99 protein-coding genes (2 of these 99 cut by a window edge) are annotated in these 113861 nt (G+C 71.3%); 51 read left to right on the plus strand and 48 right to left on the minus strand.

The genetic code is table 11. The annotated features are described in order from the left end of the window. Positions 1 to 567, minus strand: partial view of an alpha-N-acetylglucosaminidase gene (locus C6Y14_RS24575; RefSeq protein ID WP_107018989.1) — the 5' end (the start) only. It extends 1629 nt beyond the left edge of the window; only the first 567 of its 2196 coding nucleotides appear in the window; its start codon is at positions 565 to 567; its stop codon lies off the left edge, out of view. A 193-nt stretch (positions 568 to 760) separates the two neighbouring features. Here C6Y14_RS24575 and C6Y14_RS24580 point away from each other — a divergent pair, with 193 nt between their 5' ends. Genes C6Y14_RS24580 through C6Y14_RS24595 form a run of 4 tightly spaced genes read left to right on the plus strand, consistent with a single transcriptional unit; the run spans position 761 to position 4587 of the window. Further along, on the plus strand, positions 761 to 1495 hold the full coding sequence (locus C6Y14_RS24580) for a sugar isomerase domain-containing protein (protein WP_107018990.1): 735 nt from the start codon (positions 761 to 763) through the stop codon (positions 1493 to 1495). Between the two features lie 38 nt (positions 1496 to 1533). Next, the gene (locus tag C6Y14_RS24585; RefSeq protein ID WP_107018991.1) at positions 1534 to 2880 is read left to right on the plus strand and encodes an ABC transporter substrate-binding protein; all 1347 of its coding nucleotides are present in this window, start codon (positions 1534 to 1536) and stop codon (positions 2878 to 2880) included. Next, a complete protein-coding gene (locus tag C6Y14_RS24590) occupies positions 2870 to 3763 on the plus strand; it encodes a carbohydrate ABC transporter permease (RefSeq protein ID WP_107018992.1) in 894 nt (297 codons plus the stop codon). Before C6Y14_RS24585 ends, C6Y14_RS24590 begins: the two co-directional genes overlap by 11 nt. Then, entirely contained in the window at positions 3760 to 4587 is an 828-nt protein-coding gene (locus C6Y14_RS24595) for a carbohydrate ABC transporter permease (RefSeq protein WP_107018993.1), read from the plus strand. The genes C6Y14_RS24590 and C6Y14_RS24595 overlap by 4 nt, the downstream gene beginning before the upstream one ends. A 12-nt stretch (positions 4588 to 4599) precedes the next feature. Here the strand turns inward: C6Y14_RS24595 and C6Y14_RS24600 are convergent, their stop codons facing one another. Continuing rightward, positions 4600 to 4797, minus strand: a complete 198-nt coding sequence (locus C6Y14_RS24600) for a hypothetical protein (protein ID WP_107018994.1) — start codon at positions 4795 to 4797, stop codon at positions 4600 to 4602. An 80-nt stretch (positions 4798 to 4877) separates the two neighbouring features. Beyond that, on the minus strand, positions 4878 to 6047 hold the full coding sequence (locus tag C6Y14_RS24605; protein ID WP_107018995.1) for an ROK family transcriptional regulator: 1170 nt from the start codon (positions 6045 to 6047) through the stop codon (positions 4878 to 4880). 173 nt (positions 6048 to 6220) lie between these two features. Here C6Y14_RS24605 and C6Y14_RS24610 point away from each other — a divergent pair, with 173 nt between their 5' ends. The 4 genes from C6Y14_RS24610 (at position 6221) to C6Y14_RS24625 (ending at position 10767) form a co-directional block, all read left to right on the plus strand. Then, on the plus strand, positions 6221 to 7192 hold the full coding sequence (locus C6Y14_RS24610) for a carbohydrate ABC transporter permease (protein WP_107018996.1): 972 nt from the start codon (positions 6221 to 6223) through the stop codon (positions 7190 to 7192). Positions 7193 to 7209: 17 nt separating this feature from the next. Further along, on the plus strand, positions 7210 to 8130 hold the full coding sequence (locus C6Y14_RS24615) for a carbohydrate ABC transporter permease (RefSeq protein WP_107018997.1): 921 nt from the start codon (positions 7210 to 7212) through the stop codon (positions 8128 to 8130). A 16-nt stretch (positions 8131 to 8146) separates the two neighbouring features. Continuing rightward, positions 8147 to 9490 (plus strand): ABC transporter substrate-binding protein, encoded by a 1344-nt coding sequence (locus C6Y14_RS24620; protein ID WP_199854854.1) that lies wholly within the window; start codon positions 8147 to 8149, stop codon positions 9488 to 9490. 74 nt (positions 9491 to 9564) lie between these two features. Further along, the gene (locus tag C6Y14_RS24625) at positions 9565 to 10767 is read left to right on the plus strand and encodes a Gfo/Idh/MocA family protein (protein ID WP_107018998.1); all 1203 of its coding nucleotides are present in this window, start codon (positions 9565 to 9567) and stop codon (positions 10765 to 10767) included. Between the two features lie 48 nt (positions 10768 to 10815). On the opposite strand, the gene C6Y14_RS24630 is transcribed toward C6Y14_RS24625, so the two are convergent. Continuing rightward, positions 10816 to 11511, minus strand: a complete 696-nt coding sequence (locus C6Y14_RS24630; protein ID WP_107018999.1) for a L,D-transpeptidase family protein — start codon at positions 11509 to 11511, stop codon at positions 10816 to 10818. A gap of 223 nt (positions 11512 to 11734) precedes the next feature. Between C6Y14_RS24630 and C6Y14_RS24635 the strand changes: the two genes are divergently transcribed. Together C6Y14_RS24635 and C6Y14_RS24640 are read left to right on the plus strand one after the other, a co-directional pair. Continuing rightward, positions 11735 to 13135, plus strand: a complete 1401-nt coding sequence (locus C6Y14_RS24635; RefSeq protein WP_107019000.1) for a pyridoxal phosphate-dependent decarboxylase family protein — start codon at positions 11735 to 11737, stop codon at positions 13133 to 13135. 102 nt (positions 13136 to 13237) lie between these two features. Then, positions 13238 to 14203 (plus strand): hypothetical protein, encoded by a 966-nt coding sequence (locus C6Y14_RS24640; protein ID WP_107019001.1) that lies wholly within the window; start codon positions 13238 to 13240, stop codon positions 14201 to 14203. Between the two features lie 2 nt (positions 14204 to 14205). Here C6Y14_RS24640 and C6Y14_RS24645 read toward each other — a convergent pair whose 3' ends face one another. The 6 genes from C6Y14_RS24645 to C6Y14_RS24670 all read right to left on the minus strand — a co-directional run bounded on the left by C6Y14_RS24645 (position 14206) and on the right by C6Y14_RS24670 (position 22479). Then, positions 14206 to 14886 carry a TetR/AcrR family transcriptional regulator gene (locus C6Y14_RS24645; protein WP_107019002.1) on the minus strand — a complete coding sequence of 227 codons (681 nt, stop codon included), beginning with the start codon at positions 14884 to 14886 and terminating at the stop codon, positions 14206 to 14208. Further along, positions 14853 to 16868, minus strand: coding sequence for a CocE/NonD family hydrolase (locus C6Y14_RS24650; protein ID WP_107019003.1), 2016 nt, complete (start codon positions 16866 to 16868; stop codon positions 14853 to 14855). Before C6Y14_RS24650 ends, C6Y14_RS24645 begins: the two co-directional genes overlap by 34 nt. Before the next feature lie 229 nt (positions 16869 to 17097). Next, positions 17098 to 19041 carry an ABC transporter ATP-binding protein gene (locus tag C6Y14_RS45715; protein WP_318658064.1) on the minus strand — a complete coding sequence of 648 codons (1944 nt, stop codon included), beginning with the start codon at positions 19039 to 19041 and terminating at the stop codon, positions 17098 to 17100. Then, positions 19041 to 19940 (minus strand): ABC transporter permease, encoded by a 900-nt coding sequence (locus C6Y14_RS24660; protein WP_107019005.1) that lies wholly within the window; start codon positions 19938 to 19940, stop codon positions 19041 to 19043. Before C6Y14_RS24660 ends, C6Y14_RS45715 begins: the two co-directional genes overlap by 1 nt. Then, on the minus strand, positions 19937 to 20893 hold the full coding sequence (locus C6Y14_RS24665; protein ID WP_107019006.1) for an ABC transporter permease: 957 nt from the start codon (positions 20891 to 20893) through the stop codon (positions 19937 to 19939). The genes C6Y14_RS24660 and C6Y14_RS24665 overlap by 4 nt, the downstream gene beginning before the upstream one ends. A 2-nt stretch (positions 20894 to 20895) precedes the next feature. Continuing rightward, the gene (locus C6Y14_RS24670) at positions 20896 to 22479 is read right to left on the minus strand and encodes an ABC transporter substrate-binding protein (protein ID WP_107019007.1); all 1584 of its coding nucleotides are present in this window, start codon (positions 22477 to 22479) and stop codon (positions 20896 to 20898) included. A 283-nt stretch (positions 22480 to 22762) separates the two neighbouring features. Between C6Y14_RS24670 and C6Y14_RS24675 the strand changes: the two genes are divergently transcribed. After that, entirely contained in the window at positions 22763 to 24538 is a 1776-nt protein-coding gene (locus C6Y14_RS24675) for an ABC transporter ATP-binding protein (protein WP_107019008.1), read from the plus strand. A gap of 698 nt (positions 24539 to 25236) precedes the next feature. Here C6Y14_RS24675 and C6Y14_RS24680 read toward each other — a convergent pair. Further along, positions 25237 to 25719, minus strand: coding sequence for a VOC family protein (locus C6Y14_RS24680; RefSeq protein WP_107019009.1), 483 nt, complete (start codon positions 25717 to 25719; stop codon positions 25237 to 25239). A 140-nt stretch (positions 25720 to 25859) separates the two neighbouring features. Between C6Y14_RS24680 and C6Y14_RS24685 the strand changes: the two genes are divergently transcribed. Together C6Y14_RS24685 and C6Y14_RS24690 are read left to right on the plus strand one after the other, a co-directional pair. Then, positions 25860 to 27095, plus strand: a complete 1236-nt coding sequence (locus C6Y14_RS24685) for an epoxide hydrolase family protein (RefSeq protein WP_107019010.1) — start codon at positions 25860 to 25862, stop codon at positions 27093 to 27095. 182 nt (positions 27096 to 27277) lie between these two features. Then, positions 27278 to 28744: an FG-GAP repeat protein gene (locus C6Y14_RS24690; RefSeq protein ID WP_107019011.1), complete on the plus strand. Its 1467-nt coding sequence runs from the start codon at positions 27278 to 27280 to the stop codon at positions 28742 to 28744. Between the two features lie 15 nt (positions 28745 to 28759). Here C6Y14_RS24690 and C6Y14_RS24695 read toward each other — a convergent pair whose 3' ends face one another. Continuing rightward, positions 28760 to 30073, minus strand: coding sequence for a DUF6777 domain-containing protein (locus C6Y14_RS24695; RefSeq protein WP_199854845.1), 1314 nt, complete (start codon positions 30071 to 30073; stop codon positions 28760 to 28762). A gap of 203 nt (positions 30074 to 30276) precedes the next feature. Here C6Y14_RS24695 and C6Y14_RS24700 point away from each other — a divergent pair, with 203 nt between their 5' ends. Both C6Y14_RS24700 and C6Y14_RS24705 read left to right on the plus strand, forming a co-directional pair. Continuing rightward, on the plus strand, positions 30277 to 31554 hold the full coding sequence (locus C6Y14_RS24700; RefSeq protein WP_107019012.1) for a streptophobe family protein: 1278 nt from the start codon (positions 30277 to 30279) through the stop codon (positions 31552 to 31554). A 30-nt stretch (positions 31555 to 31584) separates the two neighbouring features. Beyond that, complete coding sequence (locus C6Y14_RS24705) at positions 31585 to 32229, plus strand: class I SAM-dependent DNA methyltransferase (protein WP_107019013.1); 645 nt, start codon at positions 31585 to 31587, stop codon at positions 32227 to 32229. A 70-nt stretch (positions 32230 to 32299) separates the two neighbouring features. Here the strand turns inward: C6Y14_RS24705 and C6Y14_RS24710 are convergent, their stop codons facing one another. From C6Y14_RS24710 to mgrA, 5 genes are all read right to left on the minus strand, one after another. Beyond that, positions 32300 to 33274, minus strand: coding sequence for a serine/threonine-protein kinase (locus C6Y14_RS24710; RefSeq protein ID WP_107019014.1), 975 nt, complete (start codon positions 33272 to 33274; stop codon positions 32300 to 32302). Beyond that, a complete protein-coding gene (locus tag C6Y14_RS45720; protein ID WP_318658065.1) occupies positions 33274 to 34260 on the minus strand; it encodes a hypothetical protein in 987 nt (328 codons plus the stop codon). Before C6Y14_RS45720 ends, C6Y14_RS24710 begins: the two co-directional genes overlap by 1 nt. A gap of 18 nt (positions 34261 to 34278) precedes the next feature. After that, positions 34279 to 36615, minus strand: coding sequence for an FHA domain-containing protein (locus C6Y14_RS24720; RefSeq protein WP_107019015.1), 2337 nt, complete (start codon positions 36613 to 36615; stop codon positions 34279 to 34281). A gap of 77 nt (positions 36616 to 36692) precedes the next feature. Beyond that, a complete protein-coding gene (locus C6Y14_RS24725) occupies positions 36693 to 37103 on the minus strand; it encodes a hypothetical protein (protein ID WP_107019231.1) in 411 nt (136 codons plus the stop codon). 502 nt (positions 37104 to 37605) lie between these two features. Continuing rightward, complete coding sequence (gene mgrA / locus C6Y14_RS24730) at positions 37606 to 38598, minus strand: L-glyceraldehyde 3-phosphate reductase (protein WP_107019016.1); 993 nt, start codon at positions 38596 to 38598, stop codon at positions 37606 to 37608. A gap of 113 nt (positions 38599 to 38711) precedes the next feature. On the opposite strand from mgrA, the gene C6Y14_RS24735 reads away from it, so the two are divergent. The 6 genes from C6Y14_RS24735 (at position 38712) to C6Y14_RS24760 (ending at position 44506) form a co-directional block, all read left to right on the plus strand. After that, positions 38712 to 39632 carry a LysR family transcriptional regulator gene (locus C6Y14_RS24735; protein WP_107019017.1) on the plus strand — a complete coding sequence of 307 codons (921 nt, stop codon included), beginning with the start codon at positions 38712 to 38714 and terminating at the stop codon, positions 39630 to 39632. A gap of 329 nt (positions 39633 to 39961) precedes the next feature. Next, a complete protein-coding gene (locus C6Y14_RS24740) occupies positions 39962 to 41746 on the plus strand; it encodes an ATP-binding protein (protein WP_107019018.1) in 1785 nt (594 codons plus the stop codon). Positions 41747 to 41870: 124 nt separating this feature from the next. Further along, positions 41871 to 42293 (plus strand): roadblock/LC7 domain-containing protein, encoded by a 423-nt coding sequence (locus C6Y14_RS24745; protein WP_107019232.1) that lies wholly within the window; start codon positions 41871 to 41873, stop codon positions 42291 to 42293. Further along, the gene (locus tag C6Y14_RS24750) at positions 42290 to 42646 is read left to right on the plus strand and encodes a DUF742 domain-containing protein (RefSeq protein WP_199854846.1); all 357 of its coding nucleotides are present in this window, start codon (positions 42290 to 42292) and stop codon (positions 42644 to 42646) included. Before C6Y14_RS24745 ends, C6Y14_RS24750 begins: the two co-directional genes overlap by 4 nt. Then, the gene (locus tag C6Y14_RS24755) at positions 42627 to 43244 is read left to right on the plus strand and encodes a GTP-binding protein (protein WP_107019020.1); all 618 of its coding nucleotides are present in this window, start codon (positions 42627 to 42629) and stop codon (positions 43242 to 43244) included. Before C6Y14_RS24750 ends, C6Y14_RS24755 begins: the two co-directional genes overlap by 20 nt. Then, the gene (locus C6Y14_RS24760; RefSeq protein ID WP_107019021.1) at positions 43241 to 44506 is read left to right on the plus strand and encodes a cytochrome P450; all 1266 of its coding nucleotides are present in this window, start codon (positions 43241 to 43243) and stop codon (positions 44504 to 44506) included. Before C6Y14_RS24755 ends, C6Y14_RS24760 begins: the two co-directional genes overlap by 4 nt. Positions 44507 to 44799: 293 nt before the next feature. Here C6Y14_RS24760 and C6Y14_RS24765 read toward each other — a convergent pair whose 3' ends face one another. From C6Y14_RS24765 to C6Y14_RS24775, 3 genes are all read right to left on the minus strand, one after another. After that, complete coding sequence (locus C6Y14_RS24765) at positions 44800 to 46026, minus strand: cytochrome P450 (protein WP_107019022.1); 1227 nt, start codon at positions 46024 to 46026, stop codon at positions 44800 to 44802. Positions 46027 to 46310: 284 nt separating this feature from the next. Then, positions 46311 to 47408: an adenosine deaminase gene (locus tag C6Y14_RS24770; RefSeq protein WP_107019023.1), complete on the minus strand. Its 1098-nt coding sequence runs from the start codon at positions 47406 to 47408 to the stop codon at positions 46311 to 46313. A gap of 51 nt (positions 47409 to 47459) precedes the next feature. After that, positions 47460 to 47870: a VOC family protein gene (locus C6Y14_RS24775; RefSeq protein WP_107019024.1), complete on the minus strand. Its 411-nt coding sequence runs from the start codon at positions 47868 to 47870 to the stop codon at positions 47460 to 47462. A 203-nt stretch (positions 47871 to 48073) separates the two neighbouring features. On the opposite strand from C6Y14_RS24775, the gene C6Y14_RS24780 reads away from it, so the two are divergent. Next, entirely contained in the window at positions 48074 to 48784 is a 711-nt protein-coding gene (locus C6Y14_RS24780) for a dienelactone hydrolase family protein (RefSeq protein ID WP_107019025.1), read from the plus strand. 55 nt (positions 48785 to 48839) lie between these two features. Here C6Y14_RS24780 and C6Y14_RS24785 read toward each other — a convergent pair whose 3' ends face one another. After that, on the minus strand, positions 48840 to 50204 hold the full coding sequence (locus tag C6Y14_RS24785) for a phospholipase (RefSeq protein ID WP_107019026.1): 1365 nt from the start codon (positions 50202 to 50204) through the stop codon (positions 48840 to 48842). Between the two features lie 185 nt (positions 50205 to 50389). Between C6Y14_RS24785 and C6Y14_RS24790 the strand changes: the two genes are divergently transcribed. After that, positions 50390 to 50881, plus strand: coding sequence for a DUF5709 domain-containing protein (locus C6Y14_RS24790; RefSeq protein ID WP_107019027.1), 492 nt, complete (start codon positions 50390 to 50392; stop codon positions 50879 to 50881). A gap of 57 nt (positions 50882 to 50938) precedes the next feature. Here C6Y14_RS24790 and C6Y14_RS24795 read toward each other — a convergent pair whose 3' ends face one another. From C6Y14_RS24795 to C6Y14_RS24805, 3 genes are all read right to left on the minus strand, one after another. Beyond that, positions 50939 to 51331, minus strand: a complete 393-nt coding sequence (locus C6Y14_RS24795; protein WP_107019028.1) for a DUF3662 domain-containing protein — start codon at positions 51329 to 51331, stop codon at positions 50939 to 50941. Between the two features lie 127 nt (positions 51332 to 51458). Next, positions 51459 to 53528, minus strand: coding sequence for a CocE/NonD family hydrolase (locus C6Y14_RS24800; RefSeq protein WP_107019029.1), 2070 nt, complete (start codon positions 53526 to 53528; stop codon positions 51459 to 51461). A 90-nt stretch (positions 53529 to 53618) separates the two neighbouring features. Then, complete coding sequence (locus C6Y14_RS24805; protein WP_404828824.1) at positions 53619 to 54962, minus strand: ATP-grasp domain-containing protein; 1344 nt, start codon at positions 54960 to 54962, stop codon at positions 53619 to 53621. Positions 54963 to 55188: 226 nt separating this feature from the next. Here C6Y14_RS24805 and C6Y14_RS44595 point away from each other — a divergent pair, with 226 nt between their 5' ends. Next, positions 55189 to 55356, plus strand: a complete 168-nt coding sequence (locus tag C6Y14_RS44595) for a hypothetical protein (RefSeq protein ID WP_199854847.1) — start codon at positions 55189 to 55191, stop codon at positions 55354 to 55356. Positions 55357 to 55459: 103 nt separating this feature from the next. Next, the gene (locus C6Y14_RS24810; RefSeq protein WP_107019234.1) at positions 55460 to 55678 is read left to right on the plus strand and encodes a DUF4190 domain-containing protein; all 219 of its coding nucleotides are present in this window, start codon (positions 55460 to 55462) and stop codon (positions 55676 to 55678) included. Positions 55679 to 55766: 88 nt separating this feature from the next. Here the strand turns inward: C6Y14_RS24810 and C6Y14_RS24815 are convergent, their stop codons facing one another. The 3 genes from C6Y14_RS24815 to C6Y14_RS24825 form a co-directional block, all read right to left on the minus strand. Further along, on the minus strand, positions 55767 to 56654 hold the full coding sequence (locus tag C6Y14_RS24815; RefSeq protein WP_107019030.1) for a glycoside hydrolase family 19 protein: 888 nt from the start codon (positions 56652 to 56654) through the stop codon (positions 55767 to 55769). Between the two features lie 228 nt (positions 56655 to 56882). Further along, complete coding sequence (locus tag C6Y14_RS24820) at positions 56883 to 58205, minus strand: aldehyde dehydrogenase family protein (RefSeq protein WP_107019031.1); 1323 nt, start codon at positions 58203 to 58205, stop codon at positions 56883 to 56885. Positions 58206 to 58363: 158 nt separating this feature from the next. Further along, a complete protein-coding gene (locus C6Y14_RS24825) occupies positions 58364 to 58816 on the minus strand; it encodes a MarR family winged helix-turn-helix transcriptional regulator (protein ID WP_107019032.1) in 453 nt (150 codons plus the stop codon). A gap of 164 nt (positions 58817 to 58980) precedes the next feature. On the opposite strand from C6Y14_RS24825, the gene C6Y14_RS24830 reads away from it, so the two are divergent. From C6Y14_RS24830 to urtE, 6 genes are all read left to right on the plus strand, one after another. Then, positions 58981 to 60123 carry a substrate-binding domain-containing protein gene (locus C6Y14_RS24830; protein ID WP_107019033.1) on the plus strand — a complete coding sequence of 381 codons (1143 nt, stop codon included), beginning with the start codon at positions 58981 to 58983 and terminating at the stop codon, positions 60121 to 60123. Between the two features lie 287 nt (positions 60124 to 60410). Continuing rightward, entirely contained in the window at positions 60411 to 61637 is a 1227-nt protein-coding gene (urtA, locus tag C6Y14_RS24835; RefSeq protein ID WP_404828830.1) for an urea ABC transporter substrate-binding protein, read from the plus strand. Positions 61638 to 61697: 60 nt separating this feature from the next. Then, positions 61698 to 62594, plus strand: coding sequence for an urea ABC transporter permease subunit UrtB (gene urtB / locus C6Y14_RS24840; RefSeq protein WP_107019034.1), 897 nt, complete (start codon positions 61698 to 61700; stop codon positions 62592 to 62594). Beyond that, positions 62591 to 63712 (plus strand): urea ABC transporter permease subunit UrtC, encoded by a 1122-nt coding sequence (gene urtC / locus C6Y14_RS24845; RefSeq protein WP_225891256.1) that lies wholly within the window; start codon positions 62591 to 62593, stop codon positions 63710 to 63712. The genes urtB and urtC overlap by 4 nt, the downstream gene beginning before the upstream one ends. Continuing rightward, positions 63709 to 64551: an urea ABC transporter ATP-binding protein UrtD gene (gene urtD / locus C6Y14_RS24850; RefSeq protein ID WP_225891257.1), complete on the plus strand. Its 843-nt coding sequence runs from the start codon at positions 63709 to 63711 to the stop codon at positions 64549 to 64551. The genes urtC and urtD overlap by 4 nt, the downstream gene beginning before the upstream one ends. Before the next feature lie 4 nt (positions 64552 to 64555). Then, on the plus strand, positions 64556 to 65251 hold the full coding sequence (urtE, locus tag C6Y14_RS24855; RefSeq protein ID WP_107019035.1) for an urea ABC transporter ATP-binding subunit UrtE: 696 nt from the start codon (positions 64556 to 64558) through the stop codon (positions 65249 to 65251). Positions 65252 to 65261: 10 nt separating this feature from the next. Here the strand turns inward: urtE and C6Y14_RS24860 are convergent, their stop codons facing one another. The 6 genes from C6Y14_RS24860 to C6Y14_RS45905 form a co-directional block, all read right to left on the minus strand. Then, positions 65262 to 65957, minus strand: coding sequence for a nucleotidyltransferase domain-containing protein (locus C6Y14_RS24860; protein ID WP_225891258.1), 696 nt, complete (start codon positions 65955 to 65957; stop codon positions 65262 to 65264). 160 nt (positions 65958 to 66117) lie between these two features. After that, positions 66118 to 67263: an LLM class flavin-dependent oxidoreductase gene (locus C6Y14_RS24865; RefSeq protein WP_107019036.1), complete on the minus strand. Its 1146-nt coding sequence runs from the start codon at positions 67261 to 67263 to the stop codon at positions 66118 to 66120. A gap of 82 nt (positions 67264 to 67345) precedes the next feature. Continuing rightward, positions 67346 to 68596, minus strand: coding sequence for an SfnB family sulfur acquisition oxidoreductase (locus tag C6Y14_RS24870; RefSeq protein WP_107019037.1), 1251 nt, complete (start codon positions 68594 to 68596; stop codon positions 67346 to 67348). A gap of 2 nt (positions 68597 to 68598) precedes the next feature. Further along, positions 68599 to 69153 (minus strand): NADPH-dependent FMN reductase, encoded by a 555-nt coding sequence (gene ssuE, locus C6Y14_RS24875; protein ID WP_107019038.1) that lies wholly within the window; start codon positions 69151 to 69153, stop codon positions 68599 to 68601. Between the two features lie 90 nt (positions 69154 to 69243). Beyond that, positions 69244 to 70389 (minus strand): dimethylsulfone monooxygenase SfnG, encoded by a 1146-nt coding sequence (gene sfnG, locus C6Y14_RS24880; RefSeq protein WP_107019039.1) that lies wholly within the window; start codon positions 70387 to 70389, stop codon positions 69244 to 69246. Positions 70390 to 70642: 253 nt separating this feature from the next. After that, entirely contained in the window at positions 70643 to 70726 is an 84-nt protein-coding gene (locus tag C6Y14_RS45905; RefSeq protein ID WP_404828831.1) for a putative leader peptide, read from the minus strand. Positions 70727 to 70862: 136 nt separating this feature from the next. Here C6Y14_RS45905 and C6Y14_RS24885 point away from each other — a divergent pair, with 136 nt between their 5' ends. Beyond that, complete coding sequence (locus C6Y14_RS24885; RefSeq protein WP_107019040.1) at positions 70863 to 71783, plus strand: LysR family transcriptional regulator; 921 nt, start codon at positions 70863 to 70865, stop codon at positions 71781 to 71783. Positions 71784 to 71819: 36 nt separating this feature from the next. Here the strand turns inward: C6Y14_RS24885 and C6Y14_RS44600 are convergent, their stop codons facing one another. After that, entirely contained in the window at positions 71820 to 71987 is a 168-nt protein-coding gene (locus tag C6Y14_RS44600; protein WP_199854848.1) for a hypothetical protein, read from the minus strand. Between the two features lie 188 nt (positions 71988 to 72175). On the opposite strand from C6Y14_RS44600, the gene C6Y14_RS24890 reads away from it, so the two are divergent. Both C6Y14_RS24890 and C6Y14_RS24895 read left to right on the plus strand, forming a co-directional pair. Further along, positions 72176 to 73708, plus strand: coding sequence for an SDR family oxidoreductase (locus C6Y14_RS24890; RefSeq protein WP_107019041.1), 1533 nt, complete (start codon positions 72176 to 72178; stop codon positions 73706 to 73708). Between the two features lie 170 nt (positions 73709 to 73878). Then, positions 73879 to 75252 (plus strand): cryptochrome/photolyase family protein, encoded by a 1374-nt coding sequence (locus tag C6Y14_RS24895; RefSeq protein ID WP_107019042.1) that lies wholly within the window; start codon positions 73879 to 73881, stop codon positions 75250 to 75252. A gap of 96 nt (positions 75253 to 75348) precedes the next feature. Here the strand turns inward: C6Y14_RS24895 and C6Y14_RS24900 are convergent, their stop codons facing one another. After that, positions 75349 to 76452, minus strand: a complete 1104-nt coding sequence (locus tag C6Y14_RS24900) for a MerR family transcriptional regulator (protein ID WP_107019043.1) — start codon at positions 76450 to 76452, stop codon at positions 75349 to 75351. 124 nt (positions 76453 to 76576) lie between these two features. Here C6Y14_RS24900 and C6Y14_RS24905 point away from each other — a divergent pair, with 124 nt between their 5' ends. From C6Y14_RS24905 to C6Y14_RS24915, 3 genes are all read left to right on the plus strand, one after another. Continuing rightward, positions 76577 to 77182 (plus strand): sigma-70 family RNA polymerase sigma factor, encoded by a 606-nt coding sequence (locus tag C6Y14_RS24905; protein ID WP_107019044.1) that lies wholly within the window; start codon positions 76577 to 76579, stop codon positions 77180 to 77182. A 549-nt stretch (positions 77183 to 77731) separates the two neighbouring features. After that, positions 77732 to 78316, plus strand: coding sequence for a sigma-70 family RNA polymerase sigma factor (locus C6Y14_RS24910; protein ID WP_107019045.1), 585 nt, complete (start codon positions 77732 to 77734; stop codon positions 78314 to 78316). After that, positions 78313 to 79065 (plus strand): anti-sigma factor, encoded by a 753-nt coding sequence (locus tag C6Y14_RS24915; protein ID WP_107019046.1) that lies wholly within the window; start codon positions 78313 to 78315, stop codon positions 79063 to 79065. Before C6Y14_RS24910 ends, C6Y14_RS24915 begins: the two co-directional genes overlap by 4 nt. A 113-nt stretch (positions 79066 to 79178) precedes the next feature. On the opposite strand, the gene C6Y14_RS24920 is transcribed toward C6Y14_RS24915, so the two are convergent. From C6Y14_RS24920 to C6Y14_RS24940, 5 genes are all read right to left on the minus strand, one after another. Further along, positions 79179 to 79985, minus strand: a complete 807-nt coding sequence (locus C6Y14_RS24920) for a DUF1295 domain-containing protein (RefSeq protein ID WP_107019047.1) — start codon at positions 79983 to 79985, stop codon at positions 79179 to 79181. Then, positions 79982 to 81292 carry an SAM-dependent methyltransferase gene (locus C6Y14_RS24925; protein WP_107019048.1) on the minus strand — a complete coding sequence of 437 codons (1311 nt, stop codon included), beginning with the start codon at positions 81290 to 81292 and terminating at the stop codon, positions 79982 to 79984. Before C6Y14_RS24925 ends, C6Y14_RS24920 begins: the two co-directional genes overlap by 4 nt. After that, complete coding sequence (locus tag C6Y14_RS24930; RefSeq protein ID WP_107019049.1) at positions 81289 to 82557, minus strand: SAM-dependent methyltransferase; 1269 nt, start codon at positions 82555 to 82557, stop codon at positions 81289 to 81291. Before C6Y14_RS24930 ends, C6Y14_RS24925 begins: the two co-directional genes overlap by 4 nt. Next, on the minus strand, positions 82554 to 83216 hold the full coding sequence (locus tag C6Y14_RS24935) for a DUF1365 domain-containing protein (protein WP_404828832.1): 663 nt from the start codon (positions 83214 to 83216) through the stop codon (positions 82554 to 82556). Before C6Y14_RS24935 ends, C6Y14_RS24930 begins: the two co-directional genes overlap by 4 nt. A gap of 167 nt (positions 83217 to 83383) precedes the next feature. After that, on the minus strand, positions 83384 to 84715 hold the full coding sequence (locus C6Y14_RS24940) for an NAD(P)/FAD-dependent oxidoreductase (RefSeq protein WP_107019050.1): 1332 nt from the start codon (positions 84713 to 84715) through the stop codon (positions 83384 to 83386). Positions 84716 to 84926: 211 nt separating this feature from the next. On the opposite strand from C6Y14_RS24940, the gene C6Y14_RS24945 reads away from it, so the two are divergent. After that, positions 84927 to 85367 carry an SPW repeat protein gene (locus tag C6Y14_RS24945; RefSeq protein WP_107019051.1) on the plus strand — a complete coding sequence of 147 codons (441 nt, stop codon included), beginning with the start codon at positions 84927 to 84929 and terminating at the stop codon, positions 85365 to 85367. Positions 85368 to 85454: 87 nt separating this feature from the next. Here C6Y14_RS24945 and C6Y14_RS24950 read toward each other — a convergent pair whose 3' ends face one another. Continuing rightward, entirely contained in the window at positions 85455 to 86225 is a 771-nt protein-coding gene (locus C6Y14_RS24950) for an ArsR/SmtB family transcription factor (protein ID WP_107019052.1), read from the minus strand. Positions 86226 to 86766: 541 nt separating this feature from the next. Between C6Y14_RS24950 and C6Y14_RS24960 the strand changes: the two genes are divergently transcribed. Next, positions 86767 to 87366: a GNAT family N-acetyltransferase gene (locus tag C6Y14_RS24960; RefSeq protein WP_107019054.1), complete on the plus strand. Its 600-nt coding sequence runs from the start codon at positions 86767 to 86769 to the stop codon at positions 87364 to 87366. A gap of 366 nt (positions 87367 to 87732) precedes the next feature. On the opposite strand, the gene C6Y14_RS24965 is transcribed toward C6Y14_RS24960, so the two are convergent. Then, a complete protein-coding gene (locus C6Y14_RS24965; protein WP_107019055.1) occupies positions 87733 to 88512 on the minus strand; it encodes a GNAT family N-acetyltransferase in 780 nt (259 codons plus the stop codon). A gap of 151 nt (positions 88513 to 88663) precedes the next feature. On the opposite strand from C6Y14_RS24965, the gene C6Y14_RS24970 reads away from it, so the two are divergent. Beyond that, positions 88664 to 89899 carry an MFS transporter gene (locus C6Y14_RS24970; RefSeq protein ID WP_107019056.1) on the plus strand — a complete coding sequence of 412 codons (1236 nt, stop codon included), beginning with the start codon at positions 88664 to 88666 and terminating at the stop codon, positions 89897 to 89899. Positions 89900 to 89906: 7 nt separating this feature from the next. Further along, on the plus strand, positions 89907 to 91073 hold the full coding sequence (locus tag C6Y14_RS24975; RefSeq protein ID WP_107019057.1) for an acyltransferase family protein: 1167 nt from the start codon (positions 89907 to 89909) through the stop codon (positions 91071 to 91073). A gap of 83 nt (positions 91074 to 91156) precedes the next feature. Here the strand turns inward: C6Y14_RS24975 and C6Y14_RS24980 are convergent, their stop codons facing one another. Beyond that, a complete protein-coding gene (locus C6Y14_RS24980) occupies positions 91157 to 91879 on the minus strand; it encodes a chaplin (protein WP_107019058.1) in 723 nt (240 codons plus the stop codon). 315 nt (positions 91880 to 92194) lie between these two features. Between C6Y14_RS24980 and C6Y14_RS24985 the strand changes: the two genes are divergently transcribed. After that, positions 92195 to 93796 carry an alpha/beta hydrolase gene (locus C6Y14_RS24985; RefSeq protein ID WP_107019059.1) on the plus strand — a complete coding sequence of 534 codons (1602 nt, stop codon included), beginning with the start codon at positions 92195 to 92197 and terminating at the stop codon, positions 93794 to 93796. A gap of 67 nt (positions 93797 to 93863) precedes the next feature. Here C6Y14_RS24985 and C6Y14_RS24990 read toward each other — a convergent pair whose 3' ends face one another. Continuing rightward, complete coding sequence (locus C6Y14_RS24990) at positions 93864 to 95126, minus strand: arginine deiminase (protein WP_107019060.1); 1263 nt, start codon at positions 95124 to 95126, stop codon at positions 93864 to 93866. A gap of 37 nt (positions 95127 to 95163) precedes the next feature. Beyond that, positions 95164 to 96597: a basic amino acid/polyamine antiporter gene (locus tag C6Y14_RS24995; protein ID WP_107019061.1), complete on the minus strand. Its 1434-nt coding sequence runs from the start codon at positions 96595 to 96597 to the stop codon at positions 95164 to 95166. A gap of 126 nt (positions 96598 to 96723) precedes the next feature. On the opposite strand from C6Y14_RS24995, the gene C6Y14_RS25000 reads away from it, so the two are divergent. Next, positions 96724 to 97821 carry a baeRF3 domain-containing protein gene (locus tag C6Y14_RS25000; RefSeq protein ID WP_107019062.1) on the plus strand — a complete coding sequence of 366 codons (1098 nt, stop codon included), beginning with the start codon at positions 96724 to 96726 and terminating at the stop codon, positions 97819 to 97821. A 58-nt stretch (positions 97822 to 97879) separates the two neighbouring features. On the opposite strand, the gene C6Y14_RS25005 is transcribed toward C6Y14_RS25000, so the two are convergent. Further along, entirely contained in the window at positions 97880 to 100027 is a 2148-nt protein-coding gene (locus tag C6Y14_RS25005; protein WP_107019063.1) for a PI-PLC domain-containing protein, read from the minus strand. A gap of 208 nt (positions 100028 to 100235) precedes the next feature. On the opposite strand from C6Y14_RS25005, the gene C6Y14_RS25010 reads away from it, so the two are divergent. The 3 genes from C6Y14_RS25010 (at position 100236) to C6Y14_RS25020 (ending at position 103411) form a co-directional block, all read left to right on the plus strand. Continuing rightward, the gene (locus tag C6Y14_RS25010) at positions 100236 to 100874 is read left to right on the plus strand and encodes a hypothetical protein (protein ID WP_107019064.1); all 639 of its coding nucleotides are present in this window, start codon (positions 100236 to 100238) and stop codon (positions 100872 to 100874) included. Between the two features lie 74 nt (positions 100875 to 100948). After that, entirely contained in the window at positions 100949 to 101719 is a 771-nt protein-coding gene (locus tag C6Y14_RS25015; protein WP_107019065.1) for an HAD family hydrolase, read from the plus strand. A gap of 219 nt (positions 101720 to 101938) precedes the next feature. Beyond that, the gene (locus tag C6Y14_RS25020; RefSeq protein WP_107019066.1) at positions 101939 to 103411 is read left to right on the plus strand and encodes a PP2C family protein-serine/threonine phosphatase; all 1473 of its coding nucleotides are present in this window, start codon (positions 101939 to 101941) and stop codon (positions 103409 to 103411) included. 74 nt (positions 103412 to 103485) lie between these two features. Here the strand turns inward: C6Y14_RS25020 and C6Y14_RS25025 are convergent, their stop codons facing one another. Continuing rightward, positions 103486 to 104985 (minus strand): DNA-binding protein NsdB, encoded by a 1500-nt coding sequence (locus C6Y14_RS25025; protein ID WP_107019067.1) that lies wholly within the window; start codon positions 104983 to 104985, stop codon positions 103486 to 103488. Positions 104986 to 105217: 232 nt separating this feature from the next. Between C6Y14_RS25025 and C6Y14_RS25030 the strand changes: the two genes are divergently transcribed. Both C6Y14_RS25030 and C6Y14_RS25035 read left to right on the plus strand, forming a co-directional pair. Continuing rightward, positions 105218 to 106360, plus strand: a complete 1143-nt coding sequence (locus C6Y14_RS25030; RefSeq protein ID WP_107019068.1) for an aminoglycoside phosphotransferase family protein — start codon at positions 105218 to 105220, stop codon at positions 106358 to 106360. Between the two features lie 312 nt (positions 106361 to 106672). Next, positions 106673 to 108730: an N-acetylmuramoyl-L-alanine amidase gene (locus tag C6Y14_RS25035; RefSeq protein WP_107019069.1), complete on the plus strand. Its 2058-nt coding sequence runs from the start codon at positions 106673 to 106675 to the stop codon at positions 108728 to 108730. Positions 108731 to 108757: 27 nt separating this feature from the next. On the opposite strand, the gene C6Y14_RS25040 is transcribed toward C6Y14_RS25035, so the two are convergent. Next, positions 108758 to 109612: a (2Fe-2S)-binding protein gene (locus C6Y14_RS25040; protein WP_107019070.1), complete on the minus strand. Its 855-nt coding sequence runs from the start codon at positions 109610 to 109612 to the stop codon at positions 108758 to 108760. Between the two features lie 291 nt (positions 109613 to 109903). On the opposite strand from C6Y14_RS25040, the gene C6Y14_RS25045 reads away from it, so the two are divergent. The 3 genes from C6Y14_RS25045 to C6Y14_RS25055 all read left to right on the plus strand — a co-directional run. Beyond that, on the plus strand, positions 109904 to 111085 hold the full coding sequence (locus C6Y14_RS25045) for an ATP-grasp domain-containing protein (RefSeq protein ID WP_107019071.1): 1182 nt from the start codon (positions 109904 to 109906) through the stop codon (positions 111083 to 111085). Beyond that, entirely contained in the window at positions 111082 to 112878 is a 1797-nt protein-coding gene (locus C6Y14_RS25050; RefSeq protein WP_107019072.1) for an IucA/IucC family protein, read from the plus strand. The genes C6Y14_RS25045 and C6Y14_RS25050 overlap by 4 nt, the downstream gene beginning before the upstream one ends. 99 nt (positions 112879 to 112977) lie before the next feature. Beyond that, positions 112978 to 113861 carry the 5' end (the start) of an IucA/IucC family protein gene (locus C6Y14_RS25055; RefSeq protein WP_107019073.1) on the plus strand. 946 nt of this gene lie beyond the right edge of the window, so 884 of the gene's 1830 nt are visible here — the first part of the coding sequence; its start codon is at positions 112978 to 112980; its stop codon lies off the right edge, out of view.

Consider the following 113861-nt stretch of genomic DNA (forward strand, 5'->3'; position numbering starts at 1 on the left):
ACCGGGCCAGCCGTCGAGGGACGCGAGCCAGTTCCACGGCAGGTAGGCCGGTCCGCCGAGGAAGCTCCGCGCGGTCTCGTCGTCGAGGCCGGTGTTCATGAGGGCGCGTTGCCAGGCCGCTTCCAGGCCGGTCATCGCGAGCGGGGTGGTCACGCCGTGCAGCGCCATCCAGTCGATGTGGCGCTCCCAGCGCGCCCAGTCCCAGTACGCGGTGGTGTAGCCGAAGGTGCAGACGTTGAAGTGGTAGCGGTGCGGGTGGGGGGAGGTCGTGCGGGGTGTCGTGCCGGTGCGCGGCAGCCGGTCGGGGAGGCGGGGAACAGGGGCGTCCCAGGTGATCTGCGTGCCGCACACGGTCCGCAGGTACCAGCGCAGCGCCGAGGCGACCGCGACCCCGCTGGACCCGCGCAGGGCCACTCCCCCGGGCCCGGCGTCGACCTCGTACCAGTCGGGGCCGGCGCCCCCGGGGATCACTTCGGCGGTGAACTCCGCGGCCCGGTCCCCCAGGAGGCGGCGCAGCAGTTGCCGGGCTGCCGGGGTTCCCGTGCCCGCTTCCTCGGGAGGTGTCATCGTCCGGACCACTCCTGTGAGTCGTGGTACGTACCACAGAACTCTCGAAGCTAGCCGTGCCACTCGGGGCGGTCAAGGAAGTCGACCGGAAAGAGGGCCGGTTGGTCGCAGGGCTGGGCATCAACCTGCCCCTCTGGTACGGTCCACAGCCACATCAGCGGCTCCGTTCGACACCTCAGGTGGCCTCGACACGATGAACGCCGATCTCGTCTACTTCGCCGCTCTGCAGGAGAAGCTCACCGCGATGGCCACCGCCGAGCGGCCCGCGATCGAGCGTGCCGCCCGGGCCGTCGCGGACAGCATCGCGGCCGGAGGTGTCGTCCACTACTTCGGCAGCGGCCACTCCCAACTCGTGGCCGTCGAACCGCTGCAGCGCGCCGGCGGACTCGCGCCGGTCAACGTCATCGCCGACCCGGCGCTGTCCCCCGTCGCCCCGCGCCACGCCGGCGCGGCCGAACGCGTCAGCGGCTACGCGGCAGCCGTCCTCCGTACGGCTGACATCAGGGCGGGTGAAGTGGTGATCGTGGTCTCCAACTCGGGGATCAACGCCGTGCCCGTCGAATTCGCCCTTGGTGCCCGGGAGTTGGGTGCGACCGTCGTCGCCGTCACCAGCCGGGCGCACTCCCTGGCCGCCGAGTCACGGCACATCGGCGGCCGGCGGCTGCTCGACGTCGCCGACATCGTCATCGACACCCACGGCAACCCGGGTGACACGGTGGTGCCGCTGGGCGGTCCGGCCGTGGGAGCCCTGTCGACCGTGCTGGGGGCGGCCCTCGTCAACGCGCTGACCTGCCGGGCGGCCGAACTGCTCGTCGAACACCACGGGCAGGCACCGCCGTTGATCGTCAGCCAGAACACCGACGGCGACGCCCAGCGGCGCAACGACGAACTGCTGGAGCGGTACAGGGACCGCTGCCCGCGAGACTGACGTACCGATCCGACCGACGAGGCCACGCAAGGAGGCCGATGATGGACAGCACACACCGGGTGCGCCGCCGCATCGCCGCGACGGTCTGCGCCGTCGCCCTCGTGATCCCGCTCGCGGCGTGCGACGCGCTCACCCCGGGCAGCGCGACGGCGGTGCCGGGCCCGACCAGCGTGCCGTCGTCGACCGCCGTGCCGGGCGGGGACGTCACGTTGCATCTGCAGTTCGCCGACGCCCCGTTGATGGTCGACGCGCTGATCGCCGCGTTCGAGAAGGACCACCCGGACATCGACGTGGAGCCGCAGTACAAGACGTTCTCGGACTACGTGCAGAACCTGAAGCTGACCATGACCTCCGACACCGCTCCCGACATCGCGCAGTACGCGGTCGGCATGACGGACCTCGCGGCGGACGGCCACATCCTCGATCTGGCGCCCTACCGGGAGGCGTACGGCTGGGACAAGGCGATTCCCCCGGTCAGTCTCGACCAGCTCACGGCCGGGCAGACCAGCGAGGCGACCGGCGGGCGTGCCCTCTTCGGGGTCCCGGCCGGACTGTCCATGACCGGCATCTACTACAACAAGGAACTCGCCGCGAAGGCCGGGATGGACGCTCCCCCGAAGACGCTGGAGGAGTTCGAGAAGCAGCTCGCCGCGGCCAAGGACGCGGACCTCACCCCGCTCGGGGTCGGCGCGCTCGACTCCGGAGGACTGCATCTGTGGGCCGCCCTGCTCAACCAGCTGATGCCCACGGACGAGTACTGGGACTGGGTCAACGGCCAGAAGGGCGCCACGATAGAGAATCCGGCCGCGGTCGAGGCCAGCGAGGACATGATCGACTGGGGTCGCAAGGGCTACTACAACGAGTCCGCGAACGGCACCGCGCAGGTCGACTCGACCGCCCAGTTCACCAAGGGCGACAGCGTCTTCCTGATCAACGGCAACTGGGCGGCCGGGCAGCTCGCCACCGTCATGGGGGACAACGTCGGGTTCTTCCCGATGCCCGGCGTACAGCCCGGTTCCCCCACGGTGGCCTCGGGGTTCAGCGTGTCGTACGCCGTGTCGGCCAAGACCGAACACCCCGAGGCGGCGGGCGCGTTCCTCGACTTCCTGACCTCTCCCGAGGCGGGCCAGATCATCAGCGACAACGGCTTCATGCCGCCCAACCCCGACGCCGTGAAGAAGCCGACGGGTGTGCTCGCGGACATCGCGGAGGGGCACCGGCGGGCCGTCGCCGACGACGGCATCACGACCTTCCCCGACTTCGCCGCGCCCGCGATGCTCGACCGGCTGCGCTCCGGTGTCCAGAAGCTCATCTCGGACCGCGTGACGCCTGCCGACTACCTCGACTCTCTTCAGGACGAGTGGGAGGACCATCATGGGGAGTAGGCCGCCCGTCCGCAGCCGGGAGGCACGCAGGCGGTGGCGCGGGTACGTGTACGTGCTGCCCGCGTTCGCCTTCTACGTCGCCTTCGCGGTGCTGCCCGCCCTGCACACGGCGTATCTGTCGCTGTTCGAGTGGGACGGGGTCACGCTCGGCGAATGGGTCGGGCTCGGCAACTACGCGGAGATCTTCCAGGACCCGATCCTGCGCCGCACGGTGTTCAACGCCCTGGTGCTGGTGGTGTTCTTCTCCCTCGTGCCGATCGTGCTCGGCCTGCTGTCGGCGGGCCTGCTGGCCCGGTACCGGCGGCCCGGCATGGGCGCGTACCGCTTCCTGTTCATGCTGCCGCAGGTCGTGCCGCTCGTCGCGGTCGGCGTGACCTGGCGGTGGCTGTACGGGGACGACGGCGTGGTCAACCAGGCGCTGCGCGCGGTGGGCCTGGACGGTGTGGCGCGGGCGTGGCTGGGCGACTTCGACTTCGCGCTCATCGCCGTGGGGCTCGTCGGCACCTGGGTGCTGAGCGGGCTGTGCATGATGCTCTTCCTCAGCGGTGTGCAGAAGGTGGACCCCAGCCTGTACGAGGCGGCCCGGATCGACGGGGCGGGCCCGGTCCGGGAGTTCGTGTCCGTGACGCTGCCGCATCTGCGCGGTGAACTGGCCGTCGCCATGACCGTGACGACGGTGGCCGCGCTGGCCAGCTTCGACATCGTGTACGTGACGACGAACGGCGGTCCCGGCGAGCAGACGACGGTTCCCGGTCTCCTTGTGTACCGGCTGGCGTTCTCGGAGGGCAAGGTGGGGCTCGCCGCCGCCCTGGCCGTCGTCCTGGGCGTCCTGATACTCGCGATCGTCTACCTCATCAACCGACTGTCGAGGGATCGGACATGAACACCGTCGCGCGCTCGGAACGCTGGTCCGGCTATGCGCTGCTGACCGTCATGGCGATCGTCGTCGTGATCCCGTTCCTCAGTGTCTTCCTCGCCTCGCTCCAGCCCGCGGGCACGCCGGTGGTGGGGCTGACCTGGCCGGAGCGGTGGAGCTGGGACAACTACGAGACGGCGTGGTCGGTGGCCGGGTTCTCCGACCTCATCCGGCACAGTCTGATCATCGCCGTCGGTGTCGTACCGGCCTGTCTGGTCCTCTCCGCACTGGCCGGGTACGCGCTGGGCACGATGAAGCTCCCCGGGGGCAACGCGATGGCGGCGTTCTTCATCGCCGGCCTCACGATCCCGGTCGAACTGATCGTGGTGCCCCTCTACTTCGACCTGCGCAACCTCGGGCTGACCAACTCGTACCTGGGTGTGATCCTGGTGGAGATCGCGCTGTTCATGCCGTTCAGCGTGTTCTGGATGCGTACGCATTTCCTGTCGACGCCCATGTCACTGGTGGAGGCGGCGCGGATGGACGGGGCCTCGTCGGCGACGATCCTGGTACGGATCCTGCTGCCGCTGGCCCGGCCGTCCCTGATGACGCTCGGGCTGCTGGTCTTCATGTGGTCGTGGAACCAGTTCCTGCTGGTGCTGGTCCTCATCCAGGACACCACGAAGCACACGGCGCCCGCGGGTCTCGGGTTCTTCGTCGGTCAGAACAGCACGGACATCCCCACCTTGGCGGCGGGGACGATCATCGTGATGCTGCCGATCCTGATCCTCTTCGTCGTCTTCCAGCGCAGCTTCATCGCGGGACTGCTGCAGGGGGCGATGAAGGGCTGACAGGACCGTCGGTCAGGCCACCTGCGCGTCGGGCCGGGGGGCTGCCGCCGCCCATTCCAGAACCAGTCGTTGGTAGTCCCGCCGCTGCTCACCGCTCAGTGTTCCGCCGGCCCGGAGCCACAGGGCCCGGATCTCTTCGTTGACCTCGGCGGCTGATCTTTGCGTGGCTCCCGGCGCACGACGGTGAGTGGTGGACATAGCGTGAATCATACGGGGCTGAGCGTGAAGACCATGTGAGTAGAGACTGTGATCCTTACCGCCTTCCGGCGGCTGTGACAAGGGCCACGGCGTCAAGTTCCCGTACCTGAGCCCAGGACCAGCGTCTGGATGGCCAGTACGGCGCCGCCGCGCGCCCAGTCGTGGAAGTCGGACACCTTGGTCTCCAGGTTGACCGGGTCGGCCTGCGGATGGCGGTTGGCCAGGACCGCCTGCTCGACCACCGGACCGGCCACGTCGACCAGGCCCACCCCCTCACCGGCGAGGAGGATCTTCTGCGGCATCGCGAAGTTGGCGATCTGCGCGACGAGGGTGCCCAGGGCGCGCGCCGCCTCGTCGACGACCCGGGCGGCCAGGGGTTCGCCCCCGGCGGCCAGTGCGAGGACCTCGTCGTACGTGACGTCGCGGCCGGTGGCGGCCCGCACCTGGTAGCGGATACTCGGGATGGTCAGCAGGGAGATGGCGCTGCCGCGCTCGCCCTCGGGGGTGAGCGGGCCGTTCGGGTTCACCATCCAGAAGCGGCCGACCCCGCGTCCGTCCTCGGCGGTCACCACCCGCTTGCCGCCGCTGACCAGGCCGTAGCCGAGGCCCGCGCCGATGGTGAGGACCGCGAACCGGTCGAGGCCGCGGCCCGCGCCGAACCAGCTCTCGGCCTCGACGAGCGCGTTCACGTCGTTCTCGACGACCACCGGCAGTCCGGTGCGCTCCTCCAGGAGCCGCGCGAGCGGGACGTCGTGCCAGCCGAGGAAGGCCGACTCGTCGACGACGGAGCGGTCCGAGGCGCGCCCGCCCAGTCCGATGCCGATCCCGGCGAGGCCGGGGAACTCCCTGGCGAACTCATCGGTGACCGCCCGCAGCACGTCCACCACGTGCTGCGGGTCGTGGCCGGTCAGGGGCAGGTCGTGGCGGGCGACGATGTCGCTCCTGAGGGTCGTGACGACCCCGTAGACCATGTCTTCGGTGATCTTGAAGCCGATGAAGGTGCGGGACTCGGCGACGATGTCGAGGGGCTGGGAGGGCCGGCCCTGGCGCACCTCGGTGTCGGGGAGCGTGCTGCCCTCGGGGACCTCGACCAGCAGGCCCGACTCGATGAGCGGCTTGGTGAGCCGGGTCAGGCTGCCCGCGGACAGGTCGAGCCGGCGGGCGATGTCGCTGCGCGACAGGGGGCCGCGGGTGAGGACCTCGATCGCCACGGAGCGTTCACCGGGACTGAGCGGCAGCCAGCTGGCGGCGCGTGCGGTCATGACCGACCCCCTCGTCGTTTCTTTCGGTGCAGAAGTAATCATGCCACCATCGGCCACGTAAGCCCATCGGATCCTGGAAGAAAAAGTTATGCGCAGACCTCTTGACGGCTGGATTCTTTCGGCCCAAAAGTAAGTGGGGCCCGAGGACGAGCCGCAGACGAGGGAGTCTCCCGATGACCGTCGCCTCAAGCAGCCCACCGTCGCGTCTGTCACCGCGCGGCGTCGAGGGGACAGCTCCGCAGCCGAGGAGCGGCAGGAAGCGAGAACGTGACGGCGGTGGCCGCGGTGACGGGGCCCTGGCGGCACTGTTCATCGCGCCGGCCATGCTCGGTTTCCTGGTCTTCCTGTTCTGGCCGACCCTGCGCGGCATCTATCTGAGCTTCACCCGCTTCAATCTGCTGACCCCGGCCGAGTGGGTCGGCCTCGACAACTACCGGCGCATGGTCAAGGACCCCATCTTCTGGGACTCGCTGAAGGTCACCGTCGAGTACGTGTTCATCAACATCGGCATCCAGACGGTCTCCGCGCTGGCCATCGCCGTCCTCCTGCAGCGCCTCACCCAGTCCGCGGTGCTGCGCGGGGTCGTGCTCACGCCGTACCTGATGTCGAACGTCGTCGCGGGCATCGTCTGGCTGTGGATGCTCGACACCCAGCTCGGCATCGGCAACGAGATCATCGCGGGCCTGGGCTTCGACCGCATCCCGTTCCTGGCGGACGAGACATGGGCGATCCCGACGATCGCGCTGATCAACGTGTGGCGGCACGTCGGCTACACCGCGCTGCTGCTCTTTGCCGGACTGCAGGCCATCCCGAACGACATGTACGAGGCCGCGAAGGTCGACGGCGCGAGCGAGTGGCGGATGTTCTGGCGCATCACCATGCCGCTGCTGCGACCGGTGCTGGCGGTGGTGCTGATCATGACCGTGATCGGCTCGTTCCAGGTCTTCGACACGGTGGCGGTGACGACCAACGGCGGTCCCGCGAACGCCACCAACGTGCTCCAGTTCTACATCTACGGCTCGGCGTTCGGCCGCTTCCAGTTCGGCTACGCCTCGGCGATGTCCGTGGCGCTCCTGGTCGTGCTCAGCGCGATCACCATCCTCCAGTACCGGCTCACCCGGGCCGGTCAGACCGACCTCGGCTGACGAAGGGAGCGACCGACATGACCGCCGTGACGGCAACGACGACGAAGGTACGGCCACAGCGCCGAAGGCTCTCTCCCGGGAAGGTCCTGGCCTGGACGGTGATGGCCGCGATGGTCCTCATCACCCTGCTGCCGTTCTACTGGATCCTGCGCACCGCGCTGTCCTCGAACACGGCGCTCGCGGCCCACCCCGGTGACGTGCTGCCCGTGGACCCGACGACCGGTGGTTTCGAGCGGGCGCTGGGCCTGCAGTCCACCGAGGAGGCGATCGCCCAGGGCGGTTCGGGCGGCGGGCTGAAGTTCTGGCGCTATCTGCTCAACTCGGTGATCGTGTCCACCCTGATCACCGTCTGCCAGATCCTCTTCTCCGCCATGGCCGCGTACGCCTTCGCCCGGCTGCGGTGGCGCGGCCGGGACAAGGTGTTCGGGCTGTTCCTGGCCGGGCTGATGGTGCCCACCATCTTCACGCTGCTGCCGAACTTCGTCCTCATCAAACAACTCGGCCTGGTGGACAGCCTGCTGGGCATCTCCCTGCCGACGATGTTCATGACCCCGTTCGCGGTGTTCTTCATGCGGCAGTTCTTCATGAACGTGCCCCGGGAGGTGGAGGAGGCGGCACTGCTCGACGGGGCCGGGAAGATCCGGATCTTCTTCCGCGTCATGCTGCCGATGGCGTCCTCGCCCGTCCTCACCCTGGGCGTGCTGACGTACATCACCTCCTGGAACGACTACTTCTGGCCGCTGATGGTCTCCTACAGCGACAGTTCGCGGGTGCTCACCGTCGCCCTGGCCATCTTCCGGGCGCAGACACCGCAGACCGGTTACGACTGGTCCGGTCTGATGGCGGCGACGCTCATCGCCGCTCTCCCGATGCTCGTGCTCTTCGGCTTCTTCGCGCGCCGCATCGTCAGCACCATCAGCTTCACCGGCATCAAGTAAGGGGACGGGCATGCGAATGCGTACGCGTACGGCCGTGGCACTGACCGGGGCACTCGCGCTGTCCCTGATGACGGGCTGCGCACAGGGCGGAGCCGCCGGGGCAGGCTCGGACACGGTGACGTACTGGCTGTGGGACTCCAACCAGCTGCCCGCCTACCAGGCCTGCGCCAAGGACTTCGAGAAGCGGAACCCGGGCCTGGACGTGAAGATCACACAGATGGGCTGGGCCGACTACTGGACCAAGCTCACCGCGAGCTTCATCGCGGGCACCGAGCCGGACGTGTTCACCGACCACATCCAGAAGTTCGGGCAGTTCGCCGACCTGAACGTGCTCGAACCGCTGGACGACCTGGGCATCGACGAGTCCGCCTACCAGCCGGGGCTCGCCGCCAACTGGACCGGCCGGAACGGTCACCGTTACGGCGCCCCGAAGGACTGGGACACCGTCGCCCTCTTCTACAACAAGAAGCTGACCGAGAAGGCCGGGCTGGCCGCCGAGGAGATGGGCGGCCTCGCCTGGAACCCCGAGGACGGCGGCACCTTCGAGAAGGCCATCGCGCATCTGACCGTCGACAGGAACGGCAAGCGCGGCGACGAGGAGGGCTTCGACAAGAACAACGTGAAGGTGTACGGACTCGCCACCGGCGGCGCCGGCGACAGCGACGGGCAGACCACCTGGAGCCCGTTCGCCGCCTCGGCGGGCTGGAAGTACACGGACAAGGTGCGCTGGGGCACCGAGTACCAGTACGACAGCAAGACCTTCCAGGAGGTGGTCGACTGGTACTTCGGCCTCGCGGAGAAGGGGTACCTCGCCCCGTTCACCGACTACACCGACGGCGCCAACCCGCCCAACGCCCAGGTCGCCTCCGGCAGGGCGGCGACCGCCTTCGACGGCGCCTGGATGATCTCCACGTACTACGGCACCAAGGGACTCGACGTCGGCACGGCCGTCACCCCGGCCGGTCCGACCGGCAAGCGGGCCACCATGATGAACGGCCTCGCCGACTCCATCACCAAGAACGCCCACAACAAGGCGGGCGCGAAGAAGTGGGTGCGCTACCTGGCCTCCGACGAGTGCCAGAAGACCGTCGGCGGCTACGGCATCGTCTTCCCCGCGACCCCGGGCGGTACCGCGGCGGCCGTGGCCGCGTACAAGAAGAAGGACATCGACGTGTCCGCGTTCACCGGGCCGGTCGCGGACAAGAAGGACTTCACCACGTTCTCCTTCCCCGTCACCGACTACGCGGCGGACGTGTACGCCCTGATGCGCCCCGCGATGCAGGACGTCTTCGCCAACAACGCCCCGGTGAAGGGCCTGACCAAGACCAACGACCAGATCAACTTCATCCTCGGCCAGTGACCCGGACAGAGACACGGCCGCCGGATCAATCAGTGACCCGGACAGTGACACGGACAGTGAAAGGCACACACTCCATGACGTTCTCCCTCGGCATCGTCGGCGCCGGCCAGTTCTCCGGCCAGTTCGCGAAGCTGTTCCTCGCCCACCCGGGTGTCGGCGACGTGTACGTCACCGATCTGCTGCCGGAGCGCGCCGAGCAGCTGGCCGCCGCCGAAGGGCTGGCGGGCACCTTCCCCTCGTACCAGGCGATGCTGGAGTCGGAGGCGGTGGACGCCGTCGCGATCTTCACCCAGCGCTGGACCCACGGCCCGCTGGTGATCCAGGGCCTGAACGCGGGCAAGCACGTCTACTCGGCGGTGCCGATGGCGATCACCCAGGAGGAGATCGCCTCGATCATCGACACGGTACGGGCCACCGGGCTCACCTACATGATGGGTGAGACCAGCCAGTACAACCCGGCGACCGTCCATGCCCGCAACCAGATCGCGGACGGCTCCTTCGGCCGGCTCTTCTACGCCGAGGGCGACTACGTGCACGACATGGACCTCGGGTTCTACGAGGCCTACCAGTACAGCGGCGGCGAGAACTGGAAGGCGACCGCCAGCTATCCCCCGCTGCTGTACCCCACGCACTCGGTGGGCGGGGTCCTCGGGGCGTGGCAGACGCACGCGGTGAGCGTGTCCGCGATCGGGGTCAGGGACGACCGCGGGGACGGGGTCTTCGACGAGGAGATCAGCCAGTTCGGCAACGACTTCTCGAACGCCACCGCGCTGTTCGAGGTCGCGGGCGGCGGCTCGTTCCGCACCAACGAGTTCCGGCGGGTGGGCTATCCCTCGCACATCCGGGAGTCCCGTTTCCGGTTCTTCGGGACGGACGCCAGCATGGAGCAGCTCGCCACGGTGGCCTTCTGGCAGGACAAGAAGGGGGTCAAGGACATCAGCGAGCTCCTGGAGCCCAAGCCCACCATGTCCCCCGACGACCCCTCGCTGCAGCACATCGCGCCGGAGCTGCGGGCCGCCTTCACCTCCGGGTCGGCTCCGGTGCACGACCGGTCGCGGCTGCCGAAGGAGTTCGAGAACCTGCACAACGGCCACGAGGGCAGCCACCACTTCCTGGTGGACGACTTCGTGACCGCCGTCAACACCCGGACCCTGCCGTCGGTCAACGCGTGGGTGGCCGCCCGCTACACCCTGCCGGGCATCGTCGCGCACGAGTCGGCGCGGCAGGGCGGGGCCCGCCTTGAGATCCCGGACTTCGGGGACGCGCCTCAGGCGTGACGTTTCCGTACGGTCCGGCCGTTCCCGGGAACGGCCGGACCGGGCCGGTCAGGTGCCCGGCTTGCGGCCGTACACGTAGACGTCGTCGTTCTTCTTCAGGAGCGACCAGTACTTCTTGGCGGTCGTCTTCGTCATGTTGACGCAGCCGTGCGAGCCGGGCGGGTTCCACATGCTCACGCCGACCGAGTGGAAGGCCTGGCCGCCGTCGAAGAACTGGCTGTAGGGCATGGGCACGTCGTAGATCGACGAGACGTGGTCGATGTGCCGCCAGTAGATCTTCGTCAGGCCGGTACGGGTCTCGTAGCCGTTGCGGCCCGTGCGCACCGGCACCGGTCCGTACACGAGGGTCTTGCCGTCCTGGATCCAGCTGAGCTGGAGCGTCAGGTTCACACAGGCGATCCGGCCCTTGTTGACCGGGCATTTGCCGTCTTTGTTGGGGTTCGTCCCGACGGCCTTCTGCTTGTTCATCAGGTTCATCACGCCCCAGGTGACGGAGCCCGCGTAGCCGATGTTCGGGGTGATGCCGTGCTTGGTCTGGAAGGCCTTGATCGCCTTGCAGTCGGCGGTGGACTGCTTGCCGTCGACCGGCCGGCCGAGGAACTTCTCGACCTGCTTCTGATACGGGCCGCTCGACGTGGTGCAACTCGCCGCCTGCGCGGGCGCCGCGCCCAGTGCGACGGTCAGCGGCACCACCATCCCGGTGATCCCCAGTGCGACGGCTGTCCGTCTGCGAATGTCCCCCATGACCAGGCCTTTCCTCTTCGGTTCTGCTTCGATCCGGTCGATCTCTGCCAGCTAGACACGCACCGGGGGAGATCGGTTGTGGTGGCGGACCGGCTGGAACGAAACGGTGACATGATCTTGAACCGGGTCATTCGGTACGGCAGCGGTTCCCGAGGTGGCGACAGGGCCAGTTCTCCGCGATTGGCCCCTGCTCGCCCCTCGGCCTCCCGCCTACGCTGCCGCCATGCATCCCGTACTCGCCGACGATCTCTCCCGGCTCCCCGAACTTCTCCAGTCCGCCCGTGACTTCGCCGCCCGCGAGGTGGCGGAGATCGAGGCACGGCCCGTGGTCCAGCGGGACAAGGCGCCGGATCCGCGGCCCCTTCCGACCGAGGGTGCGGGTGCGCAGGGCGCCCTCAGCCGGTTCGCCGCATCGTGGGCGCCCGGCTTCGCCGCCACCGCGGGACCCCGCTATCTCGGTTTCGTGACCGGCGGCGCGACCCCGGCCGCGGTCACCGGGGACTGGCTGACCAGCGCCTACGACCAGAACGCCGCCGGCGGGGACGGTTCCTCGGCGGCGGCTCTGGAACGGGAGACGCTGGGCTGGCTGCGGGAGCTGTTCGGGCTCGGCGAGGCGCACAGCGGCGCCTTCGTGACCGGCGCGACCATGTCGAACACCGTCGGTCTCGCCCTGGCGCGCGAGTGGCTGGGCGACCGCAGGGGAATCCGCGTGTCCGAGGCGGGCGCCGCCGCGCTCGGCCCGGTCGACGTGCTCTCCGGCAGCCCGCACTCCAGCATCCCCAAGGCCCTGTCCGTCGTGGGCATCGGCCGCGACCGGCTGCGTACGGTGCCGGTGCTGCCCAGCGGCCGGGAGGCGGTCGACGTGGCACGGCTGGCCGAGGCACTCGAAGCGCTGGACGGACGCCCTGCCGTGGTCGTGGCCAACGCGGGCACGGTGAACACGGTCGACTTCGACGATCTGCGGGCGATCGCGGCACTCAAGGAACGGTACGACTTCTGGCTGCACGTGGACGCCGCCTTCGGCGGGTTCGCCGCGCTGTCCCCCGAGCACGCGCACCTGACCGACGGCATCGACGCCGCCGACTCGGTCTGCGTGGATCTGCACAAGTGGCTCAACGTCCCGTACGACGCGGCCGTGCAGTTCACCCGTCACCGGGAGCTGCAGGTGCGGGTCTTCCACAACGCGTCGCCGTACCTCGGACTGCCCACGGGGGAGCCCGACTTCGTGCATCTCACGCCCGAGAACTCGCGTCGGCTGCGCGCGCTTCCGGCCTGGTTCTCGCTCGCCGCGTACGGCCGCGAGGGGCATCGCGAGATCGTCGAGCGGAACGTGGCCGAGGCCCGGCGGCTCGGCGAGGGGATCGCCCGCGTGCCGGGCCTGCGCCTGCTCGCGCCGGTGCGGCTGAACGTCGTCTGCTTCACCCTCGCCGGGTCCGCCACCGAGGAGCGGGTGCACGCGCTGGGCCGGGCGGTCGCCGAGTCCGGCGAGGCGTTCCTGACACCGACCTTCCTGGACGGGACCCATGCGCTGCGGGCCGCGTTCAGCAACTGGCGGACGTCCGGGGCCGACACGGACCGGGTGCTCGCGGCCGTGACGCGGGCGGCCGGGGAATCGGAGGCCTGAACAGCCGGTCCCGGCAGGTGCCGGACGCCTCAGCTCTTCCGCCTTGCGGCCCGCTGTGCTTGTCTGGGGGCCGTTTTCGGTGGCTGGGGCGGGAGTTGCCGTATGAGCAGGCCGTGGATCGGCGGAGTGCTGGCGGGACTACTGCTGCTCACCGCGTGCGGGGATCCCTCGTCGGAGCCCGGGACCGCGTCCACGCCCTCGTCCCCGAGAACGGCCTCGACCACGCATCAGCGCCCGGCCGCCACACCCGGGGCGAGCGCAGGAGCCGACACCGGTGGAGCCGACACCGGTGGAGCGGACACCGATGGAGCCGGCTCTGAAGGAGCTCCCGCCGAGCGCCCCACCGTCCTCTACCTCGGTGACTCCCTCGCCATGGAGAACCAGAAGGTCCTCGGCGGACTCCTGCGGGACGAGGCCGGGGCGCGCTACACCAGCGCCCCCTACTCCGGCACCACTCTGTGCGACTACCTGGAAGGCACCGGCGAGGACTCCCTCGTACCGCCGAAGGACAAGGCCGCCGCCCTGGTGCGCCGGCTGCGGCCGGACTTCGTGGTGCTCCAGTTCTGGGGCAACGCCTGGGGTTACACGCCCTGCATGGACGGCATCACGTACGACAAGAAGCGGGCCGAGTACTTCGCGCGCTACAGCGCCGACGCCGGGCGGCTGACGGACCAGATCGAGGGCGCCGCGGGCGGAGCGAAGGTCGTCTGGGTGCTGCAGGGGCCGGACCCGATGACGCCCGACCGCGTCCGCCGCGTCAACGCGGTCTACGAGAAGCAGGCCGCCGCCTCCGGGGACCTGCTTGCGGACGCCGGCAAAGCGGTGAGCGCACCCTCCGCCCGCTACACGTGGACGCAGTACCTGCCGTGCACCGCGTACGAACGCGAGCACGGGCCGTACTGCACGCAACCGGGCAGTGACCGCACCGCCCTGCACCGCGACGACGACTACCTGCACTTCTGCCTGGCACCCACCACGTCGACGCCCAAGCCCTGCCCGGTCCGCTCCCCCGGCATCCTGCGCATCACCCGGGCGATCACCGGTGCCGTGCTCTCGGCGGCGGACTGAAGTCATCGTCCGCCGGTCCCCAGCTCCGTCTCCACCAGCCGGTACATGTGCCGGCGCGCGTCCTCCGTGCTCAGCGGCGGCGCCTGGCGCAGCCGCTGCAGGGCCAGGCCGTCGGAGAGGGCGGCGAAACGGACGGTGAACCCGGCCGGGTCGGCGCAGACGAACTCGCCGTCGGCTACGCCCCGTTCGACCAGCGCGCGGATCTGGCCGTGCCAGTCCTCGTACCGCTTGGCCTGACCGCCCGCGAAGGCCTGTTCGGGGTCCTGGTCACGGTCGCCCGCGCTCCAGTAGTCGAACCACATCCGCCAGTGCCGGTCGGTGTCCTCGGTGAACAGCGCGTCGATCAGCAGCCGCAGTGCCTCGGCACCGCCGGACGCCTCCTCGGCGGCCTCGTTCAGGGCCGCGTAGTAGCGCTCGATGTTCAGCACCATGGCCTCGGAGAGGATCTCCTGGACCGAGCCGAAGTGGTAGGTGACCGTGCCCACCGACACCCCGGCCGCGGCGGCGACGTCCCGTACGCCCACGGACGCGTAGCCGCGCTCGGCGATGAGCGGCACGGCCGCCTCCACGATGAGCCGGCGGCGGACCTCGGTGGGCTGGCGCGTGCGGTCGGCCGCGGCAACCGCACGGCGGGGCGTCTTCGCGGCCTTCACGCGGACGTCCTCGGGGTGGTGCGGTGCCATGCGCGCTTGACCACTGTCTCTCCGTCCGACCGTGCTTCCATCCGGCTGTCCATGATGAACTCCGTGGCCGTGGCCCGCAGCTCCGTACGCGTGATGATCTCAGCGTCCCAGTCGTCGCCGCGCCGCAGCCGGATCGTCCACTCGGAGACCGCCCGCGCGGACAAGGGGTCGTCGGAGCGGATCCGGTACGTCTCGCGGGCACTCTCCTCGTACCGCAGTCCGTCGGGGTAGACCCGTGAGCCGCCGTAGTTGGGGTCGACCTCCAGCGTCCACTCCCCCTCGGCCACGTCATGCGTGACCAGCCGCTCCGGCCCCGGGTCGGCGGCCCGCTCGTGCTCGACGGCCAGCGGCACGGCCTGCTCGGGCTCCTCGAAACGGATCGGCGCGCGGCCCGCGTCGGACGCGGGATCCCGTACGGGGAGGAGTACGGCGCTCTCGGCGGGCAGCACGGTCAGCTCACCGCGTTCGCCGTGCGGCCACACCCAGGGCCAGTAGGTGTCGGAGACGGCGACCCTGACGCGATGCCCCGGCGGAAAGGCGTACCCCACACCGTTCAGCTCGAACTCCACCGTCTCGTACGTCCCCGGGGTCCACTCCACGGCCCGGTCGCGCCCGTGCCTGCTGAGCAGGTTGAGGACACCGCGGGTGACGAGCGTGGACGAGCCGTCGGGGGCCACGTCACAGATCCGGGCGATGACATGGGCGCGGGGCGCGGCACTGTCGAGGCGGAGCCGGACGCGGGGTCGGCCGAGAATCTCCACCCTCTCCACCAACGGCTCGGAGTCGAAGCACACCGAACGGCCGTCCTCCTCCCGCTGGTCGGGCGGCAGATCGCTCGCGTTGCCGAACGGGAAGAACCGGCCGGCGTCGAGACCGGTGTGCTGGGGTGAGCGCACGAGGACGGGGGTGGCTGCCCGGCTGAGGGGCCGCTCGTCCCAACTGATCGCCGGGGACGGCCAGTTCTGCTCACCGACCCACCTGCCCGGCAGCACGTCGTACGAAGTGGACGGCGGAACCGGGTCGTTCAGCCAGGCGCGCAGCAGTGGCTCACGCATGATGCCCGTGTCCTCGCCCTTCAGGTGCTGGTCCCACCAGCGCAGCGTCTCCTGGAGGAAGCCGATCGCGGGGCCGGGCGGCAGGCCGCGGTCCGGGTACTGGTGCGACCAGGGTCCGACGAGTCCGCGTACACGGTCGTCGGGCAGGTGCTCCACGAGGCGCAGCACGGTGTCCCGGTACGGGTCGTTCCAGCCGCCGACGGCGAGGACCGCCGCGCCGATCGCCGCATAGTCCTCGCAGACGCTGCCGTGCCGCCAGTAGTCGTCGCGCCGCTGGTGGGCCAGCCAGGTGTGCAGGAAGGGTTCGAGGGCTTCGAGGCGCTCGCGCCACATCGGCAGCCAGCGGTCCGCGCCCACGCTCGTGGGGTCCGGCGGGCGGGAGGCGAACGCGAGCATCGTGCCCGCCCAGGCGAGCATGTCCACGCCGAGGACTGCGCCGCCCATGTAGTGCACGTCGTTGTCGTAGCGGTCGTCCGTCGAGCAGACGGTGACGATCGCCTTCAGCGGTTCGGGGGCGAGGGCGGCGACCTGGAGGGCGTTGAAGCCGCCCCAGGAGATGCCGAACATACCGACCTTGCCGGTGCACCAGGGCTGCTGCGCCAGCCAGTTGACCACGTCCACGCCGTCCGCGAGTTCCTGGGCGTCGTACTCGTCGCCGGGGGTGCCCTCGCTGTCGCCGTGGCCGCGGATGTCGACACGGACGGAGGCGTAGCCGTGGCCCGCGTACCAGGGGTGGCGTTGGGCGTCCCTGGGGGCCGTCCAGTCGGTCTTGCGGTAGGGGAGGTATTCGAGGAGGGCGGGGACGGGGGCCGTTTCGGCGTCCGTGGGGCGCCAGATGCGGGCGTGCAGGTGGGTGTGCGTGTCGCGGGTGGGGATCCAGACGTCCTCGACGGTGACCTGCCGGTCGAAGTGCTCGCGGTAGTGCAACGTGGCTCCTTGCGTAGGTGGGTGGGGGTGGGGGTGAGTGTTTTCGCCCCCGCCGCCCCTACCCGTTCCCGTCCACGACTCGGGGGCGCTGCCCCCGAACCCCCGCTCCTCAAACGCCGGAGGGGCTATCTCCCAGCCCGTCCGGCGTTTGAGGACAAAGGGAGGCGAGGGGGCGCAGCCCCCGTGCGTGGACGGGAACGGGTAGGGGCGGCGGGGCGAAAAGGGTCCCTCACCCCACCGCCCGCCACCGCCGCACACGGTGCCCCTCGGACCGCCCTGCCTCGTCGGCCCACAGGTCACCGGCCGTCGCCGCATCCACCCACTCCACCACCGGCCCCACAACGAACCGCGCCTCCGGATCCGGCTCAAGCACGGCCGCCATCAGCTGCCGCGTGTACGGATGCCCGGGCAAGGAGAAGACCGAGTCCGTCGGCCCCTCCTCCACCACGACCCCCCGCCACAGCACGACCACCCGATCCGCGATGCCCCGTACGACGGCCAGGTCGTGGCTGATGAACAGGCACGCCAGCTCCCGTTCCCTCCGCAGATCGTCGAGCAGGCGCAGCACGTCGGCCTGCACGGACACGTCCAGCGCGGTCGTGATCTCGTCCGCGACGAGAACGTCCGGTTCACCCGCCAGCGCCCGCGCGATCCCGATCCGCTGCCGCTGCCCGCCGGAGAGCTGCGCGGGCAGCCGTTCGGCGAGGGCGGGGTCGAGGCGCACGTCGGAGATGAGCTGCCGGGCCCGTGTCGCGGTCTCCGCTCGCGAGTCCGTCGTGCCGAAGAACCGCAGGGGCCGCCGCACCGCGTCCCCGACGGTCCGGCGCGGGTTGAGGGAGGTGTCGGCGTTCTGGAAGACGAGCTGCACCCGCCGCCGCAACGCCGCGGGCCGCTTCCCCGCGGGCCGGCCGAGATCACCGGACCCGGAGCCAGAGCCGGGGCCGCGGCCGGAATCGGCCCCGGGGCCGGAACCGGGGCCGGAACCGGAACCGGAGCCGGAACCGGAACCGGAGCCGGGGCCGGGGCCGCGGCCGGACCCGGACCCGGGGCCAGAACCGGACCCGGAGCCGGACCCGGACCCGGACCCGGAGCCGGAATTGGACCCGGAGCCGGAATTGGACCCGGAGCCGTGCGTCATCGTGCCGCCGGACGGCGTCCGCAGACCCGCCAGCGCCCACGCCAGTGTGGACTTCCCACTCCCCGACTCCCCCACCAGCGCGAGGACTTCCCCCCGCCGGACGTCGAAGGAGACGCCGTCCACGGCACGACTCGACCCGTAGTCGATCGTGACGTCCCTGGCGGCGACGGCGACGGGAGCGTCCTCGGGGATCACCGCCCGGGGCCGCACCTCCCGCTCGCCTCCCTCACCCACCCGCGCGAGCCCCTCGTCGTCGAGGCGCGGGACACTCGCCAGCAGGCGTCTGGTGTACGGGTCCTGCGGCATCGCGAAGAGCCGGCCCGTCGGGGCCGTCTCCACGATCCGGCCGGAGCGCAGCACCACCACCTCGTCGGCCATGTGCGCGACGACGCCGAGGTCGTGGCTCACCAGGACGGCGGACAGGCCGAGTTCGTCGCGCAGTGTGCCGATCAGGTCGAGGACACCGCGCTGGGTGACGACGTCGAGTCCGGTCGTCGGTTCGTCGAGGACGAGGACCTTGGGGCGGGCGGCGACGGCCATGGCGATGGCGACGCGCTGCTGCTGGCCGCCGGAGAGCTCGTGCGGGTAGCGGCGGGCGAGTTCGGCTGGGCGGGGCAGCCTGACCTGTTCGAGGAGGTCCACGACGGGTACGTCACCGCCGGCCTCCGCGATCTGGCGTCCGATGCGCATGGAGGGGGTCAGGGCGTGGCCCGCGTTCTGCGCGACCATGGCGACCGTGCCGCCCCGCAGCCGCCTCAACTCCCGTGCGGGCAGGGCGAACACGTCGGCGCCGTCGACCCGTACCGAGCCGCTTGTCACCCGCGAGCCGTGCCTCAGGTGCCCGAGCAGCGTGGCCGCGACGGTCGACTTGCCGCTGCCCGACTCGCCGACCAGGGCGAGGGTCCGGCCCGGCAGCACCTCCAGGGACACCTCGCTCACCACGGGGACGTCTCGGCCGCCCGAACGGTAGGCCACGGAGAGTGAGTTCACGGACACCAGCGATGTCACCGAAGCGACGGCGGCGGCGGCGGTCATCAGGACCCCTCCCTGATCCGGTCGACGCCCCATGCCTTGGAGAGGCCGTCGGCCGCGAGGTTGAGCCCGACCACGAGTGTGGCCAGGGCGATGATCGGTGCGAGGCTCGCCATCGGGACGACGGTGATGGCGGTGCGGTTCTCGGCCACCATCAGGCCCCAGTCGGGGGTGGGCGGGTCGGCGCCGAAGCCGAGGAAGGACAGCGACGAGATCAGCAGGACGACCCAGGAGGCCCGCATGGCGAACTCGACGCACACCACGTCTGTGATGTTCGGCAGGATCTCGCGGCGCAGGATCGCCCAGGTGCTCTCGCCCCGGGCCCTTGCGGCGGTCACGTAGTCGGCGGGTGCGACCGCGAGGGCGGCGCCCCGGACGACGCGTACGACCTGGGGCACGTACACGACGGCGATGGCGAGGACGATGACGGAGGGGCCCGTGCCCAGTGCGGTGACGACGACCAGCAGGGCGAGCACCGACGGGATGGAGAGCACCGCGTCGAGCACCCGGCCCAGCACGTCGTCGAACCAGCCGCCCCGCAGCGCCGCGGCGCAGCCGACGACCGTGCCGACGAGGAGGGTGACGAGGGTCGCGGCGACGGAGACACCGATCGCGTACCGGCCGCCGTACAGGACGCGGGCCAGGACGTCACGACCGTACTGGTCCGTGCCCGCCCAGTGGCTCCCGCTGGGGCCGAGCAGCGCCTGGTCGGCGTTGTTGGCGATCGGGTCGTACGAGGTGAGGACCGGTGCGAGCAGGGCGATCAGGACGTGGACGGCGACGATCGCGAGGCCGATGGCCGCCGCCCGTGAGGAGCGCACGGTGCGCCAGGCGCGGGCCGCAGCCGAGGGTGGTGCGGCGGGGGCCGCCGGCGCGTCCGCCGGGGTGTCGAGGGTGGTCATCGGGTCCTCCCGCGCGTACGGAGCTTGGGGTTGAGGGCCATGGCGCCGAGGTCGGCGGCCAGGTTGCAGACGACGTACACGACCGCGCTGATCAGGGCGATGGCCTGGATGACGGGCAGGTCCCGGTTCTGGACGGAGGAGAGCATCAGCTTTCCGATTCCGGGGTAGTTGAAGACGTTCTCGACGACGGCGACTCCGCCCGCGAGCCAGGCGACGTTCAGGGCGATGACGTGCAGGGTCGGCAGCAGGGCGCTCGGCAGTGCGTGCCGGGTGACGACCCGCCAGGTCGACAGGCCCTTGAGGCGGGCCGTGGTGACGTACTCGCTCGCCATGACGTCGATGACCGAGGTGCGGGCCATCCGGACGATGTAGGCGGCCATGACGATCGCGAGGGCGAGGGCGGGCAGCCAGACGGCGGGCATGAGCCGGCCGACACTCGCCTCGGGGCCGTACAGGACGACCGCGGGGAACCAGGGGAGGGCGACCGAGAAGCACAGGACCAGCACGGTGGCGACGACGAACTCGGGGACGCTCATCCCGATCAGGCTGACCGTGGAGATGAGGTGGTCCGGCCAGCGGTCGCGGTAGAGGCCGGCGAGGATGCCGAGGACGATCGAGCCGGTGACGGCGAACAGGACGGTCACCAGGGCGATGAGCGCGGAGTTGCTGAGGTACATGCCGACTTCGCCGCCGACCGTCTTGCCGGAGACGAGGGAGGACCCGAAGTCGCCGTGCAGGGCGCCGCCGATCCAGTCGGCGTACCGCTCCCAGGCGGGCTGGTCGAGTGCGAGTTTCTCGCGCAGGGCGGCGACCGCGTCGGGGGTGGCGTCCTTGCCGAGGACCTGGGTGGCCACGTCGCCTGGCAGGGCCTGGACGGCGAGGAAGACGAGGACGGAGGAGAGGACGAGGGTGCCGAGGGCGGCGAGGACGCGGCGGGCGATGAACGAGAGCATGGTCAGGCTCCCTTCAGGCCGATGCCGAGGTAGTCGAACTCGAAGCCGTGCTCGGCGTATCCGCGTACCTTCCGCGAGATGCCGACGAGCCGGTCGGCGAACATCGGGGTCATCGCCCCGCCCTTCTCGACGACGAAGGTCTGTGCCTCGCCGTACAGTTCGCGGCGCCGCTCGTCGTCGGTCTCCTGCCGGGCCCGGTCGAGCAGCGCGTCGAACGCCTTGTCCGACCAGGCGGTCTCGTTGTAGGAGGAACCGCCGCGGAAGACCTGCGTGAACAGCTGGTCGACGGGTCTGCCGGTGTACCAGTAGGTGGCCATGAGCGGCTTCTTCATCCAGATCTGCGTGTAGTACGAGTCCGCCGAAGCCGTCTTCACCCGTACGCGGATCCCGGCCCGCCTGGCCGAGTCCTGGTAGGCGAGCGCCATGGGCGTGAAGACCGGGTCGTAGGAGGACGTGTAGAGGTCGACCGTCAGGCCCTCGTGGCCCGCCTTCTTCAGCAGGTGGCGGGCCTGTTCCGGGTCGTGCTCCGGGTGGGCGCCGAGGTGGCCGGGGTCGCTCGGCGGTACGGGGTTGTCCCAGCCGGGCGTGCCCGCGCCCTGGAGGGCGACCTTCACCACGTGCTCGGGGTCGTAGGCCAGTTTCATCGCCTGCCGGACCCGTACGTCGGTGAAGGGCTTCTCCGTGGTGAGCATCGGCAGCACGTACCACTGGGCGTTCTCGACGCGGGCGATCGTCGCGCGGTCGGACGCGGCGACGACGCGGGCGGTCGCGAAGTCCAGGTTGGTCTGCGAGAGGAGGTCGACCTGGCCCGCGAGGAGGGCGTTCGAGCGGGCCGACATGTCGGCGACGGAGTAGAAGTCGATGGCGTCCAGGACCGGGCGGCCCGCCCAGTGGTCCGTCAACGCGGTGATCCGGCCGGGCCCCGCGGGTGCGAAGGACTCCAGCTTGAAGGGGCCCGTGCCGATGCCGGTGCGGCCGATACCGCGGGCGCTGCCGTCGGGGATGACGTAACAGTTGTAGTGCGTGAGCAGGCTCGGGAACTCCGCGTTGGGGGTCTTCAGCGGTACCACGAGCGTGTGGGCGTCGGGGGTTCGCAGCTTCGCCGGGTCGATGAGCGGGGCGAGGACGGCGGCCTGCGGCGACGCCGTCGCCTTGTCGAGGATGTGGCGCAGGGTGTACGCGGCGTCGGCGGAGGTGAGTGCACGGCCGTCGTGGAAGGTGACGCCCTTGCGGAGGCGGAAGGTCCAGGTGCGGGCCTTGGCGTCCGGCTCCCAGGACTCGGCGAGGTCGGGTGCGAGGTCGCCGTCCGCGCCGATGCGGACCAGCCGGTTGTAGAGGGCGCCGAGGTATTCGTACGCCGACAGGGCGCTCGCCGGGTCCAGGGTCTCGGCCTCGGAGGCGGGCGGCCTGGCGATGCGGAGGGTTCCGCCGCGGTCGGGGGTGCCCGCCTTCGCGCCTTTGGGCAGAGCGGGGGCGGCCGAGGCGCCCGTGCAGCCGGTGAGCAGCCAGGACGCACCGAGCGACGCGCTGCCCGCGGCTGCCGCGGCAAGGACGGAACGCCGTCCGGGGCGATGGATGTCGGGCATGGGCCGACCGTCCCTCTCGCTATGCGTTCGCTATTCGTTCAGCGGAACGATTGAGTGAAGTGCGTGAACGATAACCAGCCGGCCGTGGTCCGCCAACCCTCGGAACGCGGAAATTTACGTCGGAAACCGAGCCGTTACGTGGCCGACGGCGGCCGGACGCGGCCCGGGGAAACCGGCCGCGGCCAAGGACAGGTGATCGCGGGGCGGCGGGTGTAGGTGATCGAGGGATGGGGAGAAAGCGCTTGCCCCATCTGTTCACGACTCCCTGGGAGGGACGGCCGACATGGCCTCGTGGGAGAAACCGCTCGACCACCGCTACCGCGGCGAGCACCCGATCCGCACCCTCGTCTATCTGTTCCGGGCCGACCGGTGGAAGCTCGCCGCCGCCTTCGCCGTCTTCACTGTCAAGCACAGTCCGGTCTGGCTGCTGCCCCTGATCACCGCGACCATCATCGACACGGTCGTACGGCACGGACCGATCGCCGACCTCTGGGTGAGCGCCGGGGTCATCCTGGCGATCCTGGTCGTCAACATGCCGCTGCACCTGCTGTACGTGCGGCTGCTCTACGGCAGCGTGCGCCGCATGGGCACGGCCCTGCGCTCCGCGCTGTGCACACGCATGCAGCACCTGTCCATCGGCTACCACTCACGCGTCAGCGCGGGCGTCCTCCAGGCGAAGGTCGTCCGGGACGTGGAGACGGTCGAGCAGATGGTCCAGCAAACCGCCGAGACGGGGCTCGGCGCGGTCACCGTGCTCACCGGCGGGCTGATCATCATCGCCGTGCGCACACCCGAGTTCGTCCCCGTGTTCTTGTGCGTGGTGCCGGTCGCGGCGCTGCTCGTGGCGCGGCTGCGGGGCCGACTGCGCGTCCACAACGAGGACTTCCGGCACGAGGTCGAGCAGCTGTCCTCACGGGTCACGGAGATGACACGGCTCATCTCGGTCACCCGCGCGCACGGCCTGGAGGGCAAGGCCCTGCGGCGCATGGACGGCACGCTGCACAAGGTCCTGACGTCGGGGCTGCGGCTCGACCTCCTCAACGGCCGCTTCGCCTCGCTGGCCTGGGTGTTCCTGAACATGATCGGGGTCGTCTTCCTCACCGCGGCCGCGCTCGTCGCGTACTACGGCGTGTGGGCCGTCTCCCCCGGTGACGTCGTCATGCTCAGCGCGTTCCTCACCACACTCACCAACTCCACGACCACCCTGGCCGGGCTGACCCCGGTCATCACCAAGGGCCTGGAGTCCGTACGGTCCGTCGGCGAGGTGCTGCAGGCGCCCGAGCTGGAGGACAACGAGGGCCGGGCGCGGCTCGAATCGGTGCGCGGGGCGGTCGAGTTCGAGGGCGTGGGATACGCGTACGAGGACGCGGACCGGCCCGCCGTACGGGACTTCAGCCTCTCCGTCGCGCCGGGCGAGACGATCGCGCTCGTCGGCGCGTCGGGGGCGGGCAAGTCCACGGTGCTCAGTCTCGTCATCGGGTTCATCCGGCCGACCTCGGGCCGGGTGCTGCTCGACGGGGCCGACATGAACACCCTGGACCTGCGGACCTACCGGCGCTTCGTGTCGGTGGTGCCGCAGGAGTCGATCCTGTTCGACGGGACCGTGCGGGAGAACGTCGCGTACGGCATGGACGACGCGGACGCCGACGAGGCGACCGTGCGCGCGGCGCTGCGGGACGCCAACGCGCTGGAGTTCGTGGACCGGCTGCCGCGGGGGCTCGACACGGTGGTGGGCGAGCACGGGGCGCGGCTGTCCGGCGGTCAGCGGCAGCGCCTCGCCATCGCGCGGGCCCTCATCCGCAATCCGCGCGTCCTGATCCTCGACGAGGCGACGTCCGCGCTGGACACGCGGTCCGAGGCACTGGTGCAGCAGGCCCTGGCCCGCCTGGTGCACGGCCGCACGACCTTCGTGGTGGCACACCGCCTGTCGACGATCCGGGGTGCGGACCGGATCGTGGTGATGGGGGACGGCACGGTCCGGGAGATCGGCTCGCACGAGGAACTGATGTCCCGGGCGGGCGCGTACACGGCACTGCACGGCGGGGGCCTGCCGGCCTGAACGGGGTGAGGGCAGCGGCCGCCCTGACCGGGTAAGGGCAGCGGCCGGCCTGAGCTGGGGGGGGCCGGCTGGCTCCGCCCCCTCGGTCCGGGCCCGCGACTGCGCACGCCCGGGGGTGGGCGGCGGCCGGGGGCGGGCGACGGCCGGGGCACGGTACGTACCGCACGTGCCGGACGGCGGCCGTCGCGCCGGACCCACCGGACGGCGACCGCCCCCTCCCCTTGGCCGGGGCCCGCGGAGGACCCCAGCGGGCCCCGGGGGCGGGAGGCAGGCGTCACGTGTACCTGCCGCGCGTGCCGCACGGCTGTGGTCGCGCGATGCCGGGAGGCCGCCGTCACGCCGAACGTGCCGGACTGTGACCGCCGCGCCACACCTGCCCGAAGGCGGCCGTCGCGCCGGACGTGTCGGGCGTGATGGCGCCGCCCCGCACGTCCCGGGCTGCGACCACCGCACCGCGCCTGCCGGACGGCCACCTGGCCGGACGCGCCGAGCGCGGCTGTCGCACCGCACCTGGCGGAGGCCGCCGTCGTGCAGTGCCTCCCGGCCGGCGGCAGGCACTGCGCCCGTACCGGGTGGCCACCGCCTGCCGGACAGGCCGGACGGCCGCCCCGTCGTACCGGACAGTGACCGTCGTGCGGTGGCGGGCCCCCGGCGGGGGCGCCCCACCCCCTGAAGGGCGCCGCCCCCAGACCGGCGCCTCACTCCCCGGCGTACGCCTTCTCCAGGGCCGCGAGGTCGAGCTTGTGCATCTTGAGCATGGCCGCGGTGGCGCGGCCCGCCTTCCGCTGGTCCGGGTCGCTGATCATCTCGATCAGCCGGGTCGGCACGACCTGCCAGGAGAGGCCGAATTTGTCCTTCACCCAGCCGCAGGGGCCCTGTTCGCCGCCGCCCTCGACGAGCGCGTTCGAGTAGAAGTCGACCTCGGTCTGGTCCGCGCAGTCGATCGTGAAGGAGATGGCCTCGGTGAACTTGAACTGCGGTCCGCCGTTCAGCCCGACGAACCTCTGGCCGTTGGCCACGAAGTCGACGGTGACGACGGAACCGGCGGGGCCCGGTCCGGCCTCCGTGGCACGGACCGTCTTGCCCAGCTCGGAGTTCTTGAAAAGCGACACGTAGAAGTTCGCGGCCTCCTCGGCCCTGCCGTCGAACCACAGACACGTGGTGAATCCGTCGGTGCTCATGAGTGCCTCCTGGAGCGGAGCGGGAACGCTGTCGTCTGTACCGACCGATCCCCGACGGAAAACTCATCGGTGGCGCGACGGCTTTCCGGCCGCTTTCATGGACGGGGCCGATGTCCAGGCCGGAACTAACATGGGCCGTCATGATCTCCCCGCACGGCGACACCGTTCAGCCCGGCAGCCCGCTCCGTCCCTTCCGTCCCTTCCGTATCGACATCCCCCAGGCCGACCTCGACGATCTGCACGCACGCCTGGACCTCACGCGGTGGCCGGACGAGCTGCCGGGGGTGGGCTGGGCCTACGGGGTCCCGCGCGCCTACCTCAAGGAGCTCGCGGAGTACTGGCGGCACTCCTACGACTGGCGCGCGGCGGAGGCCCGGCTCAACGAATGGCCGCAGTTCACCACGGTCGTCGACGGCGCGGACCTGCACTTCGCGCACATCCGCTCGCCGGAGCCCGACGCGACCCCGCTGATCGTCACCCACGGCTGGCCGGGCTCGATCGCGGAGTTCCTGGACATCGTGGGCCCGTTGACCGATCCGCGCGCCCATGGCGGTGACCCCGCCGACGCCTTCCATCTGGTGGTGCCGAGCATCCCCGGGTTCGGCCTGTCGGGGCCCACGCGCGACACCGGCTGGGAGTACCGCCGTATCGCCGCCGCGTTCGCCGTACTGATGGACCGGCTCGGCTACCCGCGGTTCGGTGCGCAGGGCGGCGACTGGGGCGCGGCGATCTCCCGCGAGCTGGGCCGCACCCACCCGGACCGGGTGATCGGCGTCCATCTGAACCTGCTGCCCGGCGCCCACGCCACCTCCGAGCCGTCCCCGGAGGAGCTGGCGGCGCTGCACCCCCGGGAACGCGAACGCGCCCTCGCCTCCTGGCGGCGCCACCAGGAGTGGTCCCGCGAACGGCAGGGTTACGCCGACATCCAGTCGACCCGGCCGCAGACCCTCGCCTACGGGCTCACGGACTCACCCGTCGGCCAACTCGCTTGGATCGTCGAGAAGTTCAAGGAGTGGACGGACTCGGACACGTATCCCGAGGACGCGGTCGACCGGGACCAGCTGCTCACGAACGTGATGCTGTACTGGCTCACGGGCACGGCGGGTTCGTCCGCGCGGGTCTACTACGAGCGCGCGCACGCCGACAACGGGAACGCGCTCGCGCAGCCGTCGACCGCACCGACCGCGCTCGCCGTCTTCCCCCGGGACAACTTCATCCCGCTGCGGCACCACGCGGACCGTACGAACTCCGTCGTGCGCTGGACGGAGTTCGACCGGGGCGGCCACTTCGCGGCGATGGAGCAGCCGGACCTGCTCGTCGGGGACGTACGGGCGTTCTTCCGCCAGTTGCGGGACCGCGGCGGCAGCGGAAGGTGACGGGGCCGGGCGGAGTCGCCCGCTCGGCAGCGCCCGGCCCGTCACGGCGGCGGTGAACGTCGTCGGAATTCCCGTACAACCCTTGGGCCCCATGCGATGTCAAACAGGGCGCCGGACAAGGAACGGGCCCTTTCCGGACACCCCCGCGCTGCCCAGCCGTTCTTCCTGACAGGAGCCGACTCATGCGCAAGAACCGTTCCACAGCACTCGCCGCGGCATCATTTCTTCTGCTGGCGGGACTGGGCATCGCATCCGCGCCCTCCGCGTACGCGGGCACTCCGGGCGGTACGCGGGCCGCCGACCGCAACAGCGACTTCAACGGCGACGGTTATGAGGACGTACTGGTGGGCGCCCCGGGCGCGACCGTCAGCGGCAAGAAGGGCGCGGGACTCGTGACCGTGCAGTACGGCTCGTCGAGGGGCATCGGGACGACCGGTGCCGCCCTCTTCAGCCAGTCCACCGCGGGCGTCGCGGGGGCCGCGGAGACGGGCGACGGCTTCGGCAAGGCGGTCGGCACCGGTGACCTGGACGGGGACGGGTACGACGACGCGATCGTCGGTATCCCCGGCGAGGACCTCGGTACGGTCGCGGACGCGGGCGGGGTCGCGATCCTGTGGGGCTCGAAGGCGGGCCTGACCGGGGCGGCCAGCGACTGGCTGGAGACCCAGGAGCCCGTCACGGGCGAGCAGTTCGGTGCGGGTGTCGCCGCGGGGCACTTCACGAACGAGACGCCGGCCGACCTGCTGGCCGTCATGGACCACAACGGTCTGGAGCTGTTCGCCTACGACGCCGCCGCGCCCGGTTCGCTGGAGCGGCGCTCGTCCGCGCCGCTCTCCGCGCGGGCGCAGGAGCGGCACATCCTGCCCAGGTCGCTGACCACGGGCGACTACGACAGGAACGGGTTCGCGGACCTCGTCGTCTCGGGCGTGACGGCCGGCGACGAGCCCGGCCACGGCTGGTCCACGTACCTCTCCGGGCAGGCGGACGGGCTGACGTACGAGCGCGATGTGCGCGGCGGCCCGGTCACCGCGTCCGGGGACATCGACAACGACGGCTACGACGACCTGGTGACCGGCGAGCCGAACTCCCCCGACGACGGCGGCGAGACCATGACCGGCGGTCTGGTGGGCGTGCGCTACGGCGGCGAGAACGGACCGGCGGACGAGGTCCAGTGGTGGACGCAGGACTCCCCCGGCGTTCCCGGCACGGCCGAGCGGGGCGACGGCTGGGGTACGGACCTGTCCGTCGCGGACACGGACGGGGACGGGTACGCGGACGTGGCGATCGGCGCCGCGGGCGAGGACATCGGCACGGTCGCCGACGCGGGCGCGGTGTGGGTGCTGCGCGGGGCGTCCGCCGGCCTGACCGCGACGGGCGCCAAGTCGTGGGACCAGGACTCCGCGGATGTGTCCGGGGTGCCCGAGAAGGGCGACAAGTGGGGCGGCCAGGTCCGTCTCACCGACCCCAACGCGGACGGCCGCTTCGGGCTGCTGGCCTCCGCGCCGGGCGAGAACGCGGGCGACGGCTTCGTCTGGGTGCTGTCGGCAGGGACGGGCGGCATCACGGCCGCGGGATCGTGGACGTACGGGGCCGAGACCCTCGGCGCGCCCCACCTGGGCGCCGCGTTCGGCGCCGCGATCGACGAGTAGCCCCCGGCAGGCTCCTCACAGTCCCGGAGAGGTCGCGGCCGACTCCGGGACGCCACGACTCGCGGCCGACTCCGTCGTCGTACCGGACCCGTCGTCGGGCCCCGGCTCGGAGGAGTCCGGCGCCGGCGGTTCGGACGACGGCGACCCGGACTCCTCGGAGGGCGACGACGGCGTGTCCGTGGAGGTCGAGGTCGAGGGGCACGGGCTCGCCGACCCGCCCGGTGGCACGGTGGCGCCGTCCCCCACGGACACGCAGGGCTCCGGCGAGTCCGACGAGGGCGGCGGGGAACTCGTCGACGGGGACGGCTGGTTCGCCGGAGGATCCGTCTTCCTGTCCTTGCCGCCGGTGTCGCCCTTGTGCCGGGTGAACCAGTCGCCGCTGTCCGGGTCGAAGATCACGAAGATGTTGACGACCTGGGTGGCGGGCGAGACGACCACGACGTCGGAGGGCCGGTACGACGGCCAGGAGTCACCGGTCCTCTTCGGTGTGGTCCTCAGCGCCACCGGCGGCAGCAACGGGTTGCCGCAGGCGCAGCGGACCCGGGGAACCCCGCGGTCGTCGACGAGGACCGCCGTACCGGCCTGCAGGACCGCCTGATAGCTCGTGGCCTTGCCCTCGCGGTAGCCGTGGTTGGTGACACGGGTGTCCATCCGCAGCTGTACGGGGGTGAGCGAGCGCAGATACGCGGGCACCGCGGAGGTCTTCAGGTCCAACACCGAGGCGAACGCCTGCTTCTTGTCCGGAGCCCGGTCCAGGGCCGAGATCTGCTTCTCGACGTCGCAGCTGGCCACGTCCTGGGTTCCGCCGTAGAGGCCGGGCGCCGCACCGTCCACGCCCCGCGTCACGTTGGCCGACCCGGAGGTGTCCGTGGGCGAGGGCGTCACGGGTGCGGCGGAGCCGTCCCGGGCCGTGGACGCGGTGAACGGATCGGGCCCCGCCTTGCCTGCCGCCTGGAGGAAGACCTCGCCGTCCGAGTCCGTGGCGGTGGTCTTTCCGTCGGGCCGGGTGAGGACCACGGCCAGGACCACGGCGACGACGACCGCGGCGGCGATGAGGGCGACGCGCGGCACGGACTTCCACCAGGGCCGTTCGGGTCCGTTGCCCGAGCTCGAACCGGACGGTCCGGAGGGACTGGTGGGGCCGCCGCCCGACCCGCCCCCTCCTCCGGCTCCCGCTCCGGCTCCTGCCCCCTCGCCCGGACCGCCGATCGACGAGCCCGTGGGACCGCGTCCGTCCGGTGGGGGTACGGGGTTCGGCCGGGTCGGCCCCGACAGGGGGCCGGAGGGCGGTCCTGTGGGGCGGCCTGAGGACGGCGGTTCGACGCTCACGAGTTCTTCTTCCCGGCGTAGGGACCCTGCGGCACCGAAGGCACTGCACGTACTTTGCGGCGCTTCGCCACATTTTCCAGCGATTTATTGCCCTTCATTGCTTAACGAGGCCATTGTGTGCTCCGGTCCCGTGCCGCCCGCAAGCCGACGCGGTCGGCCCTCCCGGCAGGCGCGCCGCCACAGGCCTGCCTAGCGTGACAAAGGTGAGCCTCTCTGCAGCCCCTGACCTGGCAGTGTCCCGGCACGGCTGGGTCCAGGCCCTGGCGACGGTCCTCGCCGGGCTGATCGCCATGCTCGTGGTCGCCGCGCTCGGACTCTGGGCGGCGGGGGCCGCCGACCTGCCCGACGGAGCGTTCCCGCGGGTCGTCGCCGCGACGGTGGTGACCGCGGTCGGCGGTTCGGTGAAGTTCGCCGGGAACGCCGGAGCGCTCGCCGAGACCCGGGCGGGCCTGACGGTGATGCCGCTCTCGGTGACGCTGACCGGAGCCCTGGTCGTCGCCGCCGGTTTCCTGCGGCCGTTGCGCCACCGGGCCGTCGCGGGCCTGCCCGAACTGGCGGGCTGGGCCGGCCGTATCGCGGTCCTGTGGCTGCTCGCCCTGACCGCGCTCGCGCTGTCGGCGCGCCGGACCTTCGCGGTCTCCCTCGGCGAGGGCAGGCTCTCCGACCTCGGTGATCTGTTCGGCGCCTCGTCGCCTCGCGTCGGGTTCGAGACCGATGTGCCGGTGACGCTGCCCTTCGGCCTCCTGTGGCTGGCCGGCGTCCTCGTCCTCGCGCTGCTCGTCTCCCCCAGGGCGCCGCTCCCGCCCCGGCTGCTGCGCTTCCAGGAGTCGGTACGGCCGGCCGCGTACGCCATGGTCGTGCTGCTGCTCGCGTACGTGGTCCTGGGCGTGGTCGTCGCGCTGGTCGTGGCGGTGACGCGGGGGCATGCCGCCCAGACGCTCGCCGTAATGCTCCTCGGGCTGCCGAACCTCGTCTGGCCCGTCTTCACGATCGGTCTGGGCGCGACCTGGGACGGGCGGGTCGAGGGCCCGTTCGGGCTGCCGATGCCGCAGATGCTGGACCGCGTGCTGCGTACGCCGGACCTTTCGACCCTGAATCTGAGCACGCTCTCCGAGCAGGACGGCAGGGTGTGGTGGCTGGTGGTCGTCGACGCGGTGCTCCTGCTCGCCGTCGCCTTCCTGATGGCCTCGCGCTCACCGGCCCGGATGCGGGCCTGGCGGCACGGCCTGCACATGGCGGTCGCCCTCGCGCTCACGGTGCTCGCCGTCTGCCTGCTCGGCCGGATCGACGCACACTACGGGCTGTCGCTGTTCGGTATCGGGGACCTCGGCGGCGGCCTGTCCGGCGAGCTCTTCCTGCGACCGCGGCTGTGGGGCGCGCTCGGTCTCGCCCTGCTCTGGGGCCTGGTCACCGGTTTCGTGGGCGCGCTGCTCGCCTCCCGGACGCGTCACCACGGCGAGTTGGAGAATCCGAAGGACTGAGGGCCGCGGTCCGTACTACCGTACGCATCCATGATCGAGCCGGACTTCCTTCACACCACCCGAACGGCCTACGACACATGGGCCGCCCGTTACGCCGAGCTCTTCGCCAACGGGCTGGAGGACTTCCCGCTGGACCGGGCGATGATCGGGGCGTTCGCCGCGTTCGTGCACGCGGAGGGCGGCGGTCCGGTGGCCGACCTCGGCTGCGGTCCCGGGCATGTGACCTCTCTGCTGGACTCGCTCGGCCTGGACGTGTCCGGCATCGACCTGTCCCCGGAGATGATCGCCATCGCGCGGGCGGCCCGGCCGGACCTGCGATTCGATGTCGGCTCGATGACCGCGCTGGATCTCGCGGACGGCAAGCTGGCGGGTGCGATGGCCCGTTACTCGATCATCCACACCCCGCCGGAGCAACTTCCGGCAGTCTGCGCGGAGTTCCGTCGCGTACTGGCGCCGGGAGGCCATCTGCTGGTCGCGTTCCAGGCCCACGACGACCCGTCGGCGCTCACCGAGTCCTTCGACCACAAGGTGGCCCTCGCCTACCGCTGGTCCCCCGACCGCGTGGCCGCCCTGCTGACAGAGACAGGCTTCACGGAGAAGGCCCGCCTGGTCAGGGCCCCCTTGACGGACGAACGCCCCTTCCCCCACGCCCACTTGCTGCTGACCAAAACCTGACCGACGGCCCCGAAAGGGGCGCGGGGAACTGCGCGACCAGCCACGACGGACCCGCACCCGACTCCACCCCCTACGGCAATCGTTCACGCCCCTCCGGCTCCGGCCCGCCGGGAAACACGGGCCGAGCCCAAGCCGGAGGCAAGGGCGGAGCCCAAGCCCGTTCAGGCTCCCCCACCACCGCCGCCCGCAACGCCGCGACAAACGCGAGACACGACCCGTACCGGTCGTCGGGACTCTTGGCGAGAGCCTTCGCCAGGACACCGTCGACGCCCGGGGCGAGATCGGGCCGCTGCCCGGACACCGCCGGCGGCACGTCGTACTGGTGCGCCCACAACAGCGCCATGTCGTCGTCGCGCTGGAACGGCGGCCCGCCCGCGAGGGTCTCGTACACGACGCAGGCGAGGCTGTAGACGTCACAGCGGCCGTCGACCGGACGCCCGGAGATCTGCTCGGGCGCCACGTAGTCGAGCGTGCCGACGAACTGGCCGACGGTCGTGAACCCGGTCAGGGACAGCGACTTCTTCGTCAGCCCGAAGTCGGTGAGGTAGACGTGTTCGGGGTGATCGCTGTCCGTGCCCGCCGCGACCAGGATGTTGCCGGGTTTGACGTCCCGGTGGACCAGCCCGTGGTCGTGGGCGGCGTCTAGTGCGGACGCCACCTGCGCGGCGATGCGGGTGGCCGTCGTGATGGCCAACGGCCCTTCCTTGTCGAGGAGATGACGCAGGTCACGGCCCGCCACGTACCGCATGGCGATGTAGAGGACGCCGTCCGTCTCGCCCGCCTCGAAGACGGGCACGATGTGGGGGTGGTCGATCGCGGCGGCCACCCGTGACTCGTAGGTGAAGCGTTTGCGGAACGTGTCGTTGCGGGCGAGTTCCGGGGCGAGCAGTTTCAGGGCGACCGTGCGGTCCAGGCGCAGGTCCTTGGCACGGTAGACGACGGCCATGCCGCCCCGGCCGACCTCGCGCTCGATCCGGTAGCCCGCGACCTGCTTGCCGACCAGTCCGGAGGGCCGCGCCGCGTGCGGACCGGTGTCGTGCGCCATCACCGGTCACCGTGACCGGCACTGCCGCCGTCCCCCGCGACGAACCGGGTCGGTGCGTGCCGGATGCCTTCTCGGCCCCCGGGTGCTTCGGGCCCCACGTCTGCCGCACCCGGGGCGGGCCCCGGCTCACCGCCCGGCACGGCTTGAGCCGACTCCGGCACGGCATGCCGCACGTCGCCTGCCGGCTCCGGTTCGGCGTTCCGCGCGGCCGGTGAGGGTTCCGGTCCCACGCCCGGCACGACCTGCGTGGGCGCGTGCCCTGCCGCGGCGGGCGGCGCGGAGCCGGGTGCCGCGGGGCCGGAAGGGGACGCGGCACCGGACGGGCCGGGACCCCGCACAACCTGCGTGGGCGCATGACCCCCCGCGGCGGGCGGCTCGCCGCCGGACGCCGCGGGATCGGGTGGAGGCGTGGTGTCGGCCGGGGCGGGGGTGGGCCCGGTGGGTGGGTCGGGTGGGAGGTCGGCAGTCGGTGGGTCCGGGCCGTCCGTCGTCGCGGACGGCGGCTCCCGTGTCGCGTACGTGGTCGCATGGGTGCCGTCGCAGTACACCCACCGCTCGTGCTCGGCCTCGTACAGCCAGACGGCCTCCCCCTCCAGGACGATCCCGGCCCGTATCCCCTTCGTCAGGTCGTGGAACGCCTGCAGGTCGAGGCGTCCGGCCGCCAGTTCCTCGACGTGCCGCCGGTAGCGGCGCAGCGTCTCCTCGGCGCGGGCCAGCAGCGGACGCGGATCGGCGGTGCGGGCCGGCGGCTGTCCGGCGGCGGGCGGGTCCTGCGGGACGGCGACCAGCAGCCGGCCGTCGACCCACGCGGACCAGCCGTTGGCGCACAGGACGTGCCCCCAGTCGCCGCGCCGCTCGACGAGCCGCACCGGCAGGAGGGCGTCGAGGGGCACGGTGGGCCGGACCGGGTCGGGGGCGTCCCAGGCAGCCATGCCGTCCCGCGGCACCACATGGGTGGGGCGGAATCCGGGAGTGGTCGTCGTCATCGCGTCCGGCTCCCCCTCCTACTTCCGCATGACCGCGGGTTCGTGCCGTCTGAGCAGCCGGGCCACGAGACAGCCGAAGACGGCCGAGAGGACGATGAGCATGCCCATGTTGAGCAGCCACACCCCGGCCGAGTGCCGGAACAGCGGGTCGGCGGTCAGGTCGCCCGGGACGAGCCGGGCCAGGCCGACCGTGCCGGCCATGGCGCCGAGCGCCCAGCGCGACGGCACCAGCCACGACAGCTGTTCGACGCCGGGGACGCCGTCGAGTTTCAGCAGCGCGCCGCAGAACACGACCTGCACGATGGCGAGGAGCACGAGCAGCGGCATCGTGACCTCTTCCTTGCGTACCAGCGCGGAGACGAGGAGCCCGAGCATCATCGCGGTGAAGGCGAGCAGGGCCACGGCGACCGTGATCTCGACGAGGGGCGGCAGCAGGACACCCTCACCACCGGGCGCGTTCAGGTCGACGCCGAACAGGGCCACCAGCGTCAGGACGACGGCCTGGAGCACGGTGACCGTGCCGAGGACGACGACCTTGGACATCAGGTACGCCGATCTGGACAGCCCGACGGCCCGTTCCCGCTGGTAGATCACCCGTTCCTTGACGAGTTCGCGCACGGCGTTGGCCGCGCCCGTCAGGACTCCGCCGACGCAGAGGATGAGCAGCGCGTTCATCGCGGTCTCCTGCGTGAGCCTGCTGCCCGCCAGGGCCCGGGCCATCGCTCCCATGACGAAGGGCAGGGCGATCATGATGGCGAGGAAGGTGCGGTCGGCGCCGAGCGCGGCGGCGTACCGGCGTACGAGGGTGCCCAGCTGCGAGCCCCAGCTCTGCGCCTTGGGCGGCCGGGGGAACGTACCGGGTGCGGGCGCGGCCTGTGGGAGGTGCGGCTGGGTGGAGGCGTTCACGATGTACTGGCGGTGCTGGACCGACGCGCGGTAGTCGCCGGCCCAGTCCCTCTCCCGGTCCCGTTCGAACGCTTCGAACGCTTCCGGCCACTGCTCGTACCCGAAGAAGGCGAGCGTCTCGTCGGGCGGCCCGTAGTAGGCGACCTTCCCGCCCGGCGCGAGGACGAGCAGCCGGTCGCAGACGTCGAGGCTGAGCACACTGTGGGTGACGACCACGACGGTCCGCCCGTCGTCGGCGAGGCCGCGCAGCATGTGCATCACGGAGCGGTCCATGCCGGGGTCGAGACCCGAGGTCGGTTCGTCGAGGAAGAGCAGGGACGGCTTGGTGAGCAGTTCGAGGGCCACGCTGACGCGTTTGCGCTGGCCGCCGGAGAGGCTGTGGATGGGCTGCCGGGCACGCTGTTCGAGACCGAGCTCGCGGATGACCTCGTCGACGCGGGCCTCGCGCTCAGCCCTGGCGGTGTCCTGGGGGAAGCGCAGCTCGGCGGCGTACGTGAGGGCGCGCCGCACGGTGAGCTGGGCGTGCAGGATGTCCTCCTGCGGTACGAGGCCGATGCGGCGGCGCAGCTCGGCGTAGTCGCGGTAGAGGTCGCGGCCGTCGTACAGGACCGTGCCCCGGTCGGCGGGGCGCAGTCCGGTCAGGGCGTTGAGGAGGGTGGACTTGCCCGCGCCGCTGGGTCCGACGACGGCCAGCAGGCATTTCTCGCCGACGGGGAAGGAGATCCCGTCGAGGAGCGTCCTGCGGCCCCGGTCGACGGCGACGACGAGGTCCTGGACGTCGAGCGAGACCTCGCCGGTGTCGACGTACTCCTGGAGTTGGTCGCCGACCAGGCAGAACGCCGAGTGTCCGATGCCGACGATGTCGCCCGCGTCGATCCGGGCGCGGGTGACGGGCCGGCCGTTGAGGAACGTGCCGTTGTGGCTGCCCAGGTCGGCGATCTCGTACGTCCCGTCCGGCAGCGCGCGCAGCTCCGCGTGGCGCCGGGAGACGCCGAGGTCGTCGACGACGAGGTCGTTGTCGCCGCCGCGGCCGATACGGACGGTGCGGGCGGGCAGCGGTCGCACGGTGGTGGGCTGCCGGAAGGTGCCGGTCGCGGCGGGCACGGAGACGACCGAGGGCCGCTCGGGGGCGGGCGGGGGCCGGTCGGCGAGCACGGCGCGCGGGCCGTCGGCGAGGGCGCCGAAGCGGATGACGCTGCCGGCTCCGACGTCCCACTCGTGGACACGGCGGCCGTCGGCGTACGTGCCGTTCGTGCTGTTCTCGTCCTCCAGCGTCCAATGGTCGGTGCCCGGCCGCAGCACAGCGTGGTGCCAGGAGACCCGGGCGTCCTCGATGACGATGTCGCAGAGCGGGTCCCGGCCGACGTGGTACTCGTGGTCCGGGATCATCACCGTGGAGCCCGTCTCCGTTTCGAGGACGAGTTCGGGCACCGCCGACCGCTCTCCCATGCCTGAATTCTAGCTATTCACCCACATATGCGCCTGCTGCGGGCATGGAGGCCGGCTCACCGGGCACGGGGGTCGATTCAGGCGGCCGGGACGGACAGGAAGGGCAGGGTCCGCTGCATCCGCAGGGCGTCGACCGACTCCGCGAGCAGTTCGTACTCCGTGGTCTCGTCGCTCGTGGCGATGCGCACCAGATGCCCGGCGGCCAACTCCTCGGCGGTCAGCTCCTGTTGGGCGTCGTCGCCGCACCACCCGCGCAGCAGGCCGGGCACATCGGGGGTCGAGCCCGCGACGGGCGCCATCGAGTTCGGCGGGAAGTAGGGGGCGTCGGGATCGGGGTCGAGGCGCTCGGCGATCCAGGACGCGCGGTCCCGTAACCACCACATGGCCAGAGCCAGGGTGGGCGCCCGGTAGGTGCCGAGCGGTACACCGACCCACATTCCGCCACAGACTCCGTACGCGGTGACGTGGCACAGGAATTCATCGTGCACGATCACTCCCCCATCGCATCCGCTCGCCGCCTGTCGGCCTCTCTTTCCGGTCTTTCTCGCGGCTCGTTCCGGCGTGCACCGTGGCGCTGTTCCGAGGAGTGGTGAAGGGTGAATTGCCCTAGCCTTCGAGTATCGCCACTCCTGACACAGTGTCACCATGGCTTTCTGGCCAGTCTCTTGGCATATTCGGGCTCTGGTCTGGCCGAAACGGCTCGGCCCGTGCCTGTCGGTACGGCGAAAGGTATTCGGCTTCCTGGGCCGAGTACCGCCGCCCCTTCAGGGGCGCGGGGAACGGCGCGGCCAGCCCCCACACACCCGCAGCCGACCAACCACACCCACCCCCACAAGGGGCGCGGGGAACTGCGCGACCGACCCCCACCACCGGCCCACAGCCGACCGACCACGCCCACCCCCACAAGGGGCGCGGGGAACTGCGCGACCGGCCCCCACCGGCCCGCAGCCAAACACCCACGCCCCACACCCCCACACCCCAAGCGGAGCGCTACCGCTGGACGAGCGCGTCGATCCGGTCCAGCTCCTCCTGCGAGAACTCCAGATTCCCCGTGGCGGCCACACTGTCCTCCAGCTGCTGCGGACTGCTCGCACCGATGAGCGCGGAAGTGACCCGCCCACCCCGCAGCACCCACGCCAGCGCCATCTGCGCGAGGGACTGCCCACGCGACTTCGCGATGTCGTTCAGCGCGCGCAGATCGGCGACCAGCTCCTCGGTCAGCTTGTCCGCGCTCAGGAAGGGGCTGTCGCTCGCGGCCCGCGACCCCTCCGGGATCCCGTCGAGGTAGCGGCCGGTGAGCAGGCCCTGCTCCAGCGGCGAGTAGGCGATGGACCCGATCCGCAGCTCGTCGAGCGCGTCCAGGAGTCCCTCCTCCTCGGGGCGCCGGTCGAGGATCGAGTAGCGCGGCTGGTGGATGAGGAGCGGGGTGCCCAGCTCGCCCAGGATGCGGGCGGCCTCCCGGGTCTGCTCCGGAGAGTAGTTCGAGACACCGACGTACAGCGCCTTGCCCTGTTGGACGGCCGAGTGCAGCGCGCCCATCGTCTCCTCAAGGGGAGTCTCCGGGTCGGGGCGGTGCGAGTAGAAGATGTCGACGTAGTCGAGGCCCATGCGGGTCAGGCTCTGGTCGAGCGAGGACAGCAGGTACTTGCGCGAGCCCCACTCCCCGTACGGACCCGGCCACATCAGGTAGCCGGCCTTGGAGGAGATGACCAGTTCGTCACGGTACGGCCCGAAGTCCGCCTTCAGTGCCTCGCCGAGGGCGGACTCGGCGGCGCCGGGCGGCGGCCCGTAGTTGTTGGCGAGGTCGAAGTGGGTGACACCCAGGTCGAACGCTCGCCGCAGGATCGCGCGCTGGGTGTCCACCGGCCGGTCGGGGCCGAAGTTGTGCCACAGGCCCAGGGAGAGGGCGGGCAGCTTCAGGCCGCTGCGTCCGGTGCGCCGGTAGGGCATGTCCGCGTAGCGGTCGGTGTGTGCGGTGTACAACGCGTTCTCCAGAGGGGTCGGTACGGAGTGGACCGCTGTCCACTCTCGCCTGCCCCACCGGCAGTGGTCCAACAGGAGAATCGGATGGGATTCAGCGGATACGCTTCTCAATCATGGAATTGCGCCATCTTCAGCACTTCGTCGCGGTCGCCGAGGACCAGCACTTCACCCGGGCGGCCGAACGCCTCATGGTGTCGCAGTCCGGCCTGTCCGCCTCCATCCGGGCCCTGGAGCGCGAGCTGCGCGCCCCGCTGTTCGTCCGCACCACCCGCCGCGTCACGCTCACCGAGGCCGGGCGGGCCCTGCTGACCGAGGCGGAGCGGATCCTGGCGCAGGTCCGCGCGGCCCACGACGCGGTGGCCGCCGTGCAGGGCGTACTGCGCGGCACACTCTCGCTGGGCACCGAGCAGTGCATCGCGGGCGTGCACGTGGCCCCCTTGCTGGCCGAGTTCCGCAGACGGCATCCGGACGTCGAGATCCGGCTGCGGCAGGCCGGCTCGGGCGCGCTCGCGGAGGACGTCGCCGCGGGCCGGCTGGACCTGGCGTTCGCCGTGACGACCCGCGCCGACACGGAGCAGCTGCGCAGCCTGCCGCTGACGCGCGAGCCCATGACCGTCGTCTGCCATCCCTCGCACCGGCTGGCGGGCGGCGGCCCCGTCACCCCGTACGAGCTGGGCGGCGAGGCCTTCGTCGACTTCCATCCCGACTGGGGTCCGCGGCGCACCACCGACGCGGCCTTCGCGGCGGCCCGGGTGCAGCGCACCGTCACCCTGGAGGTGAACGACGTGCACAGCCTGCTCGACCTCGTCGAGGAGGGCCTCGGCATCGCCGTCGTGCCGCGCCACTTCGCCCACAAGCGTCCTGCCCTCCCGGCCCTCCCGCTGAAGGCCGACACCGAGACGCCGTACGAGACGGTCGCGATGCTGCCGCCGCCGGAGGCGACCAGCCCGGCGGCGCGGGCGTTCATGTCCCTGCTCGACACGGAGGTTCTGGCCGTCGAGACGGTCGGCTCATCGGCCAGGATCAGCGGTTAGTTGGCCGAAAATGCACCCCACTGATCGATGCTGACGAAGTTTCGAACAGGGATCGCGGGCGGCAAAGCACATGAAAATGCCGACCGCCGCATGTCGGCGCGGAGTTGACGGCAACTCAGTTCATCTACCACAGAGTCGTTTCCAGGTAGCCATTTCCCGACGATGTGAAGTCATCGGGGGGATCGGACCCCTGCCGGGCCCGAGAGCCAGGTCCGGTGACTAGCATGAGCGACGCGCTCGATCCGGAAGGCGGTCTGCCACCTTCCGTGTTCTCAGCGCCGTTTCACCTGTGGACGTACTCCTGCTCGCACGGACCGAGGGACCGCGGAATGCCAGTGCCTGCTCGCCCCCGTCAGCGCCGATCTGCGCAGAAGACGGGTTCCACTCCGGTCGTGTTCCCCGCGGTCCTGGTCGTCACGGCCGCGGGTGCCGGAGCGGCCGTCGGCCTCGCCCCCGAGGGAGCCCGCCCCTGGGTGGCGGGCACGGCGATCGCCGCCTGGGGCTGCATAGCGGCCGTCGTCGCCTTCACCTCCGCCCGGTTGCGCAAGGCCCACCGCCAGACGGTGTCGCGCACCGGCGAACTGGAGATGACCAAGAACAACTGGAGCCAGCACGGCGCCGAGACGGACCAGCTGGTCAACGTGACCCTGCCGGCGGTGGCCGAGCAGCTGAAGAACGGCGTCGGCGCCGACAAGGTCCTGGCCGGGCTCCCCACCCCCTCCGACCCGTATCTGCGCCGGATGCTGCACGTCTTCACCACCGAGGTCGCCCAGTCCGTACGGCGGACCACCGACGCACAGTCGGACCTCGACATGATGCGGCGCGAACTGGCCCTGGGGACGCAGGAACTCGAACGCCTGACCAACGACACGCTGCCCGCCGCGGTGTCCCTGCTGCGCGAGGGCAGTTCGGCCGACACCGTGCTCGCCAAGCTCGACTGGCCGAGCAACCCGCTGCTGCGCTCGCCCGCGGAATCGTTCATCCGTGAACTGGCGTACAGCGAGCGCCGGTCCGCCGCCGCCCAGGCCGCCTCCGCGAAGGCGCTCAGCCGGGTCCAGGCCAAGACCGTCGGCATGCTCGCCGACCTCCGCGACATGCAGGACCGTCACGGCGGCGAGATCTTCGGCGATCTGCTGCGCCTGGACCACAGCACCTCCCAGCTCGGTCTCATGACCGACCGGCTCGCCCTGCTGATGGGCGGTCGCTCCAGCCGCGTGTGGAACAAGCCGATCGTCATGGAGAGCATCCTGCGCGGCTCCGTCGGCCGGATCGCGGCGTACCGGCGGGTGCGGCTGCACAACTCCAGCAAGGCCTCCATCGCGGGCTTCGCCGCCGAGGGCGTGATGCACCTGCTGGCCGAACTCATGGACAACGCCGCCAACTTCTCGCCGCCGATCGACGAGGTCCACGTGTACGTGGAGGAGCGCAGCGCCGGTCTCGTCATCACCATCGAGGACAGCGGACTGAAGATGTCCGACGCCTCCATGCGCCGGGCCGAGGAGTCGGTGTCGGGGCAGGTCACCGACCTCGCCTCGCTCCAGGGCACCCGGCTGGGCCTGAGCGTGGTCGGACGGCTCGCCGCCAAGCACGGCATCAGCGTCAACTACCGGCCCTCCTCGCGCGGCGGCACCGGTGTCGTCGTCCTGCTGCCGCCCCAGCTGGTGGCCCAGCAGCGCGAGCCGGTCGGCCCCGAGCGTCCGCGCCCCGGCGCGGACCTCCCCACCGCCCCTCCGGCCGCCGCACCGGTCGCGCCCCCGGCCCCCGCGCCGGTCCCCGCCGCCGAGGAATCGTTTCCGGTACGCACTCCGCAGGCGACCGCGCCCGTGGACGAGGCTCCCCCGGTGGACATCCCCCGCCGGCGCGGCGCGGCCACTCCGGGCGGGCTGCCCGTCCGGGCTCCCGGCCGCACCATGGCCGAGGCGGAACGGGGCCGGACGAAGAACGCTCCCGAGCCGTCCAGGGCGGAGCCCGACGCGAACGCTCCGGCGCGCGACGCCGGAAGCCGGTTCGGCGCCTTCCACCGCGGCCGGCACGCCGCCGGGACCACCGATGCCTCCCCCGCCGCTCCCGGCGAGGACACCGGACCCGGGACCGGACCCGAGGCGGCCGGCTAGATCGCCCGGCCCTTCGCACAGCTCAGAGCTTCGCAAGCCCACCCCGCACTGATTCGCCGCACCCCGTTGGATTGGAGGAACGGGCCGGGTGACCACCGACTGGTCATCACCCGCCCCGCCCATCATGGAGACCACTGACAACAGCCTCACCTGGCTCTTGATGAACCTCTTGGAGCGCACGCCGGGCACCCGCCACGCACTCGTCCTGTCCCGGGACGGTCTGAAGCTGTGCTGGACGGAACACCTGACCCTGGACCAGGCCGACCAGCTGTCGGCGATCTGCTCCGGCATCCAGGCTCTCGCCCAGGGCGCGTCCGTGGAGTTCGGCGACGGAACCGGCGGTGTCCGGCACTCCATGACCGAGTTCCACGGAGGCCTCCTGTTCATCGTGGAGGCCGGCCAGGGCGCGCACCTCGCGCTCGTCGCCGAGGAGAGCGCCGACCCGGGCGTCGTCGGCCATCAGATGACCGAGCTGGTGGAGCAGATCGGTGACCATCTGCGGGCCGAACCCCGTACACCCGTCACCACCAGGGGTGCCTCGGCGTGAGCCGCAAACCCGTGGACATCGGCGACCCGGACCGGCTCTACACGGTCACGGGCGGACGCAGCGAAGCCGATGACGCCTTCGACCTGGTCACGCTGATCGTCAGCGAGTGCGAGCCGGCCGCCGGCATGCAGTCCGAGCACGTCCGGATCCTTGAGCTGTGCCGGCACCCCACGGCGCTGGTCGAGGTCTCGGCCGAGCTCAAGCTGCCCATCACCGTCGTACGGATCCTCCTCGGCGACCTCCATGCCATGGGCAAGGTGAGCGCCCGTCACCCCCGCGCGGCCGACTCCGTCGCGGCCCTCCCCGAAACCGCACTGCTGCAGGAGGTGCTCCATGGGCTCCGCAACCTCTGAGCTGCCCGCCCAGCGCACGCCGCTGGCCGATGCCGCCGAAACCGGACTGAAGATCGTCGTGGTGGGCGGCTTCGGCGCCGGCAAGACCACCCTGGTCCGCTCGGTCAGCGAGATACGTCCGCTGAACACCGAAGAGGTGATGACGCAGGCGGGGCAGGGCGTCGACGAGACGGCGGGGGTGGAACGCAAGACCACGACCACCGTCGCCTTCGACTTCGGGCGCATCAGCCTCAACCAGCGGATGGTGCTCTACCTGTTCGGCGCGCCGGGCCAGGAGCGCTTCTGGTTCCTGTGGGACCGGCTGTTCTCCGGCACCCTCGGCGCGATCGTCCTCGTCGACACCCGGCGCATGGAGGACTCCTGGTACGCGATCGACCGGCTCGAACACCACAAGACGCCGTTCGTGGTGGCCGTCAACCGCTTCGACGACGACGAGCAGCGGTTCTCGCTCGACGAGATCCGGCAGGCCCTCGCGCTGGGCGACCATGTGCCCATGGTCGACTGCGACGCGCGCGTCAGGTCGTCGGGCAAGGAAGTCCTGATCACTCTCGTGGACCATCTCTACGCACTGGCCCTGTCCCAGGAAGGGACGTCGTGAGCGACACCACCGGCTCCACTTCGTCGAAGACCCCTCCACCGGGCTGCCCGGCGCACGGTTCCGCCGTGCAGCTGGGCGGGCTTGAGTACCAGCAGACGCCCTCGCAGCTGTACCGCACGATGCGCAGGGACCACGGTGCGGTGGCTCCGGTCCTCCTCGACGGCGACATCCCGGCCTGGCTCGTCCTCGGTTATCCCGAGGTCAGCTATGTGACCAGCCATGACGAGCTGTTCGCGCGGGACTCCCGGCGCTGGAACCAGTGGCCGAACATTCCGGCGGACTGGCCCCTGATGCCGTTCGTCGGCCACCAGCCGTCCGTGCTGTTCACCGAGGGCCCGGAGCACCAGCGCCGGGCCGGTGTCATCACGCAGGCGCTGGAGGGGGTCGACCAGTTCGAACTGGCCCGTGAGTGCCAGTCGATCGCCGAGTCGCTGATCGCCTCGTTCGGCGGCAGCGGGCAGACCGAGCTGATGAGCACGTACGCGCACGCCCTGCCGGCCCGCGCGGTGCTGTGGATGTGCGGTATGCCGCAGGGCAGCGCGGACACCGAGCAGCTCGTCGACGATCTGCGGATCTCGCTCGACGCCGGCGAGGGCGACGACCCGGTGGCGGCGTACATGCGCGTCGGGGAGCGCATCATGCAGCTCGTGAAGGAGAAGCGGGACCGGCCGGGTCCCGACGTCACCTCCCGGATGCTGCAGGACCCGGCGGGGCTCAGCGACGAGGAGATCGTGCAGGACCTGATCTCCGTCATCGCCGCGGCCCAGCAGCCGACCGCCAACTGGATCTGCAACACCCTGCGGCTGCTGCTGACCGACGAGCGGTTCGCCGTCAACGTCTCCGGCGGGCGGGTCAGTGTCGGCGACGCGCTCAACGAGGTGCTGTGGCTGGACACGCCGACCCAGAACTTCATCGGCCGCTGGGCCGTGCGCGACACCCAGCTCGGCGGGCGGCTCATCCGTGAGGGCGACTGCCTCGTCCTCGGTCTCGCGGCGGCCAACACGGACCCGCAGATCTGGCCCGAGTCGCATGTCGGCGCGGAGAACTCCTCGCACCTGTCGTTCAGCAACGGCGAGCACCGGTGCCCGTATCCGGCGCCGCTCCTCGCGGACGTGATGGCCCGTACGGCGGTGGAGACGCTGCTGGAGCGGCTGCCCGACCTGGTGCTGGGCGTGGACCCCTCCGAGCTGACGTGGCGGCCGTCGATCTGGATGCGGGGGCTGAACTCGCTGCCGGTGCAGTTCACTCCGGCCGTGCATTAGCGCTCCGCTGGGTTCAGTTGATTGTCTGCGGGTGCGTTGTGTGCCTGCGGGTGCTTCGTGGCTGAGCGCGCCGTTCCCCGCGCCCCTTTAGGGGCGCTGCCCTGGGGGTGCGTTGTTTTGCTGCGGGTACGTTGGGGCTGAGCGCGCCGTTCCCCGCGCCCCTTCGGGGGCGCTGCCCTGCGGGTGCGTTGCTTTTCTGCGGGTGCGTCGTGGCTGGGCGCGCAGTTCCCCGCGCCCCTTCGGGGCGCCTGGTCCTCCGCATGCCCTGTGTGGCATGCGGAGGACCAGGGGTGTCAGGCGCCGACCGGGGTGAAACGTACCGGCAGGGACTGGGGGCCTCGGGTGAAGACTCCCTGTTCCACCGGGTCGAAGCCGTCCGCGAGGCGCAGGTCCGGCATCGCGTCGAGCAGTTGGTTCATGCCGATCTCGACCTCCGCCTTGGCGAGCAGCGCGCCGACGCAGAAGTGCCGGCCCAGCGCGAACGCGAGGTGGTCCGCCGCGGCCGAGAACGCCGAGGTCGTGGTGAGGTCGTCCCGGAATATGTCGAACCGGTCGGGGTCGCCGTAGCGGCGCTCGTCGCGGTTGGCGGCTCCGATGAGGCACGTCACCGTGGCCCCCTGCGGGATGGTGCCGCCGGAGACCTCGACGTCGGTGGCCGACTGCCGCATGATCATGTGGACCGGCGGGGTGTAGCGCAGCGTCTCCGCGAAGGCCGCGGGAATCAGGCTGCGGTCCTCGTAGACCGCCGCCAACTGCTCGGGGTTCATCAGCAGGTTGGCGAGAATGCTGGCGATCGCCTTGTCGGTGGTCTCGCCGCCGGCGGCGAGCAGCAGGCTGCAGAACGCCTTGATGTCCTCGTCGCTCATCCGGACACCGTCGACCTCGGCGGCACAGAGCGTCGACAGCAGGTCGTCGCCCAGGTTGTCGCGCCGGTCGCGGATGATCGGGATCATGTACTCGGCGAACTCCCGGCGGGTGCGCTCACCGGCGGCGGTCACCTCGGCGTCACCGGAGAGGTTGCCGAGGAAGGCGATGACGGCGGTGTACCAGCCGTGGAAGCGGGCGTGGTCGGCCTTGTCCAGGCCCAGCATGTCCGCGATGACGTTGACCGGGAACCGGGTCGCGTAGTCGGTGACGATGTCGGCCGAGCCGGTCGCGCGGAAGGCGTCGATGAGCGCGAGCGAGTTGCGTTCGATGACCGGCAGGAACTTCTCCTGGAGGTCGCTGCCGCGGAACGCGGGGGCGACGAGTGCGCGCCGCACCGCGTGCTCACGGCCGCTGAGCTGGAGGATCGTCTTGCCGTGGACCGGCTCCAGCTGCCAGTCGTAGTTGCCGGTCGTGAACTCGGACTTCTTGTCCTTGAAGACCCGTTCGACGTCGTCGTAACGGGAGATGATGTAGCTCTGGGTGGCCTCGTGCCAGATCAGGGGATTTTTCTCTCGCATCGCCGCGTACGCGGGGTAGGGATCCGCGGCGAACTCGGGAGAGAGGATGTCGGGCGCCTGCTGGGCAGTGGACACGGAACTCCTCGTGTTGGATGCGTGCCGTCGAGGAACAGGTTAATGATCTTTCGATGGCTCAAACAGTCCAGTCCTGGCCGAAGTTGAACGCCCTGCCTTTGCGTGCCGCGAGTGCCTCACGATCACGCTTTATGGCGGATTCACTCCCATGATCCGGGGTTTTCGTGCTGTTATGCCGGAGTCCTGTGATCGTCCTGTCGCCGGGAGAACGGCGGTCCGCCGCGTGGCGAACAGCTGCTCCCGGAGCCGGCGAACACTTTCGGCCACGACTCATTCGACACGTGTCAGCGCGTCCCGAGGTCGTACCCCGGCAGGACCACGTCCCGGATCAGCGCGTTGCGCTCGTCGAAGGGGATGAACGCGCTCTTGAGGGCGTTGACCGTGACCGTGCGGAGGTCGCCGAGGGTCCAGCCCGCCTTCTCGACGAGCAGGGACATCTCCCGGGTCATGGTCGTGCCGGACACGAGGCGGTTGTCGGTGTTGAGGGTGACGCGGAAGCCCAGGTCGCGCAGCCGGGTGATCGGGTGGTCCGCGATCGAGGTGGCCGCGCCGGTCTGGAGGTTGGAGGTGGGGCACATCTCCAGGGCGATGCGGCGGTCGCGTATCCACTCGGCGACGCGGCCGAGCTTGCCGTCCACGATGTCGTCGGTGATCCGGACGCCGTGGCCTATGCGCTGGGCGCCGCAGACCTGGAGCGCCTGGTGGATGCTGGGCAGGCCGTGGGCCTCACCGGCGTGGATGGTGAACGGGACGTTCTCGGCGCGCAGGTGCGCGAACGCGTCGAGGTGGTCGGCGGGCGGGAAGCCGTCCTCGGCGCCCGCGATGTCGAAACCGACGACGCCCGCGTCCCGGAACGCCACCGCCAGATCCGCGATCTCCCGGCTGCGGTCGAACATCCGCATCCCGCACAGCAGCGTGCCGACCCGGACGGGCGTACCGGCCGCGGCGCCCTTCGCCATGCCGGCGGCCAGGCCCTCCTGCACGGTCTCGACGACCTCGGGCAGGGTGAGCCCGCCGTTCAGCATCAGCTCGGGCGCGTAGCGGACCTCGCCGTAGACGACACCGTCCGCGGCGAGGTCGAGCACGTACTCCTCGGCGGTGCGCAGCAGGCCCTCCCGGGTCTGCATGACGGCCAGGGTGTGCTCGAAGGTGGCGATGTAGCGGACGAGGTCGCCCGAGTTGGCCGCCTCGTAGTACCAGGCGGCGAGTGCGTCCGGGTCGGTGGTGGGGAGGGTGTGGCCGACCGCGCCGGCGAGTTCGACGAGCGTCGCGGGGCGCAGTCCGCCGTCGAGATGGTCGTGCAGGACGGCTTTGGGGAGCCGGCGGATGGTGTCCGTGTCGGGACGGACGTCGTTACGGGCGTCGGTGCGGGGCGCGGTCATGCGGTGTTCCTCGACAGGTTCTCGGGAGGGGGCGGGACGGGTTCGGCCGGACTACTGGGCGGTCGCGTCGGGGGCGGCCGGCTGCAACAGGTCCCACCGGTTCCCGTACAGGTCCTGGAAGACGGCGACCGAGCCGTACGTCTCGTGCCGCGGCTCCTCCAGGAAGGTCACGCCGGCGGCGGTCATCCGGGCGTGGTCGCGGGCGAAGTCGTCGGTGTGCAGGAAGAAGCCGACCCGGCCGCCGGTCTGGTCGCCGATCCGCTCGCGCTGCGCCTCGTCCTTGGCGCGGGCCAGCAGGAGACCGGTGCCGGATCCGGCGGTGTCCGGCTCCACGACGACCCAGCGGGACCCGTCGGGCCTCGGGGTGTCCTCGGCGAGCCGGAATCCGAGCGCCTCGGTGTAGAAGCGGATCGCGTCGTCGTAGTCGTCGACGACGAGGGTGACCAGGGCGACGCGTCGCATCGGGGCCTCTCCGGGGGTCGCGGCAGCAAGGGCCGGCGGTGGGTACGGGCAGCGGGGTCGAGCAGGAGGGATGAGCACTGGGGATGGACAGCGGGGGTTATACGTAACACGCGAGGATACGCCATCGCCGGGGGGTCGCCTGCCCGCGCGGCACCCGCCTCCTGCATGCTGGGGGAAGGATCAAGTGACAGGAGTGACACACCATGTCCGAGACGCCCAGGTCGACCGGCGCACCCGCCCACCAGAACGTCACCTTCCCGAGCGGCGGCACCACCGCGCACGGTTACCTGGCACTGCCACCGGCCGGACGAGGGCCCGGTGTCATCGTCATCCAGGAGTGGTGGGGGCTGACCGACCACATCGCCGACGTCACCGAGCGGCTGGCGAAGGAGGGCTTCGTGGCACTGGCCCCGGACCTCTACGGCGGCAACGTCGCCCATGAGAGCTCCGAGGCGTACCGCATGATGCAGGAACTGCCCGTGCCGCGCGGTGTCGAGCTGCTGTCCGGCGCCGTCGACCATCTGCTGGCCATGCCGGAGGTCACCTCCGGGACCGTCGGCTCGGTCGGCTTCTGCATGGGCGGCGGTTTCGTCCTCTACCAGGCGGCCACCGACCCCCGCGTCCGCGCCGCCGTCCCGTTCTACGGCGTCATCCAGGGCGAGGCCCCGGACTTCTCCGGCCTCAAGGCGCAGGTCCTCGGGCACTACGGCGAGCGCGACTCCGCCATCCCCGTGGACTCCCTCACCACGCTCGCCGAGACGATCCGCGAGCAGTCCGGCATCACCCCGGACTTCCGCGTCTACCCGGCCGACCACGCCTTCTTCAACGACGGCCGCCCGGAGGTCCACGACCCCGAGGCGTCGGCGCAGGCCTGGCGGAGCACGGTCGAGTTCCTGCACGCGCAGCTGGGCTGAGCAACCGCTGCCCCCGGTCCCGCCGGGGGCAGCGGCGCACGTTGGTGCGTGGGGATCAGTACGTGTACGTGTTCAGCGTCGCCACCGCCGAGGCCGGCGAGCCCAGGTCGTACCGGTCCACCGCGAGGAAGTTGGGCTTCTTGCGGGCGGCGGGCTGGCAGAACCGCTGCGCCCGGTCGGTGAGTTTGGTGTTGTCGGTGGTCGCGGTCGAGGCGATCGCCGCGTCCCGGAAGTGGTTCATCACGAAGAGCGGGCGGAAGGGCGAAGCAGTCGCCGTGAGGGGGACGTTCGTGTTGGCGTCGTACCAGCGGCTGTAGCAGGACCAGTCGGAACTGCCGAGGCCCGAGCCCATCGACCAGTAGTTCTCCACGGTCCACTCACGCTGGTACATGACGCCGAAGCTGTCCCGGGTGAGCCCGGCGGACTCGTCGGCGGAGCGGCTGTGGTCGGTGAAGAGGAGCAGCCGGTCGTTGGCGGCGATCAGGTCCGCCACCTTCGGCCAGCCGTTGGCCCGTACGCCGGTCCGGTCCGGGCGGTAGAGGACGTCGGACAGGCCGTTCACCTTGGCCAGTTCACTGCGCAGGACCCCCGGGTCGACGTAGTCCTCCAGGAACACCGTGACGACGTCGTTCGGGTTCTGCCGCAGGAAGTCGACCATGCGCTGGAGGTCCACATTCAGGGCCACCGGCCTGCTGACGAGGGTGCAGCTGTTGTGGCAGAGGATCGCGCCGTCCGGGGTCTGGTGGATGTCCAGCATGAATCCGCGGACACCGTCGGTGAGTTGCTGGTTGATGCCCCGGCTCTGGTTCGGGACGAGGTTGACGAAGGGCGGGGCGAAACCGCCGTCGACGCCGTTCGCGTAGGCGTTGTGGGAGGTGAGGAACGTGACCTGGTCCAGGGTGCGCTGGCCCGCGGCGGGCATCGGGGAGGTCGGTGACGTCACCGGGGTGAGGTACCAGGCGGCCGGGTCGCCCGCCGCGCCGACGACGAGCTGCGCGGGGTAGTTGGCGCCGGAGGCCTTGGCGCCGACGGTCAGGTACTGGTCGGCGCCGGGCACCTTGAGCCGGTAGCGGTCGGTGCCCGTCGACGTGATCTCCCACGAGGCGTCGGCGCTCGCGCAGGCCACGGTCCTCGCCTGGCCCCCGGACCGGCCCAGGCAGCTGCCCGCCGTGTCGGTGCTCTCCAGGACGTGCGACGTGCCGGTGGCCCGGAGTGTCCACTGCTGGCGGTCCTCGTTGCCCTTGGGGTTGCGCTGGACGACCGCTCCCCCGCTGTCGGCGGCGTTCAGGCCGGTGACCGCGCTCTGCACGTAGAACACGCCCGCCGCCGGCGCCTCCGCGGCGTGCGAGGGAACGGCCAGTGCGGTGGTCAGTGCCGCTCCGGCGGCGGTGAGGGCGAGCAGGGGGCGGTGTCTCCGCATGGCGGTGAGGTCCCTTCGGCAGCGCGGCGGCGCCCGGTAGGCGGCCGGGAAAGTGGGGGGTCTGCGCGGGACACTCAATCGGGTTGGTATGTACCGGTCAATAGCACGGTGTTTCGCGGGGCCGATGCCGGGCACCGCGTTACTCCTACGGGGAAAGAAATGATCACCGCGCCGGGAGGCCGAACATGAGCGACGACAACATGGCCGACGACGTCTACCAGCCCACGGGGACCAACGAGGAGCAGGCGGACGCGGCGCCGCTGGATCTCCAGGACGCGGTGGACGAACGTACGTACGACGATGTGCTCGACGAGGGCTATTCACCGCCCGAGAAGCCCCTGGGGGTCACCAAGACCGGCGTCACCGCGGCCGAGCAGCACGAGGGCGAGAGCCTCGACGAGCGGCTGCGCCAGGAGGTCCCCGACGAGGAGGTCCCGGCCGGTGACGGCATCGGTGACCTGCCCTGCGGAGAGGGTGAGGCGACCGACCCCGAGGCCGGTGACGAGCGCGCGGGCCGTCTTGTGGCGCCCGACGAGGGCGCCCACGAGGACAGGACGAAGGAAGCGGTCGCCTCGGACATCGGCATCGACGGCGGAGCCGCGGGCGCCGAGGAGGCCGCGGTGCATCTCATCCCCGAGGAGGAGGAACTGCCGCCGACGCCCCTGCGCCGCGACTGACCCGGCGGTCCGCCCGCCCGGGACCCTCGGGGCACGGGCGGGGCATGTGCGGTCGGGTCAGTGCTGGAAGGCGCCGGCCCGCACATGCTGCATGACGGCGCTGGCCACCCGGTACCGGCCGTTGGGCAGGTCCGGTGACCGGGTGACGTGCACGGTCAGCGGGCCGGCCCACTCATAGCCCTGCTTCTCGCCGTGGCGCAGCAGGCTGTCGGTGAGCACCTGGTCTATGCGCCCGCCGTTGCGCTCCAGTTCCTCGTGGGCGAACTCGGCCAGCTCGACGTCGTAGGCGTTGGGTACGACGGTCCGGCTCTCGCTGCACACCACGATGTGGTCGTCGCACTCCTTGTGCAGGGCCTCGATCAGTTCGACCGGTTCCTTGTGGCGAAAACGCGCGAGCAGGGACCCTCCGAAGCGTTCCATGGCTCGTTCCAGACCGGTGAGTGTGCTCACGCGTCAACTTCTCCTCGATGGTGTCGTGGCATTCCGTGTCGTGGTGTGCCGTCTCGTCATGTGCCTGTGCGGCGCTGCGTCTCCTCCTCCGGGTGCCCGGCCGGCGGAGAAAGACGCGTCCGGTCGTCTACAGCAGGTCCCGTGGCACAGTCTCGTTCCAGGTGCGCGAGAAGACCCGGCGCCCGCCCTCGTAGCCGTCCAGCGTGGCGTCCACGAAGAAGTCCGTCGCGTCGCAGGTCAGCCGTGTGTGCGTCTCCACACGGACATCCCAGTCGTCCCGCTTGAACCGCATGGTCCAGGTCGACTCGCCGGTCGCGGAGGTGAAGTCGTCGGCGACTGAGGTGTAGCGCTCGTAGGCGCGGCGGCCCACGTCGAGGTCGATCTCGTCGAAGTGGACGAGGCCCTGGTCCTTCACGATCTCCAGTTCGGCGCGGTAGTCGACCATGTCGCGCTTCACCTCCCAGCGTGCGTCCGGGGCGGTCAGCCGGGTGACGGACAGCGGGGGTGCGCCCTCGGGCTCCTCGAACGGGTTCGCCGGCATCCCGTCCGGCTCCTCCGTGGGGCGGACGGGGAGCGTGAGCGTGCTGGCACCCTCGTACACGCTGAGCAGCGCCGGCTCGGGGGGCGGCCAGGCGAGCGGCCAGTACGACGTGGACAGCGAGAGGCGGACCCGGTGGCCGGGCGGGAACGCCTGCGCCACTCCGTTGAGCTGGACGGTCGCGCGGTAGCGCGTTCCCGGCTGCAGGGGTTCGGGGTGCTCGGTGCTCTCGCGCCGGGTGATGTTGAGCAGACCGTAGGTGACGCGGGTGGCGGCGCCGTCGGGGCTCACGTCGGACAGGCGCGCGGCCACCATGGCGACCGGCCGGTCCGCCGCGAGGTCGAGTTCCACGGTCGGTGAGCCGAGGATCTCCAGCTGCTCCGTGAGCGGCTCGGTCTCGAAGACGAGGGAACCGCCGTCCTCCTCGCGCTGGTCGTACGGCAGGTCCGGGGGCGCGTTGTAGGAGGCCCACTTGCCCGCGAACTGCCCTACGGACAGCGGCGACCGTACGGTCATCTCGGCGCCGCCCACAGGGGCATCGGCGCCGGCACGGGTGTCGGCGCCGGTGTCGGCGCCGGCCTCGACCGGGGTGTTGATCCGGTGCCGGGTCAGCGGGTACCTGACGGGGTTGATCTGCGGGGACGGCCAGGTCGGCTCGGCGACCCAGCGGCCCGGACGCTCCTCGTACGAGGTGGACGGGGGCACGCTGTCCTGCATCCAGGTGCGCAGCATGGGACCGTCCATGACGCCGTTGTCGGCGCCCTTGAGCCAGTGGTCCCACCAGCGCACCACTTCCTGGAGGTAGCCGATGGCGGGGCCTGGCTCCCCGAGGTGGGGGAACTTGTGCGACCAGGGGCCGATCAGTCCCTTGCGGGGCACGTCCAGGTTGCCGAGCAGCCGGGTCACGGCGTTGGAGTAGCCGTCCGCCCAGCCGCTGGAGGCGAGGACGGGGCACTGTACGGCCTTGTAGTCCTCGGCGACCGAGGCGTGCCGCCAGTAGTCGTCCCGGCGCTGGTGGCGCAGCCAGGGCAGGACCCAGGGGCCGGAGTTCTCCAGGCGTTCGTGCCACATCTCACGCCAGCGGTCGCCGACCACGGCGGGGTCGGGCGGCAGGGTCGCGTAGGCGAACATGGTGCCGGCCTCGGCGAGGTTGTCCGACAGCATGGCGCCGCCCATGTAGTGCATGTCGTCGGCGTGCCGGTCGTCCGTGAAGGACGCGATGACGACGGCGCGCAGGCTCGGCGGCTGCCGGGCGGCCACCTGGAGGGCGGCGAAGGCACCCCAGGACAGGCCCATCATGCCGGTGTTGCCGTCGCACCAGGACTGGTCGGCGAGCCAGGCGAGGACCGCCTCGGCGTCGGCCTGTTCCTGTTCCAGGTACTCGTCCCTCAGCACCCCCTCCGAGTCACCGGTGCCGCGGAGGTCGACGCGCACACAGGCGTATCCGTGACCGGCGATGTAGGGGTGGTGCATGGAGTCGCGCACCGAGGTGAGGTCGCGTTTGCGGTAGGGGATGTACTCCAGCACCGCGGGCACGGGCTCGTTGTCGGAAGAGGTGGGGCGCCAGACACGGGCCGACAGCTGGACGCCGTCGGGCATCGGGATACGGACGTCCTCCTCTTCCTTCGTCGCGTACGGCAGATTGCTCACGTAGCGCATGAGGCGGACTTGCTCCTTTTCGTGCGGACATAGTGCGGGCGGACGTGGTGCGGGCGGACGTGGTGCGTGCGGCCTTTGTGGGGGCGGCCGTTACGCGTCCGGACGTTCCTGGGGGCTCTCGTCGAAACTGAGTCCCAGCGCGGCCACGCAGTGGTCGTACTTCGCCCTCAGCTCCTCCTCACTGTTCCCGCCGGTGAATATGTGCGCCAGTTCGTAGCTGTAGGAGTCCTGCTGGGAGAGGTCGGAGAGGACCTGTCCCTCCTCGGTGGTGACGTCCACGCGCACACCGTCGGCCTCGCGCTCGATGCGGGCCAGGTCGTCGGCCGAGGGCACGTCGCGCACAACGCCGTCGGTGAACCAGCGGTAGTACCACTTCGCGGCCATCGCGTACGGGCCCTTGCGCTGCGGCATGGCCGGATCGTCGTCCAGGGCGAGGCCGAGCATGGCGTGGTGGTTGGGCACGCCGTCGACGTACTCGAACAGCTCGGCGTGGGACTGGGAGTGCCTGGGGTTGATCTCCAGCAGGCTGATCTCCTGGGTCTTCGGATCGAAGAAGTACTCCACGCTGAAGGTGGCCGACTCGAAGCCGATCCGGCGCATGACGCGCTCGGTGACGTCGTGCAGCTCGGCGATGACCGCCGGCGGCAGCGTCGAGGGGTACTGGTGCCGCTGGAAGCTGGAGGTGTCGGGGTAGTTGATGGAGTCGAGCACACCGTAGACGGTGACCTCGCCCCGGTGGACGTACCCCTCGACGGCGACCTGGAGGCCCGTCATGGTCTCCTCGGCGAGGCAGACCTGGGCGCCGACGCCCTTCATCTCGGGCGGCAGGTCGATCCGGTCGAGGATGTCCTCGAAGGGGCGGCCCACCCGGGAGATTCCTTCGCGTATCTGCCGTACGGCGTCCTGGAACTCGTCCATGTCCGCGACGCCGAAGGCGAGTTCGGAGGAATACGAGAGGGCGGGCTTGACCCACATCGGGAACCGTACGTTCTCCGGCGGTTGCGGGTCGTCGGTGTCCAGGTCGACCCGGCCGAACCGCGGGTGCCGGTCGGTGACCTTCTGCTGCTCCAGCCGGCTCCAGTACTTGTGCTCGCACTTGACCACGGACTCCAGGCTGGTGCTGCGGGTCCCGTAGTGCTCGGCGAGGATCGGCACGAGGGTGCTCACGGGGAAGTCCCAGTAGCCGACGATCGCGTCGATCCTGCCGTCGAAGGCGTCCAGTACGGCCCGTGCCTTGTCGATGAGTTCCGGGACGGACACCTCGCCGCTCTGCAGTTCCCCGATCGTCAGCAGCGGGTGGTAGCGCAGCGACCTGGCCGCCGCGGCCGCTTCGAGGGTGGGCAGGTTGGCGTCGTCGAGGCCTATCACGAAGACGTTCTTCACGTCGTCGTGCTTCACGTCGTCGCGCACATCGGTCGGGGTCTTTTCGGGCACCGGCAGCCTTTCTGTTCTGCGAGTTCGCACAGTTCGCCCTCGGATCGGGCGAAGTCCGTGGGGTACCCCTGAGTGGCGGGGCGAATCTTCGCCACCGGCCGGAAGTGTTCGCAGGTGTGATGTCGGGCCGCCGGGACACCCGTATCCGCATGTTCATGAAGAGGCGATCCACAGCCTTGCCTTCGCCCTCGCAACTGCCCTTGTCCCCGCACGAACGGGGGCAGACGTGATCTTCCTTGTCGTGGCCGTCCTGGTGCTGGCCGTCCTGCTCGGCTCGGCCGCCTATCTCCCCCTGCCCGTGACCGTGCTGGCCGCGGTGGCCATCGCCGCGTGGCTGGCCGTGTTCGCGGTGCGCGAGCGGCGCAAGCACGGCAGCCGGACCGGAAGGGCGTGACGTGATGCGGCTGACAGAGTCCCGGCGACGGGAGAACGGTGAGCGGGAGACCGGTGAGCGGGAGAGCGGCGGGCGTCGGACCGGCAGGCGGGACACCGAGGGAATGGCCGTGGCCTCCTTCGTCCTCGGCCTCGTCGGACTCCTCGTCCTCAACTTCTTCCTCGGCCCCGTCGCCATCGTGCTGGCCGTGCTGGCCCTGCGGCGGGGCACGCCCCGGCGTTTCAGGGCGCTGCTCGGGCTGTGGCTCGGCATCGCGGACATCGTGCTGCTCGCCGTGCTCATGGCTGCGAACGGCGGCACGTCGTGGAGCATTCTCGGCTGACGGCGTACATGTGAAAGCACTGTGGGGCGGCCGGTGGTGAACCGGCCGCCCCACAGCGCTGAAGCGGTCTGTCAGCTGAAGCTGTCTGTCAGCAGTACAGGTTGTTGCCCGCCGTCGTGCCGAGGATCCCCACGAACCGCTGGTAGCTGTCCACCCGGCTCTGCACCTGGGCCGGGTTCTTGCCGTCGCATTCCAGCGAACCGTTGATGGAGCGGATGGTCTGGCCGAAGCCCGCGCCGTTGACCATCGCGTTGTGGCCGGTCATGGAGCCGGGGCCGGACTGGGTGTTCCAGTACCAGAGGCCGGTCTTCCAGGCCACCGCCGAGTCGTTCTGCACGAGCCAGGGGTTGTTCAGGAGGTCGATGCCGAGCGCGTCGCCCGCGGCCTTGTAGTTGAAGTTCCAGCTGAGCTGGATGGGGCCGCGGCCGTAGTACGCGGCCTGGCCGGCCGGGCAGCCGTAGGGCTGGCCCCAGTCGCAGTAGTGCGGGTAGTTGGCGGTGTTCTGCTCGACGATGTGGACCAGGCCGCCGGTCTCGTGGTTGACGTTGGCGAGGAAGGCCGCGGCCTCCTGCTTCTTCACCGTGTCGCTGCCGGTGTTGGCGAAGGCCGGGTAGGCGCTCATCGCGGCCTTGAGCCCGCTGTAGCTGTAGAAGGAGTTCCGGTTCGGGAACATCTGGTTGAACTGGGCCTCGCTGACGACGAACCCGGAGGGGTTGGTGGGTCCGTTGTCGCAGGCGTACGGCTCCCAGTACCAGGTGCTGATCGTGGGGTCGTAGCCCGGGTTGTCGTGCTCGGCTATGTACGCCTTGCCGTCGGTGTAGCGGACGATGTTGCCGGTCACGTAGGACTTGCCGGCCACCCAGCTCGGGTAGCTCGAACAGGCCGCGGCGGACGCGCCCGAGGCCGGCAACAGCACCGGTGCGGCGGTTCCGAGGACGATCGCGGCCACGAACGCGGAGATACGGCGCCTGGACACAGGGGCAACTCCTTCACGGAGCACGGCCGCGGACCCGTACGGGGGCAGCGCGGGGCGGACCTTGTACGCAGGTGCCGACGGGGCCGGCCGCGGCGTACGGGGCAGCCGTGGTGGGGGGTGGTGAGGCACACTTCACCACCTTGGTCTGGACCAGTCAAGGGTGTAGACCAGTCAACTCGCCCCGGCGCCGCGTCGCTTCAGGTCGATGGCGTCTGCCCGTCGGCCGGCTCAGCTCAGCGGCTTCTCCAGTACCGCCTTGCGGTGGCTGAACGTCTCGATCGAGTAGCGGCCGTGGTAGTTGCCCATGCCGCTCTCCCCCACTCCGCCGAAGGGGAGGTCGGAGACGGTGAGATGGGCGAGCGGCAGACCGAGGCCGAGGCCGCCGGACGAGGTCTCGGCGGCGAGCCGCCGCCGGGTGGTGTCCGACTCGGTGAAGGCGTACAGGGCGAGGGGCTTGTCGCGGTCGTTGATGAAGTCGATGGCCTCGTCGAGACCGGGGACGGTGACGATCGGCAGGACCGGGCCGAAGATCTCCTCGCGCATGACGGGCGCGTCGGGGTCGACGTCGGCCAGGACGGTCGGCGCGATGTACTTCGTGGCACGGTCGGTGGCGCCGCCGACGACGGTCCGGCCGGAGTCGAGCAGCCCGCTGAGCCGGTCGAAGTGCCGTTCGTTGATGATCCGCCCGTACTCGGCGGAGGTGGACGCGTCGGACCCGTACAGCTTCTCGACGGCCTCGGTCAGTACGGGCTCCAGGGCGCGGGCGGTCTCGGGGTCGGTCAGGACGTAGTCGGGCGCGACGCAGGTCTGTCCGGCGTTGAGGAACTTGCCGCGGGCCAGGCGCTCGGCGACGACGGTCAGGTCGGCGCCGCGGTCGACGAAGGCCGGGGACTTGCCGCCGAGTTCGAGGGTGACCGGGGTGAGGTGCCGGGCGGCGGCGGTCATCACGATGCGGCCGACCGTGCCGTTGCCGGTGTAGAAGATGTGGTCGAAGCGCTCGGCGAGCAGGGCCGTGGTCTCGGGGATGCCGCCCTCGACGACGGCGACGGCGTCGGTGTCGAGGTGGCGGGGCAGCAGCCGGGCCAGTTCGGCGGAGGTGGCGGGGGCCAGCTCGCTGGGTTTGACGACCACCGCGTTGCCCGCGGCGAGCGCGCCGAGCATCGGGGCGAGCAGGAGCTGCGCCGGATAGTTCCAGGGGGCGATGACCAGGACGACACCGAGCGCGTCGTAGCGCGTCCAGCCCGTCGCGTCGGCGCCGAGGTGCGCGGGGACCGGGGCGGGCTCGGGGCGCAGCCACTCTTCGAGGTGTTCGAGGGTGTGGTCGATCTCGCGGACGACGAAGTCGATCTCGGTACGGAAGGCTTCGGTGGAGCTCTTGCCCAGGTCGGCGTGGAGGGCGGCGGCGAGCGCGGCACCGTCCGTGGTGAGCATCTCGCGCAGGCGGCTCAGCTGGCCGGTGCGCCACTCGACGGGCTTGGTGCGGCCGGAGCGGAAGGTGGCGCGCAGCCGGGCCACGACGTCGGCGGGCTGCTCGGGGGTGGGCTGGTTCACGGTGCCTCGCTGGTCGGGGCGGGTTCGTGACCCGCACTCGGTATGTCGAGCGGCAAGCTCGATGTATATGCCAACCATTTATACGGCATCGTCATTCCTCCCCGGCCGAGGACACCGACCGTGATCGAGAGGTCACACCAAGGGGGCCGGTGGCCGGCTCAGACGGACGATTCCGCCGCAGCTCCGTCGAGCTCGTCCACCAGCCGGAGCAGCAGCCCGCGCAGCAGTTCCTCGTCGCCTTCGCCGCCGCTACGGGCGGGCCACCGCGTGCGCACCTCGCGGTCGACGCGCCGCCAGTACGTCTCACCGCGCGGGGTGAGGTGGGCGAGGATGCGCCGCCGGTCGAGGGGGTCGACCCGCCGGTGGACCAGGTTCTGGTCGACGAGGTGGTCGACCAGTTTGGTGAGGGTCGCGGGCGGCAGGAAGGCCTCTTCGGCGACCGCCGTCATGGGGTGCCCCTCGCCGTCGGAGAGGAGGGAGAGCACGCGCCAGGCGTCCAGGGTGCAGCCGTGTTCCTCCAGGGCGCCCCGGAGGAGGCGCGCCGCCAGCCGTTCGGCCCGCGTCAGGAGGTGCGCGAGGTCCTTGGACCGGCGTGCAGGAGGGGTCGGCATCCTGCTCCTCACTCCCGAGATCGACGTCCGAGGGGGCCCGGTAAGGGGTCCTCACATCGTACAAGTCCCCCTTTCCCCAGGGTCTCCCGCGCGCGGCGGGTGCGGGGCCGACCGTACCCCGAGACGGACTGGAGTTCACCGGACGTTCCCGCAATCATGCCCTCATGGTCCGGCCCGACCCGCTCCCACTCGCCGCCTCCCCGCTCGGCCCGCCTCCGCCCGACTGGTTCACGGCCGACGACTCGGTCGTCGGTGTGGCGCTGGTCTTCCCCCTGCAGGGCGCGGCCGGAATCTTCGGACCCACCTGCGAGTTGTGCGCGCGGCTCGGCGCGGAGCAGGTCAACCGCTCCGGCGGAGTGCTCGGCAAGGAGCTGCGGCTGGTGCCGGTGGACGGCGGCGCGGAACCGCGGCGCGTCGCCGAGAACGTCGAGGCGCTGGTGAACCTCGGCGTCGTGCAGGGCGTCACCGGCTGGCACATCTCCTCCGTGCGCCAGGCACTCGCGCCGCGGATCGCCCACCGGGTTCCCTATGTGTATACGGCGCTCTACGAGGGCGGGGAGCACACCGCGGGCGTGTTCCTCACGAGCGAGACACCGGACGCCCAACTCCGGCCCGCCATGCACCTGTTGGCCCGCGAGCACCGGGTGCGCCGCTGGTTCGTCGTGGGCAACGACTATGTGTGGCCGCGCCGTACGGCCAGGGCCTCGCACCACTACGCCCGCGAGTCGGGCGGCGCCGTCCGCGCGGAGGCGTATCTGCCGCTGGGCACCCATGACTTCGACGCGGTGCTGCGGCGTATCGAGCGGTCGGAGGCGGACGGGGTGCTGATGCTGCTGGTGGGCAGCGACGCGGTGCGCTTCAACCGGGCGTTCGCCGCGGCGGGGCTCGACGAGCGATGCCTTCGCCTGAGCACGCTGATGGACGAGAACATGCTGATGGCGAGCGGCCCGACGGCCACCGCCGGCCTCTACAGCACGGCCGGTTTCTTCGCCTCCCTCGCCAACCAGGACACGCTGGACTTCCACGGCCAGTACGCCGGGCGGTACGGAGTGGAGGCACCGGCGCTCGGCAGTCTCGGTGAATCCTGTTACGAGGGCGTGCTGTTGCTCGCCGCGCTCATCGACCGGGCCGGGACCCTGGACGTCACCGCGATCGGCGCCGCCGCGGACACCGTCTCCTACGAGGGCCCGCGCGGGCTGCTGAGGCTGCGCGGCGGCCATGTGAGCCAGCGGATCTACCTGGCGCGGGCGGACGGCGTGGACTTCGACGTGGTGGCCCAGCTGAATCCGCACGCGTCCCGGTCTTGACATGTCCTCGCTTGCGCGAAGATACTTCCCACAGGAAGTAATGAGAATGCCTCGGGCGAACTGTGAATTCATTTCATGGATTCGGTCCGGGGTATTTTTGTTTTCTCTCCGAGAACCGGATGAGAGTCGGAAGATACCGCCGGGAAAGTAATGCGAAACACCGTGGAAACAGGGTGACTTGAGGCTGTGGACCGCACGCCAGGAGGAGGTTGTCCTCCCAGCCCGAGGGGGTCCATTTGTCCAGCGAGTCCTATCGTTCCAGCGGTTTCCGTCCGCAGCGGCGCCGGGTGATCGCGGGCGCCGCCGCGCTCGCCGCCGTCGTCGCGCTCACCGCGTGCGGCGCCAAGACCGACGCCGCGGGCGGCTCGTCCGACCAGGCCGCGAAGGCCGACACGAGCGGCGACACCGTCAGGGTCGGCCTGCTCAACTCGCTCTCCGGCACCATGGCGATCAGCGAGGTGACCGTACGCGACTCGCTGAGACTGGCGATCGAGGAGATCAACGCCTCGGGCGGAGTGCTCGGCAAGCAGATCAAACCGGTCAGCGAGGACGGCGCGTCCGACTGGCCCACGTTCGCCGAGAAGGCGGCCAAGCTCATCAAGGAGGACCGGGTCGCGGCCACCTTCGGCTGCTGGACCTCCGCGAGCCGCAAAGCGGTGAAACCCGTCTTCGAGAAGAACAAGTCCCTGCTGTTCTATCCCGTGCAGTACGAGGGCCTTGAGGAGTCCCCGTACATTTTCTACACGGGGGCGACGACGAATCAGCAGATCGTCCCGGCGCTCGACTATCTGAAGAGCCGGGGCGAGAAGAGCATTTATCTCGTCGGCAGCGACTATGTCTTCCCGCGCACCGCGAACAAGATCATCAAGGCGTACGCGAAGGCCAACGGCATGAAGGTGCTCGGCGAGGACTACGCGCCGCTGGGCTCAACGGAGTTCAGCACGATCGCCAACAAGGTGAAGGCGTCGAAGGCCGACGCGGTCTTCAACACCCTCAACGGCGACTCGAACGTGGCCTTCTTCAAGGAGTACAAGTCGGCCGGCCTGACCGCGAGGAGCATGCCGGTCGTCTCGGTGTCGATCGCCGAGGAAGAGGTCAAGTCGATCGGATCGCAGTACCTGGCAGGGCAGTTGACGGCCTGGAACTATTACCAGACGACACCCGGCGCGGCGAACACGAAGTTCGTGAAGGCGTACAAGGCGAAGTACGGCCAGGACAAGCCGACCAGTGACCCGATGGAGGCCGCGTACACCTCGGTGTATCTGTGGAAGGCCATGGTCGAGAAGGCCAAGTCCTTCGACCCGGAGAAGGTCAAGGCCGCCTCGGACGGCATCACCTTCGACGCCCCCGAGGGCACGGTCACCGTGGACGGCGCGAGCCAGCACATCCACAAGACCGCCCGGATCGGGAGGATCGGCACCGACGGGCTGATCGAGCAGGTGTGGGACTCCGGCGAGCCGATCGAGCCCGACCCGTTCCTCAAGGGCTACGACTGGGCCTCCGGCCTCTCCTGACCGACCGAGCGTGGGGCCTTCCCGCGAGGCCCCCGCGTCCTGCCTCCTCGGAGCCGCCGTATGACCGTGATCCTCGGTCAGACCTTCACCGGCATCAGCATCGGTGCCGTCCTGCTGCTCATCGCGCTCGGGCTCTCGCTCACCTTCGGCCAGATGAACGTCATCAACATGGCCCACGGCGAGTTCATCATGGCCGGCGCCTACACCACGTACGTCCTCCAGAAGTCCATCTCCGGCGCCGGCCTGTCCCTCCTCGTGGCGCTGCCCGTCGCCTTCCTGGTGGCGGGCGCGCTCGGCGCGCTGCTCGAATGGGTACTCATCCGCCGCCTCTATCTGCGCCCCCTCGACACGCTGCTCGTCACCTGGGGTGTGTCGCTGATGCTCCAGCAGCTCGCCCGGGACCTCTTCGGCGCTCCCAACGTGCAGACCCGCGCGCCCGACTGGCTGACGGGGAACATCACCGTCCTCGGCGGCTCCGACCCACTGACGTTCGCCAACAGCCGCCTGTTCATCCTCGGTCTCGCGGTCACGGCCGTCGTCGCGCTGTCGCTGACACTGCGGCTGACCTCACTCGGCCGCCGGATCCGCGGGGTCGTGCAGAACAGGGACCTGGCCGAGGTGTCCGGCATCTCCACCTCGCGGGTGGACCGGACCGCGTTCTTCCTCGGGTCCGGGCTCGCCGGGGTCGCGGGTGTCGCGCTGACACTGGTCGGCCCGATCGGACCCACGATGGGCACCAACATCATCATCGACGCGTTCCTGGTGATCGTCGTCGGCGGCATCGGACAGCTCAAGGGCACGGTGATCGTCGCGTTCGCCCTCGGAGTCATGCAGTCCGTCCTGGAGTACTCCACCACCGTCAGCGTGGCGAAGGTGCTCGTCCTCGTGGCCATCGTCGCCTTCCTCCAGTGGCGGCCCCAGGGGCTGTACACGCTGCGTACGAGGAGTCTCGTATGACCCTGTTCAAAGGTGCCCCGGCGGCCCCGGCGGGCAAGAGCCCGTCGGTCCTCGCGGGCCGCCCGGCCCGCGCGTGGGCCGGATTCGCCGCCGCGGCCGTCGCGCTCTTCGCCCTCGCGCCGCTGGCGCTCTCCGACTTCCGGCTCGGGCTGCTCGCCAAGTACCTGTGCACCGCGATGGTGGCCGTCGGCATCTGTCTGGCCTGGGGCCGCGGCGGCCTGCTCACGCTCGGCCAGGGTGTGTTCTTCGGGCTCGGCGGCTACGCCATGGCGATGCATCTGAAGATCGCGGACGCGGGTCCCGGCAACCTCCCCGACTTCATGCAGCTGTACGGCACGGCCAGCGAACTCCCCTGGTGGTGGCGGCCGTTCGGGAATCCCCTGGTCGCCCTCGCGGCCACCGTGCTGCTGCCCATGGCCGTCGCCGCGGTCCTCGGTTCGTTCATCTTCCGCCGCCGGGTCAAGGGCGCGTACTTCGCGATCCTGAGCCAGGCGCTCGCCGCGGCCTTCGCGATCTGGCTGATCGGCCAGCAGGCGACGACCGGCGGCACCAACGGACTCACCGACATCCAGGGCTTCTTCGGCTACGACCTCGACGACCCGGTCAACCAGCGGATGGTGTACTTCGTCATCGCCGCCGTCCTGCTGCTCCTGATCGCCCTGGTCCGGCAACTGATCCACAGCCGGTACGGCGAACTCCTCGTCGCCGTACGGGACTCGGAGGAACGGGTGCGCTTCCTCGGCTACGACCCGGCGAACGTGAAGCTCGTCGCGTACGTCGTGGCGGCCGGCACCGCCGGGCTCGCGGGGGCGCTCTTCGTGCCCGCGGTCGGCATCATCTCCCCCGCGATGATCGGCATCGTGCCGTCGATCGAGTTCGTCATCGGCGCCGCGGTCGGCGGCCGGGCGAGCCTCGCCGGGGCGGTGCTGGGCGCGATCGGGGTGGCGTGGGCGAAGACGGCCCTGTCGGAGGAGTTCCCGGCGGCCTGGACGTACTTCCAGGGGCTGTTGTTCATCGTGGCCCTGGCGTTCCTGCCGGGCGGTCTCGTCTCCCTGGCCGGGATCGTGCGGCGACGCAGGGCGGCGGCCACCGCCCTCCCCTCAGGAGGAGCAGCATGAGTCAGCTCTCAGGTCTTGAGATACGCGGACTGCGGGTGTCATTCGACGGGTTCACCGCGGTCGACGGGGTGGACCTCGACGTGGCGCCGGGCGACCTCCGCTTCCTGATCGGACCGAACGGCGCGGGCAAGACCACGCTCGTCGACGCCGTCACCGGACTGGTGAAGGCTCAGGGCTCGGTCCTCTTCGGAGGCGCGGAACTGCTCGGCCGGAGTGTGCACCGGATCGCCCGGTCGGGCATCGGCCGGACCTTCCAGACCGCCACCGTCTTCGAGGGGCTGACCGTCCTGCAGAACCTCGACATAGCGGCCGGTGCCGGGCGCGGCATGCTCACGATGCTGCGGCGCCGCAAGGGCGTACCGGAGCCCGTCGCCCGCGCGCTGGAGACGGTCGGGCTCACGGACCTGGCCCACAGCCCGGCCGGCACGCTCGCCCACGGCCAGAAGCAGTGGCTGGAGATCGGCATGCTGCTCGTGCAGGACGTACGGCTGCTGCTGCTCGACGAGCCCGTCGCCGGGATGAGCCACGACGAACGGCAGGCCACGGGCGAGTTGCTGGAGCACATCAGCGAGGAGCGGACCGTGGTCGTCATCGAGCACGACATGGACTTCATGCGGTCCTTCGCGCGCAGCGTCAGCGTGCTGCACGCGGGCAGGGTGCTCAGCGAGGGGACCGTGGCGGAGGTACAGGCCGATCCCCGGGTGCAGGAGGTGTACCTCGGTCACGCGGCGGCCGGGGACGCGGCCCTCGGCTCCGCCGGACCGACGCTGCCGGACGAGCCGGAACCGTCCGGCGGGACCGCGTCCGGCCGGACCGGCGCCGCCGTGCAGGAGGTGTGAGCGCATGAAACTGGAGATCGACGGCGTACGGGTCGGCTACCACCGCAGTCTCGTCCTGCACGGCGTCTCCGTGGACGTGCCGGACGACGGCGTCGCGGCGGTGCTCGGGCACAACGGCGCCGGCAAGAGCACCCTGCTGCGGGCGGCCGTCGGACTGCTCACCCCGTCGAGCGGGGCGATCAGGCTCGACGGGGAGGACATCACCCGCCGCAAGCCGCACGAGCGCGTGGCGCGCGGGATGGCGTACGTGCCGCAGGGGCAGCAGGCCTTCCCCCACCTGACGACGGCGGAGAACCTCCAGCTCGTCGCCGACGGCCGCAGACGCGGCAAGACGGCGATCGCGGAGGCGCTGGACCTGTTCCCGGTGCTGCGCACCCTGTCGACGCGGCGGGCGGGCCTGCTCTCGGGTGGACAGAGACAGCAACTCGCCATCGCCCGGGCCCTGGTGACGGACCCTCGGATCCTGCTGCTCGACGAGCCGACCGAGGGCATCCAGCCCTCGGTCGTGGCGGAGATCGAGGAGACGGTCCTCGCCCTGGCCGCGCGCGGCGGACTCTCCGTGCTCCTCGTCGAGCAGCACGTCGGTTTCGCGATGCGGGCGGCCCAGCGGTACTACGTTCTGGAGGCGGGGCGGGTCACGTCGTCGGGCGAGGGCGGTTCGGCGGCCGAGCGGTCGGTGCGGGAGGCGCTGAGCGTGTGAGCGCGGCCTGTCACGGTCCGGACCGCGTGTAGTACGCGGCCCGGACCCGGCGCAGCCACGCCTCGGCGGGGGCCTCGTCGGCCTGGTCCGGCAGTGCGCTGCGGGTCTCGTCGAAGGCCGCCTCGTACCGCTGGAGCAGGGGCAGCGCGACCATCGCGTCGGCCGCCACCTCCTCGCCGAAGCGGTGGTAGTCGTCCGGGTCCTCGACGCGGATGGTCAGGGCGCCGGTGGCGTACAGCTCGAAGCCCTGGTGGCACAGGCGTCGCAGATGCCGGGCGTGCTTGGCGGTGCGTCTGCGGGTGTCCGCGGAGGCGGAGGCGTCCCCGCGGTCGTAGAGCCGCTTGAACTGCTGGGTGGCGTAACCGAGGTAGGCGTCGCGGACCCGTTTCGCGGAGAGCAGGGTCGTGCGGATGCCGATCAGCTCGTCACCGAGCGGGGTGCGGACCTCGTACAACTCGTCGGGCAGCCACACCAGTTCGGTCACGGTCGGGTTGCCGCCCAGGGCGAGCCTGCACCACTTGGCCGCTTCGTGGAGGGTGTTGTCGGGCTTGGTCGTGACGTGGGTCTCCTTCGGCCCGTGCAGGCCGTGGAAGTCCTCGGTGGGGGCGGCGAACATGCCGAGCCGGTCCACGTCGGACCCCTCGCGGGCCAGTCCGTACGCGGTCGAGCCGACGATGCCGGACAGCAGGATGTTCTCGGTGGCCACGGCCGTCCCCCTTCTCCCCCGCCGCCCCGCTGCCTTGTGCGAGCCGGGCGGCTCGCACAAGGTCATCACCTCCAGGACGGTCACGTACAGCGATTTTCTCGGGCTGCGGCAGACCGGCGAAGTACGGGAGACGGGCGGGGTACGGGGGTCGGGGAGCGGCTCAGCTCGCGAACGGGACCTGGGCCGAGGGAACCGGCCGGGCGGCGAACGGGTGCTGCCACAGGCCCTGCGCGGCGAGCCGGGGCAGGACGCCCTCGCCGAACCAGTACGCCTCCTCCAGGTGCGGGTAGCCGGAGAGCACGAACTCGTCGATGCCGAGGCGGTGGTACTCGGTGATGCGTTCGGCGACCTCGTCGTGGCTGCCGACCAGGGCGGTGCCCGCGCCGCCACGCACCAGGCCGATGCCCGCCCAGAGATTGGGGTGGATCTCCAGGCCGTCCCGGTTGCCGCCGCCGTGCAGGGCGAGCATGCGCTGCTGGCCCTCGGACTCGCTGCGGGCGAGGCCGGCCTGTACGGACTTCACCGTCTCCGGGTCGAACCCGGCGAGCAGCCGGTCCGCCTCCGCCCACGCCTGCTCGGAGGTGTCCCGGGTGATGACGTGCAGCCGGATGCCGAACCGGACGGTACGGCCCTCCTTCTCGGCCAGCGCCCGCACCCGGGCGATCTTCTCGGCGACCTGCGCGGGCGGCTCGCCCCAGGTGAGGTAGACGTCCACGTGCTTGGCGGCGACCTCACCGGCGATGGGCGAGGAGCCGCCGAAGTAGACCTCGGGGACCGGATCGGGCACACGGGCCAGCCTGGCGTCCTCGACCTTGAGGAACTCGCCGTCCAGGTCGACGGTCCTGCCCTCCCAGAGACCCCGGACGATCTCCAGGAACTCGCCGGTACGGCGGTAGCGGGCGTCCTTGTCGAGGAAGTCGCCGTACGCGCGCTGCTCGTGGCTCTCGCCGCCGGTGACGACGTTGAGGAGGAGGCGTCCGCCGGACTGGCGCTGGAAGGTGGACGCCATCTGCGCGGCGAGCGTCGGCGAGACGAACCCGGGCCGGAAGGCGACCAGGAACTTCAGCCGCTCGGTGTTCTGGCTGACCATCGCGGTGGTCAGCCAGGCGTCCTCGCACCAGGCGCCGGTGGGCGTGAGCGCGCCGACGAAGCCGAGGTCCTCGGCGGCGCGGGCGATCTGGCTCAGATACGCGACCGTCGGCGGCCGGTCCCGGCCGGACACCGTGGCCGGGGTGCCGTGGCCGCCCCCGACGACATGGCGGCTGTCGCCGTTGGTGGGCAGGAACCAGTGAAAGGTGAGGGACACGGGTGCGTTCTCCGATCGGGCGCGGGGTGGTGTGCGGGGGCGGCTCAGCGGTTTCGGCTCTGCGTTCTCGGCTCGCTTCGGCTCAGAGGAGTCCGTGGCGTGGCGGCGGGGTGCCGTTCAGTACGTACCGGCCGATGTGCTGGATCTTCCAGCGGGCCGGGTCGTGCAGCGTGTGGGTGCGCGCGTCACGCCAGTGCCGGTGCAGGTTCAGGGAGTTGAGGGCCGACCGGGTGCCGGACACCTCGAAGAGCGCGCCCGACACCTCGACGGCGGTCGCCGCCGCGTGCGCCTTGGCGGCGGCCACCGCGACGGACGCCTCGGCGGCCGAGTCCCCCGTAAGGCCGGCGCGGGCCGTGTCGACCGCGCGGGCCGCCGCGCCGAGCAGCGCCTCGGTGGCCCGCACCTGTACGGCCAGTTCCCCGAAGCGCTGGATGAGCAGCGGGTCCTCGGCCGCGGTCTCGAATCCGCTCTCGAACCACGGGCGGCTCTTGGTGCGGACGAAGTCCACGGCCTCCGAGAGCGCGCCCGCGGCGATCCCGGCGTCGATGGCCGCATGGAGCAACTGGGCTACGGCGCCATGCAGTTGCGGCCCCTGGAAGGTGAGGTGGTGCGGGAGGACCCGGTCGGCGGGCACGGACACGGCGTCGAGGCGGACCGTACCGCTGGCGGTGGTGCGCTGCCCCATGCCGTCCCAGTCGTCGACGACCGTCAGGCCCTCGGCGTCCCTGGGGACGTACGCGACGTGCAGGGTGTCGTCCTCGGTGCGGGCCAGGACGGGGATCCAGTCGGCGAACAGGGCACCCGTGGAGTACTGCTTGACGCCGGTGAGGACGTACGAGCCGTCCGGCTGCCGTGCCAGCCGGGTGCGGATGTCCTGGACGTGTTTCGTCCCGGCCTCCGACTGGGCGTTGCCGAAGCGGCGCCCGGCCAGCACCTCGCCGAAGAAGAACGCCTGCTGCTCCGCCGTCCCCTGGCGGCGGATCACGTTGACGTAGACGAAGTGGCTCTGCGGGATCTGGGCGAGGCTGGCGTCGGCGGACGCGAGCAGCCGGAAGATCTCGGCGAGCGTCTCCTGGGTCACGTCGGCGCCCCCGTGCCCGGCGGGCACGGTGACGGCGAGCAGACCGGAGCCGGAGAGCCGGTCCAGCTCCGCGCGCGGGAGCCTGCGTTCGGCGTCCCGGTCGGCTGCTCCGGCCCGGAACTCGTCGGCGAGGGCGGTGGCCACGGCGAGGGCCTCGGCGTCGTCGGCGATGACCTTGGCGGCGCCCCGACCGGGAGCGGTTTCGGTAGCGCCCCGTTCGGCAGCGGTCTCGGTGGCGGTGTCCGCTGACATGGTCAGCTCGCCGCGGCCAGGACCGGTCGACGGCCCAGCGCCTCGGAGAACTGGTCGAGCACCTGGGTCAGCGCCTCGGTGGCCGCGGGCGCCACGGTGAGTCCGCCGTCCTCACCGACGACTATGTCCTTGTCGAGGGTGAACCAGCCCTGAACTATGTGTTGAGCACCCATGGAGCTGAGCACCGGGCGCAGCGCGTAGTCGATGGCGAGCACATGTGCCGTCGACCCACCCGTGGCCAGGGGCAGCACGGTCTTGCCGGTGAGCGCGTACTGCGGAAGCAGGTCGAGCAGCGCCTTGAGCACTCCGGAGTAGGCGGCCTTGTAGACGGGCGTGCCGATGACGACGCCGTCGGCCCGTGCGACGAGGGCGGTGGCCTCGACGATCGCCGGATGCCGGAAGTCGGCGCCGAGCAGCGCTTCGGCGGGGATCGTGCGGACGTCGAGCGGGATCACCTCGTGGCCCTGTGCGGTCAGCCGGTTGTCCAGGTGGCGCAGCAGGCGGTTGGTGCGGGAGGAGGCGGAGGGGCTGCCGGAGACGGACAGGACGGTGGCCATGGGTCCTCTTTTCGGGACGGGGCGGGTTCGGGCAGCTGCATTTCGGGGAGAAGCCGCCCTTCTTCGAGGAGGCGGCGGAGGCGGATCTGCTCAGACGCGGAGGGGTGCGGCAGGCGTGGATCCGGTTCGGGCGTCCGGGAGTCGGGCCTCCAGTTCACGCACGAGGGGCAGGACGCGGCGGCCGAAGTACTCGACCTCCTCGTGGTAGTGCAGGAAGCCCAGGAGCAGGAGGTCGACGCCGAGGCTCTTGTAGGCGACGATCCGCTCGGCGATCTGCTCCGGGGTGCCGATGAGCCCCGTACGGAAGCCGTCGTTGTACTGGACCAGGTCCTCGAAGGAGGAGTCCTGCCACATGCCCTTGCCGTCGCCGGTGGACTGTCCGGCCTGCTTGACCGCGGCGCCGAAGCCCTCGACGGCCTCGCGGTCGGCGTGCGCGACGATCTCGCGGAGGGTCTCGCGGGCCTCGGCCTCGGTGTCGCGGGCGATCAGGAAGCCGTTGAGGCCGAACTTCGGTGGCGTACGGCCGACTTGGGCCGCCGACGCCCGTACGTCCGCGAGCTGTTCGACGACCCCGTCGAAGTCCTTGCCGTTGGAGAAGTACCAGTCGGAGACCCGGCCCGCCATGGCGCGCGCGGCGCTGGAGTTGCCGCCCTGGAAGATCTCCGGGTGCGGGCGTTCGGGGGTGTTGAGGGGCTTGGGTTTGAGGGAGAAGTCGCGCAGCCGGTAGAAGTCTCCGGCGAGTTCGGTGTGGTCCTCGGTCCAGATCTGGCGCAGGGCCTGGATGAACTCCTCGGAGCGGCGATACCGCTCGTCGTGCTCCAGCCAGGGTTCGCCGAGGGCGGTGAACTCGCCCTTGAACCAGCCGGACACGACGTTGACCGCGAAACGGCCGTTCGACAGGTGGTCGGCGGTGGCGCCGAGTTTGGCGAGGACACCGGGGTGCCACAGTCCGGGGTGGACCGCGGCGATGACCTTCAGACGCTGGGTGGCGAGCAGCAGGGCGAGGCTGAAGCTGGTCGACTCGTGCTGGAACTCGGCGCCGTAACTGGCCATGTAGCGGACCTGGCTGAGGGCGTAGTCGAAGCCGTTGTTCTCGGCGAGGACGGCGAGTTCACGGTTGTAGTCGTAGCCCCAGTCGGTGCGCTGTTCGATCGTGCTGGTCACCAGGCCGCCGCTGACATTGGGCACCCAGTAGGCGAAGCGGACGGGGTCTGCGGAAAGGTTCTCGGCAGGCATGGGGAACTCCTGTCGCGGGAATTCGGGCAGGCCGAATTCAGGGGGTCGATTCAGCGGCGTACGCGGAGCCGGCGGCGTTCGGTGAATCGTCGAATTCGGGCGGCGGAATACGTCGCACGGCGGTCGACGGCTCTCGGTCGCGTTCGATGGCGGTCGGTCGCGGTCGGTCGCGGTCGAGGCCGTGAAAGGAACGTGGTGGTGCGCGGCGGAACCGGGGGATCGGGCCGGAGATCCGGTGGATCAGGCCACGAGATCAGACCACGGAGCAACAGGCGGCACTGGAGACACGCGCGAGGTCGACATGGCGTCGCCGCGTGAGGTCCAGTCGCATCATCATGTGCTCGATCGTGGCAGCCTGTGGTCCGGACCGTCAAGGAATACCCGATCGGTCTCGTATCCCGGACCGGCGAATTTCACGAAGGCGTGACAGGGAAACCCTTGAACAGGCCGGTACGGACCCGCATTCTGACCGGGTGCGAATAGAGCAGCTGGAATACATCACGGCGGTCACCCGGCTCGGCTCGCTGCGCCGGGCCGCCGAGGAACTCCACCTCTCGCAGCCCGCGTTGAGCGAGACCGTCCGCAATCTCGAACGGGAACTCGGCGTCGACCTCCTGGAGCGCAAACGGTCCGGGGCGAAGATGAGCGCGGAGGGGCGGGAGCTGCTGCCCCACATCATCAATGTCCTGGAGGCGGTGGACCGGCTGCGGGGCGCGGCGGGCGAACAGCACCGCATCAGCCGCATGGTGCGCGTCGGCACGGTGAACGCGGCGACGGTCCCGCTCCTGTTCCCGGCCGTGAGCGAGTTCCGGGCCTCGCATCCGGAGACACAGGTGGAGGTGGTCGGCGCCCAGCAGTCCGACATCCACCGGACCCTCCTGGAGGGCGGCTTCGACCTGGGTCTGGTGAACCACCTGGAGGGCGACGACGTGGCCGCCGACTTCGAGTACACGGAACTGCTGTGGGGGCGGCCGGTGGTGTGCGTCCGGCCCGACAGTCCCCTGGCGTCGCTGTCCGTGGTGACCGTGCCGGACCTGCTCGCGCAGCCGCTCATCGCGATGCGCTCGGGCTATGTGATGAACCGGTTCGTGCACCGGCTCCTGGGCGACCGTGAACCGTCCTTCTCCTACTCCACCGACGGCGCGGAGATGGGCAAGCTGATGGTCGCGGAGGGGCTGGGTGCCACGGTGCTGCCCGACTTCAGCGTGATCGACGATCCGCTGACCCGGCAGGGAGCGATCACCTGCCGCCCGCTGGCCGGCGACCCGACCCGGGTGCTCCTGATGCTCCAGCGGCGCCGGGCGGACTCGGTGCCGCGGGCCGCGCACGATCTGCACGAGGTGTTCGTGCGCCGGGCGGCGGCGCTCGGCGGCACGATGACCCGGCCCACCTGACGGTGCCCTGACGGCCGCGGGGACGGCGCCGGGCGCTCAGTCCCCGTCGTGCGCCGGGACCACCACGAGGAACGCGTCCGACTCCAGATCCATCACCACGGCCGCGGGCTCGCCCTCGGCACGGCGACGCGCCGCGTACTCCTCCGCGGGCCACGATCCACGCGGGGCTCCTGCGGGAAACTGCTCCAGCACCTTCGCACCCATGACGGCCGCCTTCCGTAAGAACCGACGCCTCTGTGCAAACCCGTCTGCCCCCGATCTCGCCGCACATGTAACCCAAATGGCCCACACGGCGCATCCGCGGAAGGCCGGCACGGGGAAGAGATCACGAGGAGGACACCGAACAGAGCCGATCAGAGTCGGACAGAGCCGAAGAGAAGGGCCGGAACACCATGAGCGGTGACGACACCGGAGCCGGGCTGCGCTGCCTGGTGACGGGCGCGACGGGGTACATCGGGGGCCGTCTGGTCCCGGAGCTCCTCGCCGAGGGGCACCGGGTGCGCTGTGTGGCCCGCTCCCCCGGCGCGCTACGGGACCATCCGTGGGCCAGTGACGTCGAGGTGGTGCGCGGAGACGTCACGGACGCCGAGTCGGTCGCCGCCGCGATGCGCGACATCGATGTCGCGTACTACCTGGTGCACGCGCTGGGCACGGGCAAGGGCTTCGAGGAGACCGACCGCAGGGCGGCGCGGATCTTCGGCGAGCAGGCCCGCGCGGCGGGCGTGCGCCGGATCGTCTATCTGGGCGGGCTCACCCCCGCCGGGGTGCCGGAGAGGGAACTCTCGCCGCATCTGCGCTCCCGTGCCGAGGTCGGCCGCGTCCTGCTGGACTCCGGTGTCCCGACGACCGTGCTGCGGGCGGCCGTCATCATCGGTTCGGGCTCGGCCTCCTTCGAGATGCTGCGCTATCTCACCGAGCGGCTGCCGGTGATGGTCACGCCCAACTGGGTCCACACCCGGATCCAGCCGATCGCCGTACGGGACGTCCTGCGCACGCTCGTGGGCAGCGCGCGGATGCCGGACGACGTCAGCAGGGCCTTCGACATCGGCGGCCCGGAGATCCTGACGTACCGCCAGATGATGGTGCGGTACGCGGCCTTGGCCGGACTCCCCCGGCGGCTCATCGTGCCCGTGCCCGTGCTGACGCCGCGGCTCTCCAGTCACTGGGTCGGCCTGGTCACGCCCGTGCCGCGGTCCATCGCACGCCCGCTGACCGAGTCGCTGCGCCACGAGGTGGTCTGCCACGAGCACGACATCGCCCGGTACGTGCCGGACCCGCCGGGCCGGCCGATCCCCTTCGACGAGGCGGTCCGCCTGGCCCTGCAGCGCATCCAGGACGCCCGGGTCACCACCCGCTGGTCGTCCGCCTCGCTGCCCGGCGCCCCCAGCGACCCCCTGCCCACGGACCCCGACTGGGCGGGCGGCAGTCTCTACACGGACCGGCGCGAACGGGTCGTCGACGCCTCGCCCGAGGCGCTGTGGCGGGTGATCGAGGGCATCGGCGGCGACAACGGCTGGTACTCCTTCCCCCTCGCCTGGGCGGCCCGCGGGCTCCTCGACCGGCTGGTCGGGGGCGTGGGCCTGCGCCGGGGTCGCCGTGACGCGGCACGGCTGCGGGTGGGCGACTCGCTCGACTTCTGGCGCGTCGAGGAGATCGAACCGGGCCGGCTGCTGCGGCTGCGCGCCGAGATGCGGCTGCCGGGCCTGGCGTGGCTGGAGATGTACGCGGAGACGGACGACGACGGCCGCGTCCGCTACCGCCAGCGCGCCCTCTTCCATCCGCACGGGCTGCTCGGCCACGCCTACTGGTGGAGCGTGTCGCCGTTCCACGCCGTCGTGTTCGGCGGCATGGCCCGCAACATCGCGCGGACCGCCGAGAAGACGGGTCCTCCGGCGTCGGCTCCGTCGCGCACGCCCGCCGGCTGACGCGGGTCCGCCGTCCGCGGCCTTCCTCCGACCACCGCATCCGTCGGGCGTCCCGGTCCGGAAGTACTTGACGGCCCCAGGCACCACGGTCCCGGCTCGCCCCTTCCCCTCTCCCCTCACCCCCGCTCCTCTGCCCCCCTCTTCCCGCCCCGGAGTTCCGGAGTCCCGTCATGAACGTCTCGGTCGTCCTGTTCACCTCCGACCTGCGACTGCACGACCATCCGCCGCTGCGCGCGGCGCTCGACGGCTCGCGCACGGTGGTGCCCCTCTTCGTGCGGGACCGGGCCGTCGACCGGGCCGGTTTCGCCGCCCCCAACCGGCTGGCGTTCCTCGCCGACTGTCTGCGGGACCTGGACGCGGGGCTGCGCGAGCGGGGCGGCCGGCTCGTGTACCGCTCGGGCGATCTCGTCGACGAGGTGTGCAAGGTGGTCACCGAGACGGACGCCGACGAGGTCCACATGGCGGGCGGGGTCTCCGCCCACGCCCACCGGCGCGAGGAACGGCTGCGCGCCGCGCTGGAGGGCGACGGGCGCCGGCTGCACGTCCACGACGAGGTGGTCACCGCGCTGGCCCCGGGCGCGGTCACCCCGGCCTCCTCGGACCATTTCGCCGTGTTCACCCCGTACTTCCGGCACTGGGACCGGCACCACCAGCGTCAGGTGCTCGGCGTGCCCCGCGTCGTGCGCGTACCGGAGGACATCGGTTCGGAGCGACTGCCCACGCGCGGGGAGCTGTCCGGCCTGTCCGCGGGACTCGCCACGGGCGGCGAACGGGAGGGCCGCAAGCTGCTCACGGCCTGGCTGCGGAGCGGGATCCACGCGTACGTGGACGGCCACGACGATCTCGCCGGGGACGCCACCTCGCGCCTGTCGCCGCACCTCCACTTCGGCACGGTGTCCGCCGTGGAAGTGGCGCACCGGGCCCGTAAGGCGGGCGGTCCGGGCGCCGACGCCTTCGTACGGCAGCTCGCGTGGCGGGACTTCCACCACCAGGTGCTCGCCGCGCGGCCCGCCGCCTCCAGGAAGGACCTCCGTACCCGCAACGACCTGTGGCGCTCACCCGACGCGGCCGCACAGGAGATCGAGGACTGGAAGGAGGGGCGGACCGGCTATCCCGTCGTCGACGCGGCCATGCGGCAGCTGCGGCACGAGGGCTGGATGCACAACCGCGGACGCCTGCTGACCGCGAGCTTCCTCGCCAAGACGCTGTACGTCGACTGGCGGGTGGGCGCCGAACACTTTCTGAGCCTTCTCGTCGACGGCGACATCGCCAACAACCAGCTCAACTGGCAGTGGGTGGCGGGAACGGGCACCGACAGCCGCCCCAACCGGGTCCTCAACCCCGTCGTCCAGGGCAAGCGGTACGACCCCGAGGGCGCGTACGTACGGCGCTGGGTGCCCGAACTCGAAGGGCTCGGCGGTGCCGCCGTGCACGAGCCGTGGAAGCTCAAGGGGCCCGAACGGGCCGCCTACGACTACCCGGAGCCCATCGTCGACCTCTCCGAGGCGCTGGCGCGCTTCAAGCACGCCCGTGGACGTGACTGAGCGGACGTGACGATCGGGCGTGACGATAGGGCGTGACGGGGACGGCCGTCAGCCAACCGACGTGCCGGCCCACCGACGTGCCCGCCCACCGGTGTGTCAGCCCACCGGCGTGCCGCTCTCGTAGCCGGCCGTCAGAACGGACAGGGCCTCGTTCAGGCCCGGCGGGCGCAGCATGCCCTGGGCCGAACGGCCCGCCCACCCGGGGCCGCCTAGCACGACCATCGGATGCCTGCGCGCCCCTCGCACGCCCCACTGCGTGGCGGCGACGTGCCGGGCCAGGGGCAGGCTCGCCGTGGAACGGGCCTGGGCCCACAGGACGACGGCCGCGGGCCCGAGGCGCCGTACCGCCGCGGTGAGTGCTTCCGCCGGTACCGCCGCGCCGAACATCCTGGTGGGTATGCCGTGTTCCGTGAGGCCTGCGTTGAGGGCCTCCAGGGGCAGGGTGTGCTGCTCGCCGGGTACGCAGGCCAGGACCACGGGCCCCGGCGCGCCGTCCGGGACGGCCGTGCGCGAGACCGGCGTGACCCGGCGGAGCACGGTGGAGATGTGCCAGGACAGCATGTGTTCGACCTCTACGTAGCGGTCGCCCGACGACGCCCATTTGCGGCCGACGGCGTGCAGGGTCGGCACCATCACCTCCTCCCAGGCGACGGCGAGACCGTACCGCTGGACGGCGGAGGTCAGCTGGCCGTCCACGGCGGGGGCGTCGAGGCGTACGGCCGCCCTGGCCAGTCCACGGCACTCCTGGCGCACATCGCCGAGCGGCAGGGTGGCCGCCGCCTCCGAGCGCCGGCCGCCCCCGGACGGCAGGTCGTCGGCCCGAGAGGCTGCCGAGGACGCCGTCGGGGACACCGCCGAGAGCGGCGGGCCCTCCGCCGCCGGGGCCGTCCGGCGCTCGTGGACCGTCGCTTCGGCGCCTGCGTCGCGCGCGGCGCGTGCCGCCTCGGCTGGCGGCACCCCGGCCGACGTGAGCCGGCACATCGCCTCAAGCACCGCCACGTCCTGGGGGGTCCAGCGGCGGTGCCGTCCGTCGGCGCGGACCGCGGGGCCCAGTCCGTACCGGCGGTCCCACGAGCGCAGCGTGGTCGGCGACACCCCGAGACGGCGCGCGAGGCCCCCGGTCGTCATCCCCGTACCGACCGCCGCGGTCTCCTTCGTATCGGGCTCCGAGAGACCCGGCTCAGCCGTCGGCTCATCCATGGAGCGACTATACGACGCAGAATCGACGCGGTTTGAAGCCTTCGCCCCTTCGCTCCCAGGATGACCGCACCGAGCCGCCCCGCGCGGCCGGGACGCCGACGTCCGAGGCGAGGAGCCGTGAGCCATGACCGGACAACCGATGCCCGCGCAGCTGTCCCGCCCCCGGCGGGTGCTTCTGGAGGAACCCCTCACCGACGAAGAGGTGGCCCGCGGCCTGGTGCGGGGCGACGAGGCCTGTCTCGCCGCCGCCCATGACAGGTGGTCCCCCCTGGTGCACACGCTCGCCCGGCGGGCGCTGGGCGACGACAGGGAGGCCGAGGACGTCACCCAGCAGGTGTTCCTGGGCATGTGGCGCGGCCGGCACGGCTACCGGCCCGAGCGCGGCGCGATCGCCGGCTGGATCGTCGGCATCACCAAGCGCAAGATCGCCGACGCGCTCGCGGCCCGCACGCGCCGCGCCGAGCTGGTCGCCTCCGCGGGGGCCGTCCTGGTGCTCGCCGACCCTGTGGCGGAGCGGCCCGAGGCCGTGCTCGACCGGGTACTGGTGGGACGCGAGATGGCCAAGCTGCCCACCTCCCAGCAGCGGGTCCTGCGGCTCGCCTTCTACGAGGACCTCACCCAGACCCAGATCGCCCGGCGCACCGGCCTGCCGCTGGGGACCGTCAAGAGCCATGCCCGCCGTGGACTGCACCAGCTGAAACACGGACTGCGCCGCGAAGCGAGCGGCTGAGGCGGGCGGCCGACATGACGGCCGTCGAACGGGTACACGGATGTCGTGATCCAGTTCGACGCAAAAACGATGCAGCTTTTTTCACGCCTTCACAAACCGGACCAACTTCGCTTCACTTCACGTCGCTTTCGTTTCGATCCACGCCTCTTTCGTTTCAGAACGTACCGATGTCGGTCCGGTGCATCCGTCCGCCACGCGGCGCCGGAAGAGCTGAGGACAAGGGGTGGCACGGTCCGGCACTTCGGGCCGCGGGCACGGGCAGCCGTGACGCCGCTCCTTCGGACCCTCCTCCCGGGGCAGTCGGCTGTCCCGGGAGGGGAGGCCGCCCCGGCGTTCGGCCCGCCGGAGCGGCCCAGCAGTCCGGGGCGCCGTCCAGGACCATCGACGGCGCCCCGGACTCGGGCTTCGGCCGACACGCCCCGGCGGACGGGCCGACGGGCGAGGACTGACGGGCGAGGGGGCGGACAGAAGATCCGCTCCTGACCAATCCGCCGGCGCCCCGGCAACGGATTCCAGCCGTACGAAGCTCGCCTCCCGGAGGACCCTCTCGTGAAAGAAGCCGTGCACATCGGCAAGAACCCCTCGGCGGAACCGGATCTGCAGGAGCTGATGGGCAGTGTCGCCCTCGGTGACCAGCAGGCCTTCGCCGGGCTCTACGACGTCGTGGCGGGTCCCGTCATCGGCGTCGTGCGCGGCGTGCTGCGCGACCAGGCGCAGTCGGAGGAAGTGGCCCAGGAAGTACTGGTCGAGGTGTGGCGGTCCGCCGCCCGCTACCGGAGCGAACGCGGTTCGGTGATCAACTGGGTGCTCACGCTCGCCCACCAGCGAGCCGTCGACCGGGTCCGCTCGGTCGAGGCGTCCGCCGCACGTGAGCACAGGGCGGCCCTGCTCGACCACGCCCCCGAGTACGACGAGGTGACGGAACAGGTGGAAGCCCGGCTGGAGCGCGAACAGGTTCGACGCTGTCTGCGCACACTGACGGAACTGCAGCGCCAGTCGGTGACGCTCGCGTACTACCGCGGCATGACCTACCGCGAGGTGGCCGAGTCACTGGCACTGCCGCTCGGCACGGTGAAGACCCGGCTGCGCGACGGCCTCATCCGCATGCGTGACTGCCTGGGGGTGACCGCGTGAGCACGGTCGATCTGCACACATTGACGGGCGCGTACGCGTTGCACGCGCTCTCCGACGACGAGCGCGGCGAGTTCGAACGGCACGCCGCGGACTGCGAGGCCTGCACGCAGGAGGCCCTCGAACTGAGCGAGACCGCGGCCCGGCTCGGTCTGGCGGTCTCCGCCGCCTCGCCCGCCGCGCTCAAGAGCAAGGTCATGCGGCGGATCACGACGGTCCGCCAGGACAGCCCGCGCGTCGTGCCCCTGACCCGGCCCCCGGGCAGCGGCAGCCGGTCCCGCCGGCTCTCCCGGTGGGCGCTCGCCGCCTGTGTCGCCGGGGTGGCCGCGTTCGGCGGCACGACCGTGTGGCAGTACGACCGGGCGCAGGACGCGAACGAGCAGGCACGGCAGTCGGAGCAGCGTACGGACGCGATCGCGTCGGTGCTGGCCGCCTCCGACGCCAGGACGAAGAGCGCCGAACTGGCGGACGGGGCCCGCGGCACGGTCGTGGTCTCCAAGAGCCGTGACGAGGCGGTCTTCATCGCCGCGGGCATGGCGGCCCCGCCGAGCGGCAAGGTCTATCAGCTGTGGTTCAACGACGCGGGCACCATGCGGTCCGCCGGGCTGATGGACTCCCACCGGACGGCCGAGGCGGTCCTCCTGGAGGGGGCCGTGGACGAGGCGTCCGGCATGGGTATCACCGTCGAACCGGCCGGCGGCTCGGCCGAGCCGACCTCGGATCCCATCGCCCTCATGACGTTCCCCGCCTGACCGGAAGTCTCCCCGGAACCGACTGTGCCGTTCTCTCCCCGGCGGGGGAGGGAACGGCACAGTCAGTTGTGGACAGGTCCTCTGGAGGACATCAGGCGGGCATCAGGCGGGTGTCAGGCCCGCTTCTTCGGCGGTCGCGGGAAGAACCCGCTGGTCCTCGCCCGGTACTCGGCGAATCCCGGACGCTCCGACATGTGCCGCTCCAGCATGGGCTTCCCGCTGCCGTTCATGAGCAGGAAGCTCATCACGAGGGGGGACACCACGGTCACCGCGGCGGCCACGCCCGAGTCGCAGACCAGCAGGAACAGGCCCCACCACACACAGAAGTCGCCGAAGTAGTTGGGGTGCCGGGTCCAGCTCCACAGACCGCGGTCCATGATCTTTCCCCGGTTCGCGGGATCGGCCTTGAAGCGGGCGAGCTGGAAGTCGCCGACCGTCTCGAAGAACATCCCGAGCGCCCACAGCGCGACCCCGGCCCATACGAATCCGCTCAGCGATCCGGACACGTACTGCGCGGCCTGGACCGGCAGCGACACCAGCCAGACCAGGGCGCCCTGCAGCAGGTAGACCATGCGCAGCGCGTAGAGGTCGCGGTTGCCGGGAGCCTTGGCGAGCATCTTGTCGTAGCGCGGGTCCTCGCCGTGGCCCCGGCCGCGCCAGGCGATGTGCCCGGCGAGGCGCAGCCCCCACACCGCGGTCAGTACAGTGACCAGGAGGCGCCGCCCGTCGTCCCCCTCACCGGCGGACGCGAGGAACGACACGAGGGCGACGGCGGTGAAGCCGAGCCCCCAGGCCACGTCCACCACGCGGTGCATGCCCTTGCGGACGGCGACGGCGAACGTGACGAGCATGACGGTCAGCGCGGCCCCGGCCGCGAAGGCGAGGTTCTGGGCGAAGGCCGCCCAGGGGAACCCGTTCATCGTGCGTCCAGGGCGGTGTACCAGGAGCGTTGCGAGGGCGGCATTCCACTGTCCCCGCCCGGTGCGGGACGGGTGCTGAGGATCTGGTCGACGCCCATGCGCCCCTCCTCGAACGCGAGGGCGGCGCCGACCATGTACAACCGCCACACCCGGGCGGTCTCCACGCCGACGAGGCGGACGAACGCGTCCCAGTTCTCCTCAAGGGTGCGGTGCCAGCCCTCGATCGTGCGGACGTAGTGCTCGCGCATCGACTCCACGGACCGCACTTCGAGTCCGGCGTCCTCCAGCAGGCCGACCGTCTGCCCCATGGGCCGCATGTGCATGTCGGGCGCGATGTACGCCTCGATGAACTCGCCGCCGCCCGGGGCGTTGCTGCCACGCGACATCTGCTGGACGAGGACACGGCCGCGCGGTCGCACCATGCGGTGCAGGGCGGCGGCGAAGGCCGGGTACTCGGCGTCTCCCACGTGCTCGCCCATCTCGACGGTGGCGACCGCGTCGTAGGCGCCGCCCGTGATGTCGCGGTAGTCCTGGCACACCACGTCGACCTGGTGCTCCAGACCGCGCTCGCGGACCTGCTCCCTGATGTACGCGGCCTGTTCGCGGGCCAGGGTGACGGCGGTGACCTGCGCCTTGTGCTGTTCGGCGGCGTACAGGGTGAGGGAGCCCCAACCGCAGCCGATGTCGAGCAGCCGGGCGCCCGGGACGAGATCCAGCTTGCGGCAGATCAGTTCCAGCTTGGCCCGCTGGGCGTCGGCGTCGGTGAAGTCGGGCTCGTCGCTGCTCCAGTAGCCGCACGAGTACGCCATGGTCTCGTCGAGGAGCAGCCGGTAGAAGTCGTTCGACAGGTCGTAGTGGTGGCTGATGGCGGCCCGGTCGCGGGCCTTGCTGTGCAGTCCGCCCCGCAGACGTGCCTGGGAGGCGGGCGTGGCGGGCCGCGGGCCGACGGCTCCCAGCCGTACGGCGGTACCGGCCGCCCTGACCAGGTCGGCCGGGGTGAACCGGGGCGCGTCCACGCCCCGTTCACGTACGGCTGCCCAGATGGCCCGCAGGCCCTGGGCGAGGTCGCCCTCGACGTCGAGTTCGCCGGTGACGTAGGCCTGGGCCAGGCCCAGTTCGCCGGGCTGCCACAGCAGTCTGCGCAGGGCGCGCCGGGAGCGTACGACGACGACGGGGGCGTCGGCGGGACCGGTCTCGCTGCCGTCCCAGGCGCGCAGCCGGACCGGGAGACGGCCGCCGAGCGCGTCCTCGGCCAGCGCGGCGAGCCGGTGGGCGGCCCCGGGGCGGGCGGGGCGGGCGGTACTCATCGGGACGGGTTCTCCTTCGTGAACAGGTAGTGCTGGACGTCGAGGTAGCCGGAGCGGAACCCGGCTTCCGAGTAGGACAGGTAGAAGGTCCACATCCGGCGGAAGGTCTCGTCGAAGCCGAGGGCCTCGACCTCGTCGGCGCGTTCGGTGAAGCGTTCGCGCCACAGGCGGAGGGTCTCGGCGTAGTGGGCGCCGTGCGCGTCGCGCCGGGTGACGGCCAGTTGTGTGTGGTCGCGGACGGTCTGCTCCACCGCTTCGACGGAGGGCACCTGGCCGCCGGGGAAGATGTACTTCTGGATCCAGGTGAAGGTGTGCCGGGCCGCCAGCATCCGCTCGTGCGGCATGGTGATGGCCTGCAGTACGGCGCGTCCGCCGGGGGCCAGGCGGGCGTCGAGCGTACGGAAGTAGACGGGCCAGAACTCGACGCCGACCGCCTCGATCATCTCGACGCTCACCACGGCGTCGTACGTCCCCGTGGCCTCGCGGTAGTCGCACAGCTCGACGGAGACCCGGTCGGCGTGCCCGGCCTCGCGGATGCGCTCGCGGGCCAGGTCGCGCTGTTCGCGGGAGAGGGTGAGGGAGGTGACGTGGGCTCCGCGGGCGGCGGCGCGCAGGGCCAGTTCGCCCCAGCCGGTGCCGATCTCAAGGAGCCGGGTGCCCTCGCCGACCTCGGCCAGGTCGAGCAGCCGGTCGATCTTGCGGTGCTGTGCGGTGGCCAGCAGCGGCCAGGTGGCGGGGAAGCCCCGGAAGAGGGCCGCCGAGTAGCTGAGGGTGTCGTCCAGGAAGAGCGCGAACAGGTCGTTGGACAGGTCGTAGTGGCGGCTGATGTTGTCGCGGGCGCCGCCGGGTGTGTTGCGCTGGGCGCCCGGCTGTTTGGGGGCCCACAGTCCGCGCAGTCTCTGGAGCGGCGCCGGGATCAGCTCCGCCAGGCTGCCGGCGAGCACGGTCAGGGCGGCGACCAGGTCGGGCGCGTCCCACTCCCCCGCCATGTAGGACTCGCCGAAGCCGATCAGTCCCCGGGTGCCGATACGGCGGTGGAACGCGTCCGGGTCGTGGATCTCGACGAGCGGTCCGCCCAGGCCCAACTGGGTCCCGTCGGGGAACCGCACGCGCAGCGGCAGGCGTTCGAGCGCTCGGCGCACCAGGGCCCGGGTGAGCGCGGTCCGGGCGCGCGAGGCGCCCGGCCGGTCGACCACGTCCGGCCAGAGCTCGGGGTTCACGTCCATGCGCCGTCCGGCGATGGAGCCGGGCTCCGCTGTCCTCATTCGGCACTCTCCTGGGATCGATGACGGGGGCGGGGCTGGACGGGCAGTCCCCGCAGGAAAAGGCGTATGCCGTGGAAGCGGATGGCGGCCGAGACGACCGCGGTGGACCACGGGTGGCGCAGGGCCTCGCGCACCAGCGCGGCCCGGGTGGCGGGGCGGCGGGTGCCGCGGACGGTCGCGGTGAACGGCCGGCCGCCCTCGCGCTCCAGCCGCACGCTCAGGTCGAGGCGGTCGTCCGGCGCGGGCAGGCGCATGCGGTAGGCGCCGTCGACGGGGAAGAACGGCGAGACGTAGAACTCCTTGTCGGTGCGCGCCACTCCGGCCTCGTCCGGGGTCAGCAGATAGCTGTGCCGCTCCCCGTAGGTGTTGTGGACCTCGGCGACGACACAGCGCAGTTCGCCCTGGGGGTCGTGGCACCAGTAGAGGCTGAGCGGGTTGAAGACATGCCCCAGTACGCGGGCGTGGGCGAGCATCACCACGGGCCCGCCGGCGAGGTGGACGCCGCGCGAGGCGAGGAAGCGGTCCAGGCCCGCGCGGATCGTCGGCGCGCCGCCGCCGAAGTGGTCGCGGGCGTCGAACCTGGCCAACGGACGCACATACCACGGCAGTTCGGGCGGCCGGTCGGGGTCGATGAGCCACAGATAGGTACGGTGGCGCATGGAGTACCGGGTCGGGGCCGTACGGACGTGGGTGACCGTGCACCGGTAGAGGGCGGGCGTGGCCGTGCCCGGATGGGCGGCGGGTATGCCGGGGTGCTGGGCCGGTTTGCCGGTGCCGGGGTGCGGGGCCGATGCGCCGGTGCCGGGTCGCGGGGCGGATGCGTGGGTCACCACGTCACCCCCAGTGCCTCGGCCGCCGTGACGCCGGAGCGGCAGCCGTCCTCGTGGAAACCCCAGCCGTGGTAGGCGCCGGCGTACGCGGTGACGGCGGTGTTCAGGGCGGGGAGCCGCCGCTGGGCGGCCACCGACTCGGGCGTGTAGACGGGGTGTTCGTACACCATGCGGGCGAGGACCTGGTCCGGGTCGACGCGGTCGAGACCGCCCAGGGTGACGACGTACGTCTCGGGTGCGTCGAGGCGCTGGAGCCGGCTCATGTCGTAGCTGACCCTGACCCGGTCGGCGCCCGCCGCGCACGACGGCATCAGGTAGTTCCAGGAGGCGCGCGCCCCACGGGCGCGCGGCAGCGGTGCGGTGTCGGTGTGCAGGAGAGTGGTGTTGCGGGAGTAGCGGAACGCGCCGAGCACCTCCCGCTCCTCGCCGGTGGGATCGGCCAGCAGGCGCAGGGCCTGGTCGGGGTGGACGGCCAGCACCACCGAGTCGTACGTGTCGGTGGTGCCGTCCTCGGCGGTGATCTCGACGCGGTCGAGGTGTCGGCGGACCGCGCGGACCGGCGTCGAGGTGTGCACCGAGTCGATGTGTTTCGCGACCCGGTCGACGTACTCGCGCGAGCCGCCGGTCACGGTGCGCCAGGCCGGCGAGCCGCCGATCGACAGCAGCCCGTGGTTCGCCAGGAACCGGAACAGATAGGCGGCCGGATAGCGCTGGGCCGTCTCGGCGTCGCAGGACCACACCGCCGACACCATGGGCGTCATGAAGTGCGCGACGAAATAGGCGGAGAAGCGCTGCTGGGCCAGGAACTCGCCCAGGGTGAGGGTGTCGCCCTCTGTCCCGGTGCCCGCGTCCGCGTCGGCCAGCAGGCGCCGCGCGGCCCGGTGGAAGCGCGGCACCTCGGCGAGCATGCGCAGGTACGGGCCGCGCAGCGCGTTCCGGGGCTGGGCGAAGAGTCCCGCCGGGCCGCGCGCACCCGCGTATTCGAGGCCGCAGCCGTCGCAGCGGACGGACATGCTCATCTCCGACTCCTGCGTGGCGACGCCGAGTTCGGCGAAGAGCCGGAGCAGGTTCGGATAGGTGCGGCGGTTGTGCACGATGAAGCCGGAGTCGACCCGGCGGGCCCGGCCGTCCGACGAGGTCAGCTCATGGGTGTGGGCGTGTCCGCCGAGCCGCTCGTCGGCCTCGTACAGGGACACCCTGCGCGTACGTCCGAGGATGTACGCGGCGGTGAGCCCGGCGACGCCCGAGCCGATGACGGCCGTACGCCCGGTCCGCCCCGGTATGCCCTCCCCGTCGCTCGCCGTGGCGTCCCGTGACGCTGCTGCCATCGTGCTTCCTCCCAGCCGTCTCCACTCGGAGTCGTCGTGGGTATTCCGAAGCTGAGGCGGCCATGGATTGGCCCGGCGGCCTGCAGATATATCACCAGATCTCTACACATAAGGGATAAATAAGAGCAGACTGGATCCAAGTGGCGTCCACCGCAGATCAGACGGTCGCGGCAGGGACCCGTAGGGACAGCAGAGACAAAGGAGTCGAGTCATGGCCAACGTCTCGAACACCAGAGGTGACATCACCCGTCACCCCGATGTGCCCGAGATGCGGGATCGCTATGCCCGCATGCTCGGTGGTCGCGATGTGGCGCTCATGGACGGACCGGTGTTCCTGCTCGGTCTGTACTGCGCCGCTTCCCCCTGGATCCTCCATTACACGACGAGCCAGCCGGCCATGGTGACGCACAACCTCATCATGGGCATCGCCATCGGTCTGCTGGCCCTCGGATTCACCGTCGCCCCGGCACGGATGTACGGCCTGAGCTGGGCCATGTGCGCCATGGGTGTGTGGATGATCGTCGCACCCTGGATCGTCGGCAGCAGCCCCGACGCGGGTGTGGTGCTCAACAACATCGTCATCGGCGTCCTGGCCGTGGTGATGGGATTCCTGTGCGCGACCACCGCGGCGAAGAGCTCACCGCAGACCTAGAGGACAGGACGGATGGGAGCGGTCGGCCGGTCCGCGCGCCAGGCGCCGCGGACCGGCCGACACACGGCCCTCACTTCGCCCCCGCGGTCAGTGCTCGGGCACCAGCCACGGCTCCTGCGGCAGCGGCTTTCCGGTTTCCAGGAGCGACTTCAGGTTGGCCAGGACGGCCGACCAGCCGAGGGAGACCTGCTTGACCGCGGTCTCGTCGGCCAGGTCCTCATGGGTGACGGTGAGCCGGACGATGTCGCCGTGCGGCCTGATGTCGTAGGTGACCCTTGAATGCTTGTCCTCCTGCCCCTCCTCCTCGGGCGAGGCCCAGGTGGCCACCAGACGGGTGGGCCGCTCGCTCTCCACGACGGTGCCGACCACGTCGGCGACGCCGGTTCCGTCCGTGCGCCGGTGCTCCCACCGCGAGCCGGGGCGCCAGTCCTCGGACACATTGCTGTGGCCCCAGTAGGCGGCGGTCAGTTCGGCGTCGGTGAGCGCGTCCCAGACCTTCTCCGGCGTGCTGGCGATGTAGGTGACGTACACGAATGTCGGCTTGTCGGTCATGTCTTCCTCGGCTCGTCGCTTGAGTGCGCTCAGCGCGCGAAGGCGCGGACGCTCGAACTTGTCGATCCACCGCTCCTGGATCTCGTGGAGCGGTACGGGATTGAGGTAGTGCAGCTTTTCCCGTCCTCGTCGCACGGTGGCGACCAGGTTGGCCGCCTCCAGTACGGACAGGTGCTGGGTCACCGACTGGCGGGTCATGTCGATGTGCTCGCAGAGCTCCCCCAGCGTCTGCCCACCGTGTTCGTGCAGCCTGTCGAGCAGGCGTCTGCGTGTTCCGTCAGCCAGCGCCTTGAAGACCTGGTCCACCTCCGGACCCCTGCTCGGGCCCGGCTCACTCTCCGCCTCTGTTCCCTCATCCGATCGCACACTCAACGTTATGCAGGTGATTGCCTGCATGTCAATCGGAGGAGGTCGTTAGGAGGTGCGGAGCGGCGGCTCGGAATGCCGCCGGTCGCGCTCGGCTTCGCCGACGCACACGGGGCAACCCGGTCCTCGACGGTCCGCGCCCGCGCTCCTTCCCGCCCGAGCCGGTGCGCTTCGGCGGCGCGCGCCTCTGGGCCGACGCGTGGCGGGAGCGAGTTCCGGACAGTGATCCGGCCCGCGCCCCGGGCGTCGCGGAACCACTCACACCCCTCACGTCCGCGGTGCGCCACCAGGAGTTCCCGGACGGTGTCGAGCCGCCGGAAAAGGCCTGCCACCAGGGCGGTCCCGTGTCCGCGAGCCGCGAGGCGGTACACGGTGCGGCCGCTCCCGACCCCTGCCTCGCGGGCCCGGGGCGCACCAGGGCGGGGCGGGCGTGAGCCACGCGCCCTTGGCCGCCCGCCCGCGCGCGAGGCAGGATCGCCTCATGGACAGTCCGCTGACACTCGACGCCCCCTCGCAACTCCGCCTCCAAGGGGAGGGAGTTCACCTGCGCGAATGGTCCGAGGACGACCTGGACGCGCTGATCGCGCTGTACGACGACCCCGAGATAGCCCGCTGGACGCCGGTGGCCTCGCCGTTCGACCTGCCCGCGGCGCGGGTCTATCGCGCCGAGGCGCGAGCGGCCCGCGCGCAGGGACGCAAGGTGCAGCTGGCGATCACCACGGACGGTGGTCCGCCGCGGGGCGAGGTACTGCTGTTCCCCAGCAAGGCCGACGAGCGGGACGCCGAGATCGCCTACGGGGTGGGCGCCGCCCATCGCGGCCGAGGCCTGGCCTCCCGGGCCGTCCGGCTGCTCGCCGCCTACGCCCTGGGCCGCACGGGAGCCCGCCGCGTGGTGCTGTGCATCGAGGAGGCCAACGCGGCGAGTGCGGCCGTCGCCCTGCGCGCCGGATTCGTCCTCACCGACGACGAGCCTCTTCTGCGGATGTCACGAGGACGCGAGACCGCCCTGCGGACATGGAGCCTCACCAGCACTCCCCTGAGCGCCCGGTTCAGCGCATCGGCGGGCGAGCCGGCGAGTTGAGCGACGGCTCGCACTGCACTCGGCTGCGTACACCCTCGCGGTGCGCGGGGCACCGCGCCGCGTGTACGGCCTCGCGATGCATACGGCCTCGCCGTGCGCGTACGGCCTCGCGCCACGCATACGACCTCGCCGCGCGCAGCGCGTCACGTGCGTACCGTTCCCGGGCCCGCCGGCACGTCTTCCCCTCCGCGTCGGCGGGCCCAACGGCCTCGACCGTGCGCCCGGCGCGGGAGAGACGTGGCGGCGCGGGAGGCCGGTCCCGGGACGGTGGGCGCCCATCCCCCGCAGGGTGCCACGGTCCCGTTCCCGCCGCCCGGGGCCGACCGGCCCTCGCGGAAGGGCTGTTCGGCCCCTCCTGCCGAGGAGTTACGGCGCCGCGTGGACGTACGGGACGGTCGTGGTGAGCGGGGCGAAACCCAGCCGCCGGAGAATGGGGCGGCTCTGGTCGGAGGCGTCGACCTGGAGGTAGGGGTAGCCGCGCTCGGCGGCGATCCGGGCGCGGTGCACGATCAGGGCACGGTAGATGCCGCGGCCCCGCCAGGCCTCGACGGTGCCGCCGCCCCACAGACCGGCGAATCGCGTGCCGGGGACGAGTTCCATCCGGGCCGAGCTGACCGGGATGTCACCGGCGAGGGCCACGACCGCGACGACGGTGTCCGGGGCTTCGTCGAGCAGGGCGAGCAGTTGGTGGCGCAGCCCGGTGCCGGGCGTGCCGAAGGCCTGCTCGTGGACGTCGACCATGAGGTCGACCCCGGCGGCGTCGGTGACGGGCCGCAGTTCGACGCCCGGCGGTGGCTCGGCGTCGAGCTCCAGTTCCCCGGCCTCGACGACCATCAAGGTTTCCGCGGGTTCGGGGGTGAAGCCGGCGGCCAGCAGGCGCCGCCCCAGGTCGTGCGGCCGGTCGTGCCCGTACAGCTTCCACTCGAACGCGCGGCCGAGCCGTGCGAAGTGGCGGCGCTGCTCGGCGATCGCCGCGTCCGCGTCGGCCTCCGTGAGGTCCGACCAGAGCACTCCGTTCCAGCCCTGCTCCGATCCCACGTGCCGGACCACCCCGTCGACGCGTTCCACGACGGAGTCGGGGCCGAAGGGGCGCGCGTTCTCCCGCATGTCCCGGTCGAACAGTGCCAGTACCGCTGCGTGATCCATCCCGCCACTCCAGCATCCGCGGACCGGCCGGGCAACGGAGTTTCGGGGCCGCCGGGTCCAAGGAGGGCGGCCCGCAGGGATCCGTCCGCGCCGATCGCCCGGAGCCCGACGCCTTGCCTTCACACTGATGTGAGTGTTCCAGCCTGGCCCGATGACGACCGCCTCTGTCTCCGGTGGCGCCGGTACGCCCGCCGCCACCGCGCCCCGGCTGCCGCTCTCCGGGCTGCTCGCGCTGTCCACGGCCGCCTTCACCGCCGTTCTGACGGAACTGCTGCCGGCGGGTCTGCTGCCCCGGATGGCCCCGGATCTCGGTGTCTCCGAGGCGCGGGTGGGCTTCCTGGTCACCGGGTACGCCCTCGCGTCGTTCCTCGCCGCGATCCCGCTCACGGCCGCGCTGCGGGGGCTGCCCCGGCGTCCCGTACTCATCGGCGCGCTCCTCGGCTTCGCGGCGGCCAACACCGTCACCGCCCTGTCCTCGTCGTACGGGCTGACGTTCGCGGCGCGGCTGACCGCCGGGGTCATGGGCGGCACGCTGTGGGCCATGCTCGTCGGGTACGCGGCCCGGATGGTGCCCGCGGAGCGGCGCGGCCGGGCCATCGCCGTCGTACTGGCGGGCATCACGCTCGCCCTCTCCCTGGGTCTTCCGGCGGGTACGGCACTGGCCGACGCGCTCGGCTGGCGCGCCGCGTTCGCCGCGCCCGCGGTGTCGGCCGCGCTGCTCGTGGTGTGGATACGGCGCCGGGTGCCGGGCTTTCCCGGCGAACGGCCCGGAGAGCGCGTGCCGTTGCTGCGCGTCGCCGCGCTGCCCGGGATCGGCACGGTGCTCTCCGTCACGCTGACGCTGCTCGTCGGCCACCAGGTGATGTACACGTACGTCGCGCCCTTCGCGCAGGACGCCGGTTTCGGCCGGACGGGGCTCGTGCTGCTGGTGTTCGGGGTGGCGACCGTCGCCGGGATCTGGCTCACCGGCGTCCTGGTCGACCGTCAGCTGCGGCGGACCCTGCTGGGCGCGCTGGCCCTGCTCGCGGCGGCGATGCTCGCGCTGGGCGCCTGGGCCGGACAGGCCGCCGTCCTGCTGATCGCGGTCGCGCTGTGGGGCGTCGCCTTCGGCGGGGCGCCGACGCTGATCCAGACCGCTCTCGTCGACGCCTCGGGGACCGCGAACGCCGATGTGGCCACCTCGCTGCAGACCACCGTCTACAACGCGGGCATCGCGGCCGGTTCCCTCACCGGCGGCCTGGTCCTGGAGAGTTACGGCTCGGCGGCGCTGCCCTGGACGACGCTCCTGCTGGTCACCGTGACCCTCGCGACCGTCGCCGCGGGCCGCCGCCGCGCCTTTCCGCGCGCACGCCCCTCGGATGTACGAGCGAACGCGGGGGACGACTGAGCCGTACATGAGGGGGCAGGCGGGAGAGATCGGCTCACCGCCACCGAGGCCAGGAGATGTGGTGTCGCACGACCTGTCAGCCCCCGCGCCGACCGCGCCACGGGAAGGCCTCACCGCGGCCCCGGCGACCGAGCCGGCGTCCGCCCGCAGGGATCCGTACTTCGACAACGCGAAGTACCTCACCATCGTGCTGGTGGCCTGCGGTCACGCCTGGGAACCCCTGACCCACGGGAGCCGGTTCGCGACCGCCGCGTATCTGACCGTCTACGCCTTCCACATGCCCGCGTTCGCCCTCGTCTCCGGCTATTTCTCACGGAGTTTCGACATGGCGCCGGGCCGGGTGCGGCGCCTCCTGACGAGCGTCGTCGTGCCGTACTTGGTCTTCGAGACCGCGTACACACTGTTCTACCGCTGGGCGCAGGACGATCCCGGTTATCCGCTGAGTCTGCTGGACCCCTGGTACGTGATGTGGTTCCTGCTCGCTCTGTTCATCTGGCGGATCACCACTCCTCTCTGGCTGACACTCCGTCACCCGGTGCCGGTCGCACTGGCGTTGGCCGTGCTGGCCGCCGTCTCACCGGAGCTGGGCGGGGACATCTCCATCCAGCGGGTCCTGGGGTTCCTGCCGTTCTTCGTGCTCGGTCTGACGCTGCGCGCCGAGCACTTCACACGGCTGCGGACCTGGCGCGTACGGCTGTACGCGCTGCCGGTGGGAGCCGCGGCACTGATCACGGCGTACCTGGTGGCGCCCTGGTTCAGCGCCGGCTGGCTCTACCACCGGGGCAGTGTCACGGGCCAGGGCGCACCGAACTGGGTGGGCCTGTTCACCACTCCGGCGCTGTTCTGTCTCGCGCTGGTCCTGACGGCCTGCTTCCTGTCCTGGGTCCCCGGGCGGCGCCTTTGGTGCACGGCGCTGGGCGCGGGCACGATGTACGGCTATCTGCTGCACGGTTTCGTCATCAAGGCGTCCCGCTTCTGGGACTGGTACGACCACCCCTGGCTGCACACCGCGCTCGGCGAACTGGCCGTCACCGCGGCCGCCGTGGGCCTCATCACCGCGCTGTGCTCCGCCCCGGTCCGCAGGGTGTTCCGGTTCGCCGTCGAGCCGCGCATGGAGTGGATGTTCCGCCGCCGCGACGAGATCCCGCCTGGGCGAGCCCCCAAGGACGCCTGACAGCCGGCTCTTCACGAGGCACGGGTCCGGGCTCGTGCCCGGACCCGTGCGTGCCGACGACTTCAGGTCAGCGCGCGTTCAGGTCAGTGCTCGTCCCGGCGCCCCGACCGCTGTGCGGGGGCGGGCCGGAAGCGGCGGTGCAGCGCGACTCCGCCCAGCAGCAGTGCCGCGCTCGCGGCGGCCGTCGGGCCCAGCAGGTCCGTACCGGTCCGGGCGAGGGCGGCCCTGGGGACGGCCTGCGGCAGGATCTGCGGCCCCTCGGCCTCCACCGGGTCTGCCGGGTCGGCGGGGTCGGCCGGGTCCACGGGCGGCTCCGACGGCTGGGCGGGCTTCGGACCGGACGGCGTCTCCGGGAGCTGCGGCCCCTGGCCCGAGGTGTTCGTGGATTCGTTGCCGACGGCGGGGTTGCCGATGCCGACCACGCTCACCGAGTTGCCGGAGACGTTCACGGGGAGCTGGACCGGGAGGTGCACACCGTTGCCGGAGATCAGGCCCGGCGAGTCCTTCCCGGCCCCCTGGGCGACCGCACCGGCGGAGCCGTCGTGGCCGCCTCCCTCGCCGTCGCCGCCCTCGTTGGCGCAGCTGTTGCCCGCCGCGGGGTTGAGGAGCCCGACCACGTTCACGGTGTTCCCGCACGCGTTCACCGGTACGTCCACCGGGAGCTGAATGGTGTTGCCGGAGATGACCCCGGGCGAGTGGGCCGTGCCGCCGTCGGCCGCGGAGTCCGCGTACGCCGGCATGGTCACGGCCACGGCGCCGGATGCGGCGGCCACGATGATCAAACCACTTCGGGCAACCCGTTTCATTGCTTGTCTGCCTTCCAGGACATGGTCGCGAGCAGGCGCCCGCACCGTTTAAACGCGGGCAAACCACGCAGGTTATGGCTCATCCGGCAAACGCCCCCTTCGAGCGGACGATCGAACGGGCGGCGACGGAGCGGACCGTGGCCGGTCGGACAACGGCTCGGCGGACGGCGGCCGAGCACGCGTCGGCCGCACGGGCGGCGCACGATAAGGCCTGTTCCCGCGCCCCGCTCGCCGGGAGGCGTGGCCGCGGGTGCCCCCTTATCGTGATCGAGGGGGAAATCCCGGCCGTGGTGCCGGGGCGTCCCGGGAGGCCTGATGCTGTCAACGCGCCAACGCCGTGCCTTCACCTGCGCCATGACGCTGGCCCTGCTGGGAGCAGGGCTGCCGTCGGTGGCCGCGGCCGCCGCCGACGGACCCGACCTGTCCCGCTTCCACGACCAGACCATCAAGTGGTCGGCCTGCCCGGGCGACGGACTGCCCGACGGACTGCAGTGCGGGAAGGTGACCGTCCCCGTCGACTACGCGCACCCCGCCGACGGCACGCTCGACCTGGCCATGGCCAGGTTCCGGGCGACCGGCAAGTCCAGAGGCTCGGTGCTGCTGAACTTCGGCGGCCCCGGCGGCCCGGGGGTGGGCGAACTCGCTGACGGCGGTGAGGACTTCATGGGTCTCACGAACGGCTACGACGTGGTGACCTTCGATCCGCGCGGCGTCGGCCGGAGCTCTCCGGTCAGCTGCGGCGAGGGCATGGACGACGGAACAACGGCCCCCGACCCCGACACGGAGACCGGGGCGGAGACGGAGGCGGACGAGAGCGAGGACCCGCGGGCCGCTCTCGAAGTGCTGCGCGAGCTCGCCGCGGACTGCGCCGAGCACTCCGGGCCCGTGCTGGGGCACATCGGCACGGTCGACGCGTCGCGTGACCTCGACGTGATGCGCGCGGCCCTCGGCGACGAGAAGCTCAACTACCTCGGCTTCTCGTACGGAACGCGGCTGGGCGCGGTGTACGCGGCCCAGTTCCCCGACAGGACCGGCCGTATGGTCCTCGACGGCGTGGACACCCTCACCGAACCGCTGAGCGAGCAGGGCGTCACCGGCGCCCAGGGCCAGCAGACCGCCCTGGAGGACTTCATCGACTGGTGCACCGAGGACGTCAACTGCGCGTTCGGCCAGGACTCGCGCTCGGCCCGGGAGGAGGTGCTGCGGCTGATCGGCTCGCTGGACGCGGACCCGGTGCCGTCGGACTTCGGCATACCGTTCTCCGGCCAGGACCTGGTGGGGGCCATAGGACAGGCCCTCTACAGCAAGGAGCTGTGGCCGGCCCTCTCGCACGCACTCACCTCACTGGTCCAGGACGGCGACACGCGGGGCATCATGGGGTTCTTCGTCGGCGGCAGCTCGCGCCCCCGTGCGGGCCATCCCCGCCAGGTCTCCCCCCGTGCGGACGGCGGTCTCGTCGACGAGGGAGAGATCCCGCTCGACAACCTCCCGGCCGCGCTCATGGCCGTCAACTGCGCCGACGACCCCGACCGCCCGACCGCCGACCAGGTCGTCGGGAACCTCGGCAGGCTGCGTGCCGCGTACGAGCAGGCGTCACCGGTCTTCGGCCGGTACCGGCTCGCCCAGGCCCTGATGTGCTACGGCCGCCCCAAGGGCACCTCGTACATCCGCGACGAGGTACGGGACGTCGACACCCCGAAGATGCTCCTCGTCGGCACCCGCGGCGACCCCGCCACGCCGTACCGCTGGACCACCGAGACCGCGGACCGGCTCGGCCCGTCGGCCGTCGTCCTCGACAACAAGGGCGAGGGCCACACCGGTTACTCCTCCTCGAAGTGCGTGCACCGGAAGATCGACGACTTCCTGCTGTACGGGCGACTGCCGGCCGACGGCAGCTCGTGCGGCTCGGAGGAGTGAGCCACGTACGACACGCGCGGGAGGGGCGGGTCCGGAAGCCGACCCGGCTCCACAGGTCGCCCCGGCTTCAGAAGTCGACCGGGTCGCGCACGATCGGGCATGTCATGCAGTGCCCGCCGCCCCTCCCCCGCCCCAGCTCGGCGCCGACGATGGTGATGACCTCGACGCCCGCCTCACGCAGCAGGGCGTTGGTCTGGGTGTTGCGGTCGTAGGTGAACACCACGCCGGGCTCCAGGGCCACCGCGTTGTTGCCGCTGTCCCACTGCTGGCGCTCGGAGGCGTAGACGTCGCCGCCCGTCTCGACGACCCGCAGTGCGGGGAGCCCGAGGGCCCTGGCGACGACGTCCACGAAGGGGCGGGAGCCCTCGTCGGTGAGTTCGATCCCGGGTGCCTTGTCGGCGGGCCGCAGGGAGAAGGTGTGGACCTTGTCCATGATGGTCGGGTACAGCGTCACGAGGTCGCGGTCGGCGAAGGTGAACACGGTGTCGAGGTGCATCGCGGCACGCAGTTTGGGCATGCCCGCGACGATCACGTGCTCGGCGGCCCCGTTGGCGAAGAGGGCCGCCGCGACCTGGGTGATGGCCTGGCGGGAGGTGCGCTCGCTCATGCCCATGAGGACCACGCCGTTGCCGACGGGCATGATGTCGCCGCCCTCGAACGTGGCCTGCCCCCAGTCGAGTTCGGGATCCCCCCACCACACCGTGGAACCCCGGTAGTCCGGGTGGAAGGTGTAGACCGCCTTCATGAGGAGCGTCTCGTCGTGCCGGGCCGGCCAGTACAGCGGGTTGAATGTGAGGCCGCCGTAGAGCCAGCAGGTGGTGTCCCGGGTGTAGAGGGTGTTGGGCAGCGGCGGCATCAAGTACTCGCGTACGCCGGTCGATTCACGCGCCAGGGACACGTAACCGTCACGGAACTCGTCGGGCAGGTCGACGGTGGACAGGCCGCCGATCAGGTACTCGGCGAGCCTGCGGGGCTCCAGTGACTCCAGGAAGGCGCGGGTGTCGTCGAGGAGTCCGAGGCCGACCTCGTTCGCGGTGATCTTGCGGTCCAGCAGCCAGGAGCGGGCCTGCGGGTCGGCCACGGTCTGTGCGAGCAGGTCGTGCAGCTCGACGACGTCGACGTCCCGTTCGCGCATCCTGGCGACGAAGTCCGCGTGGTCGCGCTGGGCGTTCTCCACCCACATGACGTCGTCGAAGAGCAGGTCGTCGGAGTTGCTGGGGGTGAGCCTGCGGTGGGCGAGGCCGGGTGCGCAGACCAGTACCTTGCGCAGCTTGCCGACCTCGGAGTGGACGCCGTACGCGGGCCGGGTCGGGGTGTCCTGTGGGGTCACGGTCTGCCTTTCGCGGAGCGGGGCGGTGGCTGCGGGGTCAGAGGCTGATCCAGCCGCGCGCGAGCGCGACGACGCCCACGACGGCCCCGGCCACCGAGACGGCGAGGATGACGAGTTCGCGGGGTGAGAAGAGCCGTCGGCCCTGTTCGCGGCGGGCCATGACGAACAGGACCGTGGCGGGCGCGTAGATGATGAGGGACACGAGGAGGTACTTGAGGCCGGCGGCGTAGATGAGGAACGCGGTGTAGACCGTGGCCAGGGCCGCGACGGGCAGGTCCCACCGGCCCGCGCCGCCGGACCGCGCGACCATGACGGCGAACCCGGCGGCCAGCAGGAACGGGATGAGGGTCAGGGCGCTGGTCAGGTCGAGCGCGAAGTTGAACGCGTCGTCCGAGAAGAGCGTGACGACGAGCACGATCTGGGTCAGCACGGTGGTGATCAGCAGGGCGGGCAGCGGCACGTCGGCCGCCGTGGAACGCCCGAGGAAGCGGGGCATGTCCTCGTCCTTCGCGGCGACGAAGAGCACTTCGGCGGCCATCAGCGTCCAGGCGAGGTAGGCGCCGAGGACGGAGACGATCAGGCCGACGCTGACGAACACCTTGCCCCAGGTGCCGACCGCCTCCTCCAGGACGCCCGCCATGGACGGCTGCCGCAGTTCGGCGATCTCGCTCATCGGCAGGATGCCGTACGACACGATGGTGACCGAGGCGAAGATCGCGAAGACGCTCAGGAAGCCCAGGACGGTCGCGCGTCCGACGTCCTCCCGGCGCTTGGCGTGCCGGGAGTAGACGCTGGCGCCCTCCACCCCCAGGAACACGAAGACTGTGGCCAGCATGGTGCCCTTGACCTGCTGGAACAGGGAGCCTGCGTAGTCGGCTCCGGCGAAGTTCTCGGCGAAGACGCTGGGCTTGAGGCAGAACAGCGCGATGAGGACGAAGACCAGGATGGGTACGACCTTGGCGACCGTGACGATCCGGTTGATGGCCGCGGCCTCCTTGACCCCGCGGCTGATGAGCAGGAAGAACGCCCACAGACCCGCGGAGGAGAGCAGCATGGCGAGGACCGTGTCGCCGTCGCCGAGCGCCGGGGCGATCGCTCCGACCGTCGACATGATGAGGACCCAGTACGTCACGTTGCCGACGCAGGCGCTCGCCCAGTAGCCGAAGGCGGCGAAGAAGCCCAGGTACTCGCCGAAGCCCGCCTTCGCGTAGGCGTAGACACCGGCGTCGAGGTCGGGTCTGCGCAGCGCGAGCCGCTGGAAGACGAAGGCCAGCATGAGCATGCCGGTGCCGGCCACCGCCCACGCGATGAGCGCGCCGGCCACGCCGGTCTCCTGGCCGAAGCGGCGGGGCAGCGAGAAGACGCCCGCGCCGACCATGGAGCCGACGACCATCGTGGTCAGCGTGGGCAGGGTCAGTTTGGCTGCGGGCGACCGGGACTCGCTCCCGGTTCCGGTCTCGGCCTGGCTCATGGGTGTCCTCGGGCGTGGCAGGGAGACGCGAGACGACTGCCCGGCGACGTTAACAGCGAATTGCCCCTTTTGCCTGGCCGGATTCCTCCGAATGACTCGCCGCCGTTTCAGTCATATGGTGCATCTATGGAGCATCTTCTGAGCCCCGCCACCCTCACCGAGCTGCGTCGCCCGCGGCCCTACCCGGCGGTGTCGGTGCTGACGCCGACCCACCGCAGGGAGCCCGACAAGGCGCAGGATCCCGTCCGGCTGCGCAATGTGCTGGCCGAGGCGAAGAAGCAGCTGGAAGCCGATCCCGCCGTTACCCGTGAGCGGCGGACGGATGTCGTCCAGCAGCTCGAACAGGCGCTGGCGGAGGTCGATCTGAGCCACTCCGAGGACGGCCTCGCGATCTTCGCGGCTCCCGGGGAGCACCAGGTGTGGTCGCTGGCCCGGACCGTTCCGGAGCGCGTGGTCCTCTCGGACACGTTCCTCACCCGCAATCTCGTCGCCGCGCAGGCCGCCGAGAGCCCGTTCTGGGTACTGACGGTCTCCGCCGACCGGATCTCGCTGTGGAGCGGCGGCGGAGAACGGGTGGCCGAGGCGGCCGTGGCGGGGTTCCCGCTGACTCGGAGCCTCGAACCGCAGGACGTCGAGCGCGAGGAACGGGTCGGCGATGTGCCGAGCACGTTCCGCGACGAGGAGACACGGCACTTCATGCGGGACGCGGACACCGTCCTCGCCGCCGTCCTGCGCTCCGACCCGCGGCCCGTGTACGTCGCCGGTGAACAGGCCGCGCTCTCGCTCCTCGGCGAGGTCGGCAACGTCACCAGGGAAGCCGTCCACGTGCCGCACGGCGGTCTCGGGCATGCCGGGGCCGAGGCGGTGTGGCAGGCGGTCCGTCCGCTGGTCACGGCCGAGGACCTGAGGAGCATCGACGCCGTGACGACCGAGCTGGAGAGCGCCAAGGGCCGCCGGGCCTACGCGGCGGGCGTCGACGAGGTCTGGCAGAACGCGACCGCCGGCCGCGTGGGCCTGCTGGCCGTCGAGGAGAACTACCGCGTGACGGTACGCGACGACGGGGGTGACCATCTCGTCCCGGCCGACGGCGACGATCTCGACGCCCGGCACGACATCGTGGACGAGATCGTCGAACAGTGCCTGGACACCGGCGCGCAGGTCCGCTTCGTCCCGGACGGGACGCTGGCGGAGGCGCAGGGCATCGCGGGAGTGCTCCGGTACTGAATCCGACCGGGTACCGACTCCGACCGGGTCGGGCCTGCTCGGTCGCGTTCGGACCGGCTCAGTCGCGTTCCGCGTTGAGCCGGTCCACCGCGGCCTTCGCGTCTCCGACGGTCAGGTAGTCGATGGCGACGAAGTTGACCGGCGCACCCCGCACCCGTTCACACTTGTGCGCCCGGTCCAGCACGGCCTGGCGGGTGTTGATCGCGCCCGCGTCGAGGCGGCTGCCGCCGTCGGCGGTGATGAAGTGGTTGAGCAGGAACAGCCGCTTGCCCGTGCCACCGCGGTGCGGGACACAGCTCAGTTCGGCGGGGGAACGGAAGGCGAACGGCGTCTCCATGGCGTACCGGTAGAAGTTGCGGTACCAGGGCGCCGGCCCGTCGGCCCGCTCGGCGAAGACCACGAGGCGACGGCCGCTGTCGATCATCTCGCCGAGCGTCGGCCAGGGCCGGTCAGGGTCCTCGTCCGGGGTGAACACCAGGTCCCGCAGCCCCGCTTCACCGAACGCCGCCTCCGTGTCCTCGGCGCTGAGAGCGTCCTGGACGATCAGCGTGAGGACGTCACTCGGGTTGGCCCGCAGCCAGTCGCCGATCTGCCGCAGCGTCGGCACCAGTTCGATCGCGCCCGCGCGGCAGACGGAGTGACAGAGCCACAGGCCCGGCCTCGGCGGGTTGAGCCCCTGGACGGCAGCGGTGATCTGGCGGCGCAGCTCGGGCGGGAAGTCCGACTCGTCGAGCCGGTCGGTGACTTCCTCGGGGCGCTCCCAGCGGTAGGTGTCGAGCTGCAGGCCCCGTACGCCGGCGTCGAGCTGGTCGGCGATGAGGGGGTCCTGGAGGGGGCCGATGAACTTGTCGGCGGTGGTGGACATGGCGTTGTGCGAGGTGAGGTGGGCGACCTCGTCGTACCGCCGGTCGCACAGGTGCGGGCTGCCCTGGCAGCTGCGCGGGGTGTCGTCGGAGAAGGCGATCGGCACGAGTGCGACGCCCACGAGGGCGAGGGCCGTCGCGCCCGCCGCGGGCCAGAGTCCCGGCCGCCATCCGCGTACCGGCGTCTCGCGCCGCTCCGCCGCCCACGCCAGGCCGATCAGGAGGGCGCCCGCCACCACCGGCACGAGGGCGGCGGTCAGCATGCCCGCGAGGAAGCGGTCGACGGCGGTGGCCTGCAGGTCGTCGAGCAGCCGGGCCGCCGACTCCGGCCAGCCCGCGGAGATCTCGACCGGCCTGCGGCCCACGGTCCACAGGATCACGAGCGCGACGAGCGCCGTGCACAGTCCGCCGGCGGCGAGCGCCCAGCCGAGGTGCCTCAGCCGCCGGGACCGGGAGTCGGGGCCGGTGAACCAGAGTACGGCGAGGGCCGCGACGCCGAGGGCGGCGGCCAGGGGTTCGACGACGTCGAGCGTGAGGTGGGTGGCCGCGCGGACCTGCCGCACCTCGTCGAGTTCGAGGTCGGCGGCGACGTCCCAGGTCCCGCCGTCCGCGACCGTACGCAGCCGGGCGGCGGCGGCGCGGGTGCGCTCCGAGAAGGCCGCCGGTCCGACGGCGGCGAGGGCGGTGGCGATGTCGCCGTTCTGCAGGGCGACCGTGACCTCCGGGCGCAGCGTGCCGCGTACGTCCTCGGGGGCGGCCCGCAGCAGGGCGTCGGCGGCGGTGGCCGCCTGGGCCTTCGTCAGGGCGAGCGTCGGCAGGCCCTCCGGGGGCCGTCCGGCGCCTACCTCTCCCACCGCGTCCCTCAGGTCGGCGAGGAACGCCGGAAAGTCCGGTTCCTGCTGTTCCTGGAGCGAGGCGACCATGTCGCCGAAGTACGCCCTGGTCAGGCCGGTGATGTTGGCGATGACGGGCCGCAGGTCGACGGAGAGCCGCAGGTCGTCCCTGTCGCCGCGCAGGTAGTCGACGAGGTGCCCGATCTGCTGGTCCGTCAGCGTGCGCAGGGTCTCGGGCGGGAGGACCGTCTTGAGGTTGGAGGTCAGCACGGCCTCGGGCACCGGCAGCCGTCCCAGCAGGTCGCGGGTGACCGGCGTGATCCGCGGGTCGACCAGCACCTGGTTGTAGAGCCGGTCGTACGCGTGCTCGTCGGCCAGTACCGACCGGTGGAAGCCCGCGCTCAGTACGGTGCTGCGCGCGGTGGCCGTCAGCGCGACGACCGCGACGCACAGGACCGCGCAGATCCAGGCCGCGCAGCGCAGCGCTCGTATCCGGGTCGACCCGACCATGCCCTCATGCTGCGCCAAGGATCACGTGCTGGCGAGCCGTGCGGCAGAACGGGTGAGGCATTTTCGGACGGACCCCCGGCCTGCGGGCCCGCACGGCATGCCTCAGTGGTATTCACGTCATAAAGTGCATTTCGACCCCCCGGCCTCTCCGGCTCATCGCCAGCGACAGCGACAGCGACAGCGACAGCGACAGCGAGGACAGCATTCGATGAACACACCACCGCCCCTCAGGCCCCGCGGGCCCCGCCCACCGGGCCGCACGCGTTCGACCGTCGTCGCGGTGGCCGCCCTGGCCGCGGTCGCGAGCGCCGTCACGTCGTGCAGCACCGACAGCGGCTCGGACTCCTCCACCCCCTCGTTCAGTGAACGCCCCTCGCCTCCCGACACCGCGTCCTTCTCGGGGACGGCCCCCTCCATGAAGGAGTCGGTCGTCGAGTCGGCGCGCGCCGCGGCCTCCGCGGCGGCGTCGTCCGCCTCGGCCGCGGCCTCCTCCTTCGAGGCGTCCGTGTCGGCGGAGGCGGAGCGGGCCAACCAGGCCGCGCAGAAGGCGCTCAAGGACGTCGACGGTCAGGGAAACGCCATGTCGGACGTCTCCATGACCGGCAAGCCCCGGTCCGGGACCGGGGGCCTGCTCGTCGTCCTGGTGAACATCACCAACAAGACCGACAGCAAGGCCTCGTACGCCGCGCGGGTCGATTTCCTCGACTCCTCCGGCAAGACGGTGGAGACCAGGTACGTCGGCGCGGAGGACCTCGCTCCCGGCGAACGCGCCCAGCCGCTCGCCGTGAGCCGCAAGCCCGCCGAACCGGCCCTGACGTCGAAACTGTCCCAGGCCCAGCGGTACTGACCTGCCACGCACCGGCGGGCGTCGAGCCCGGCACGGGCATTGCCCGCACCGCGCGGAGCGGCTAGGAAGACCGGATGACTCGCTCCCCACTCCCGGTCTGCGGCCCCGAGGGCCCCTTGCGCGCCACGCCCTCCACGCAGGGCCCGTCCCCCGTCCGGGCGGTGCTGTTCGACTTCGGCGGCACGCTCTTCCAGATGGGCTCGTACGCGGACCGGATCCGTGCCGCGCTCCGACGCCCGGTCGGCGAGCGGGAGATGGACGAGTTTTTGAACGGGCTGGAGACGGGGCTGACCGACCCGGACGTCGTCGAGGCGCAGCGCGGGCGCGATGTGTCCTCGCGCGCGCACCGGCACGCGTTCACCACCTGGTACGCGTCGGTACGGGACCTCGCCCCGCACGCGGAAGCGCTCTACGCGCAGTTGCAGGCACCCGAGCACTGGGTGCCGTACGCGGACACACGGTCCACGCTCGCACGGCTGACCGACGAGGGGATCGCGCTCGGCGTGGTCAGCGACGTGGGCTGGGACCTGCGGGCGACGTTCGCGCACCACGGGCTCGACCGGCATTTCACGTCGTGGGTGCACTCCTACGCGTACGGCACGGAGAAGCCCGACCCGGCGCTCTTCGGGCACGCCTGCCGCGAACTGGGGGTCGCGCCGGCCGAGACGCTGATGGTGGGCGACCATCCGGCGAAGGACGGCGGGGCGGCGGGCGCCGGGCTCCGCGCCTATGTGCTGCCCGCCGGAGCCGCTCCGGGCGCGTCCCGGGGTCTCGATGCCGTGCTGCGGCTGGCGGGGGTGGGTCAGGCGTGCAGCGCACAGGAGTCGCGCGTGAGTCGCACGTGAGTCGCACCCCTTCGGCTCGCCCGTGTTGAGTACGGGCCGACCGTCGATCCGCGTACCGGATTCGTCCCGGTCAGCTCCCCCAGCAGGACGGTGGCACGTGCCCGGGGCACCACCCTGTCGTGTGTTGCCGAATCCCTTACAGCGCGTCGCAGGCTGTGCAACAGTCGTAACGGTCCTTCCCTCTGCCTTGGTCGTACCGTGCCTGTATCGGAGTACGTCATGCCGTCCCATCTCTCGGCGGACCACCCTGCCGCCCAGCCGCCTCCGCGCGGCCCGGTCGACGCGCTCATCTCGCAGACGCGCCGGCTCCGGGGCGACATGGACGCCGTACGACGCGACGCGCCCGCCGACCGCACGGACCCGGAGGGGCGCTGGCAGCGCGCCCTGTGCGACCTGGCCGTACATCAGCTCGACGACCTCGACGCGCACTTGTCCCAGTTGAGGGACGGCCCCGCGACCGCGCCCGCCGAGCAGGCAGCGGCACCCCCCGTCACCCGGACCGTGCCGCCCGCGTCCCCCGGGCGCGGCTCGCTGATCAGCCGGGTCGGCAGCGCCGAGTGGAACCTGCTGACGGACGAGGCGACCTGGTCGGGTGAGCTGTACCAGATCCTCGGCAGGGACCCCGCCGCTCCCCCGCTCACCCTCGACGAGCTGCCCTCGGTCGTCCTCGACGACGACCGGCCGAGGCTGACCTCGATGGTCACGGACTGTCTGATCGACGGCAAGCCGATCGACGGGGAGTTCCGCATGGTCCGGCCCGACGGCGGCGTACGGACCGTGCACATGATGGGCGAGCCCGTGCTGGACACGGACGGCAGCACCGCCTCGATGTGGGCCGTCCTGCGGGACGTCAGCGAACTGCGCCGCAGCCAGCGGACCGTCAGCGAGACCCATGACTCGCTGCAGCGTGAACGGCAGACCGCACAGACCGAACGCCGCCTCGCGGTCGAGCTGCAGGAAGCCGTCCTGCCGCCGTGGCGCGGATCCCCGACCCTCCCACGACAGGGCCCGGGGACACTGGACCTGGCCGCGCGCTATCTGCCCGCCACGACCAGCTCACTGATCGGCGGCAACTGGTACGACGCCCTCGACATGCCCGACGGACAGACGCTGTTGAGCGTCGGCGACCTCACCGGGCACGGGGTCGCCGTCACCTCGGGCATGGCGATGCTGCTCGGCGCGCTGCGCGGCATGGCCGTGGCGGGCACCGAACCCGGCCAGCTCATGGCCTGGCTCAACCAGTTACTCGACGCGTCCGTCCAGCCCGCCCTGGGCAGCGCGGTGTGCTGCCGCTACCGGCCGCAGAGCCGGACCCTCGTCTGGGCGCAGGCAGGACACCCCGCCCCGCTGCTGTTCCGCAACGGGACGGGGCGCATGCTGGCTCCGCCCGACGGCGTCCTGCTCGGCGCCACCTCGGGTGCCGTCTACGGGCAGGCCGAAGTGCCCCTCGAACCGGGCGACCTGCTCCTCCTGCACACCGACGGACTGGTCCCCGCACGGTGGGGATGCGCCCGCCCGGACGCGACCGGGACGGTGGAGAGCACCGCGGACGTCAGCCGCCTCCTCGATCTGGCCCCCCGCTTCCAGGAGGCCCGCAGCGCACAGGACTGCGTACGGACCGTGGTGGAGGAGTTCGGGGAGACGGAACGCGAGGACGACGCCTGCGTACTCGTCGCCCGGGTCACCACCTGAGGAAGCCTGAGGCGGGCGGCCCGGGTCGTCGGTGTTGGTAACGGTGTCGGTGTCGCTTTCCGTGCACAAACCCCTTATGCGCGCGCGGTGTTGTTGCCTTTCGGCTTCAACGAGCCCTTGGGCAGCGACAGTTTGATCTCCTCACGCAGCTCGTGGATCTTCGGATAGCTGGAGTACTGCCCCGTCAGCCGGTACATCTCCCGGAGCCGGTCCCACGTGCGATGGGACGAGTTCGACCCCATCGACGTCAGGGCCAGGCGTGCGTACCGGTCGGCCTGTTCGGGGTCGTCGGCGATGAAGCAGGCGGAGGCGAGCGAGAGATGGTCGAAGATCTTCGACCGGTCCCGGCCCTTCTCCCGCAGCGCCAGGGCCTCCTTGGCGTGGCGCTGCGCGACGGCGGCCGCGGCCGGGTCGTGCTCCGCCAGCGTCCGGTACGCCAGGGCCTGCATCCCGTGCATGTCCGCCTCGTCGAAGAGCTGCATCCAGCTCGGCGGCGGCACGTCGCCCTTGTCCGAGACGAAGAGGTCCTCCGCCTCGCCCAGGGTGCGCCGCATGGCCTGGCCCTTGCCCAGTGACGCCTGCGCCCAGGCCTCGATGGTGTAGAGCATGGCCTGCGTACGCGGCAGGACCTCGTCGCCCGATCCCGACTTGGCGAGATTCATGAGGTCGAGCGCGTCGTCGGGCCGGCCCAGGTGCACCATCTGGCGGGCCGCCCGGGAGAGCGCCTCGCCCGCACGGGGCCGGTCACCGCCTTCCCGGGCCGCGTGCGCGGCGATGATGAAGTACTTCTGAGCCGTGGGCTCCAGGCCGACGTCGTGCGACATCCAGCCCGCGAGCACCGCGAGGTTGGCGGCGACGCCCCACAGGCGCCGCTGCAGATGGTCGGGGTGCCGGTAGGAGAGCATGCCTCCCACTTCGTTGAGCTGTCCTACGACAGCCTTTCTCTGCAGGCCGCCACCGCGGGCCGCGTCCCAGGCCCGGAACACCTCGACCGAGCGCTCCAGTTCCTCGATCTCCTGCGACCCGATGGGGGCGGCCTCGTAACGGTCGAACCCGGCGGGGTCGGCGTGCAGGGGATTGTCGGTTTCAGGGGCGTCGGCCACCAGGGCCGGGTCGGTGTGCAGCCACTCGTGCATGGAACTGCTGATTGCGGATCCTGCGGCGAGCGCGGCGCCCGCGCCCACCAAGCCGCGTCGGTTGAGCATGAGGTCCATTCCCGTGAATTCGGTGAGGACCGCGGCAGTCCGCTCGGGCGCCCACGGCACACCGTCGGGATGTTCAGCACTCCCGCCGCCCGGCCGTTTTCCCGTACGCCCGTGCCGGACCAGACCGAGATCCTCGATGGTCACGACACGGCCGAGACGCTCGGTGAACAGTGCTGCCAGTACCCGCGGCACCGGATCGCGCGGGATCTCTCCCGTGTCGATCCACCGCCGCACCCGTGAGGTGTCCGTCGCCAGCTGGGGGTGGCCCATGGCCGCCGCCTGCCGGTTGACCAGCCTCGCGAGTTCTCCCTTGGACCAGCCGGCCAGGCCGAACAGGTCCGAAAGTCGGGTGTTGGGTTGTCCGCTCACGTCAAGCCCCCAGGTTCTCGGCTGAGTTGACAGTAACCGTCTGTCAGTTGCTGAGCGACTATTCGCCAGGGTTCGCCAGGGCACGCCAGATGGTGTGCCAGTGGGCGCCGGGTGTCAGGTAGGAACGCGCCACCCCGACCCGGTCACCGAGGGACATTCCCCAGGGTGTACCGGCGCGACCGGGGCGGGTAGCGCGGCAACTCGCCGGCACACGAAGGGATCTGTTTCGCCCATGTACACAGCATCGTCCTCCGTGTCCGCCCCACCCCGGTCGCTGCACGCCCGCCCGGTCGGCGGCGGCCCCTACCTCGACCCCGCGCGTCCCGCGGCGGCTCCCGTGCTCGGCGGCGGCCGGTCGCGGCGCATTCCGGGGCTCGGGACGCCACCGCTCAGCGGGAGACTCGACTTGTCCGGCCCCCAGGGCGCCCAGCTGCGCACGGCGATCGCGTCGGTGCACCGGATCTGCCCGGAGTTCGCTCCGGTGCAGGTGCTGCGCCGCAGCGGACGCTCCGTGCTCCTTGTCGGTACGACAGGGCGCAGCACCGCGGTCGCCAAGTGTTTACTGGACCACTCCCCCGTGTGGACCGAGCGGATCCGGCACGAGATAGCGGCATACCGCTCGTTCGTGCGGCACCGGCCACCCGTGCGGGTGCCCCGGCTGATCGCGGCGGACCCGGACAACTGCACCCTGGTGATCGAGCGGATGCCGGGACGGGTGGCCGCGCTGAACCGGCATCCGGTGGAGGCCCCGCCCCGCGCGGACATCAGGGCGGCGCTCGGCGCGATCTGCCGGCTGAACGCGTGGCGGCCGCCGGCGGGGACGTTCGACGCCCCGCTGGACTACGCGGCGCGGATCTCCCGGTATCACGAGCTGGGTCTGCTCACCGACCGCGATATGGGTGACCTGCAGAAACTGGTGCACGGCATCGCGCACTCGGCCGGCCGCCAGGGTATGGGCCAGTTCTGTCACGGCGATTCCCTCCTGTCGAACATGCTCCTGTCACCGGCCGGTCCAGTGCTGGTGGACTGGGAGCACGCGGGTTGGTATCTGCCGGGGTACGACCTGGCGACGCTGTGGGCGGTCCTCGGGGAGGCGCCCGTCGCCCGCCGGCAGATCAGCCAGCTGGCCCAGTCGGCGGGACCCGCGGCGCGTGACGCGTTCCTGGTGAACCTGATGCTCGTCCTGACCAGGGAGATCCGTACGTACGAGACGGCCGTGCAGCGGTCGATGCACGAGGCCACCCCGGCGGCACCGGGACCGGCCCACCCGGGCGCCGCACCGTCCGGTGAGGAACAGCGGCTGCTGCTGAGGCGGCTGCACGACGACTGCCAGATGGCCCGCAAGGCCGTTCGCGCGGCGGTCGGTACTCGCTGACGGGGACGAAGGCCCGCGGTACGCCCAGGGACAGGGCGCACCGCGGGCCTTCTTCGTGTCCGCGGATCGTGTCCGCGGACTTTTCCGCTGCCATTTTTCGCAGCCCTTCCCACCGCCTCGGCACCAGAGGTCCACTCCACTGACGCCTCGCAGGCCGGGTCGCCACCGCACCGAAATCGGTGAACTCCCACCGCTGACGTGGGAAATCGTCCGCCTCTGGGAATGATTGACGGATCGTCGGACAGCCGGTACCACTGACGCACACCCGCCCCCGTACGCACCGTCACGCCCGATCGTCCCAGGAGGCCTGCTTTGCGAGGATCCCCCACCGACCCCAGCCCTTCCGCCCGGCACAGACGTGCCCGCCGGACCGCGGGTGCCGTCGCCTCGGCCGCGCTGCTGCTGCCTCTGCTCGGTGCCGCCCCGTACGACGGCGGCGTCGACGGCGACGGCGGCTGGACGCCCGCGTCCTCCGCGCAGCCGTCCTCCCTGCCCTCCGCGCATCTGCAGAATGCTTTCGCCAACGCCGCCGACGCGTACGACGTACCGCAGAGCGTGCTCCTGGCCGTCTCGTACCTGCAGTCCCGGTGGGACGCGCACGAGGGGGCTCCGAGCGTGACGGGCGGCTACGGCCCGATGCATCTGACCGACGCCCGGACGGCGATCGCCCGGACGGCGGCCTCGCACCACGGCGACGGTACGGAGGACCCGCGGGGCGACGACTCACGCGGCGCCCGCCTGCCCGACTCGGAGGTTCCCGACCCGCAGGGTGCGGACACTCGGGTGCCGGAGAACGCCGAGCTCCCGGCCCGCCTCAAGACGCTGACGACGGCCGCCGAGCTGAGCGGCATCCCCGCGGAGCGGCTGCGGACGGACGCCGCCGCGAACGTGGCGGGCGGCGCCGCGCTGCTGGCGGCGGCCCAGAAGCAGCTCGGCGAGCCGCTCAGCGACGACGCGGCCGACTGGTACGGAGCGGTGGCGCGCTACTCGGGTGCCGATGACACGGCGACGGCGGCGACGTACGCCGACGACGTCTTCGACGTGATCCGCCGCGGTGAGGAGCGCACGACGGACGGCGGGCAGCGGATGACGCTGGCCGCGCAGCCGCGGTTGCGCCCGGCGACGGCCCAGCTGAGGGCCGCGGGGCTGCGGGCGCCGGCCGCGGGTACCACCGAGTGTCCGTCGACCGTGTCCTGCGAGTGGATCCCGGCGCCGTACGAGGAGTTCGGGGACGGTGACTACGGCAACCACGATCTGGGCGACCGGCCGAAGTCCCAGAGCATCAAGTACATCGTCGTCCACGACACCGAGGGCGCCTGGGACGGCGTCCTCGACATGGTGCAGGACCCGACGTATGTGTCGTGGCAGTACACCCTGCGCTCCACCGACGGGCACATCGCCCAGCATGTGAAGGCCAAGGACGTGGCCTGGCACGCGGGCAACTGGTACATCAACGCGAAGTCGATCGGCCTGGAGCACGAGGGTTTCCTGACCGCGCCCGACACCTGGTACACGGAGGCGATGTACCGGTCGTCGGCGCGACTGGTGACGTACCTCGCCAAGAAGTACGGCATCCCGCTCGACCGGCAGCACATCCTCGGCCACGACACCGTGCCCGGCACGACGACCGCGACGATCCCGGGGATGCACACGGACCCGGGCCCGTACTGGGACTGGCAGCACTACTTCGCGCTGCTCGGCAAGCCGCTGCGTGCCACGGCCGGGCCGAAGGGCGGGCTGGTGACGATCGCGCCGAAGTTCTCCACGAACAAACCGGTGTTCACCGGCTGCGTCTCGGCGACGGAGCCCTGCGCGGCCCATGGATCCAGTGCCGTACGCCTCTACACCGAGCCGCGCGAGGACGCCCCGCTGATCAAGGACATCGGTCTGCGGCCCGGCGGTGGCGACTCCACGACCGGCGTGAACGACCTGGGCTCACGGGTGTCCACCGGGCAGCGGTACGCGGTCGCCGGGCGCGACGGCGACTGGACCGCGATCTGGTACCTCGGTCAGAAGGCCTGGTTCAGGAATCCGGCGAAGCAGCCGACGGCGGTGGACGCGGCCGGTGCCGTCCTCACCCCGAAGGCCGGGGCGGCGGACATCCCCGTGTACGGGCGCGCGTACCCGGAGAAGGAGGCGTACCCGGCGGGTGTGCCCGTCCAGGCGGTCTCGCCGCTGCCGTACAAGCTGCTCGCGGGGCAGAAGTACGCGGTCGGTGACAAGGTGCCGGGCGAGTACTTCTACGCGCCGACCTTCGACACGACACCGCACCGGGTGGTGCGGGGTTCGGACATGTACTACGAGATCCAGTTCGGGCACCGGGTGGCGTTCGTACGGGCCGCCGATGTGCGGGTGATGCCGTCCCCCTGAGCCGGAGCGGGGAGGCTGCGCCGGGTCTCAGGACTCGATCCGGCGCAGCCGCTCGGCGTCGCAGGTGCGCGGGCAGGTGGCGCATGCCTCGGCGGGGCGGATCGTGTAGTAGAGGCAGCAGCCCAGCCGGGTGCGGGTCGGGTGCTGCCGGCCGTCGCCGCCGGTGAGGTGGCGGAAGTCCGCGCCGCCGGGGAAGGGCGTGACGGCGGAGGGCAGGAGTGCGGTGGCGGCCCGCACGGAGTCCGGTTCGCGGCCCAGCATGCGGCCCAGGTACCAGATGCCGGAGACGAGGTCGTCGGTGACCAGGCCCCACAGCGCGCGTGGTCCGCGGCGGATGTAGGGGCCGATGGCGGAGAGCAGCGGCTCCATGTGGTCGGCGACGGCGACCCTCAACTCCGCGCGCAGTGCTTCCTCGTGAGGGACGGTCAGGACGCCGGGGAGCGTGCCTGCCGAATCGTCCGGCAGACAGGCCAGGTCCGGTCCGGGGGTGATCTCGAACGTGCCGGACGACAGGTCGATCCGTACGTCCTCGGGGCGGACGCGCGGCACCCGGCCGGTGAGGTACCAGACGCCGCTCATCAGCAGGCCGACCGACCACGCGTAGTCGTGCAGGGCACGGGAGGCGGCGACATCGCGGCGCGGGACGTGGTCGTAACGCTCCCGGATACGGGAGTCCTCGGCCGACAGGAACGCCTCCAGGGCCCCCTGATCTTTCGTCAACTCCGCCCCGCTGAAGCCCGTTCGGGTGAAGTCCGCCGCCGGGTCCGCCACACGCGCCGTCAACGCCGGGCACACCTGGACCAGTTGCCGGTACGCGTCGCCGAGCAGGCCGGACACGGTCGTGGGCGCACCGGTCGACACGGTCTCCAGGGCCACGGTCATCGGTACTCCTGTGCGCAAGGGGGAAAGCAAGAAAAGCAGGTAAGCCTTACCTTAGTATAGAGATCGCTAACAGCAGTGCGTGACGACACCCCCTGAGCAACGATCAAGGGAGGCGCACGTCACAGCACCTCCATGGCCGGTAGAGAAACAGAACATGCCCACCGTGAATTCACTTAATGTGACTGCGACCGAACAGGCCGCGCCTGCGCGGGCAGAGCCCTGCCTCACCACGGCTCACCGGTCGGCCGCTCGTCCTCACCCGCCCACCCACGAGCGGAAGTTGCTCCCCGCGTGCGTATGTATCTGCTTGCCCGCAACCCCACCGATTCCGTCACGGAGGGGTTTCTGCCCGCCGCCGCACGGCTCGGTCTCGACGTGACCGTGCTCACCGATCAGCCGGACGCCCATCGGCGCGTATATCCGCAGACCAGGATCGTGGAGTGCGACGTCCGCGACTTCCGTTCCGTCATCACCTGTATCTCGACGCTCGGCCGCCCCGACGCGGTCTTCTCCAACAGTGATCATCTGCAGACCCAGACCGCACTGGCCGCCGACTACTTCGGTCTGCCGGGCAAGGACTGGCGGGTTGCCCTGCGCACCAAGGACAAGGCGGAGATGCGACGCCGTCTCGCGTCCGCCGGCGCGGACCCGGTGTGGTCGGCGGAGGTCGCCGAGGACACGGACGTGGCCGCTCTCGACGTGCCGTACCCGTGTGTCGTCAAGCCGCGTGAGGGTGTGGCCAGCGAGGACGTCGTACGCGTCGAGGACCCCGGGGAACTGGTGGCCCGGTGCGCGGAGATCCGGGGCCGGCGCCCCGGGGCCGCCCTGGTAGTCGAGGAGTTTCTGCCGGGCGAGCTGTACACCCTGGAGACGCTCGGCGACGGTCGCGTCCGTCACGTCCTGGGCGGCTTCCACACCGTGCTGTCCCCGCCGCCGTACTTCATAGAGGAGCGGCTGACCTTCGTCGCGGCCCACCCCGAAGCGGTCGTCGCCCAGGTGCTCGCCCAACTCGACGCTCTCGGCGTGGGTTTCGGCGCCTGTCACACCGAGTTCGTGGTGCACGAGGGACGGGCGAGGATCATCGAGGTCAACTACCGTGCCATAGGCGACCAGTGCGATCTGCTGCTGGCCCGTCTGCTGGAGATCCCGCTCTTCGAGCACATTCTGCGTACTCATCTGGGTGAGCCCCTGCCCGCCTCGCTCGGTGAGCGGCGCGACGGCGTGGCCCGGCTGGACTACCCGTGCGCACAGAGCGCGGGAACGCTGACGGCGGCTCCCGCCGCGACCGAACTCGACGCGGACGGGGTGCGGTTGACCTATCGGCCGCTGCGCGCGATCGGTGAGCGGCACGAGGTGTACCGCACCAACCGCGACTTCCTCGGCGTGGTGAGGGCGACCGGGACCGTCCAGGCGGACGTGGACAGGGCGGTGGCCGGGTTCCTGGCCGGGCAGCGGTGGGAGATCCAGCCGTGATCGGTGCGCTCCCCGGTACCGGCGCCGGTGGCGCGGAGGCCGACGCCTCGCAGGGCGCGCTGGTGATCCGGGTACTCGGCGCCCTGCTGCGCGAGGACGTCGTCGGCCTGCGCTCGTCCGGCAGGCTCGTGCACCGGCCGGACGGCGCCTGGCTGCGACGGGACACCGGCGAGGGGCAGTCCCTTCTGCTGCCGGTCACCGAGGACGGCTTCCAGTGCGAGTACACGGCCCGACTTCCCCTGGTTGTTGGGGAGTTCAGTGCCTCCGAGGAGTCCGTCTCCTACCGGTCGTGCGACACGATCCTCGCCGCCCTGCGCGACCTCGCGGATCCCCTCGACCGGGACGGCTTCGACGTGTTCGCCGAGGAGTGCCGTCAGACACTGGCCACCATGCGGCTGCACACGGCGGTCCGCGACGAGGTGACCAAAGAGCTGACCGACCGTCATGGGCCTGCGCCCGCACGTTGGTCGGGCATGTCCGCAGCGCTGGCGTACGACACCCTCGCCGCCCACCTGGACCACCCCGTCTACCCCACCGCACGCGGCCGCTCCGGCTTGGACGAGCGGCAACTGCGCGCGTACGCGCCGGAGTTGGCGCCACGTTTCGCCCTGCGCTGGATCGCGCTGCCACGGGACGCGGTCACCGGGACTCCGCCGGACGGCTGGCCCACCCCCGCACGACTCGGACTGACGGGACTCGACAGCACGCATGTGGCCCTGCCCGTACACCCGTTGACTGTCGGGCCCGCACTGGAAGGGGCCCTGCGCGCCACCGGGCTGTCCGAGCGGTCCGTGCTCGCCGACCGGGCTTACCTCGAAGCCGTGCCGACCCTGTCGATGCGTACCGTGGCCCTGTCCGCGCAGCCGTTCCTGCACATCAAACTCCCTCTGGCCACCGCCACACTGGGCCTGCGCAACCGGCGGACCATCAAACCCGGCACCCTCCTCGACGGGGCCGCGGGACAACGTCTGATCGAGCGGATCATCGACCGCGAACCGCGCTTCGCGAGCACGATCCTGCACGCCGACGAGACCGTGTACGCGCATGCCGGGCACGAACTGCTCGGCGCGCTGTTCCGGCGGTACCCCGACGGCCTCCAGGACTCCGTCGTCGTACCCATGGCCGCGCTCCTGGCCGAAGCACCCGGCGGACTGCTGGTCGTCGACCATCTGGCCGACCGTTTCTACGCCGGTGACGTCCTCGGACTGCTGGACGCATGCCTCACCCTGCTCTTCGACTGGCAGACCACCCTGTTCGGGTACGGGATAGCGCTTGAGTCGCACCAGCAGAACATCTCACTGGTGCTGGACCGGCGGCAGGACGGCCGTACCCGGCTGCGGCTGCTGCTGAAGGACAACGACGGGCCGCGCATCAACACCGTACGGCTGCGCGAGCGGCTGGGGACCGAGGCGCCGGGACCCGCCGGCTTCGACGACGTCAGGACCTTCACCGAGGGAGACGGGCCGGTTGTCGACCTGTTCACCACCATTACGGTCCATCTGTGCGCGGGGGCCTACGCCTTCGGGCTGGCGGGGCACGGTCGGGCACCCCTTCCGGTGCTGTTGAGGCTCGTGCGCGACCGGCTCGCCGAGGCGATCGAACGGCTCGGTACGGGAGCGGGCGAGCCCGGTGCCGTGCTGCGGGCCCAGGTGCTCGACGCGCCGCGCCTGCCGGTCAAGGCCATGGTCACCGCCGGAACGCTCCTCACCAAGGAACGCTCGGGCGCGGCGGACATCAACAAGCACTACACCAGCGGACCCAACTACCTGCGCAGCGTCGGGACTTCGTCATGAGGGGTGAGGCCCGACGCTGCCGGCCCCCTCCGCCGCCCACGCCAGGATCTTTCGACGCGCGACCGTTCTTCGCTCTCTTCGCACTTGCTGGAGCCGCACATGCCCTCGCTGACCGAGACCCTCGGTAGCACCTCCCTCGACGCACCCCGCCGCACCACCGGCCCCGCTCCCGATCCCGCGCCACAGGGTCAACTCCCCAGCGCGGACGAGGTCGTGGCGCACACGCTCCTCAACTGCCTGGTGCGCGAGGTGTCGGCCCCCGAACACCAGACCGCCCTCACCGACCGCCATCTGCTGCTGCGGCTGCCCCGCCGCGGTGTGCTGCTGCGGGTCGCGTTGCGCCGCACGTCGATGCTCGGCGCACATCGCTTCAGCGGACCGGTGAGTGAGCGGACGGCCGACGGCGACTGGAGCGAGATCGACTGGCGGCGACTGGCGGAGCACACACAGGACGAACTGTCCCTGCGGACCGGCGTGCGCAACGAGGAGTTCCTCGACCAGATCGACTCCAGCCACCGGAGCATCGCCGCGTCCTTCGCCGTACGGACCGGGGCTCAGCGCGTTCGGCGCGGGACCGGCCCGGCAGCGGCGGACACGCCCGTCGCCGCCTATCTCGACTCCGAGCAGTCGCTGCTGTTCGGGCACCGCTTCCACCCCACGCCCAAGGCCCGCACCGGGGACGCCGACTCCTGGCCCGCCTACGCGCCTGAGGCCGCCGCGGCCTTCCCGCTGCGGCACCTCGCCGTGCGCGCACACCTGATCGCGGAGGAGTCCGCGGAGCCCGGCGCCCTGGACGCACTCGACCGGCTGACCGCACCCGCCTCCCTCCCCGAGGGCTACCGGCTGCTGCCCGCGCACCCCTGGCAGTACGACATGCTGCGCGAGCACCCGGCGCTGCGCGCGGCTCTCGGGCGCGGGGACGTCCTCGACCTCGGGCAGGCCGGCAGGCCGTTCGCCGCCACCGCCTCCGTCCGGACCCTGTA

It is taken from the genome of Streptomyces dioscori (genome assembly GCF_003024195.1).
In the GTDB taxonomy this organism is placed as follows: Bacteria; Actinomycetota; Actinomycetes; order Streptomycetales; family Streptomycetaceae; genus Streptomyces; species Streptomyces dioscori.

Bases quoted from the DNA above. Each gene is read 5' to 3' on its own strand.
- C6Y14_RS24580 (WP_107018990.1), top strand. From the start codon at position 761: ATGAACGCCGATCTCGTCTACTTCGCCGCTCTGCAGGAGAAGCTCACC.
- C6Y14_RS24585 (WP_107018991.1), top strand. From the start codon at position 1,534: ATGATGGACAGCACACACCGGGTGCGCCGCCGCATCGCCGCGACGGTC.
- C6Y14_RS24590 (WP_107018992.1), top strand. From the start codon at position 2,870: ATGGGGAGTAGGCCGCCCGTCCGCAGCCGGGAGGCACGCAGGCGGTGG.
- C6Y14_RS24595 (WP_107018993.1), top strand. From the start codon at position 3,760: ATGAACACCGTCGCGCGCTCGGAACGCTGGTCCGGCTATGCGCTGCTG.
- C6Y14_RS24600 (WP_107018994.1), bottom strand. From the start codon at position 4,797: ATGATTCACGCTATGTCCACCACTCACCGTCGTGCGCCGGGAGCCACG.
- C6Y14_RS24605 (WP_107018995.1), bottom strand. From the start codon at position 6,047: ATGACCGCACGCGCCGCCAGCTGGCTGCCGCTCAGTCCCGGTGAACGC.
- C6Y14_RS24610 (WP_107018996.1), top strand. From the start codon at position 6,221: ATGACCGTCGCCTCAAGCAGCCCACCGTCGCGTCTGTCACCGCGCGGC.
- C6Y14_RS24615 (WP_107018997.1), top strand. From the start codon at position 7,210: ATGACCGCCGTGACGGCAACGACGACGAAGGTACGGCCACAGCGCCGA.
- C6Y14_RS24620 (WP_199854854.1), top strand. From the start codon at position 8,147: ATGCGTACGCGTACGGCCGTGGCACTGACCGGGGCACTCGCGCTGTCC.
- C6Y14_RS24625 (WP_107018998.1), top strand. From the start codon at position 9,565: ATGACGTTCTCCCTCGGCATCGTCGGCGCCGGCCAGTTCTCCGGCCAG.
- C6Y14_RS24630 (WP_107018999.1), bottom strand. From the start codon at position 11,511: ATGGGGGACATTCGCAGACGGACAGCCGTCGCACTGGGGATCACCGGG.
- C6Y14_RS24635 (WP_107019000.1), top strand. From the start codon at position 11,735: ATGCATCCCGTACTCGCCGACGATCTCTCCCGGCTCCCCGAACTTCTC.
- C6Y14_RS24640 (WP_107019001.1), top strand. From the start codon at position 13,238: ATGAGCAGGCCGTGGATCGGCGGAGTGCTGGCGGGACTACTGCTGCTC.
- C6Y14_RS24645 (WP_107019002.1), bottom strand. From the start codon at position 14,886: ATGGCACCGCACCACCCCGAGGACGTCCGCGTGAAGGCCGCGAAGACG.
- C6Y14_RS45715 (WP_318658064.1), bottom strand. From the start codon at position 19,041: ATGACCGCCGCCGCCGCCGTCGCTTCGGTGACATCGCTGGTGTCCGTG.
- C6Y14_RS24660 (WP_107019005.1), bottom strand. From the start codon at position 19,940: ATGACCACCCTCGACACCCCGGCGGACGCGCCGGCGGCCCCCGCCGCA.
- C6Y14_RS24665 (WP_107019006.1), bottom strand. From the start codon at position 20,893: ATGCTCTCGTTCATCGCCCGCCGCGTCCTCGCCGCCCTCGGCACCCTC.
- C6Y14_RS24670 (WP_107019007.1), bottom strand. From the start codon at position 22,479: ATGCCCGACATCCATCGCCCCGGACGGCGTTCCGTCCTTGCCGCGGCA.
- C6Y14_RS24675 (WP_107019008.1), top strand. From the start codon at position 22,763: ATGGCCTCGTGGGAGAAACCGCTCGACCACCGCTACCGCGGCGAGCAC.
- C6Y14_RS24680 (WP_107019009.1), bottom strand. From the start codon at position 25,719: ATGAGCACCGACGGATTCACCACGTGTCTGTGGTTCGACGGCAGGGCC.
- C6Y14_RS24685 (WP_107019010.1), top strand. From the start codon at position 25,860: ATGATCTCCCCGCACGGCGACACCGTTCAGCCCGGCAGCCCGCTCCGT.
- C6Y14_RS24690 (WP_107019011.1), top strand. From the start codon at position 27,278: ATGCGCAAGAACCGTTCCACAGCACTCGCCGCGGCATCATTTCTTCTG.
- C6Y14_RS24705 (WP_107019013.1), top strand. From the start codon at position 31,585: ATGATCGAGCCGGACTTCCTTCACACCACCCGAACGGCCTACGACACA.
- C6Y14_RS24710 (WP_107019014.1), bottom strand. From the start codon at position 33,274: ATGGCGCACGACACCGGTCCGCACGCGGCGCGGCCCTCCGGACTGGTC.
- C6Y14_RS45720 (WP_318658065.1), bottom strand. From the start codon at position 34,260: ATGACGACGACCACTCCCGGATTCCGCCCCACCCATGTGGTGCCGCGG.
- C6Y14_RS24720 (WP_107019015.1), bottom strand. From the start codon at position 36,615: ATGGGAGAGCGGTCGGCGGTGCCCGAACTCGTCCTCGAAACGGAGACG.
- C6Y14_RS24735 (WP_107019017.1), top strand. From the start codon at position 38,712: ATGGAATTGCGCCATCTTCAGCACTTCGTCGCGGTCGCCGAGGACCAG.
- C6Y14_RS24740 (WP_107019018.1), top strand. From the start codon at position 39,962: ATGCCAGTGCCTGCTCGCCCCCGTCAGCGCCGATCTGCGCAGAAGACG.
- C6Y14_RS24745 (WP_107019232.1), top strand. From the start codon at position 41,871: ATGGAGACCACTGACAACAGCCTCACCTGGCTCTTGATGAACCTCTTG.
- C6Y14_RS24755 (WP_107019020.1), top strand. From the start codon at position 42,627: ATGGGCTCCGCAACCTCTGAGCTGCCCGCCCAGCGCACGCCGCTGGCC.
- C6Y14_RS24770 (WP_107019023.1), bottom strand. From the start codon at position 47,408: ATGACCGCGCCCCGCACCGACGCCCGTAACGACGTCCGTCCCGACACG.
- C6Y14_RS24775 (WP_107019024.1), bottom strand. From the start codon at position 47,870: ATGCGACGCGTCGCCCTGGTCACCCTCGTCGTCGACGACTACGACGAC.
- C6Y14_RS24780 (WP_107019025.1), top strand. From the start codon at position 48,074: ATGTCCGAGACGCCCAGGTCGACCGGCGCACCCGCCCACCAGAACGTC.
- C6Y14_RS24785 (WP_107019026.1), bottom strand. From the start codon at position 50,204: ATGCGGAGACACCGCCCCCTGCTCGCCCTCACCGCCGCCGGAGCGGCA.
- C6Y14_RS24790 (WP_107019027.1), top strand. From the start codon at position 50,390: ATGAGCGACGACAACATGGCCGACGACGTCTACCAGCCCACGGGGACC.
- C6Y14_RS24800 (WP_107019029.1), bottom strand. From the start codon at position 53,528: ATGCGCTACGTGAGCAATCTGCCGTACGCGACGAAGGAAGAGGAGGAC.
- C6Y14_RS24810 (WP_107019234.1), top strand. From the start codon at position 55,460: ATGGCCGTGGCCTCCTTCGTCCTCGGCCTCGTCGGACTCCTCGTCCTC.
- C6Y14_RS24825 (WP_107019032.1), bottom strand. From the start codon at position 58,816: ATGCCGACCCCTCCTGCACGCCGGTCCAAGGACCTCGCGCACCTCCTG.
- C6Y14_RS24830 (WP_107019033.1), top strand. From the start codon at position 58,981: ATGGTCCGGCCCGACCCGCTCCCACTCGCCGCCTCCCCGCTCGGCCCG.
- urtB (WP_107019034.1), top strand. From the start codon at position 61,698: ATGACCGTGATCCTCGGTCAGACCTTCACCGGCATCAGCATCGGTGCC.
- urtC (WP_225891256.1), top strand. From the start codon at position 62,591: ATGACCCTGTTCAAAGGTGCCCCGGCGGCCCCGGCGGGCAAGAGCCCG.
- urtD (WP_225891257.1), top strand. From the start codon at position 63,709: ATGAGTCAGCTCTCAGGTCTTGAGATACGCGGACTGCGGGTGTCATTC.
- urtE (WP_107019035.1), top strand. From the start codon at position 64,556: ATGAAACTGGAGATCGACGGCGTACGGGTCGGCTACCACCGCAGTCTC.
- C6Y14_RS24870 (WP_107019037.1), bottom strand. From the start codon at position 68,596: ATGTCAGCGGACACCGCCACCGAGACCGCTGCCGAACGGGGCGCTACC.
- ssuE (WP_107019038.1), bottom strand. From the start codon at position 69,153: ATGGCCACCGTCCTGTCCGTCTCCGGCAGCCCCTCCGCCTCCTCCCGC.
- sfnG (WP_107019039.1), bottom strand. From the start codon at position 70,389: ATGCCTGCCGAGAACCTTTCCGCAGACCCCGTCCGCTTCGCCTACTGG.
- C6Y14_RS45905 (WP_404828831.1), bottom strand. From the start codon at position 70,726: ATGATGATGCGACTGGACCTCACGCGGCGACGCCATGTCGACCTCGCG.
- C6Y14_RS44600 (WP_199854848.1), bottom strand. From the start codon at position 71,987: ATGGGTGCGAAGGTGCTGGAGCAGTTTCCCGCAGGAGCCCCGCGTGGA.
- C6Y14_RS24890 (WP_107019041.1), top strand. From the start codon at position 72,176: ATGAGCGGTGACGACACCGGAGCCGGGCTGCGCTGCCTGGTGACGGGC.
- C6Y14_RS24895 (WP_107019042.1), top strand. From the start codon at position 73,879: ATGAACGTCTCGGTCGTCCTGTTCACCTCCGACCTGCGACTGCACGAC.
- C6Y14_RS24900 (WP_107019043.1), bottom strand. From the start codon at position 76,452: ATGGATGAGCCGACGGCTGAGCCGGGTCTCTCGGAGCCCGATACGAAG.
- C6Y14_RS24905 (WP_107019044.1), top strand. From the start codon at position 76,577: ATGACCGGACAACCGATGCCCGCGCAGCTGTCCCGCCCCCGGCGGGTG.
- C6Y14_RS24920 (WP_107019047.1), bottom strand. From the start codon at position 79,985: ATGAACGGGTTCCCCTGGGCGGCCTTCGCCCAGAACCTCGCCTTCGCG.
- C6Y14_RS24925 (WP_107019048.1), bottom strand. From the start codon at position 81,292: ATGAGTACCGCCCGCCCCGCCCGCCCCGGGGCCGCCCACCGGCTCGCC.
- C6Y14_RS24930 (WP_107019049.1), bottom strand. From the start codon at position 82,557: ATGAGGACAGCGGAGCCCGGCTCCATCGCCGGACGGCGCATGGACGTG.
- C6Y14_RS24935 (WP_404828832.1), bottom strand. From the start codon at position 83,216: ATGCGCCACCGTACCTATCTGTGGCTCATCGACCCCGACCGGCCGCCC.
- C6Y14_RS24940 (WP_107019050.1), bottom strand. From the start codon at position 84,715: ATGGCAGCAGCGTCACGGGACGCCACGGCGAGCGACGGGGAGGGCATA.
- C6Y14_RS24945 (WP_107019051.1), top strand. From the start codon at position 84,927: ATGGCCAACGTCTCGAACACCAGAGGTGACATCACCCGTCACCCCGAT.
- C6Y14_RS24960 (WP_107019054.1), top strand. From the start codon at position 86,767: ATGGACAGTCCGCTGACACTCGACGCCCCCTCGCAACTCCGCCTCCAA.
- C6Y14_RS24965 (WP_107019055.1), bottom strand. From the start codon at position 88,512: ATGGATCACGCAGCGGTACTGGCACTGTTCGACCGGGACATGCGGGAG.
- C6Y14_RS24970 (WP_107019056.1), top strand. From the start codon at position 88,664: ATGACGACCGCCTCTGTCTCCGGTGGCGCCGGTACGCCCGCCGCCACC.
- C6Y14_RS24975 (WP_107019057.1), top strand. From the start codon at position 89,907: ATGAGGGGGCAGGCGGGAGAGATCGGCTCACCGCCACCGAGGCCAGGA.
- C6Y14_RS24980 (WP_107019058.1), bottom strand. From the start codon at position 91,879: ATGAAACGGGTTGCCCGAAGTGGTTTGATCATCGTGGCCGCCGCATCC.
- C6Y14_RS24985 (WP_107019059.1), top strand. From the start codon at position 92,195: ATGCTGTCAACGCGCCAACGCCGTGCCTTCACCTGCGCCATGACGCTG.
- C6Y14_RS24995 (WP_107019061.1), bottom strand. From the start codon at position 96,597: ATGAGCCAGGCCGAGACCGGAACCGGGAGCGAGTCCCGGTCGCCCGCA.
- C6Y14_RS25000 (WP_107019062.1), top strand. From the start codon at position 96,724: ATGGAGCATCTTCTGAGCCCCGCCACCCTCACCGAGCTGCGTCGCCCG.
- C6Y14_RS25005 (WP_107019063.1), bottom strand. From the start codon at position 100,027: ATGGTCGGGTCGACCCGGATACGAGCGCTGCGCTGCGCGGCCTGGATC.
- C6Y14_RS25010 (WP_107019064.1), top strand. From the start codon at position 100,236: ATGAACACACCACCGCCCCTCAGGCCCCGCGGGCCCCGCCCACCGGGC.
- C6Y14_RS25015 (WP_107019065.1), top strand. From the start codon at position 100,949: ATGACTCGCTCCCCACTCCCGGTCTGCGGCCCCGAGGGCCCCTTGCGC.
- C6Y14_RS25020 (WP_107019066.1), top strand. From the start codon at position 101,939: ATGCCGTCCCATCTCTCGGCGGACCACCCTGCCGCCCAGCCGCCTCCG.
- C6Y14_RS25030 (WP_107019068.1), top strand. From the start codon at position 105,218: ATGTACACAGCATCGTCCTCCGTGTCCGCCCCACCCCGGTCGCTGCAC.
- C6Y14_RS25040 (WP_107019070.1), bottom strand. From the start codon at position 109,612: ATGACCGTGGCCCTGGAGACCGTGTCGACCGGTGCGCCCACGACCGTG.